This window comes from Streptomyces sp. NPDC028711, from assembly GCF_055565415.1.
Genome location: NZ_JBVHUJ010000004.1, coordinates 550,682 through 662,778, shown reverse-complemented (window position 1 = coordinate 662,778; position 112,097 = coordinate 550,682). Strand labels below are relative to the sequence as shown.

At 71.2% G+C, this 112,097-nt stretch carries 103 protein-coding genes and 3 pseudogenes (1 of these 106 cut by a window edge); 41 read left to right on the top strand and 65 right to left on the bottom strand.

Annotated features, from left to right (window positions below; all coding sequences use genetic code 11):
- Both ACZ4VK_RS17630 and ACZ4VK_RS17625 read left to right on the top strand, forming a co-directional pair.
- A protein-coding gene (locus tag ACZ4VK_RS17630) for a fumarate reductase/succinate dehydrogenase flavoprotein subunit (RefSeq protein WP_468353158.1) crosses the window boundary here: on the top strand, nt 1-50 show its 3' portion. It extends 1,918 nt beyond the left edge of the window; 50 of the gene's 1,968 nt are visible here — the last part of the coding sequence; its start codon lies off the left edge, out of view; its stop codon occupies nt 48-50.
- On the top strand, nt 47-817 hold the full coding sequence (locus ACZ4VK_RS17625) for a succinate dehydrogenase/fumarate reductase iron-sulfur subunit (protein ID WP_468353156.1): 771 nt from the start codon (nt 47-49) through the stop codon (nt 815-817). The genes ACZ4VK_RS17630 and ACZ4VK_RS17625 overlap by 4 nt, the downstream gene beginning before the upstream one ends.
- Here the strand turns inward: ACZ4VK_RS17625 and ACZ4VK_RS17620 are convergent.
- Together ACZ4VK_RS17620 and ACZ4VK_RS17615 are read right to left on the bottom strand one after the other, a co-directional pair.
- Nucleotides 798-1,589 carry a transglutaminase domain-containing protein gene (locus ACZ4VK_RS17620; protein WP_468353154.1) on the bottom strand — a complete coding sequence of 264 codons (792 nt, stop codon included), beginning with the start codon at nt 1,587-1,589 and terminating at the stop codon, nt 798-800. The genes ACZ4VK_RS17625 and ACZ4VK_RS17620 overlap by 20 nt on opposite strands.
- 89 nt (nt 1,590-1,678) lie before the next feature.
- Nucleotides 1,679-2,677 carry a glycoside hydrolase family 18 protein gene (locus ACZ4VK_RS17615; RefSeq protein ID WP_468353152.1) on the bottom strand — a complete coding sequence of 333 codons (999 nt, stop codon included), beginning with the start codon at nt 2,675-2,677 and terminating at the stop codon, nt 1,679-1,681.
- Nucleotides 2,678-2,846: 169 nt separating this feature from the next.
- Between ACZ4VK_RS17615 and ACZ4VK_RS17610 the strand changes: the two genes are divergently transcribed.
- Nucleotides 2,847-4,955, top strand: coding sequence for a TPM domain-containing protein (locus ACZ4VK_RS17610; protein WP_468353150.1), 2,109 nt, complete (start codon nt 2,847-2,849; stop codon nt 4,953-4,955).
- 74 nt (nt 4,956-5,029) lie between these two features.
- Nucleotides 5,030-5,737 (top strand): PspA/IM30 family protein, encoded by a 708-nt coding sequence (locus ACZ4VK_RS17605; RefSeq protein WP_468353148.1) that lies wholly within the window; start codon nt 5,030-5,032, stop codon nt 5,735-5,737.
- A gap of 44 nt (nt 5,738-5,781) precedes the next feature.
- On the opposite strand, the gene ACZ4VK_RS17600 is transcribed toward ACZ4VK_RS17605, so the two are convergent.
- From ACZ4VK_RS17600 to ACZ4VK_RS17580, 5 genes are all read right to left on the bottom strand, one after another.
- Nucleotides 5,782-8,352: a SpoIIE family protein phosphatase gene (locus tag ACZ4VK_RS17600; RefSeq protein ID WP_468353146.1), complete on the bottom strand. Its 2,571-nt coding sequence runs from the start codon at nt 8,350-8,352 to the stop codon at nt 5,782-5,784.
- A gap of 144 nt (nt 8,353-8,496) precedes the next feature.
- Nucleotides 8,497-8,919 carry an ATP-binding protein gene (locus ACZ4VK_RS17595; protein ID WP_468353144.1) on the bottom strand — a complete coding sequence of 141 codons (423 nt, stop codon included), beginning with the start codon at nt 8,917-8,919 and terminating at the stop codon, nt 8,497-8,499.
- Nucleotides 8,920-9,062: 143 nt separating this feature from the next.
- Nucleotides 9,063-9,506 carry a (deoxy)nucleoside triphosphate pyrophosphohydrolase gene (locus ACZ4VK_RS17590; RefSeq protein WP_468353142.1) on the bottom strand — a complete coding sequence of 148 codons (444 nt, stop codon included), beginning with the start codon at nt 9,504-9,506 and terminating at the stop codon, nt 9,063-9,065.
- Nucleotides 9,507-9,569: 63 nt separating this feature from the next.
- Entirely contained in the window at nt 9,570-9,749 is a 180-nt protein-coding gene (locus ACZ4VK_RS17585) for an SPOR domain-containing protein (RefSeq protein ID WP_468353140.1), read from the bottom strand.
- Nucleotides 9,750-9,982: 233 nt separating this feature from the next.
- A complete protein-coding gene (locus ACZ4VK_RS17580) occupies nt 9,983-10,735 on the bottom strand; it encodes a GntR family transcriptional regulator (RefSeq protein WP_468353138.1) in 753 nt (250 codons plus the stop codon).
- A gap of 254 nt (nt 10,736-10,989) precedes the next feature.
- On the opposite strand from ACZ4VK_RS17580, the gene ACZ4VK_RS17575 reads away from it, so the two are divergent.
- On the top strand, nt 10,990-12,336 hold the full coding sequence (locus ACZ4VK_RS17575; protein ID WP_468353136.1) for a glycoside hydrolase family 18 protein: 1,347 nt from the start codon (nt 10,990-10,992) through the stop codon (nt 12,334-12,336).
- A gap of 202 nt (nt 12,337-12,538) precedes the next feature.
- Here ACZ4VK_RS17575 and ACZ4VK_RS17570 read toward each other — a convergent pair whose 3' ends face one another.
- Nucleotides 12,539-13,621 (bottom strand): DUF4190 domain-containing protein, encoded by a 1,083-nt coding sequence (locus ACZ4VK_RS17570; protein WP_468353134.1) that lies wholly within the window; start codon nt 13,619-13,621, stop codon nt 12,539-12,541.
- A gap of 296 nt (nt 13,622-13,917) precedes the next feature.
- Nucleotides 13,918-15,492, bottom strand: coding sequence for a S8 family peptidase (locus ACZ4VK_RS17565; RefSeq protein ID WP_468353132.1), 1,575 nt, complete (start codon nt 15,490-15,492; stop codon nt 13,918-13,920).
- 178 nt (nt 15,493-15,670) lie between these two features.
- On the opposite strand from ACZ4VK_RS17565, the gene ACZ4VK_RS17560 reads away from it, so the two are divergent.
- Nucleotides 15,671-16,879 (top strand): threonine synthase, encoded by a 1,209-nt coding sequence (locus ACZ4VK_RS17560; protein WP_468353130.1) that lies wholly within the window; start codon nt 15,671-15,673, stop codon nt 16,877-16,879.
- On the opposite strand, the gene ACZ4VK_RS17555 is transcribed toward ACZ4VK_RS17560, so the two are convergent.
- The 11 genes and pseudogenes from ACZ4VK_RS17555 to ACZ4VK_RS17505 all read right to left on the bottom strand — a co-directional run bounded on the left by ACZ4VK_RS17555 (nt 16,864) and on the right by ACZ4VK_RS17505 (nt 30,432).
- The gene (locus ACZ4VK_RS17555) at nt 16,864-17,346 is read right to left on the bottom strand and encodes a cupin domain-containing protein (protein WP_468353128.1); all 483 of its coding nucleotides are present in this window, start codon (nt 17,344-17,346) and stop codon (nt 16,864-16,866) included. The two genes, ACZ4VK_RS17560 and ACZ4VK_RS17555, sit on opposite strands and share 16 nt — an antisense overlap.
- 204 nt (nt 17,347-17,550) lie before the next feature.
- The gene (locus tag ACZ4VK_RS17550) at nt 17,551-18,318 is read right to left on the bottom strand and encodes a DUF4232 domain-containing protein (protein ID WP_468353126.1); all 768 of its coding nucleotides are present in this window, start codon (nt 18,316-18,318) and stop codon (nt 17,551-17,553) included.
- A gap of 121 nt (nt 18,319-18,439) precedes the next feature.
- Complete coding sequence (locus tag ACZ4VK_RS17545; protein WP_468353124.1) at nt 18,440-21,088, bottom strand: AfsR/SARP family transcriptional regulator; 2,649 nt, start codon at nt 21,086-21,088, stop codon at nt 18,440-18,442.
- Nucleotides 21,089-21,286: 198 nt separating this feature from the next.
- Nucleotides 21,287-21,517, bottom strand: a pseudogene (gene ilvN, locus ACZ4VK_RS17540) (acetolactate synthase small subunit); the annotation flags it as partial.
- A complete protein-coding gene (locus ACZ4VK_RS17535) occupies nt 21,514-23,244 on the bottom strand; it encodes an acetolactate synthase large subunit (RefSeq protein ID WP_468353122.1) in 1,731 nt (576 codons plus the stop codon). The pseudogene ilvN and the gene ACZ4VK_RS17535, both read right to left, overlap by 4 nt.
- A gap of 387 nt (nt 23,245-23,631) precedes the next feature.
- Nucleotides 23,632-24,846 carry an MFS transporter gene (locus ACZ4VK_RS17530; RefSeq protein WP_468353120.1) on the bottom strand — a complete coding sequence of 405 codons (1,215 nt, stop codon included), beginning with the start codon at nt 24,844-24,846 and terminating at the stop codon, nt 23,632-23,634.
- A 30-nt stretch (nt 24,847-24,876) separates the two neighbouring features.
- On the bottom strand, nt 24,877-25,944 hold the full coding sequence (locus tag ACZ4VK_RS17525; protein ID WP_468353118.1) for a methyltransferase: 1,068 nt from the start codon (nt 25,942-25,944) through the stop codon (nt 24,877-24,879).
- An 11-nt stretch (nt 25,945-25,955) separates the two neighbouring features.
- Complete coding sequence (locus tag ACZ4VK_RS17520) at nt 25,956-27,782, bottom strand: FAD-dependent oxidoreductase (protein ID WP_468353116.1); 1,827 nt, start codon at nt 27,780-27,782, stop codon at nt 25,956-25,958.
- Complete coding sequence (locus tag ACZ4VK_RS17515) at nt 27,761-28,927, bottom strand: FAD-dependent monooxygenase (RefSeq protein ID WP_468353114.1); 1,167 nt, start codon at nt 28,925-28,927, stop codon at nt 27,761-27,763. Before ACZ4VK_RS17515 ends, ACZ4VK_RS17520 begins: the two co-directional genes overlap by 22 nt.
- Before the next feature lie 4 nt (nt 28,928-28,931).
- Nucleotides 28,932-29,600 (bottom strand): cupin domain-containing protein, encoded by a 669-nt coding sequence (locus tag ACZ4VK_RS17510; RefSeq protein ID WP_468353112.1) that lies wholly within the window; start codon nt 29,598-29,600, stop codon nt 28,932-28,934.
- Complete coding sequence (locus tag ACZ4VK_RS17505) at nt 29,584-30,432, bottom strand: sugar phosphate isomerase/epimerase family protein (RefSeq protein WP_468353110.1); 849 nt, start codon at nt 30,430-30,432, stop codon at nt 29,584-29,586. The genes ACZ4VK_RS17510 and ACZ4VK_RS17505 overlap by 17 nt, the downstream gene beginning before the upstream one ends.
- Nucleotides 30,433-31,018: 586 nt before the next feature.
- Here ACZ4VK_RS17505 and ACZ4VK_RS17500 point away from each other — a divergent pair.
- Nucleotides 31,019-31,855: a UbiA prenyltransferase family protein gene (locus ACZ4VK_RS17500; protein WP_468353108.1), complete on the top strand. Its 837-nt coding sequence runs from the start codon at nt 31,019-31,021 to the stop codon at nt 31,853-31,855.
- A gap of 24 nt (nt 31,856-31,879) precedes the next feature.
- Here ACZ4VK_RS17500 and ACZ4VK_RS17495 read toward each other — a convergent pair whose 3' ends face one another.
- The gene (locus ACZ4VK_RS17495) at nt 31,880-32,494 is read right to left on the bottom strand and encodes a helix-turn-helix transcriptional regulator (RefSeq protein WP_468353106.1); all 615 of its coding nucleotides are present in this window, start codon (nt 32,492-32,494) and stop codon (nt 31,880-31,882) included.
- A 374-nt stretch (nt 32,495-32,868) separates the two neighbouring features.
- A complete protein-coding gene (gene ychF / locus ACZ4VK_RS17490; RefSeq protein WP_468353104.1) occupies nt 32,869-33,957 on the bottom strand; it encodes a redox-regulated ATPase YchF in 1,089 nt (362 codons plus the stop codon).
- Between the two features lie 162 nt (nt 33,958-34,119).
- On the opposite strand from ychF, the gene ACZ4VK_RS17485 reads away from it, so the two are divergent.
- Nucleotides 34,120-34,854 carry a DUF6542 domain-containing protein gene (locus tag ACZ4VK_RS17485; protein ID WP_468353102.1) on the top strand — a complete coding sequence of 245 codons (735 nt, stop codon included), beginning with the start codon at nt 34,120-34,122 and terminating at the stop codon, nt 34,852-34,854.
- A 45-nt stretch (nt 34,855-34,899) separates the two neighbouring features.
- On the opposite strand, the gene ppgK is transcribed toward ACZ4VK_RS17485, so the two are convergent.
- Both ppgK and ACZ4VK_RS17475 read right to left on the bottom strand, forming a co-directional pair.
- Nucleotides 34,900-35,655, bottom strand: a complete 756-nt coding sequence (gene ppgK, locus ACZ4VK_RS17480) for a polyphosphate--glucose phosphotransferase (RefSeq protein WP_468353100.1) — start codon at nt 35,653-35,655, stop codon at nt 34,900-34,902.
- Between the two features lie 30 nt (nt 35,656-35,685).
- Complete coding sequence (locus ACZ4VK_RS17475) at nt 35,686-36,729, bottom strand: 4-hydroxy-3-methylbut-2-enyl diphosphate reductase (protein ID WP_468353098.1); 1,044 nt, start codon at nt 36,727-36,729, stop codon at nt 35,686-35,688.
- Nucleotides 36,730-36,783: 54 nt separating this feature from the next.
- On the opposite strand from ACZ4VK_RS17475, the gene ACZ4VK_RS17470 reads away from it, so the two are divergent.
- The 4 genes from ACZ4VK_RS17470 (at nt 36,784) to ACZ4VK_RS17455 (ending at nt 40,639) form a co-directional block, all read left to right on the top strand.
- Nucleotides 36,784-38,148 (top strand): APC family permease, encoded by a 1,365-nt coding sequence (locus ACZ4VK_RS17470; RefSeq protein ID WP_468353096.1) that lies wholly within the window; start codon nt 36,784-36,786, stop codon nt 38,146-38,148.
- A gap of 171 nt (nt 38,149-38,319) precedes the next feature.
- A complete protein-coding gene (gene xseA, locus ACZ4VK_RS17465; protein WP_468353094.1) occupies nt 38,320-39,537 on the top strand; it encodes an exodeoxyribonuclease VII large subunit in 1,218 nt (405 codons plus the stop codon).
- Nucleotides 39,538-39,643: 106 nt separating this feature from the next.
- Nucleotides 39,644-39,889 carry an exodeoxyribonuclease VII small subunit gene (locus tag ACZ4VK_RS17460; RefSeq protein WP_468353092.1) on the top strand — a complete coding sequence of 82 codons (246 nt, stop codon included), beginning with the start codon at nt 39,644-39,646 and terminating at the stop codon, nt 39,887-39,889.
- A gap of 159 nt (nt 39,890-40,048) precedes the next feature.
- Nucleotides 40,049-40,639, top strand: coding sequence for a malonic semialdehyde reductase (locus tag ACZ4VK_RS17455; protein WP_468353090.1), 591 nt, complete (start codon nt 40,049-40,051; stop codon nt 40,637-40,639).
- A 128-nt stretch (nt 40,640-40,767) separates the two neighbouring features.
- On the opposite strand, the gene ACZ4VK_RS17450 is transcribed toward ACZ4VK_RS17455, so the two are convergent.
- The gene (locus ACZ4VK_RS17450) at nt 40,768-41,301 is read right to left on the bottom strand and encodes a DUF4245 domain-containing protein (RefSeq protein WP_468353088.1); all 534 of its coding nucleotides are present in this window, start codon (nt 41,299-41,301) and stop codon (nt 40,768-40,770) included.
- Nucleotides 41,302-41,418: 117 nt separating this feature from the next.
- On the opposite strand from ACZ4VK_RS17450, the gene glpX reads away from it, so the two are divergent.
- Nucleotides 41,419-42,450, top strand: coding sequence for a class II fructose-bisphosphatase (glpX, locus tag ACZ4VK_RS17445; RefSeq protein WP_468353086.1), 1,032 nt, complete (start codon nt 41,419-41,421; stop codon nt 42,448-42,450).
- A 129-nt stretch (nt 42,451-42,579) separates the two neighbouring features.
- Here the strand turns inward: glpX and ACZ4VK_RS17440 are convergent, their stop codons facing one another.
- Nucleotides 42,580-42,951, bottom strand: a complete 372-nt coding sequence (locus ACZ4VK_RS17440; RefSeq protein ID WP_056551586.1) for a WhiB family transcriptional regulator — start codon at nt 42,949-42,951, stop codon at nt 42,580-42,582.
- A gap of 146 nt (nt 42,952-43,097) precedes the next feature.
- Nucleotides 43,098-43,802 (bottom strand): DUF1707 SHOCT-like domain-containing protein, encoded by a 705-nt coding sequence (locus tag ACZ4VK_RS17435; protein WP_468353084.1) that lies wholly within the window; start codon nt 43,800-43,802, stop codon nt 43,098-43,100.
- Nucleotides 43,803-44,204: 402 nt separating this feature from the next.
- Between ACZ4VK_RS17435 and ACZ4VK_RS17430 the strand changes: the two genes are divergently transcribed.
- Both ACZ4VK_RS17430 and ACZ4VK_RS17425 read left to right on the top strand, forming a co-directional pair.
- Nucleotides 44,205-45,875, top strand: coding sequence for a fumarate hydratase (locus ACZ4VK_RS17430; protein WP_468353082.1), 1,671 nt, complete (start codon nt 44,205-44,207; stop codon nt 45,873-45,875).
- 164 nt (nt 45,876-46,039) lie between these two features.
- Nucleotides 46,040-46,663, top strand: a complete 624-nt coding sequence (locus tag ACZ4VK_RS17425; RefSeq protein ID WP_468353080.1) for an HAD family acid phosphatase — start codon at nt 46,040-46,042, stop codon at nt 46,661-46,663.
- A gap of 13 nt (nt 46,664-46,676) precedes the next feature.
- On the opposite strand, the gene ACZ4VK_RS17420 is transcribed toward ACZ4VK_RS17425, so the two are convergent.
- Nucleotides 46,677-47,174, bottom strand: coding sequence for a hypothetical protein (locus tag ACZ4VK_RS17420; RefSeq protein WP_468353078.1), 498 nt, complete (start codon nt 47,172-47,174; stop codon nt 46,677-46,679).
- Nucleotides 47,175-47,294: 120 nt separating this feature from the next.
- Here ACZ4VK_RS17420 and ACZ4VK_RS17415 point away from each other — a divergent pair, with 120 nt between their 5' ends.
- Nucleotides 47,295-47,960 carry a lipoprotein gene (locus ACZ4VK_RS17415; protein WP_468353076.1) on the top strand — a complete coding sequence of 222 codons (666 nt, stop codon included), beginning with the start codon at nt 47,295-47,297 and terminating at the stop codon, nt 47,958-47,960.
- 92 nt (nt 47,961-48,052) lie between these two features.
- On the opposite strand, the gene ACZ4VK_RS17410 is transcribed toward ACZ4VK_RS17415, so the two are convergent.
- Nucleotides 48,053-49,591: a ricin-type beta-trefoil lectin domain protein gene (locus ACZ4VK_RS17410; protein ID WP_468353074.1), complete on the bottom strand. Its 1,539-nt coding sequence runs from the start codon at nt 49,589-49,591 to the stop codon at nt 48,053-48,055.
- A gap of 140 nt (nt 49,592-49,731) precedes the next feature.
- Between ACZ4VK_RS17410 and ACZ4VK_RS17405 the strand changes: the two genes are divergently transcribed.
- From ACZ4VK_RS17405 to ACZ4VK_RS17395, 3 genes are all read left to right on the top strand, one after another.
- Entirely contained in the window at nt 49,732-51,141 is a 1,410-nt protein-coding gene (locus tag ACZ4VK_RS17405) for a class II fumarate hydratase (protein ID WP_468353072.1), read from the top strand.
- Between the two features lie 148 nt (nt 51,142-51,289).
- Nucleotides 51,290-51,955, top strand: a complete 666-nt coding sequence (fomD, locus tag ACZ4VK_RS17400) for a cytidylyl-2-hydroxypropylphosphonate hydrolase (RefSeq protein WP_468353070.1) — start codon at nt 51,290-51,292, stop codon at nt 51,953-51,955.
- 311 nt (nt 51,956-52,266) lie between these two features.
- Nucleotides 52,267-54,210, top strand: coding sequence for a SpoIIE family protein phosphatase (locus ACZ4VK_RS17395; protein ID WP_468353068.1), 1,944 nt, complete (start codon nt 52,267-52,269; stop codon nt 54,208-54,210).
- A gap of 90 nt (nt 54,211-54,300) precedes the next feature.
- Here ACZ4VK_RS17395 and ACZ4VK_RS17390 read toward each other — a convergent pair whose 3' ends face one another.
- Nucleotides 54,301-56,511 carry a transglycosylase domain-containing protein gene (locus tag ACZ4VK_RS17390; protein ID WP_468353066.1) on the bottom strand — a complete coding sequence of 737 codons (2,211 nt, stop codon included), beginning with the start codon at nt 56,509-56,511 and terminating at the stop codon, nt 54,301-54,303.
- A gap of 259 nt (nt 56,512-56,770) precedes the next feature.
- Here ACZ4VK_RS17390 and ACZ4VK_RS17385 point away from each other — a divergent pair, with 259 nt between their 5' ends.
- Genes ACZ4VK_RS17385 through ACZ4VK_RS17375 form a run of 3 tightly spaced genes read left to right on the top strand, consistent with a single transcriptional unit; the run spans nt 56,771 to nt 60,344 of the window.
- Nucleotides 56,771-57,295, top strand: a complete 525-nt coding sequence (locus tag ACZ4VK_RS17385; RefSeq protein WP_468353064.1) for a PadR family transcriptional regulator — start codon at nt 56,771-56,773, stop codon at nt 57,293-57,295.
- Entirely contained in the window at nt 57,292-57,975 is a 684-nt protein-coding gene (locus tag ACZ4VK_RS17380; protein WP_468353062.1) for an ABC transporter ATP-binding protein, read from the top strand. The genes ACZ4VK_RS17385 and ACZ4VK_RS17380 overlap by 4 nt, the downstream gene beginning before the upstream one ends.
- Nucleotides 57,972-60,344, top strand: coding sequence for an FtsX-like permease family protein (locus ACZ4VK_RS17375; RefSeq protein ID WP_468353060.1), 2,373 nt, complete (start codon nt 57,972-57,974; stop codon nt 60,342-60,344). The genes ACZ4VK_RS17380 and ACZ4VK_RS17375 overlap by 4 nt, the downstream gene beginning before the upstream one ends.
- A 108-nt stretch (nt 60,345-60,452) precedes the next feature.
- Here the strand turns inward: ACZ4VK_RS17375 and ACZ4VK_RS17370 are convergent, their stop codons facing one another.
- Nucleotides 60,453-61,433, bottom strand: coding sequence for a hydrogen peroxide-inducible genes activator (locus ACZ4VK_RS17370; protein WP_468353058.1), 981 nt, complete (start codon nt 61,431-61,433; stop codon nt 60,453-60,455).
- Between the two features lie 133 nt (nt 61,434-61,566).
- On the opposite strand from ACZ4VK_RS17370, the gene ACZ4VK_RS17365 reads away from it, so the two are divergent.
- Nucleotides 61,567-62,121, top strand: coding sequence for a peroxiredoxin (locus tag ACZ4VK_RS17365; RefSeq protein WP_468353056.1), 555 nt, complete (start codon nt 61,567-61,569; stop codon nt 62,119-62,121).
- A 6-nt stretch (nt 62,122-62,127) separates the two neighbouring features.
- Nucleotides 62,128-62,667 carry an alkyl hydroperoxide reductase gene (locus ACZ4VK_RS17360; protein WP_468353055.1) on the top strand — a complete coding sequence of 180 codons (540 nt, stop codon included), beginning with the start codon at nt 62,128-62,130 and terminating at the stop codon, nt 62,665-62,667.
- Between the two features lie 54 nt (nt 62,668-62,721).
- Here the strand turns inward: ACZ4VK_RS17360 and ACZ4VK_RS17355 are convergent, their stop codons facing one another.
- From ACZ4VK_RS17355 to ACZ4VK_RS17335, 5 genes are all read right to left on the bottom strand, one after another.
- Complete coding sequence (locus ACZ4VK_RS17355; protein WP_468353053.1) at nt 62,722-63,390, bottom strand: hypothetical protein; 669 nt, start codon at nt 63,388-63,390, stop codon at nt 62,722-62,724.
- On the bottom strand, nt 63,387-64,826 hold the full coding sequence (locus ACZ4VK_RS17350) for an AI-2E family transporter (protein WP_468353051.1): 1,440 nt from the start codon (nt 64,824-64,826) through the stop codon (nt 63,387-63,389). The genes ACZ4VK_RS17355 and ACZ4VK_RS17350 overlap by 4 nt, the downstream gene beginning before the upstream one ends.
- Nucleotides 64,827-64,956: 130 nt before the next feature.
- Nucleotides 64,957-65,679, bottom strand: a complete 723-nt coding sequence (locus tag ACZ4VK_RS17345; RefSeq protein ID WP_468353049.1) for an aggregation-promoting factor C-terminal-like domain-containing protein — start codon at nt 65,677-65,679, stop codon at nt 64,957-64,959.
- Nucleotides 65,680-66,056: 377 nt separating this feature from the next.
- Nucleotides 66,057-67,382 (bottom strand): PhoH family protein, encoded by a 1,326-nt coding sequence (locus ACZ4VK_RS17340; protein WP_468353047.1) that lies wholly within the window; start codon nt 67,380-67,382, stop codon nt 66,057-66,059.
- 307 nt (nt 67,383-67,689) lie between these two features.
- The gene (locus tag ACZ4VK_RS17335) at nt 67,690-68,451 is read right to left on the bottom strand and encodes an isoprenyl transferase (protein WP_468353045.1); all 762 of its coding nucleotides are present in this window, start codon (nt 68,449-68,451) and stop codon (nt 67,690-67,692) included.
- Between the two features lie 127 nt (nt 68,452-68,578).
- Here ACZ4VK_RS17335 and mgrA point away from each other — a divergent pair, with 127 nt between their 5' ends.
- Nucleotides 68,579-69,616, top strand: a complete 1,038-nt coding sequence (mgrA, locus tag ACZ4VK_RS17330) for an L-glyceraldehyde 3-phosphate reductase (RefSeq protein ID WP_468353043.1) — start codon at nt 68,579-68,581, stop codon at nt 69,614-69,616.
- Nucleotides 69,617-69,914: 298 nt separating this feature from the next.
- On the opposite strand, the gene ACZ4VK_RS17325 is transcribed toward mgrA, so the two are convergent.
- Nucleotides 69,915-70,652 (bottom strand): prepilin peptidase, encoded by a 738-nt coding sequence (locus ACZ4VK_RS17325; protein WP_468353041.1) that lies wholly within the window; start codon nt 70,650-70,652, stop codon nt 69,915-69,917.
- 40 nt (nt 70,653-70,692) lie between these two features.
- On the opposite strand from ACZ4VK_RS17325, the gene ACZ4VK_RS17320 reads away from it, so the two are divergent.
- On the top strand, nt 70,693-71,064 hold the full coding sequence (locus ACZ4VK_RS17320; protein ID WP_468353039.1) for a DUF192 domain-containing protein: 372 nt from the start codon (nt 70,693-70,695) through the stop codon (nt 71,062-71,064).
- Here ACZ4VK_RS17320 and ACZ4VK_RS17315 read toward each other — a convergent pair.
- Nucleotides 71,036-72,139, bottom strand: a complete 1,104-nt coding sequence (locus tag ACZ4VK_RS17315; RefSeq protein WP_468353037.1) for a hypothetical protein — start codon at nt 72,137-72,139, stop codon at nt 71,036-71,038. The two genes, ACZ4VK_RS17320 and ACZ4VK_RS17315, sit on opposite strands and share 29 nt — an antisense overlap.
- Nucleotides 72,140-72,170: 31 nt before the next feature.
- Complete coding sequence (locus ACZ4VK_RS17310) at nt 72,171-72,635, bottom strand: hypothetical protein (protein WP_468353036.1); 465 nt, start codon at nt 72,633-72,635, stop codon at nt 72,171-72,173.
- A 121-nt stretch (nt 72,636-72,756) separates the two neighbouring features.
- Here ACZ4VK_RS17310 and ACZ4VK_RS17305 point away from each other — a divergent pair, with 121 nt between their 5' ends.
- Nucleotides 72,757-73,692: a hypothetical protein gene (locus ACZ4VK_RS17305; protein WP_468353034.1), complete on the top strand. Its 936-nt coding sequence runs from the start codon at nt 72,757-72,759 to the stop codon at nt 73,690-73,692.
- Here the strand turns inward: ACZ4VK_RS17305 and ACZ4VK_RS17300 are convergent.
- From ACZ4VK_RS17300 to ACZ4VK_RS17245, 12 genes and pseudogenes are all read right to left on the bottom strand, one after another.
- Nucleotides 73,689-74,303 (bottom strand): OmpA family protein, encoded by a 615-nt coding sequence (locus ACZ4VK_RS17300; protein ID WP_468353032.1) that lies wholly within the window; start codon nt 74,301-74,303, stop codon nt 73,689-73,691. The genes ACZ4VK_RS17305 and ACZ4VK_RS17300 overlap by 4 nt on opposite strands.
- A 9-nt stretch (nt 74,304-74,312) precedes the next feature.
- The gene (locus ACZ4VK_RS17295) at nt 74,313-74,894 is read right to left on the bottom strand and encodes a hypothetical protein (protein ID WP_468353030.1); all 582 of its coding nucleotides are present in this window, start codon (nt 74,892-74,894) and stop codon (nt 74,313-74,315) included.
- 28 nt (nt 74,895-74,922) lie between these two features.
- Nucleotides 74,923-75,489, bottom strand: coding sequence for a pilus assembly protein TadG-related protein (locus tag ACZ4VK_RS17290; RefSeq protein ID WP_468353028.1), 567 nt, complete (start codon nt 75,487-75,489; stop codon nt 74,923-74,925).
- Nucleotides 75,490-75,545: 56 nt separating this feature from the next.
- Nucleotides 75,546-75,764, bottom strand: a complete 219-nt coding sequence (locus tag ACZ4VK_RS17285; RefSeq protein ID WP_468353026.1) for a Flp family type IVb pilin — start codon at nt 75,762-75,764, stop codon at nt 75,546-75,548.
- Between the two features lie 235 nt (nt 75,765-75,999).
- Nucleotides 76,000-76,887, bottom strand: a complete 888-nt coding sequence (locus ACZ4VK_RS17280) for a DUF5936 domain-containing protein (protein WP_468353024.1) — start codon at nt 76,885-76,887, stop codon at nt 76,000-76,002.
- 12 nt (nt 76,888-76,899) lie between these two features.
- On the bottom strand, nt 76,900-77,841 hold the full coding sequence (locus ACZ4VK_RS17275; RefSeq protein WP_468353022.1) for a type II secretion system F family protein: 942 nt from the start codon (nt 77,839-77,841) through the stop codon (nt 76,900-76,902).
- Between the two features lie 40 nt (nt 77,842-77,881).
- On the bottom strand, nt 77,882-79,228 hold the full coding sequence (locus ACZ4VK_RS17270) for a CpaF family protein (protein WP_468353020.1): 1,347 nt from the start codon (nt 79,226-79,228) through the stop codon (nt 77,882-77,884).
- Nucleotides 79,225-79,617, bottom strand: coding sequence for a TadE/TadG family type IV pilus assembly protein (locus ACZ4VK_RS17265; RefSeq protein ID WP_468353018.1), 393 nt, complete (start codon nt 79,615-79,617; stop codon nt 79,225-79,227). The genes ACZ4VK_RS17270 and ACZ4VK_RS17265 overlap by 4 nt, the downstream gene beginning before the upstream one ends.
- Nucleotides 79,614-79,979, bottom strand: coding sequence for a TadE/TadG family type IV pilus assembly protein (locus ACZ4VK_RS17260; RefSeq protein WP_468353016.1), 366 nt, complete (start codon nt 79,977-79,979; stop codon nt 79,614-79,616). Before ACZ4VK_RS17260 ends, ACZ4VK_RS17265 begins: the two co-directional genes overlap by 4 nt.
- 3 nt (nt 79,980-79,982) lie before the next feature.
- On the bottom strand, nt 79,983-81,245 hold the full coding sequence (locus tag ACZ4VK_RS17255) for an AAA family ATPase (protein ID WP_468353014.1): 1,263 nt from the start codon (nt 81,243-81,245) through the stop codon (nt 79,983-79,985).
- Between the two features lie 7 nt (nt 81,246-81,252).
- Nucleotides 81,253-81,960 (bottom strand): Flp pilus assembly protein CpaB, encoded by a 708-nt coding sequence (gene cpaB, locus ACZ4VK_RS17250; RefSeq protein WP_468353012.1) that lies wholly within the window; start codon nt 81,958-81,960, stop codon nt 81,253-81,255.
- A gap of 327 nt (nt 81,961-82,287) precedes the next feature.
- Nucleotides 82,288-83,166: pseudogene (locus ACZ4VK_RS17245) on the bottom strand (hypothetical protein); the annotation flags it as partial.
- A gap of 440 nt (nt 83,167-83,606) precedes the next feature.
- Between ACZ4VK_RS17245 and ACZ4VK_RS17240 the strand changes: the two are divergent.
- Nucleotides 83,607-85,334 carry a chitinase gene (locus ACZ4VK_RS17240; protein WP_468353010.1) on the top strand — a complete coding sequence of 576 codons (1,728 nt, stop codon included), beginning with the start codon at nt 83,607-83,609 and terminating at the stop codon, nt 85,332-85,334.
- Nucleotides 85,335-85,395: 61 nt separating this feature from the next.
- On the opposite strand, the gene ACZ4VK_RS17235 is transcribed toward ACZ4VK_RS17240, so the two are convergent.
- Nucleotides 85,396-86,730 (bottom strand): serine/threonine-protein kinase, encoded by a 1,335-nt coding sequence (locus ACZ4VK_RS17235; RefSeq protein WP_468353300.1) that lies wholly within the window; start codon nt 86,728-86,730, stop codon nt 85,396-85,398.
- A gap of 172 nt (nt 86,731-86,902) precedes the next feature.
- Between ACZ4VK_RS17235 and ACZ4VK_RS17230 the strand changes: the two genes are divergently transcribed.
- Together ACZ4VK_RS17230 and ACZ4VK_RS17225 are read left to right on the top strand one after the other, a co-directional pair.
- On the top strand, nt 86,903-88,270 hold the full coding sequence (locus ACZ4VK_RS17230) for a M14 family metallopeptidase (protein ID WP_468353008.1): 1,368 nt from the start codon (nt 86,903-86,905) through the stop codon (nt 88,268-88,270).
- 139 nt (nt 88,271-88,409) lie between these two features.
- Nucleotides 88,410-89,057 (top strand): annotated as a pseudogene (locus ACZ4VK_RS17225) (hypothetical protein); the annotation flags it as partial.
- 78 nt (nt 89,058-89,135) lie between these two features.
- On the opposite strand, the gene ACZ4VK_RS17220 reads toward ACZ4VK_RS17225, so the two are convergent.
- From ACZ4VK_RS17220 to ACZ4VK_RS17210, 3 genes are read right to left on the bottom strand one after another with little or no spacing between them, the layout of a single operon-like run.
- Nucleotides 89,136-89,549 carry a RidA family protein gene (locus ACZ4VK_RS17220; protein WP_468353006.1) on the bottom strand — a complete coding sequence of 138 codons (414 nt, stop codon included), beginning with the start codon at nt 89,547-89,549 and terminating at the stop codon, nt 89,136-89,138.
- Nucleotides 89,546-90,307, bottom strand: coding sequence for an IclR family transcriptional regulator (locus ACZ4VK_RS17215; RefSeq protein ID WP_468353004.1), 762 nt, complete (start codon nt 90,305-90,307; stop codon nt 89,546-89,548). Before ACZ4VK_RS17215 ends, ACZ4VK_RS17220 begins: the two co-directional genes overlap by 4 nt.
- A complete protein-coding gene (locus ACZ4VK_RS17210; RefSeq protein ID WP_468353002.1) occupies nt 90,304-91,545 on the bottom strand; it encodes a sugar kinase in 1,242 nt (413 codons plus the stop codon). The genes ACZ4VK_RS17215 and ACZ4VK_RS17210 overlap by 4 nt, the downstream gene beginning before the upstream one ends.
- Nucleotides 91,546-91,699: 154 nt before the next feature.
- Here ACZ4VK_RS17210 and ACZ4VK_RS17205 point away from each other — a divergent pair, with 154 nt between their 5' ends.
- On the top strand, nt 91,700-92,986 hold the full coding sequence (locus ACZ4VK_RS17205) for an alanine racemase (RefSeq protein ID WP_468353000.1): 1,287 nt from the start codon (nt 91,700-91,702) through the stop codon (nt 92,984-92,986).
- A 10-nt stretch (nt 92,987-92,996) separates the two neighbouring features.
- The gene (locus ACZ4VK_RS17200; RefSeq protein ID WP_468352998.1) at nt 92,997-94,592 is read left to right on the top strand and encodes an N-acyl-D-amino-acid deacylase family protein; all 1,596 of its coding nucleotides are present in this window, start codon (nt 92,997-92,999) and stop codon (nt 94,590-94,592) included.
- A 36-nt stretch (nt 94,593-94,628) separates the two neighbouring features.
- On the opposite strand, the gene ACZ4VK_RS17195 is transcribed toward ACZ4VK_RS17200, so the two are convergent.
- The 3 genes from ACZ4VK_RS17195 to ACZ4VK_RS17185 all read right to left on the bottom strand — a co-directional run bounded on the left by ACZ4VK_RS17195 (nt 94,629) and on the right by ACZ4VK_RS17185 (nt 97,192).
- Complete coding sequence (locus ACZ4VK_RS17195) at nt 94,629-95,054, bottom strand: glutaredoxin domain-containing protein (RefSeq protein ID WP_468352996.1); 426 nt, start codon at nt 95,052-95,054, stop codon at nt 94,629-94,631.
- Nucleotides 95,055-95,063: 9 nt separating this feature from the next.
- Nucleotides 95,064-96,503 (bottom strand): polyprenol phosphomannose-dependent alpha 1,6 mannosyltransferase MptB, encoded by a 1,440-nt coding sequence (mptB, locus tag ACZ4VK_RS17190; RefSeq protein WP_468352994.1) that lies wholly within the window; start codon nt 96,501-96,503, stop codon nt 95,064-95,066.
- A 146-nt stretch (nt 96,504-96,649) separates the two neighbouring features.
- Nucleotides 96,650-97,192 (bottom strand): hypothetical protein, encoded by a 543-nt coding sequence (locus ACZ4VK_RS17185; protein ID WP_468352992.1) that lies wholly within the window; start codon nt 97,190-97,192, stop codon nt 96,650-96,652.
- Between the two features lie 214 nt (nt 97,193-97,406).
- Between ACZ4VK_RS17185 and ACZ4VK_RS17180 the strand changes: the two genes are divergently transcribed.
- The 6 genes from ACZ4VK_RS17180 (at nt 97,407) to ACZ4VK_RS17155 (ending at nt 103,857) form a co-directional block, all read left to right on the top strand.
- A complete protein-coding gene (locus ACZ4VK_RS17180) occupies nt 97,407-98,618 on the top strand; it encodes a pyridoxal phosphate-dependent aminotransferase (protein ID WP_468352990.1) in 1,212 nt (403 codons plus the stop codon).
- An 88-nt stretch (nt 98,619-98,706) separates the two neighbouring features.
- A complete protein-coding gene (locus ACZ4VK_RS17175) occupies nt 98,707-99,108 on the top strand; it encodes an SCO4983 family protein (RefSeq protein WP_468352988.1) in 402 nt (133 codons plus the stop codon).
- A 127-nt stretch (nt 99,109-99,235) separates the two neighbouring features.
- Complete coding sequence (locus ACZ4VK_RS17170; protein WP_468352986.1) at nt 99,236-100,372, top strand: hypothetical protein; 1,137 nt, start codon at nt 99,236-99,238, stop codon at nt 100,370-100,372.
- Nucleotides 100,369-101,589, top strand: coding sequence for a toxic anion resistance protein (locus ACZ4VK_RS17165; protein ID WP_468352985.1), 1,221 nt, complete (start codon nt 100,369-100,371; stop codon nt 101,587-101,589). The genes ACZ4VK_RS17170 and ACZ4VK_RS17165 overlap by 4 nt, the downstream gene beginning before the upstream one ends.
- Nucleotides 101,586-103,277 carry a substrate-binding and vWA domain-containing protein gene (locus ACZ4VK_RS17160; protein WP_468352983.1) on the top strand — a complete coding sequence of 564 codons (1,692 nt, stop codon included), beginning with the start codon at nt 101,586-101,588 and terminating at the stop codon, nt 103,275-103,277. Before ACZ4VK_RS17165 ends, ACZ4VK_RS17160 begins: the two co-directional genes overlap by 4 nt.
- A complete protein-coding gene (locus ACZ4VK_RS17155; RefSeq protein ID WP_468352981.1) occupies nt 103,264-103,857 on the top strand; it encodes a hypothetical protein in 594 nt (197 codons plus the stop codon). The genes ACZ4VK_RS17160 and ACZ4VK_RS17155 overlap by 14 nt, the downstream gene beginning before the upstream one ends.
- A 156-nt stretch (nt 103,858-104,013) precedes the next feature.
- Here ACZ4VK_RS17155 and ACZ4VK_RS17150 read toward each other — a convergent pair whose 3' ends face one another.
- Nucleotides 104,014-105,837 (bottom strand): phosphoenolpyruvate carboxykinase (GTP), encoded by a 1,824-nt coding sequence (locus tag ACZ4VK_RS17150; RefSeq protein ID WP_468352979.1) that lies wholly within the window; start codon nt 105,835-105,837, stop codon nt 104,014-104,016.
- A gap of 196 nt (nt 105,838-106,033) precedes the next feature.
- On the opposite strand from ACZ4VK_RS17150, the gene trhA reads away from it, so the two are divergent.
- Complete coding sequence (trhA, locus tag ACZ4VK_RS17145) at nt 106,034-106,717, top strand: PAQR family membrane homeostasis protein TrhA (RefSeq protein WP_468352977.1); 684 nt, start codon at nt 106,034-106,036, stop codon at nt 106,715-106,717.
- A gap of 19 nt (nt 106,718-106,736) precedes the next feature.
- On the opposite strand, the gene ACZ4VK_RS17140 is transcribed toward trhA, so the two are convergent.
- The 3 genes from ACZ4VK_RS17140 to ACZ4VK_RS17130 are packed head-to-tail and all read right to left on the bottom strand — an operon-like array spanning nt 106,737 to nt 108,922.
- Nucleotides 106,737-107,753 (bottom strand): glycoside hydrolase family 26 protein, encoded by a 1,017-nt coding sequence (locus ACZ4VK_RS17140; protein WP_468352975.1) that lies wholly within the window; start codon nt 107,751-107,753, stop codon nt 106,737-106,739.
- Between the two features lies 1 nt (nt 107,754).
- The gene (locus ACZ4VK_RS17135) at nt 107,755-108,399 is read right to left on the bottom strand and encodes a vitamin K epoxide reductase family protein (protein WP_468352974.1); all 645 of its coding nucleotides are present in this window, start codon (nt 108,397-108,399) and stop codon (nt 107,755-107,757) included.
- 19 nt (nt 108,400-108,418) lie between these two features.
- Nucleotides 108,419-108,922: a DUF5949 family protein gene (locus tag ACZ4VK_RS17130; RefSeq protein ID WP_468352972.1), complete on the bottom strand. Its 504-nt coding sequence runs from the start codon at nt 108,920-108,922 to the stop codon at nt 108,419-108,421.
- Between the two features lie 170 nt (nt 108,923-109,092).
- On the opposite strand from ACZ4VK_RS17130, the gene ACZ4VK_RS17125 reads away from it, so the two are divergent.
- Together ACZ4VK_RS17125 and ACZ4VK_RS17120 are read left to right on the top strand one after the other, a co-directional pair.
- On the top strand, nt 109,093-109,509 hold the full coding sequence (locus ACZ4VK_RS17125) for a tyrosinase family oxidase copper chaperone (protein WP_468352970.1): 417 nt from the start codon (nt 109,093-109,095) through the stop codon (nt 109,507-109,509).
- Nucleotides 109,493-110,359: a tyrosinase family protein gene (locus ACZ4VK_RS17120; protein ID WP_468352968.1), complete on the top strand. Its 867-nt coding sequence runs from the start codon at nt 109,493-109,495 to the stop codon at nt 110,357-110,359. The genes ACZ4VK_RS17125 and ACZ4VK_RS17120 overlap by 17 nt, the downstream gene beginning before the upstream one ends.
- Nucleotides 110,360-110,440: 81 nt before the next feature.
- Here the strand turns inward: ACZ4VK_RS17120 and ACZ4VK_RS17115 are convergent, their stop codons facing one another.
- From ACZ4VK_RS17115 to ACZ4VK_RS17105, 3 genes are all read right to left on the bottom strand, one after another.
- Nucleotides 110,441-110,716, bottom strand: coding sequence for a chaplin (locus tag ACZ4VK_RS17115; RefSeq protein ID WP_468352966.1), 276 nt, complete (start codon nt 110,714-110,716; stop codon nt 110,441-110,443).
- A gap of 292 nt (nt 110,717-111,008) precedes the next feature.
- The gene (locus tag ACZ4VK_RS17110; protein ID WP_468352964.1) at nt 111,009-111,485 is read right to left on the bottom strand and encodes a hypothetical protein; all 477 of its coding nucleotides are present in this window, start codon (nt 111,483-111,485) and stop codon (nt 111,009-111,011) included.
- A gap of 200 nt (nt 111,486-111,685) precedes the next feature.
- On the bottom strand, nt 111,686-112,097 hold a 412-nt coding region (locus ACZ4VK_RS17105), incomplete at its 5' end, for an LPXTG cell wall anchor domain-containing protein (protein ID WP_468352962.1).

Below are 112,097 nucleotides of genomic sequence, written 5' to 3'. Positions count from 1 at the left end.
TGGCCAAGTACCTCGCCGACGACGAGCTGGAAGGGGAGCTGGGCGCATGAGTACGTACGACGCGCGGTTCCGGGTGTGGCGGGGGGACGCCGACGGCGGTGCCCTGACCGACTACACCGTGGAGGTGAACGACGGGGAGGTCGTCCTCGACGTCGTGCACCGTCTGCAGGCCACCCAGACGCCGGATCTCGCCGTGCGCTGGAACTGCAAGGCCGGCAAGTGCGGTTCGTGCTCGGCCGAGATCAACGGCAGACCGCGGCTGCTGTGCATGACGCGGATGTCGGTGTTCGACCGGGACGAGGTGATCACCGTGACCCCGATGCGCGCGTTCCCGGTCATCCGCGACCTGGTCACGGACGTGTCCTTCAACTACGCGAAGGCCCGGGAGATCCCGGCCTTCGTGCCGCCGACGGGTCTCGGTCCCGGCGAGTACCGGATGCGGCAGGAGGACGTGGAACGCTCGCAGGAGTTCAGGAAGTGCATCGAGTGCTTCCTGTGCCAGGACACCTGCCATGTGGTGCGCGACCACGAGGAGAACAAGGAGGCCTTCGCCGGGCCCCGCTTCCTCATGCGGATCGCGGAGCTCGACATGCATCCGCTGGACGCGGCGGACGAGGCCGGCGTCGACCGGCGGCGGACGGCGCAGGAGGACCACGGCCTCGGCTACTGCAACATCACCAAGTGCTGCACGGAGGTGTGCCCGGAGTCCATCCGCATCACCGACAACGCCCTGATCCCGCTGAAGGAGCGGGTCGTGGACCGGAAGTACGACCCGCTCGTGTGGCTCGGCAAGACGATCAGGCGGCGGAAGGCGTAACACCCGCCCCGCCCGTCCCCGCGCTCCAGCGGCCGAGGACCGGTTCGGCCAGGGTCCGGGCGGGGCGGCACAGGGTCTGGCCGTGCCGGGCGAACAGCTCGTCGCGCGAGGAGAAGCGGCCGAGGTCCGTACGGAGGTGGGCGGACAGGTCGCAGGGGGCGGCGCCGGCGCAGGCGGCCGGGGCGTCCCAGTCGACGGTGGTCCGGGCCACGGCCTCGAAGAGGGTCTCGGAGCCGGAGTTGGTGAATCCGCTCGGGGCAGGGGCCGTGGCCGCGCCTCCTCGTCCCGCGAACAGCTCCGCGATCGGCACCCAGGTGTCGTCGAGCAGGAACTCGGGCCAGGCGAGCAGCACCTCCTCGGGCACGAACGGCCGCACCTTCGGGAAGCGCGGGTACCAGAACGCGCCGTCGACGAGCAGGCCCCGCACCCGGGTCGGCACGCCGAGCGACCGGGCCACCGCCTCGAGGACCGCCATGCGCTGGCTGCACGATCCACGGCCGAGCCGCAGCGTCCGCGACACCCGGCGCAGGTCCTCGACGGAGTAGACCGGCCGCACGGTGGCGGCGATGATCCCGTGGGCGGTCCGGAGCCGGGCACGGTCCGACTCCGCGCCCCGCTCCTCGGCCTCGCGCCGCACCCGCTCGACGAGCGCGGTGACCCGGGGGTGCGCCAGGTCCAGGATCGGTGTGGGCCGGGTGGATCCCGGGGTCTCCGCCACGGGGGCCGGGACCCCGCCGACGGTCCGGAAGGGCATCAAGAGACGGCTGGTCATGGCGTACTCCCCCTGTGCGCGGCGGCTGGATCCGCACCGATCGCACCATCCTCCTCCGCCCGCCTCCCACCCCGCGCGCGGGGTCCCCGTCAGTGCCAGCCGGCGCGGTAGGCCGCCCAGTCGCCCTCCTTCGCGGCGAAGTCGACGTACAGCGCGACGCCGAATCTCTCGCGGTTGGGGTCGGTGCGTCCGAGGCCGAGTCTGGTGCCCCGGACGGCCGCCTCGACGGTCTCCGCGTTGTCGTGGTGGCCGAGGTCGTCCTCGTGGAAGAAGGGGAGTCCCATGAGCAGGTCGGTGGACTCGGGGGTCACTTCGAGGGCGAGGCTCGTCTGCTGGGCGACGTACCCGCCGTAGAGGCTCTCCAGGGGCATCCAGGTGTCGTACGACATGACGGCGATCTGGTCGACCCGTCGGGCGACCTCTCCGAAGAACTCCTGTGACCACCACTTCTCGCTGCCGCTGATCGCGCTGTTCACCGAGTGCAGCCCCGGCAGCGGGTCGATCTGGTGGGCGGCGACCGAGAGCGGGGCCTTCCGCGCCCGGGTCAGCTCCCCGAGGTCGTCGAGGAGGGAGAGGTAGTGCGCGTCGTCGGAGAGCAACGGCTCCAGGTCGAAGTGGACGCCGTCGAAGCCGGTGTCCAGGATCTCCCGGGCCGAGGTGACCACGGCGGCCCGGGACTCGGCCTTCTCCAGGTGCAGCCCTTCGGGCCCCTCGGTGGCGAGGATGTCGCCGAGCCAGGCCTGCACCCGTATCCCGGGCATCGTGCGGTGCACGGCGTCGATGAGCCACTTCGCGCGGGGATACCGGGCGGCGGGCAGCGTGCCGTCGTGCTCCAGCGGGCCGGCGTGGACGTACAGGTCGCGTATGCCCGTGCCCTTGATCCGCTCGGCGAACGCGGCGAGGTCGGCGTCCTTCTTCCGCCCGTCGACCCAGGCGTGCCCGAGCCAGATGGCGTCCTTGCCCCGGGTCTTCGCGTCCGCCCTGAGGTCGCCCGCGTAGTTGACGCGCAGGGCCAGCGCGCTGAACAGCGGGGGCACCACCAGAACCAGGGCCAGGACGAGCGCGAACCAGCGCCCCCTTCGCCACATACTCCTCAGCCGTCCACTCACCCGAGCCCCCCAGAGCCGTCGTGCCGTCGGTATCACCGCTTCACACCGTAGCGGTGACTACCGACAGTGACGCAGGGCTGTGCAGAATGGTTTCCGTCCGGCCCCGGTCCGCTCGCGGAGCGACATACACGGACATAGCCTCCCTTCTGTGACACGAATAGCCACCCGAACCCTTCTCGCGGTACTGGTGGCGGCGTGGTGGCTCCTCGTGCCCGCCGTTCACGGTGCCCACGCCGACGACCCCGCCGTCCTGTCCCGGGACAGTCAGATCACCGACCGGGTGGGCGCCCTGGGTGACCGCCGGAGCGCCGTGGCCCAGGCCCTCGACCGGCTCTACGACCAGCGGCGGATCCAGCTCTTCGTCGTCTACGTACGGGACTTCTCCGGCCGCTCGGGCCAGACCTGGGCCGACGCCACGGCGGAGCGCAACGGCCTCGGCCTCGACGACGTCCTGCTCGCCGTCGCCACCCACGACCGCCAGTACGGCTACTCGGCCGACCCGGGCTCCCGGTTCACCCAGGCCCAGCTCGACGAGGTGGCCCGGACGGCGATCGAACCGGCGCTGCGGCAGAACGACTGGGCGGGCGCCGCGATCGGCGCCGCCGACGGATACACCGCCGTCCTCGCCGGACAGCCCGTCCCCGTCCCGACGCTCACCCCCGGGCCCGCCGACCCGGGCGGCGCCGCCGAGGACGGCATCTCGGGGAGCGACCTGCTCCTGCCGGTCGCCCTCGTCGGCGGCGCCGGGGCCGTCGGCGCGTACGCGTACCTCAAACGGCGCCGGCGGACCGAGACGCGCACCACGCCGCAGGGCGGGCAGGCCTGGGGCGCCCCGAAGGAGCCCTCGCCGCCGTCCCTCGACGCGCTCGACGGACAGGCCCGCCGGACGCTCGTCGACACGGACGACGCCGTCCGCACCAGCCAGGAGGAACTCGGTTTTGCTTCCGCCCAGTTCGGGGAGGAGGCGGTGCGCCCCTTCACCGAGGCGGTCGCCTTCGCCAAGGAGCAGCTGACGGCCTCGTTCCGGCTGCGACAGAAGCTCGACGACGCCTTCCCCGAGGACGACTCGGCCCGCCGGACCATGCTGGGCGAGATCCTGCGCCGCTGCGCGGAGGCGAACGCGCGCCTCGACGCCGAGAGCGAGGACTTCGACCGGCTCCGGGCCCTCGAGCGGACCGCGCCCCAGGCCCTGGACTCCGTCGAGGCCGCGTTCAGGGAACAGACCGGAAGGACGGGCACGGCCGAGGCGGCGCTCACCGCGATGCGCGAGCGGTACGCAGAGACGGCCACGGCGCCCGTCGCGGGCCATGCCGAACAGGCCAAGGACCGGCTCGTGTTCGCCACGGCCCACGTCAACCAGGCCCGCCAGCAGATCGACGCCGGGGACAACGGCGGGGCCGCCGTCCACATCCGGGCCGCCGAGGGCGCCGTGGACCAGGCGGCCCGGCTGATCGAGGCCGTGGACCGGCGGGCCCAGGAGCTCGCCGAGGCGGTCGGCAGGCTGCCGGGCGCGCTGTCGGAGACGGACGCGGACCTCGCCGACGCCGAGGGCCTGCTGAAGGGGACCACCGAGGGGGTGTCCACGGCGGACCTCCAGGGCCGGATCGCCCGCGCCCGGTCGGTGGTCGCGGAGGTGCGGCGCCTCGTGGACGCCGGGCGGTACGACCCGATCGACGCCCTGCGCAGGGTCGAGGAGGCCGACGCGGCGCTCGACGAAGCGCTGGAGGGCGCACGGGAGCGCGAGTCGGGTACGCGGCGCGCCCGCGCGCTCCTCGATCAGGCGATGCTGACGGCCCGCTCGGCGATCGGAGCGGCCTCGGACTACGTCACCACCCACCGGGGCGCGGTGGGCAGCGAGGCCCGCACCCGCCTGGCCGAGGCCCAGCGCCGCTGGGAGAAGGCGCGTGCGCTCTCCGACGCCGGCGACCCGGGGACCGCCCTCGTGGAGGCCCAGCAGGCGGACGCCCTGGCCCGGCGCGCCCAGGACCTCGCCGAGCAGGACGTACGGACCTATGGGAACCCGAACGGCCTGGGCGGTGTAACAGGAGTGGGAGGAAGCGGTGGCGGCGGGCTCGGCGGTGCGGTGCTCGGCGGCATCATCCTCGGCGGACTGTTCGGCGGTGGAAGGGGAGGCGGACATGGGGGGTTCGGTGGAGGTTCGGGCGGGGGGTTCGGGGGCGGAGGCTTCGGCGGCGGTCCTGGCAGCTTCGGCGGCAGCGGCACGCGCGGCCGGCTGGGCGGCGGCGGCCGCTTCTGAGGGCGGCGCGAGCCGTGTCCTGCCCGTTCCTGTCCCTTTCGAGGAATTGTCCGTACCGCGCAAGGAGAAGAGCGATGAGCAAGCAGACCATTCTCGGCCGGGTCACCCAGCTGGCGAAGGCCAACATCAACGCCCTGCTGGACCAGGCGGAGGATCCGCAGAAGATGCTGGACCAGCTGATCCGCGACTACTCGAACAACATCGCGGAGGCGGAGGAGGCGGTGGCCGCGACCATCGGCAACCTCCGGCTGATGGAGCAGGACCACCAGGAGGACCTGGAGGCGGCGAAGGAGTGGGGCGGCAAGGCGCTGGCCGCCAGCCGGAAGGGCGACGAGCTGCGGAGCGGCGGGCAGACGGCGGAGGCGGACCGCTTCGACAACCTGGCGAAGGTGGCGCTGGGCCGCCAGCTCCAGTCGGAGAAGGAGGCGAGGACGGCGGAGCCGACGATCTCCGCGCAGACCGAGGTGGTGGCGAAGCTCAGGACGGGCCTGGACCAGATGAAGGCGAAGCTCGGCGAGTTGCAGGCGAAGCGGGACGAGCTGGTGGCCCGTGCCACGTCGGCGCGGGCGCAGAACCGCATGATGGACGCCGTGAAGAACATCGACGTGCTCGACCCGACGAGCGAGCTGAGCCGCTTCGAGGACAAGGTGCGCCGGGAGGAGGCGCGGGCGATGGGCAAGCAGGAGCTCGCCGCCTCCTCCCTGGACGCCCAGTTCGAGCAGCTGGACGCGCTGGGCGACAGCGCCGAGATCGAGGCCCGGCTGGCCGCGCTCAAGGGCTGATCGGCAGGTGCCTCCGGCGGGCGTCCGGTTGGGCCCGGCGCCGGTCAGAACATGCTGAGGAGCTGTTCCACCGTCGGTTCGGCCGCCCCCTCGCCGTCCGGCAGGGCAAGTTCGAACCAGACGGTCTTGCCGCGCGGGGTGCGCCGCGAGCCCCAGGAGGAGCTGAGCAGGCCGACCAGCTGAAGGCCCCGGCCGCCCTCGTCGGTGTCCTTGGCCCGGCGGCGCCGGGGCTGCACGAGACCGGCGTCCCAGACCTCGCAGACGAGGGTCCGGTCGCGGAGCAGCCGCAGCCGGATCTCCCCCTCGCCGTAGCGGAGCGCGTTGGTGACGAGCTCGCTGACGAGGAGTTCGACGGTGTCGATGAGCGGTTCGAGGTCCCAGGCCTTGAGCTGCGCGCGGGCGAGTTCCCGTGCCCGGCCGACCGAGCGGGGTTCCCGTGGCAGCCGCCAGTCGCCGACGGCCTCGGCGGGCAGTCCCTGGATCCTGGCCATGAGGAGGGCGATGTCGTCCTCGCCGTGCCCGGTCTCCAGGCTGTTGAGGACCCGGTCGCAGACGTCCTCCAGGGGGCGGGCCGGGTCGGTGAGGGCGCGCCTGAAGGCACTCAGGCCCTCGTCGAGGGGGTGGTCGCGGGACTCGACGAGCCCGTCGGTGTAGAGGGCGAGGAGGGAGCCTTCCGGAAGTTCGACCTCGACCTCCTCGAAGGGTTCGCCGCCGACCCCGAGCGGCATCCCGGGGGGTACGTCGAGCAGCAGGGCTTCCTCGCCCGGTTCGACGAGCACCGGCGGGAGGTGCCCGGCGTTGGCGAAGGTGCAGCGGCGGGTGACCGGGTCGTAGACGGCGTAGACGCAGGTGGCGAGGTAGACCTCGGAGAGTTCCGGGCCGCGGGACTTGTGGCCGCGGGACTGCTGGGCGCCGATGGGGGCGCCGAGGCCGCGGGCGATCTCGTCGAGGTGGGAGAGCACTTCGGCGGGCTCGAGGTCGAGCTGGGCGAGGGTGCGGACGGCGGTGCGCAGTTCGCCCATGGCGACGGCGGCGCGCAGGCCGCGGCCCATGACGTCCCCGATGACGAGGGCCGTCCGGTGGCCGGGGAGTTCGATGACGTCGAACCAGTCGCCGCCGACCTCGGTGGCGGCGGTGCCGGGGAGGTAGCGGCAGGCGATGTCGAGTCCGGCCGCCTCGGGGTCGCCGGGCGGGAGCAGGCTGCGCTGGAGGATCAGGGCCCGCTCGTGCTCGCGGCGGTAGAGGCGCGCGTTGTCGATGCAGACGGCGGCGCGGGCGGCGAGTTCGACGGCGAGGGCCCGGTCGCGTTCCCCGAAGGATTCGCTGCCCTTGGTGCGGGAGAACTGGACGAGGCCGACGACGATGTCGTGGGCGACCATCGGGACGACGAGGGTGGACTGGACGAGGTCGCCGTCGGCGCCCGGTACGGTCCGGAGACGGCCGGTGCGCAGGGCGCCCGCGCACGGCGAGTTGAAGGGGTAGCGGTGGACGGCCCCGAGCTCGATCTCTTCGGGTCCGCAACAGCCGCTGCCCGGTCCGGGTCCCGCTTCGGTTCTGAGGGGGGTGTCGGAGACGGCGCTGGCGACGGCGACCCTGCGGAGTTCGGCGCTGCCGGCGCCGTAGCCGATGTCGTGGGAGCTCCCCCACCGGCCGGGCGGTGCCTCGTCGCCGGTCAGGAGGCCCTGGTAGAGGTCGACGGAGGCCAGGTCGCAGAAGCCGGGGACGGCGACGTCGAGCAGTTCCCTCGCGGTGACCTCCAGGTCCAGGGAGTTGCCGATGCGCGCGCCGGCCTCGTTGAGCAGGGCCAGGTTGCGGCGGGCGCTGGCCGCTTCCCTGGCCGCGTTGTGGCGGCGGGTGACGTCGATGCCGAGGCCCGCGACGCCGATGGGGCGGCCGGAGCCGCTGTGCACCCGGTAGAGGTTGATGGACCAGTGGCGGCGGTCCCTGGCGCCGGGCGCGGCGCCGACGATCTCGAAGTCGGTGACGGACTCGCCGGTCTCCAGGACGCTGCGGAGTGCGGCGGTCATCCGGTCGGCCTCGGACCGGTTGAGGTAGTCGTGGACGGTGCGGCCGCGGTGGTCGTCGGCGGAGCCGCCGAAGACGGTGGCGAAGCGCCGGTTGGCCCGCTTCACCGTGAGGTCCGTGCCGAAGAGGAGGAATCCGAAGGGAGATTGGCCGAATATCGCCTGGGAGGCGGCGAGGTCGGTCTCGATGCGGCGCAGGGCGCGGACGTCGACGACGATGCAGAGCGCGGCGCGTTCCCCGGACTGGGTCTCGCTCGGCATGACGTACATCTCGGCGATGCCGTGGGCCTTGTCCTCGCCGGGCATCCGGAAGGGGACGAGGCCTGTCCACTCCTTGCCGTCGAGGATCTCCCTGACCCGCCGGTGACCACGCTCGCGCAGGTCGGCTGGCATGAAGGCCTCGACCGGGTCCTTGCCCCTGGCCTCTTCGGCGGTGACTCCGAAGAGGTCCACGGCCCGGCGGCTCCACTGCTCGACCAGACCGTCGGGCCCGATCGAGAAGGAGGCCACCCGGATGTAGTCATAGAGGGAGCCGGGCGGGCTGCTCTGCCACACGACGCCGCCACTCGTCGTCTCAGGTATCTCGCTCACGCGACCGTCCCCTCCAGCTCACCGCACCGGACCGGCCATGCCCGCAGTATTCAATACGGCAGGCCCCGGCGGCACGACGTTCACGATCACAGGGTGGTCTCGTTCGCCTCGCGCCGAGTACCGGTGATCGTTGTCCCACCCTGTTTACTCACCAGGCAGAGCCAGCTCGAACCATACGGTTTTGCCGGTCCTCCCTTTACGGGTTCCCCAGCGGCGGGCGGAACAGGCCACGAGACCGAGGCCTCGGCCCCCTTCGTCCTCGGGTCCGGGGGCCCGCTCGGTGGGCGGATCCGGAAGCGGATCGGAAACCTCCACGAGCAGGGCGGGTGGCTGGGCCGGATCGGTGCCGTCGGAGCGGGGGCGGACGAGGCGGACCCCGATCGGGCCGGAGGCGTACCGCAGGGAGTTGGTCACCAGCTCGCTGACCAGCAGGACCGTCACATCGCCGAGGGCCGTGTCGAGCTCCCAGGCCCGCAGGGTCTCGCGCACGGCGTGGCGGGCCGTGCGCACGGCGTTGGCCTCCGCCGGGAAGTTCCACTCGGCGCGGTCGCCGTCGGTGTCGATCACACCCGATCACTTCCCCAGCCGTGCGTCAGCAGGAAGGCCCACGTCCTCTTCCAGCGGGTCAATCGGGACATACCCGAAATTCAGGGCGGAATATCGCGCTGGGCGCAGCAGCGGGCGCACGGTGGCACGAACGGCGTAGGGACTCAGCCGCGCGCTCCCGCTTCGGGCGCCGCCGGGAGTCTCAGGGCGGCCTCGGCGACGGCGGGACGGTCCTGGTCGAGCCAGTCGACCGAGTCCAGTTCGGGGAGGGAGAGCCAGCGCAGCGCGTCATGGTCCTGCAGCGGGCGCGGTTCGCCGGAGAGCAGCCGGGCGGTCCACACCCGGAGGACGTATCCGGGCTTCAGCGGCCACTCGCCAGGGATGCGCTCACCGGGCTCGATCTCGACGCCGAGTTCCTCGCGCAGCTCGCGGACCAGGGCCTCTTCGGGGCTCTCGCCCGGTTCGAGTTTGCCGCCGGGCAGTTCCCAGCGGCCGGCGAGCTCGGCGGGGGCGCTGCGGCGCGCGGCCAGCAGACGCCCCTCGCCGTACAGGGCGCCCGCGACGACGACCACAGGGGGCGCGGCGGGGTCGGTGGTGCGTTCCGTCATGGGCGCGAGCGTAGCCCGGCCCTGCCGGAGCCCGCCGCGCTCAGAGGGCGGGGGCGCCTCCGCTCAGAGGGCGGGGCTGCCGATGCGCTCGACCCAGTAGAGCTGCCGGTGGCCGCGGTCGTCGAGACTGTCCGCGATCCTCTGCGCTTCGTCCTTGGTCGCGTACCGCCCCACCCGGTAGCGGTTGCCGTTGTCGTCCTGCCGAATGACGAGCCAGGCGAGGTCGGGGCCGCTGTCGGTCATCAGGCTTCTCCCTCCGCCGGTCCGGGCGCCGCAAAGGATCTCCGGGAAACCGCAATCCGCATATGCCGGAGCTTACGCCTGACCTTCACACAGCGGATACGGAATTGCACAAAGAGATACGGATCGGCCGGGAACCGACGGAGGGCGGCCGAAGCGCACACCCTGAGAGGGAGCCGCCCCTCCGGACGGAGTGGGCGACCACCCCCTGGGCCAACCCCCTCACCGCCGGAGGCTCACCGCACCGGCAGGTGGTACGACAGGCGGTAGCGGTCGGCGGGGACCACGACGTCCGCCGTCTCGACGGCCCTCCCCGAGGCGTAGTACGTCCGCTCCACGGCCATCACCACATGGCCCGGCACCCCGCCGAGCGCCAGGAGTTCCTCGGCGAGGCCCGGCCGGGCCCCGACCTCCTCCACCACGTTGTCCACGACCACATCGATGGCCGCCATCCGCTCGACGACTCCGCAGCCGCCCAGCGGGCCCTCCTCGGGCAGCATGACCGGCGTCCGGCCGGTGACGGCGAGCGGCTCCCAGGAGGTGGCGACCATCATCGGCTCACCCCCGTCCCGGTACACGTACCGCGTGCGCATCACCCGCTCCCCCGGCTCGATCCCGAGGCGCTCCGCCACCTCGGCGCTCGCCGGCTCCTGCTCGCTCCCCGACTCCCAGGTGCCACGCGCCCCTTCGGCCGCCTGCTCCTGCCGGAAGGGGCTGGCTCCCGATGCCGGGCGATAGCCGGAGCGGGCGATCCGGCGCGGCACCGGCCGCTCCCGCACATAGGTGCCCGAGCCGGAGCGCCCCTCCACGAGCCCCTCGGCCATGAGTACCTTGCGGGCCTCCAGCGCGACGGTGTCCGACACCCCGTACTCCTCGCGGATGCGTGCCTGCGAGGGGAGGCGGGTATGCGGCGGAAGCGAGCCGTTGGCGATCTTCTCCCGCAGATCGCTCGCCACGCGCAGATAGGCGGGCTGCTCACCGAACGTCACTGGACACTCCCCTCAGGTTGACTGTCAGCTACAGCGTGACAACCGAGGGTCGCGGTCCGCAAGCATGGGCCAAAGTTTCACTCGAAGTGATGACGACCAGGCGGCAAACCTTGCTACCCACGGTCACCCCGAGTAGATGACGTCGAACCCCTTGACCCGCATTGGTCCAGACCAATACGTTCCTGCCTGCACGCCCCGCACGCCTGCACGCTCCCCCTCGCACGCGCCATCCCGCCTCGCACAGGAACGAGCCCATGCGTCCCAGAGCCATGACCAAGCTGACCTTCGCCGCGGCCGCCGCGGCCGCTCTCGGCCTCCTCGCCACCCTGACCCCCACCGCCGGCGCCCACCAGCCCCCCGGACACCACACCTCCGGGCACAGGCCAGAGCCGAAGCGCGTCGGCTACTTCACCCAATGGGGCATCTACGGAAGGAACTTCCAGGTCAAGGACCTGGAGACGAGCGGCACCGCCGCCAAGCTCAGTCACGTCAACTACGCCTTCGGCGTGATCGGTCCGGACGGCAGGTGCCTCATGGGCAACGCCCCCGGCTCCGACCCCTGGGCCGACTACGTACGCCCCCTCGACGCCGCCACCTCGGTGGACGGCGTCGGCGACTCCGCCGACCAGCGACTGGCCGGAAACTTCAACGAGCTGCGGGAACTCAAGGCGAAGAACCCCGGCCTCAAGGTCATGATCTCGCTGGGCGGCTGGAGCGGCTCCGCGCACTTCTCCGACGCGGTGCGCACCGACGCCGGCCGCAAGACCCTCGTCGCCTCCTGCATCGACACGTACATCAAGGGCGACCTGCCCGTCGACGGCGCACGCGGCGGCGGCGGGGCCGCCGCCGGGGTCTTCGACGGCATCGACCTCGACTGGGAGTGGCCGGGCTCGGACGGCGCCCCCGGGAACGTCGTCCGCCCGGAGGACAAGCCCAACTTCACCAAGCTCGTCAGGGAGTTCCGCACCCAGCTCGACGCCTACGGCCGCTCTCTGCCGAAGCGCGAGCACTACGAGCTCAGCGCCTACGTGCCCACCGCCCCCGCCAAGATCGACGCGGGCTTCGAAGTCGCCAGGATCATGCGGGACTTCGACTTCGTGAACCTCCAGGGCTACGACTTCCACGTCTCCGGCGAACAGACGACCGCCCAGCAGTCCGCGCTCTTCGCCAAGGACGACTTCAGCGTCGACCAGACCGTCAAGGCCTGGCTGCGGCGCGGCGCCCCCGCCCACAAGCTCGTGGTGGGCATGCCGTTCTACGGCCAGGGCTGGACCGGCGTGACCGGCGGCGGCGACGGCCTCGGGCAGCCGGCGGCCGGCCCCGCCCCCGCGACCTGGGCGGCCGGCTCGGAGGACTACAAGCACCTGAAGAAGCTGGCCGCATCGGGGACGTACGAGCTGCACCGGGGACACCGGAACGGCCATGCCTGGCTCTTCGACGGCACTACCCTCTGGACCTACGACGACCCGACCGTGCTGCGCACCAAGGCGTCCTATGTCCGGCAGCACGGACTCGGCGGCGCGATGGTCTGGTCCCTCGACGGCGACACCCCGGACGGTGAGCTGATCACCGCCATCGACCGGGGTCTGACCCGGCGCTGACACCACCGCCCCGGCCGCCCGCGCGGCGGCCGGGCCCCCTGAACCGCGGACCGGACCCGCCGCTCGCGGTGCGCGGCCGGGAGCGGCGGTCGGTCACGGGCCGCCGCTCCCCCGCCCACCGCACCGGTCCGCACGCGGCGGGGCCGGGCCTCCCTACGGAGACCCGGCCCCGTTCCCGTACACCGTCGGATGCGACAGCGGCTCAGGCCGAGGTGCCCTCGTCCTCCGGCGGAGTGCCCGTCAGGCCGAGCTGGGTCCGTGCCTCCGCGCTGTCGGGCAGGGCGTCCCAGGCCCTGTCGTACGCCTCCCAGTAGGCGTCCGCGTCGGCCGCCGTCGCCAGCTTGCGCCACTCCTTCGAGGCCGCGCCGAGCTCTTTGTGGACCGCCTCGACCGGAGCCTTGGGGAGGCCGGACCAGGAGTGGTCGCCGAGGTCCGCGCGCGCCGTGTCGATCGCCGCGAGCATCTCCACCGACCACGCCTTGTTGGCGGCGAAGTCCTCGTCCGGGTCCTCGTCCGGCTCGCGGTACATGACGGTCTCGATCGGGTTGACGGACCTCAGGAAGTGCTCCTGGTCGAGGGTGAGGGTGGACGCGTCGGAGCGCACCGAGCCCTTGAAAGGCTTCTTCTCCGTGGCGTACGCGCAGGTCACCGTACGGTCGCCGAGGCGCCAGCTCTGGCTGCTCGGCAGGTAGTAGTAGACCCAGACGTCCTGCGGAACGGCCCAGGTGTCCATCGCGTACGCGCCGTTGACCGTCTCGCAGCGCGTCCGGGCGATCTCGTCGATCGCGTCCTCGCCGGGCCACTTGTCGATGCCGGTGACCTCGAAGTTCCCGGTGACCTCGCCGTCGTGCGGGCGGTCGCAGTCGACGATCGTGACCTCCTCCGTGTACTCCTCCAGCTTGCCGGCGTCGCTGAAGCACTGCCCCGTCCGCAGCGAGAACGGCGACTTCGAGCGGGACGCCTCGTCCACACCCTCCTTGAAGCCGCTCCAGGCCGAGCTGAAGCCCCCGGTGACGAGGCCGAGCACGAGCAGCAGACAGCTGACGGCGGAGAGCACGATGCCGGTGACCGCGAGTCCCTTGCCCGCCTGGTCCTTCTTCCTGATCTGCGGGAGGGCGACGAGTCCGAGGATCAGGCCGAGGGGCGGGAGGCAGCAGACGACGCCGGAGACGAGCGAGGCGACGGCGAGCCCGTTGGTGGTACGCCGGGGCAGGCCGTACGGGCCGGCGCCCGGAGCACCCGGACCGCCTGGGGCTCCGACGTAGGGTCCGGCCGTGTACGGCATCCCTGGGGAGGTGTACGGCCCCGGGGCGGGCCATCCCCCCTGCTGCGGGCCCCCCTGAGGCGCGGGGGGCGGCGGGGTCGGCTGGGTCGGCTCCACGGGTACGGTGCTCCTGTTTGGGGCGGGCGACGCGAACTGATGATCGGTCGCGCATCGTACGTGGAGGGGTGCGGGGGCCGGGCACGCGGGGCCGACGGGCGGAAGGGACGGCCGCCCGCAGGCGACCGCCCCTCACTGTGTTCCGTCGGTTTCAGAGCTCAGGGCTCAGAGCTCCGAGCGCCTCAGACCTTCCGAGCGCCTCAGAACTGCAGGGCCCAGGAGTCGATCTTGCCCGTGTCGACGGACGCGTTGTCCGTGACCCGCAGCTTCCACGTGCCGTTGGCGACCTCGGAGGAGGCGTTCACGGTGTACGTGGTGTTGATGTTGTCCGCGCTGCCACCGGTACCGAAGCCCTTCAGGGTGTACGCCGAGCCGTCGGGGGCGATCAGCTGGACCTGGAGGTCACCGATGTAGGTGTGGACGATGTTCACCGGGACCTGGAGGGCCGAGGGGGCGTTGCCGGTGACGCCGCTGACGGTCACCGGGGACTCGACGGTGGCGTTGTCGGCGATCGCGTAGTCGGCGGTGTTCTCGAACCTCTTGCCGGGCGGCGGGGTGGTGCCACCGTCGCCGACGTACAGCAGACGGTTCGGGGAGCCGGTGCCCGGGCTGGTCACCACGTTCGGCGTGGCGGCGTTCACCAGCGCGGTGCTCACCTGGGCCGGGGTGGCCGTCGGGTTGTTGCCGAGGTACAGCGCGGCCGCGCCGGCGACGTGCGGGGCCGCCATCGACGTGCCGGAGATCGTGTTGGTGGCGGTGTCGCCGGTGTTCCACGCCGAGGTGATGGAGGAGCCGGGGGCGAAGAGGTCCAGGACGGTGCCGTAGTTGGAGAAGCTGGAGCGGGCGTCGGTGTTGGTCGTGGAGCCGACCGTGATCGCCTCGGTCACACGGGCCGGGGAGTAGTTCGACGCGTTGGCGTTGCTGTTGCCGGCGGCGATGGCGTACGTGACGCCGGACGCGATCGAGTTGCGGACGGCGGTGTCGAGGGTGGAGTCCGCGCCTCCGCCGAGGCTCATGTTGGCGACGGCCGGCTTGACGGCGTTGCGGGTCACCCAGTCGATGCCCGCGACGACGCCGGCGGTGGTGCCGGAGCCGTTGTTGTCGAGGACGCGGACGCCGACGATCTTGGCCTTCTTGGCGACGCCGTAGGCGTTGCCCGCGACGGTGCCGGCGACGTGGGTGCCGTGGCCGTTGCCGTCCTGGGCGACGTTGTCGTTGTCGACGGCGTCGAAGCCGTTGAAGGCGCGGCCGCCGAAGTCGCTGTGGGAGATCCGCACACCGGTGTCGATGATGTACGCCGTGACGCCCGTACCGGCGGTGTCCGGGTAGGTGTAGCTCTGGTTCAGCGGGAGGCCCCGCTGGTCGATCCGGTCCAGGCCCCAGGACGGCGGGGAGGGCTGGGTGCCGTTGATCTTGAAGACGCGGTTCTGCGCGACGGACTTCACCGCGGGGTCGGCGGCGAGCTTCTTGGCCTGCGCCTCGGAGAGCTCGACGTTGTAGCCGTTGAGCGCCGAGGTGTACGTCTTCTTGATCTTGGCACCGTACTCGGCGGCGACCGCGCGGCCCTCCGCGGTCTCGGCCTGCGCCGACTCCTCGAGGGTGACGATGTAGCTGCCGGCGATCGCGCCTTCGGCTCCGGCGTTCTCGATGACACCTTCCGGGGCCGCCGGTGAGGCGACGGCCGGGAGGGTGGAGAGGGAGCCGAGGGCGAGGGCGGCGACGGCTATGGCCGCTGCGGTGGCGACTCGGCGGCGTGAGTCACGCATCACTGACATGTGAGGGGTCCTCCTCATTGGTGGTGCGCTGCTGTGGGGGAATGGCAGGAGCATGACAAGGCGACGCGAGGCTCTGCGCCAGTCCCGGACATCCGGCTGCCGAGCGAAAGATTGGCGGATCCATAGGAATCACACAAGAGTCGTGCCGACCCCGCAACGACCGCGCCACACGGCTGACATGCTGGAGGTCATGACCGCCTACGTGTGCCCCCGGTGCCGGATCCAGTCGCCCACGGACGCGCTCACCTGGCGTTGTCCCCGATGCGGCGGCCCCTGGGACCTGGAGTTCGTGAGTGCGCCGGTTTCCCTCCCGTCACTCGCGTCACGCGGAAATTCATTGTGGCGTTACGAGGAAGCTCTGCCTCCGATGCCGTACGCACCGGAGGTGACGCTAGGAGAGGGCCGTACGCCGCTCGTACCACTCGCACCGCTCACGAAGGCGGATGCGAAACCGGCGACAGAGACGCCGGCTGCGCCTGGCGAAGGGTCGGTTTCGGCCAAGCTCGACTTCCTCATGCCGACGCTCTCCTTCAAGGACCGCGGCGCGGTGATGCTCGCCGCCCACGCCCTCCGCCTCGCACGGGCCGGCCGCCTCGACCGGGTCGTCGCCGACAGCAGCGGGAACGCGGGCACGGCCGTCGCCGCGTACGGCGCGCGGGCCGGGCTCGACTGCCTCGTGTACGTCCCCGAGGGCACGTCCCCGAAGAAGCTGGAGCAGATCCGGGCGCACGGCGCCCGGGTCGTCGAGGTGCCGGGAGACCGCGAGGCGACGGCCCGCGCGGCACGGGCGGCGGCCGACGAGCCCGGCACCTTCTACGCCTCCCACGTCTACAACCCGTACTTCCTGCACGGCACCAAGACCTATGTGTACGAGCTCTGGGAGGAGCTCGGCGGCCGGCTGCCCGACACGATCGTCGTCCCCGTCGGCAACGGCACCCTGCTCCTCGGCGCCGCCCTCGCCCTCGACGAACTCCACCGCCACGGGCTCACGGACACCCGGCCGGTGCTCGTCGCCGTCCAGGCGGAAGCCGTGTCCCCGCTGGCCGCGGCCTTCCACGCGGGCGGGGAGGAGCTCGGCCCGCCCGCCCCCGCCCGCCCCACCCTCGCCGAGGGCATCGCGATCCCGGCCCCGCCCCGCGCCCGCCAGATCCTGCGGGCGGTACGCGCGACCGGCGGCACCTTCCTGACGGTGACGGAGGACCAGATCCGGTCCGCCCAGCGGGACCTGGCCCGCCGCGGCCTCTTCGTCGAGTCCACCGGCGTGGCCTGCTGGGCGGCGGTCCGGGAGGCGCCGCCGCGCCCCGGCCTCACCGTGGTGCCGCTCTGCGGGGCGGGGGCGAAGACGGGCCTGGCCCCCGCACCGCACGGCCCTCAGTCCGTCCAGTAGGTGTCGTGCTTCACGAAGAAGGCGGTGCGCTCCTCGTCCGTCATCGTCGCGACGGTCGACACCTTCTCGAAGTACTCCTCGCGGGGCGCCCCCGGCGCGAAGAGGATCAGGAACGACGCCGGCTCGTCGGAGTCGTTGCGGAAGGCGTGCAGCCCGCCGGTGGGCACGTAGAGGAAGTCGCCCTTGGTCGCGTCGATCCAGCGGTCTCCGTCGTAGAGCCGGAGGGTCCCGTCGAGGACGAAGAAGGTCTCCGATATCCCCCGATGGAAGTGGGTGGAAGGTCCGCCCGCCTTCGGGGTCATGTCGACGCGGTAGAGCCCGAACTCTCCGCCCGTGGAGGCGGTGGTGGCCAGGTAGTGCGTCTCCGTCCCGTTCTTCGCGGTGAGGTCGGCGGGCGCTCCGGCAGGCCGGAAGGAGGCGGTGATCTCGCCGGTCTCGCCGTGGTAGCGGGGCTCGGGGTAGGACATGGGGAACTCCGTCTCGTCACCGGTCAGCAGCTCTGACAGTCAATCAGGCGGTACTGACAGCGGGAGATTCGGGCGCCGACGTACGCCTAGGGGCGCGGACGCCGAGGGGCGCGAACGCCGAAGGGCGCGGCTTCGTGGCCGGAACCGATCCCGTCCCCGAAGCCGCACCCTCACGCCCCGTGTGACCCGCGCACCCCGGACGGATCAGAACTCGTCGGCCCCGTTGCGGAGCTCGTACGTCCAGTAGCCCGTCTTCGCGACGGCCTCGTCGACCGCGAGGCCGCCCGCGGGCGCCTTGACGACGATGCTGCCCTCGGCCGGGCCGTCGGCGGCGAAGAGGTTCACGTTGAACGCCTTCACGACCTTGTTGTCCTCGTGGACGCCTCCGAGCGAGACACGCACGTTGGCGTACGCGGGCGCGCCCGGCTTCACGACGATCGGGCCGGCCGGCTTGCTCTTCGCGACGGCCGGGATGTCCTTGGCGGTCTGGATCGGGCCGAAGGCGATCAGCGGGTACTTCAGGAGGGTGCAGGAGCGGCCGGAGACATTGGTGGCGGTGAGGACGACGTGCTCGGTCGGGACCTCGTCCGCCTTCGCCACCGTGATCTTGACGTCGCCGTGGGCGCAGGCCGGTGCCGTGGCGGAGCTCTTGCCGCCGGTGGTGGAGCCGCCGGCCGTGGAGCCGGAGGTCGACCCGGCCGAGGAGCCGGACGTGGAGCCGGCCTTGGAGCCGGTCGTTCCGGTGCCTCCGGCCGTCGAGCCGCCGGTGGAGCCCGAGCCGCTCTTCGCCGCGGTCTGGTCCGCCGAGCCCTCGGCGGCACCGCTGTCGGCCCCGCCCTTGCCCGCCGCCTGCGAGGAGCTCGCGCTTCCCGCGTCCTGGGCACCGGTGTCACCGCCGCCGCAGGCGGTAAGACCCAGCGAGAGGGCGGCGATGGCGGCGGCGGCCAGGACAGTGGACTTGTGGGTACGCATGATGGTTCTCCCCCGTGAGAAGCCGTGGGCGCGGTCGGCGCCTCTGGCTCGTCTGGTCAGTGCACGTACTCCGTGCAGTCATCAGACTCCCGCCTCGCGCTGCCGTCCCGCTTGCGTACCGCTAACGATCCGCTGACAGGCGCGAGAGGCGGGCCGCCGCCCGCGCCGAACCCTCCGGGTAACCGGCCGCGTCGGCCGCGACGATCGCGCGTTCCAGCTGGTCGGTGGCCTCCTCCAGGCGGCCGATACCGGCCAGCGCCTCACCCCTGACGATCTGCAGCTGCGCCTGGACGACCACCGCGTCGGGAGCGACGAGTTCCCCGGCGCGAAGGGTGTGGGCGAGCGCCGACTCGTAGTCCCCCGCCTTCAGACAGTGCCCCGCCAGATGCTGGAGGGTCAGCGCCTGCGTGGAGGGATGACCCGTGCGGTCGGCGAGCGAGACCGCGTGGATCATGAGCAGTCCCGCGCGCTCGTGCTCCCCCGTGGCGTCGAGGACGGCGGCGTAGTTGACGTAGGCGATGGCCTCGCTGATCGTGTCGCCCGCCCGCGCCGCGAGGCCGGGCGCCTTCTCCAGATGGACCAGAGCCTCGGCGTCCCGGCCCTCCTCGTGCAGGATCCAGCCGAGCAGCGCCCGTCCCCGCGACTGGGCGTCGAGATCACCCACGTATTCGGCCGAGGCGAGCCCCGCCTCCAGGAGCGGCGTCCAGCCGTCCCCGATGCGCATCAGCATCAGCGGCCACTGGACCAGGGCGAGCCGCCACGCCCGGTCGTGCAGGCCGAGAGCCGCCGCGGCGGTCACCGCGCCCTCCAGGGCGGCGCGCTCCGCCACGTACCAGTCGAGGGCCGCCGTCCGGTCCTCGAACTCCCGTGTCGCCGCCGGCCGGCGGGCGTCGGCGGGCAGCGAGTAGCAGGGCTGGGAGCCGGGTTCCGCGGCGGCATCGGCCGCGAGGCCCGTATAGAGGTAGTGGTCGAGGAGGCGCGGCAGGCCCTCCGGATCGGCTTCCGGCGCGAGGTGACGGGCGTAGAGCCGTACCAGATCGTGCGGCGTCCAGCGGCCGGGGACGGCCTCGGTGAGGAGATGCGCCGCGGCGAGCCGGTCCAGATCGGCGGAGGCCTGCGCGGGAGACGTCCCGATGAGCGCGCCCGCCGCGAACCGGTCCAGATCGGAGCCGGTGTGCAGGCCGATCGCGCGGAACAGCCGGGCCGCCGACTCGGGCAGCTGCTGCACCGTGAGCCGGAGCGCGGCGGAGACGCCCCGGTCCTCGACGTCGAGGAGCATCAGCCGGCTCTGCTCGTCGGCGAGTTCGCCGACCATCGCGTCGAGCGTCCACCCCGGCCGCTCGGCGAGGCGGGCCGCCGTGACGCGCAGCGCCAGCGGCAGGCCGTCGCAGAGCCCCGCGAGCCGCGCCACGGCACACGGCTCGGCGGCGACCCGCGTCTCGCCGAGGACGGTGGTGAGCAGAGCCGCCGCGTCGGCAGGGGGCAGGTGCCCGAGCGGCACCGGCCGGGCCGCGTCGGAGGCGATGAGGCCACCGAGCCGGTCGCGGCTGGTGACGAGCGTCGTGCAGTGGTCACCGCCGGGCAGCAGCGGCCTGACCTGCTCGGAGGAGCGGGCGTTGTCGAGGACCACCAACAGCCGGCGGCCGCCGGTCAGGGAACGGAACAGCGCGCCCCGCGCCTCCACGGCCTCCGGAATCCGCTGCGGCTGCACACCGAGCGCGAGGAGGAACTCGCGCAGGACGGCGGCGGTCTCGGGCGCCGGGGTGTCACTGAAGCCGCGCAGATCGGCGAAAAGCCGCCCGTCGGGGAAGTCGGTGCGCCGCTCGTACGCCCAGTGCACCGCGAAGGCCGTCTTGCCGACGCCGGCCGGACCGGTGACGAGACAGACGGGGCCGTCCCCGACCAGGGCCGCCCGGTCGAGCGCGGCCAGCTCGGCACCGCGCCCGGTGAACCCGCGCGGCGCCCGCGGCAGCCCCTCCGGTGCGGGAACCTGGGCGGCCGGGACGGCGGGGCGGGGCACGGAGACCGGTCCGGCGGAGCGGAGCAGCGTCGCGTACGCCTCGCTCAGCGTCTCCCCGGGGTCGACGCCCAGCTCCTCGGCGAGCAGCCGACGGGTGCGGTGGTACCAGTCGATCGCGTCCGACTGACGCCCCGAACGGCCGAGGGCCAGCATCAGCGCGGCCGCGAGGGACTCCCGCAGCGGATGCGCGACGGCCTCGGTCCGCAGGACGGCGGCGGCCCGGCCGTGCTCGCCGAGTTCCCCGTACGCCTCCGCCAACGCCTCCACCGAGGCGAGCCGCAGCTCCTCGAGCCCCCCGGCCGCCGCCTCGAGCGGGCGGCTGTGCACGGTTCCGGTGAGCGCGGGCCCCTGCCAGTACGACAGCGCCTCCCGCAGCATCCGCACCGTGTCGGCGGGCCGCCGCTGCACCTGCGCGAGCCCCACGAGCTCCTCGAAGCGGTGCGCGTCCACCAGCGACTCGGGCATCCGCAGCACGTACGCCGAACCCTGGGTGGCCAGCTCGACCCCGTACGCCTCCGCCCCGTGCTCGGCGAGCAGCGCCCGCAGCCGCGAGACGTGCCCCTGGAGCACGGTCTTGGCATGCGTGGGCGGCTCCTCCTCCCACAGCGCGTCGATCAACTGACCGACGTTCACGGCACTGTTGGGCCGCAGCAAGAGCATGACCAGGAGACTGGACCGCTTGGCGGGCCCCAAGGCTACGTCCCCGTCCTCCGTCACCAGCGCGACGGAGCCGAGCAGCCGGAACTCCACCTGTATACCTCCGGATCCCTCTCCCCCATTTCCCCAGCAGTCGAGGATACGTGGGGTGAGGGGGTCGCCCGCCCGCGGCAATTCCCGATCCCGCCCTCACTGTCCGAAACACGGGGTCGAGAAAGGGACCGACCCCCGTAGGAGCCGGCCCCTTCTGATGTATACGGTCTCCTACACGGACTCCGGCAGCGCACGGCCGACTTCCGTGACGCTCAGCACGTTGATGAGTTTGTCGAGTTGCCTGGTCACCTGCTCCAGCGGTGTGTCGTCCGCGTCGACCACGAGGGTGACCCGGGAGAAGCCGTCCCCCTCGGCCGGGACGACGGCGAGGGAGTCGATGTTGAAGCCGCGCCGGCTGAAGAGGGCGGTGACCCGGGTGAGCGCGCTGGGCTTGTCCTCGACGAGGACCGACAAGGTGTGCTTGCTCATGAGTCGTCGCTCTCCCACCTCGGAGTCATGTCCCGGGCGATCTTGATGTCGTCATTGCTGGTCCCGGCGGGGACCATGGGCCAGACCATGGCGTCCTCGTGGACCACGAAGTCGATGACCACCGGCACGTCGTTGATCTCCATTGCCTTGGCGATCGTGTCGTCCACGTCCTCGGGCCGTGTGCACCGCAGACTGACGCAGCCGTAGGCTTCCGCCAGCTTCACGAAGTCGGGGACGCGCTGGGCCGTCTTCAGATCGGAGTGGGAGTACCGCTGGTCGTAGAAGAGCGACTGCCACTGGCGGATCATGCCGAGGTTGCCGTTGTTGATGACCGCGACCTTGATCGGCACACCTTCGATCGTGCAGGTGGCCAGCTCCTGATTGGTCATCTGGAAGCAGCCGTCTCCGTCGATCGCCCACACCACCGTGTCCGGCCGCCCCATCTTGGCGCCCATCGCGGCGGGCACGGCGAAACCCATCGTGCCCAGGCCGCCTGAGGTGATGAAGGCGCCGGGCTTCTCGAAGCCGATGAAATGGGACGCCCACATCTGGTGCTGGCCGACGCCGGCCACGTAGAGGGCGTCCGGCCCGACGAGGGAGCTGAGCCTTTCCAGGACATATTGCGGAGCCAGCGAGCCGTCCGCGAAGTCCTCGTACCCCAGCGGGTAGGTCTCCTTCAGCCTGTCGAGCAGCGCACGCCACTCGGCGTAGTCACCGGGGCGGTCGATCGCGTGGACGAGGGCGCCGATGACCTCCTTGCAGTCACCCACGATCGGTACGTCCGCCGCCCGGTTCTTGGAGATCTCCGCCGGGTCGATGTCCGCGTGGATGACCTTGGCCCGTGGTGCGAACGACGACAGCTGCCCGGTGACCCGGTCGTCGAACCGCACGCCCAGGGCAATGAGCAGGTCTGCCTTCTGCAGTGCGCCCACCGCCGAGACGCTGCCGTGCATGCCGGGCATCCCCATGTGGAGCGGGTGGCGGTCGGGGAAGGTGCCCCTGGCCATCAGCGTGGTGACGACCGGAATACCGGTCAGCTCTGCCAGGCGGAGCAGTTCCGCAGAGGCGCGGGCCTTGTGCACGCCGCCGCCGACGTACAGCACCGGGCACTCGGCCTCGGAGATCAGCTTGGCCGCTTCCTGGATCTGTTTGGCGTGCGGCCGGGTGACCGGGCGGTAGCCCGGCAGGCGCGTCGTCGGCTCCCAGTGGAATGCGGTGCCGGCCTGCAACGCGTCCTTGGTGATGTCGACCAGTACCGGACCGGGACGGCCGCTGGAGGCGATGTGGAAGGCTTCCGCGATGGTGCGCGCGATGTCGTCGGGGTCGGTCACCAGGAAGTTGTGCTTGGTGATGGGAAGCGTGATGCCGCAGATGTCGGCTTCCTGGAAGGCGTCCGTGCCGATCATGCCGCTCGGCACCTGACCGGTGATGGCGACCATCGGGACGGAGTCCATGTACGCGTCGGCGATCGGAGTGACCAGATTGGTGGCGCCCGGGCCGGAGGTGGCCATGCAGACGCCTACCTTGCCGGTGGCCTGTGCGTACCCTTCCGCGGCGTGTCCGGCGCCCTGCTCGTGCCGAACCAGTACGTGGCGGATCTTGGTTGAGTCGTAGAGCGGATCGTAGGCGGGGAGGATATGGCCGCCCGGATATCCGAACACGGTGTCGACTCCGACGTGCTCCAAAGCCCTGACCAGAGCTTGAGCACCTGTCATCTGTTCGGTCATCTGCTCGTTCCTATTGGCTTGGCTCGAACGCTGGGCGTGCCTGCTGACCCGAGTCGGATGAGAGGAAGACGCCCGTTCGCAAGACTGATTCGAAGGGCAGCGCGCAGAATTCAGCAGTCGGACGGTAAGTCCGGAAGTACTACAAGATGGCGCGCAAAGAGCGGTGTCGGGTGACGACTACGCGCTCGGCGGCTCCGAGGGACCAGAACTCTCGTCGGAGCAGAGCGAATCCGTTCGTGACGGCTCAAGCAAGTTCTCGCGGTAAACCACGGGAATGCGAGGCATCAGCCTATCTTCCCGCTGTGTGGGGATGCCAGTCCCCCGGGCTCTGGGGCACCGTCGGCGGGGTTCGCCGGCCGCGGTGACGATGGGGCGGAAACCTCCGAATCACCCAGCCGGCGCGGGACGCCGGGGCATCAGCTCCGTCAGATAGTAAAGGCCGGCCAGCAACGGGAAGGCGATACCGCACCAGGCGATACCCGCCCACCCGTACGACGCGTACACCGAACTGGCCACGGCGGACCCGACCGCGCCTCCGATGAAGAAGATCGCCATGTAGAGGCCGTTCAGTCGACTGCGTACCTCCGCCCCCAGCGAGAAGATCGCACGCTGCCCCAGCACCAGGTTGCACGAAATCCCCACGTCAAGCAGGAGCGCCGCGACGAAGAGGGCCGCGACGACGTGCCCGCCACTGGCGAACACCAGAAGGAAACAGGCCACGACAGTCAGGATCGCGAAGCCCGTCGCGGGTTTCGTCAGACCGCGGTCGGCGATACGGCCCGCAACCGGCGCGACAAAGGCCCCGAGCACCGCCGCCAGGGAGAACAGGGCGATTCCGCCCTGGCTCAGACCGCACGCCGGGCTCGCCAGGATCAGTGGCACAGCAGTCCAGAACAGACTGAACGCCCCGAACAGCATGGCGTGGTAGAACGCCCGTCGCCGCAGGATCGGCGTGCGGACGAGCAATTGCCCCATCGACCCCAACAACGCCAGGTAGGGGACGGAGGTGCTCGGCTTCCTTTCCGGAAGGACCGAACGCAGGGTGACGGCAAGCACCAGCATCAGGCCGGCGGAGATGGCGAATACCGCACGCCAGCCGAGCAGATCTGTCGTCATGCTGGCCACAGGGCGCGCGAGCAGGATTCCCATCAGCAAGCCGCTCATGACGTTGCCGACGACCTGTCCACGGCTTTCTTCCGGAGCAAGATGGGCCGCGAAGGGCACCAGCATCTGCACCACGACCGAACTCAGGCCGATGACCAGCGAAGTGGCAAGGAACAGGCCGGCGCTCGATGCGACCGACGCGCTCAGCAGCGCCGCCATGCATGCGGCCAAGGTGACCATGATGAGACGACGGTTCTCGAAGATGTCACCCAGCGGAACCAGCACGACGAGGCCGACGCCATAGCCGATCTGGGTCAGGGTCACCACAAGGCTGGAGGCGTTCGTACTCAAGCCCACATCGGGGCCGATCAACGCCACCAAGGGCTGCGCGTAATAGATGTTGGCTGCGACCGCTCCGCAGGCCAGAGCCATCAGGAAGGTCAGGCCTCGTGACATGCCGAGCTGCGCCGTTCGGCTTGTTGCACTCTCAGTGGTCATTGCTCTCTCGACAGGATAGGGAACAGACGTTCACACGGCACAGGCCTGGATGACCGAGAACTCCGGACGCGCGGACAGAACCTGAGGAGCGGAAAAGCCTGCCGCGTTCAGGAGTCGCGTGAAGTCGTCCAGTGTGCGCTCACGCCCTCCGTGCAAGACCAGCATCTGCAGGTCCAGCACCAGGTCAAGCGGATCACAATCCTTCGGAGACTCCTGCAGAACACGATCCACGACAACGAGTCGGGCGCCGGAACTCATCGCCGTGCGGCAGTTGCGAAGAATGGACTCCGCCTTCTCGTCGGGCCAGTCGTGAAGAATCCACGACAGGATGTAGATGTCTCCTCCCCTGGGTACCCCGTCGAAGAAACTACCCGCGCACGTGCTCAGTCGACCGTCCCCGGGCTCCCCGGGCAGGGCCGAAATGACGCTGGCCTGGTCGTACACGACGGCTTGCGCGTCCGGATTCCGTTCGAGAATCGCCCGCGCCAGGCTTCCGGTTCCCCCGCCGACGTCGATCACTCGTTCGCCGGGGGCCACCGTGAGTACGTCGGCGATCGCCGCGTAGCGCCCCGGATATCCGCTCGCCATATAGCGCTGATAGAGCGCTTCCTCTTCAGGGCTTCCGTTCATGTAGGAAAAGAAGTCCTGCCCGTTGACGTGCGAGAACGCTTCCTCGCCGGTACCGGCGCAATGACTCAGCGCTCCCCAGGACCGCCAGATGCCCGGCATCCCCCAGAAGCGCGCAGCCCAGTGGAGCGAGGGGCCGGCCGTGGTGGTCCTCAACAGGCGCGAGGCTTCATTGTGGCGAATTCCACCGTCCGCATCGACGTCGAATATGCCATGGGACGACAGTGCTCGGGCAAGCCTCCTCAGGACGCCTGCGTGAACCTTCAAGCGTCCGGACACAGAGGTCAGCGAGGTTCCGTCGTCGTCGACCGCATCGGGAAGTCCGACTTCGCAGGCCGCAGCAATCATTTGGGTGACCGCCATCCCGCGGATCAGCTCCTGCATCCTGCGGATGCCGCCGGCAGCGGATGCCCGGATCTCAGGACCTTCGTGCGTAACGGGCCCCGCCTGAAAAGACGTCTGGATAGTCATACGCACCTCTTCTACTTGTTCATCGCCATGTCTGGACGGGCCGCCGAGGCCTGCTCACCTCCGGAGCGCATCAGCCCCTCCCGATCGCACCGCCCGTCCGAACCCCGCCCGAGAATCTCGCGCAAGGCTGCCCGCAGCGAGTCCACGGCCGCAGAGGAGTCCGCCTTGCGCCAGGCGATAAACGCATCCGGACGCACCAGCAGACAGCCGTCTTCCGGCATTTCCGTAACGCTTGCCCAATCGCCGTAGAGATCCTGCAGGGCGTGTCCGGGGCCGATGACATGCGCAGCGATCTCGATGTTCAGCTCGTCCGAAAGACGCTTGGCGGCCTGGAGCCAGATCTCCCCGTTCAGCCCCGTCAGCAAGGTGAACCTTCCCTTGCCCACCACGTCCAGGCTCGAGACCTGCGTACCCTGCCGGTCGAGCCACGCATGCGGCAGACGGGCGCCGGGCCGGCTGGACGCCTGGTAGTACAGCTCGGGATCGCGCTGCCATGCGGGCTGCGCGGTACCGTCCGAGCAGACGGCATGTGACGCATAACGCTGATTGAGTTCGACGCCTTGCGTTGCGAACTCATACGATTTGAGCTCGATGGCCTCGCGCAACATCTTCCGCTTTTCGGCGCCCGCTGCGGAGGCCTCCTTCAGGACGGACATATTGACACGCATCTGCTCCGCATCCAGGTTCGCGTCGAGGCCGAGAGCGGAAAAGATGGCTCCGAACTGCTCGATGCTCTTGTTCGCGCGTTCGACTATCTGCTTGCCTATCGGCACGCGTTCTTGGTCATAAGTGTTCAGGAGTCGGTCCGACGCCTGGCCCTTCAGGACCATCGCCATTTTCCACGCCAGGTTATAGGCGTCCTGAATCGACGTGTTCGAGCCCAAGCCGTTCGACGGTGGATGACGATGCACCGCATCGCCCATACAGAACACCCGTCCTCGGGAGTACTGGGTGGCGTACTTCTGGTTCACTGTCCACGTCGAGACCGAGCGTATGGTGATGTCCACTGAATCGTCGCCGATCAGTTGACGGGCGATGCCGACTGCATCGATTTCAGAGACATCGGGCTCGCCTGCGCTCATGTCGTAGCCCCACACGATCTGCCACTCGTTCCACGGCCTGACCATGCGGAGGAGGCCCATGCCGATGCCCCCGACGTTGGCGCCCGGCTGCATGATCCACCAGAGATAACCGGGACGGTGTGCCACGAGGTGGGAGAGATCCGCGTGCAGAATGATGCTGATACTGCCGGCGAGCCCCATGTGGCCTTCCATCGGCAGGCCGATCTGCTCCGCTACGACACTGTTGCCGCCGTCCGCCCCGATCAGGTACTTGGCCCGGATCTCGTAACGCTCGCGCTTCAGCCTGTCCAGCACCTGCGCGGTGACACCGTGCTCGTCCTGGTCGAGCCGCAGGAATTGCGTGTCGAATCGGACATGACTGCCGCGCGCAGCAGCGTTGGACAGCAAGATGGGTTCGAGGAGGGTCTGCGGCAGGTCGCAATGTTCGGCCGGGCTGGCCAACGCGTAATCGCTCTGCCGTTGTGCCCTGTTGGCACCGTAGGGCAGTCGCCCCAGTTCCTCGCCCACCAGACCGGTGCAGAAGACGACATTGCCCATGACTTCTTTCGGCGAGGCCTTGGCAAGGATCTCGTCCGCCACGTCCAGGTCTCGGAAGACCTCCATGGTGCGTTGGTTCTTGTAGTGCGCACGCGGAGTGTCGGCGAGCCAGCGATGTTTCGTGATCACGAGGTTCTCGATGCCGTACGTGCTCAGCATCAACCCCGCGGATGACCCCGCCGGACCGCTCCCGACGATCAGGACGTCAGTGTCGTACACGTGGAATGTCTCCTGAATTCATGTAGATCAACGTTCATCGCGTCATAGCTGAAAACCCAGGCCGGGTCTTCGGCATCCTTGAGCCACGAGTTCTCGGCGGACACGGCCTGGATCCGAGCGGTACGTTGCTTGCGGCTCTCGGCGTAACGCCAGAACGCGGCCTCGATCTCGTCCTCGACTTCCAGGCACCGCAGCAGCAGCACGCCGTCCTCGATGGCCATGGCCGCCCCTTGCGCCATGTGCGGCCTCATGGGATGACAGGCGTCGCCGAGGAGCGCGATTCGCCCTCGCCCCCATTGCTGCAACGGCGGGCGCTCGAAGAGCGGCCATTTGGTCAAGGACCGAGCCGCGTTGAGCAGGCTGAGGACTTCATCGCAAGAGCCGGTGAAAGCGTCCAGCATCTCGTCTCTGTCGCCGTCGACCCAGGACCGCGTATGCGTCCACGTGTCAGCCGCCGCGCCGGCGACGAAGTAGTAGTCATCGCTCCGGGAGTCGGTCGGGTAGCCGATGACAAAACTCTCGTCGGCCCACCACTTGGTGATGCACCGTCTGTCGACAGGGACTCGGGTGTGCGCGGGCACCGTCGCCCGGTACGCGATCTGGCCGGAGAAACCTGGGCGTTCGGCGCCGTGCATCACTTCACGGACCTGGGACCCCAGACCGTCGGCACCGATGACGCAGGAGGCTTCGGCGGTGCTTCCATCGGCGAAGTGCATCCGCACCTCCGTGCCGCGATCGTCGAGCGAAACCAGTCGCTTGTCGTACCGCACGCTGCCCGGCCGCAGGGCGCCGATCAGCTCTCGATGGAGAACGCCGCGACCGACGGTGAGATAGGGAGCTCCGTACCTCTCCATCGCCTGGTCACCGAGCGACAATGCGTACCTGACGGAATTCGTTGCCAGGTTCCGGCTGGTAAATGATTCGGGCCGGTATCCCGACCTGACGAGTGCGTCATCGATCCCCACATGGCCCAGGATGCGCATCACGTTGGGCGACAGATGGATCCCGGCACCGGCGGGCTCGAACCCGCATGCCTGCTCGAATACCGCCACGGAATAACCGGCCTGCTGCAGCAACACGGCCGTCGCGGCTCCGCCCAATCCACCGCCGACGATGGCAATTGAGGTCTTGTCGTCGATGCCCATGAGACTACGCCTGCGCCTCGATTTCATCATGGAACAGGTTGAGGAGTCTCGCGCGACTGTCGCTCGGCAACCAGTCGGGCCTGTCCTCCACGACGTCCTTGACGAAGTCCCAGAAGTCCGCGCTCTGATTGATGCCGTAGTCGCGAGCCATGGAAACAAGACGAATACGGGACAGGAAGTCCGGCTCCGTGATGTCCTGCTTGCTGGTCACGACCTTGCCCGCGTTCATGAAATACGGAAGGATGGAACTCTCCGGCGTGTCCGGCGACCAGACCAACCACATCTCCTGGTCGGTATGTGTCGTATTGACGAAACCATGCGTGTAGTTGCGTGGAACGTAGAGCAGTTCTTTCGGACGCATCGGCAGCATGACGACCGTTTCCTTGTCGGCACCATCGCCCGGCGTGATGTCCAGGTCAGGAAATTCGTTGGGCCCCATGAAGATGCTGAATCCGCCGTTCGGCGCATAGAACCATTCATCGGTACGGTGATGGATGTGCGGCGGCGGGCCGACGTGCGGCGGCACCGTCAGCTTGGAGAACAGGAACTTGCCGCCGTTGCTCTCACCGGTCTGCACGAAGTTGAAGACCTCGCCCGCCGGTCCGAGTACCAACGGCTTCTCCGGGCCGGGTGCGATCTCCGGGAAGTCGAATATTTCATATTCGGTGCTCATGGAACTGCCTTCCTTCTCGGGGAGCCGACAACATGGCCGCCGACGTGACGTCGCGCAAGGCGGTCATACCTTGTCGCGCCAGCGGCGCAGGGGGTCGCGCCTTGTAATGGTCATTGAATATCTCAAGCGAAATCGGGCCGTCATAACCGTTGGCCAGCGCAGGCGCCAGGAAAGCGGCTACATCGAAATCTCCCTCACCCGGCAGGCAGCGGTGATGCCGGCTCCAGGACTTCACATCCAGATCCATGCGGGGAGCATCCGACACCTGGATCAGCGCGATGCGATCGGGCGGCACGGCGGACAGATCCTCGAAATGGTCGTTCAGGGCCAGGGTGTGAAAGCTGTCAAGGACCAGACCCACATTTTCGGCGCCGGAACGCTCGATCATCCTCCAGGCCTGACGGAACGTATTGACCCGTAGCCCCCAGGACAGCGCCTCGTAACCGATCGAAAACCCTCTGGCTGCGGCCCTTTCGCCCAGGAGCGCCAGGTCATCGGCGACTGCGTCGTCGTCGAGATCCGAAACGTCGCTTACGTTGCTGCACAGGATCAGCGTGCTCGTCCTCAACTGCTCCATACAGTCGAAGATTCGCTCGATCCGGTCCAGCTTGGGCGCCAGCTGGTCCCTGGGCCCGCCTTCGAAATCCCTGAGCGGCTGATAATTGATGATTTCCAGGCCGAGGTCTTCCGCCATGGCTCGGGCGATGGGCACCGAGGATCCCTGCAGGTCCCATTCCATCAATTCGATACCAGTGAAGCCGGCGTCAGCGATTGCTTCCAATTTATCCGGCAGCGAGCCACCCAGGGTGACCGTACCGATATGGTAATCCACTTCGCTTACTCCCGATCGTGAAACGGCACGTCACAGTGCAGATCGATAGCTGCTTTCGCAGTCGGCAGGCAGCTACATCGAAACCGGGATCGCCCAGTCGGCGGGAATGCGGTGAACGTGTTCCCACTGCCCGGGTCGAGCAGTCCAAACCAGCCTGAATCCAGCGGCGGTGTTCCGGCGCGCGGTTTCAGGCGGCCCTTGGCAGATCGGCAGTCACACGCCGAGCATTTTTGATGCCGGCCACTTATGACTCTCTCCTGCTTCCTCGGTCGACCCATACGATGTCAACCAGGAGCGGCGGGCAGGCGGAACTGCACCCAAGGATGCACCGGGCCCACGAGCGCGATCAGGACGAAGGCGTGGGCGGAGACAAGGGCAGGGGCAAGGACGCGGACGGAGGCGAGGACGCGGGCCAGGTCCTGCGTACACCCTTGGATGCAGTCACGGCCCGGGACGACACGTTCCTCGTAGGCTGAACGCCGTGACAGTGACCTCCGGCAGAGTTCTCCTCCCTGAATCGCGGCCTCGTGTTTCACTTTCCCGCGGCCTCCGCTACGCGCGCCTGAGTCTGGTCGAGGCACGGCCTGTGGTTCAGATCGTGTTCCTCACGCGGTTCACGGTGGGCGCTGCCTTCGTCTCCCAGGATCTGGCCGACGGACCTCACCTGGCCGCCGGGGCCCTCGTCTGGTGGCTGGCCGTGGTGGCCGCCTACCTCGTCAACGGTGTGCTGGACGTCAAGGAGGACCGCGCCAACGGGTCCACCCGTCCGATAGCCCGCGGCGATCTGCCGGAGCGGACGGCCGCGTTGCTCACCGCCGTCGTGGCCGCGGGGTCCCTTCTGCTGTCGCTGTACGTCGCCGGGCTCACCCTGTGGGTGGCGTTGTTCCTGCTGCTGGGCTGGCTCTATTCGGCGCCGCCGTTTCCCGCGAAACGCTGGAGCAGCACCTGCGCGGTGGTGGTGTTCGGACTCGGTTGGACCTCGTTCGCGTCGGGTGCCGTTGCCGTGGGAGGCGAACTGGGCCCTTCAGGACTGGTCTTCGCCACGGTGATGAGCGCCTGGATGGCCCTGGTGGGAGCGGTCGTCAAGGACCTCGGTGACGTCGAGGGAGACGCCGTCGGCGGGCGCCGTACCGTGGCCGTTCGCTACGGTGTCGCCCGGACCCGCGCGCTCGCGGTGGCGGGTGCTCTCCTCGTCGGAGCAGGCGGGGCGCTGGCGGCGCTGGTCTGGGCTCCGCTGACGCTGGCCGGAGCGGTGCCCCTGGCGATCGGAGCCGTCTGCATGGTGGCGCAGCTCGTCCGTACGGCCAGGGCCGCCGACGGCGACAAGAACACCCGCCGCAGTGCCTACCGCGTCTTCATGCGCACCCAGTTCGTGGCGAACGTCACCATGCTGCTCGCGCTCCTGCTGCACGGACCTGCGTGACCGTCGCGTGCGGCGGTCCGTGTGTCAGTAACGCCCGAAGGCCTTGTTGACGGCGTCGATGCGGGAGACGGCGCCCAACTTGCCGTAGATGTTGTTGAGATGCCGCTTCACGGTCGCCGTGGTGATGCCGAGCCGGCTTGCTATCTGACTGTTGGTCATCGCCTTCGCCACCCCCTCGAGCACCTCCTTCTCACGCCGGGACAACGCCAAGCCCGCCCCGGCGTGCATCGGCGCCGATTCGGAGACGCCCGCTGCGGCTGCGGTGTCGTCCTCGTTCGGCAGGGTGTCGGAGGACCGGGCGGTGGCCCCGCCATAGCCGACGGCGCCCGCGTAGAGCCGGCTTCCCGCGCTGGAGCGGAACGCCGTACTGATCAGCAACAGCGCGGGGGCCCGTCGCGCGGGCGCCTCGTGCTGCACGGCGGAGTTGATGGTCGGCTGCATGGCATTCCACAGGATCTCCACCGCACGCACCGACTCGGCGACCGCGATGCCCTGGTTGGCACGGTCGGTGCCCACGAGATGCGAGTACCGCCAGGCTTCGGCCGACTCGAGCGGGCCGTCCCCGGTCAGTCGCGCGACGCAGTCCTCCACGATCGCCTGCGCCTGGTCGCGGCACTTCGGCCACGCCTCCTTGCGCATGGCCAGGGGACTGCGGACCGACCTCAACGCCATCTGATAGGCATGGATGACGTCTGGTATCGCGTTACGCAGAAACTGCGCCGCAGCTGGGTAACGCAAAGGCCCTCCCTGCAACGGCCCTCTCGAACGCGCCGGATACACGGTTCGAGGTCGTAGCTCAGTGTGACGATGTTCGATTCGGACACGATACCGAACACCTCCAGGCCAAGCTTTGGCACCCCAGATGTGCCGTGGCACCCACGGAATCCGACCCTCCAGGCACCGAACCACGCACCACATCCCGGCACGGGAAAGACCAAGGGCCCGACCCCGCGGAGCCGGACCCTCCCTGACCTGAGCATGTACCGGTCAGCGACGTGGTGCCATGTCAACGGCTACACGTTGAAGCGGAACTCCACCACGTCGCCGTCCTGCATGACGTACTCCTTGCCCTCCATGCGGGCCTTGCCGGCCGCGCGGGCTTCGGCTACCGAGCCCGTTTCCACGAGGTCGGCGAAGGAGATGACCTCGGCCTTGATGAAGCCCTTCTGGAAGTCGGTGTGGATGACACCGGCCGCCTCGGGGGCCGTCGCGCCCTGCTTGATCGTCCAGGCGCGGGATTCCTTGGGGCCGGCCGTCAGGTAGGTCTGGAGGCCGAGGGTGGCGAAGCCGACGCGGGCGAGGGTGGCAAGGCCGGGCTCTTCGGCGCCGACGGACTGGAGGAGCTCCATGGCGTCCTCCTCGTCCAGCTCGGCGAGGTCCTGCTCCAGCTTCGCGTTGAGGAAGATCGCCTCCGCCGGGGCGACGAGCGCGCTCTGCTCCGCCTTGAAGGCGTCGTCCGTCAGCTCGTCCTCGTCCACGTTGAACACGTAGAGGAAGGGCTTGGTGGTGAGGAGGTGCAGGTCGTGGAGGAGCTCCGCCTTCTCCGAGCCCTGCACGATGCCCTGCGAGAAGAGAGTGTCGCCCTTCTCCAGGATCGCCTGCGCGGCCTCGACCGCCGCCACCTTGGGCGCCGTGTCCTTCTTGATCCGCATCTCCTTCTGGAGGCGCGGGAGGACCTTCTCGATCGTCTGGAGGTCCGCGAGGATCAGCTCCGTGTTGATCGTCTCGATGTCGTCCTTCGGCGAGACCTTGCCGTCGACGTGGACGACGTTCTCGTCCTTGAAGGCGCGGATGACCTGGCAGATCGCGTCCGACTCGCGGATGTTCGCGAGGAACTTGTTGCCGAGGCCCTCGCCCTCGCTCGCTCCGCGCACGATGCCCGCGATGTCGACGAAGTCGACCGTCGCCGGGAGGACGCGCTGGGAGTTGAAGATCTCCGCGAGCTTGGTGAGACGGGCGTCGGGGACACCGACGACGCCGACGTTGGGCTCGATCGTGGCGAACGGGTAGTTGGCCGCCAGCACGTCGTTCTTGGTCAGGGCGTTGAACAGGGTCGACTTGCCGACATTCGGCAGACCGACGATTCCGATCGTGAGCGACACGGTGGCGACTTCCTGAAGTGTGGATGGGGGGGCCGATCCCCCAGTTTACGGGCGGGCCGAACCGGCCAGTGACGCCGACCTTCGGTCGTTCTCGGGGGCAAGGTCACCCAAAGGGCGTGTCCCGGACCCGGTTCCCGCCCCCTCCCGACCTACGTTGGTGGTGTGGAGCAGCACAGGACAAGTCAGCCGCAAGGCCGCCGACGGCCGCAGACCCCCGTCGCGCCGCCCGTGACGCCGCCCGGCGCGCTCGTGGAGGGTGCGGCCGTGTACCGCGTGACCGGCCGGGCCCGGCGGCTTCCCGGCGGCGCCCGGGTCGAGCGCGCCGGGGCCACGGGGCCCAGCGGCAAGACGCTCGGGCGGTCGCCCGGCGGCCGGCCCGTGCCTCCGGTCGTCCTCGCCCTCCGGCGGCTTCCCTCGCCCCGGCTCACCGGCCTCGGCGCCGGGCTCTTCGCCTCCGCCGTCATGCTGGTGCTCGGCTTCCTCGACCGGCTGCTCCTCGACGGCTCCCCGATCGTCTACGGGCTGCTGTTCCTGCCGGTCAGCGCCCTGACCGCGCTGTGGGTCCGTACCGCCGACCTCGTCACCGCCCCCATCGGCGTCCCCATCGCCTTCGCCGTCGGCGTCGTCCCCATCGCGGGTGGCACGGGCGGCCTCGGCGGCCAGGCCATGGCGGTCGTGACCGCCCTCGCCGTGCACGCCGGCTGGCTGTACGGCGGCACCCTCGTCGCCGGGCTCATCGCGAGCGTACGGAAGGTACGGGAGATGGGCCGGCGACAGCCGCCCGCCGCCCGCGTGACAGACGGCCCGGCCGCCGGGTCGAGCGGCCCCTCGTCGGTGGCCGGTGAGGGGCCCGGCGGAAGGGGCGGAGCCGGCCCCCGCCGCCGCCCGGTGGGCTGACCGCCGCACGTCACCCGGGCGTACGCCCCCGCCGCCCCCGCTCCCTCACATCGTCGCCCCCACCCCCGCCGACGCCATCCCCGCTCCCACGATCCCCGCGTTGTTCTGCAGCTCCGCCGGGACGATCTCCGCCCGGATCCCCTCGATCAGCGGAAGGAACTTGTCCGCCTTCCGGCTCACCCCGCCGCCGATGATGAACAGCTCCGGCGAGAACAGCATCTCGACGTGGGCGAGGTACTTCCGCAGGCGGCGCGTCGCCCAGTGTTCCCAGGTGAGGTCCTCGTCCTCCTTGGCCTTCGTCGACGCCCTGGTCTCCGCGTCGTGGCCCTTCAGCTCCAGGTGGCCCAGCTCCGTGTTGGGGACGAGGCGGCCGTCGACGAAGAGGGCCGAGCCGATGCCCGTGCCGAGGGTCAGCAGGATCACGGTGCCCTTGCGGCCCCGGCCCGCGCCGTAGGTCATCTCCGCGACCCCGGCCGCGTCGGCGTCGTTCAGGACGGTCACCGGGAGGCCGCCGAGGCGGTCGCTCAGGAGGGTGCCGGCGTCCACGCCGATCCATGACGGGTCGACGTTCGCCGCCGTACGGATCGTGGAGCCCGTGACCACTCCGGGGAAGGTCACCCCCACCGGTCCGGTCCAGCCGAAGTGCGCCACGACCTCCGCGACGCAGCCCGCCACACCGTCGGGTGTGGCGGGCTGCGGGGTCAGTACCTTGTGGCGCTCCTCGGTGAGCGCGCCGCGCTCCAGGTCCACGGGGGCGCCTTTGATGCCCGAGCCGCCGATGTCCACTCCGAAGACGTTCATGGACCCCACGGTAAGGGCTGTCGCGTGGAGTTACTCCTTGACCGGCGCCGCGTCGAGGAGCTTCGCCGCCTCGGCCCGCAGGTCCTTGTCGCGGAGTTCCTTGGGGAGCGAGAAGGTCAGCGACTCGTCGGCCGTCTTGACGATCTCGACGTCCGCGTAGCCCCGCTCCGAGAGCCACTCCAGGACCTCCTGCACCAGGATGTCCGGGACGGAGGCGCCGGAGGAGAGGCCGACGCTGGTCACGCCCTCCAGCCAGGCCTCGTCGATCTCGCTCGCGAAGTCGACGAGGTACGCGGCGGGGACGCCGGCCTGCTTGGCGACCTCGACCATGCGGATCGAGTTGGAGGAGTTCTTCGAGCCGACGACGATCACGAGCTCGGCCTGGCCGGCGAGCTCCTTGATCGCGGTCTGGCGGTTCTGCGTGGCGTAGCAGATGTCGTCGGACGGCGGGGAGATCAGCTGCGGGAACTTCTCCTTCAGCGCGTCGACCGTCTCCATCGTCTCGTCGACGGAGAGCGTGGTCTGGGAGAGCCAGACGACCCGGGAAGGGTCGCGGACCTCGATCTTGGCGACGTCGTCCGGGCCGTCGACCAGCTGGATGTGGTCGGGGGCCTCGCCGGAGGTGCCGATGACCTCCTCGTGGCCCTCGTGGCCGATGAGGAGGATGTCGAAGTCGTCGTTGGCGAAGCGGACGGCTTCCTTGTGGACCTTGGTGACCAGCGGGCAGGTCGCGTCGATGGTCTTCAGGCGGCCCTGGCGGGCCTCCTCGTGGACGGCCGGGGCGACGCCGTGGGCGGAGAACATCACGATGTTCCCCGGCGGGACCTCGGTCGCCTGGTCGACGAAGATCGCGCCCTTCCGCTCCAGGGTCTGGACGACGTACTTGTTGTGGACGATCTCGTGCCGGACGTAGATCGGCGCCCCGTACTGCTCCAGGGCCTTCTCCACGGCGATCACGGCACGGTCCACGCCCGCGCAGTAGCCGCGCGGGGCGGCGAGCAGGACACGCTTCGGACGGTTCGTCGCGGGGGCGGACTCGGGCGTCGGCGCGGGCATCGCAGTCATGCGTCCCATCGTAAGGCCGCGTCGGTGAGGGGTTTGATCGGTGCCGTGGCCGAAACTGTCGCCATGTCCGAGGAATCGCAGGTGGCGGAGCGCGGGGACCACACGGGACTTCGACGGAACCTTGGGTTCCGCGACCTGGTCGTGTACGGGCTGCTCTTCATCGCGCCGATGGCGCCCGTCGGCGTCTTCGGCACGCTCGACGCCAAGTCGGGCGGCGCCGTCGCACTCGTGTACGTCGTGGCCACCGTCGCCATGGCGTTCACGGCGTTCAGTTACGCGCAGATGGTCCGGGTCGCCCCGCAGGCCGGTTCCGTCTTCACGTACGCCCGCAAGGGGCTCGGCGAGGGGCCGGGATTCGTCGCCGGGTGGATGGCGATGCTCGACTACCTGCTGATCCCGGCCGTCGCCTACCTCTTCGCGGGCATCGCGATGGAGGCGCTGGTCCCCGAGGTGGACCGGTGGGTGTGGACCGGGATCGCCGTCGTCGTCACCACGCTGCTCAACCTCTGGGGCGTACGGGCCGCGGCCCGGGTCGGCTTCGCGGTGCTCGCGATGGAGATCGTCGTCCTCCTCGTCTTCGTCGTCTCGGCCGTGGTGGTGCTCGTACGGGACGGGGCACGGCGCGACTGGTGGTCGCCGCTCACCGGCGACGTCTCGTTCTCGCTCGCGGCGGTGGTGGGCGCCGTGTCGGTGGCCGTCCTCTCCTACCTGGGCTTCGACGCCATCGCCTCCTTCGCGGAGGAGGTCACGGGAGGTTCGGCGAAGGTCGCGCGGGCGGTGCTGTTCTGCCTGGCCCTCGCGGGTGTCCTCTTCGTAGCGCAGTCCTGGCTCGTCGCGCTCCTCGAACCGGTCTCATCGGCCGAGCTCGCGGCGGACCCGGGGAAGCAGGGCTCGGCCTTCTACGACGCCGTGGAGACCTCGGTCGGCGGCTGGCTGCACGACCTCGTGGCCGTGTCCAAGGCGATCGGCGCGGCCTTCGCGGCGCTGGCGGGGCAGGCGGCCGGCGGGCGGCTGCTGTTCGCGATGGGCCGCGACCGGCGCCTCCCGCACCTGCTCGCCCGGACGGACGCGGGCGTGCCGCGGGTGGCGCTCCTCGTGGCCGCGACGGTGACGATGATCGCGGCGGTGTGGGCGGCCCGCAGGGACGACGGCCTCGACCACCTGGTGTCGGTGGTCGACGTCGGCGCGCTGACGGCCTTCGTCCTGCTGCACGCGAGCGTGGTGGGCTGGTTCGCGGTACAGCGGGCCGAGGGACCGCCGCACTGGCTGAAACACATCGTCCTTCCGGTCGTCGGGGCGGCGATCCTGATCGCGGTCATCGTGGAGGCCTCGCCGGAGGCGCAGGTGGTGGGTGTGGTGTGGCTCGGGGTGGGCCTGGTGGTCCTGGCCGTCCAGGGGGCGACGCGGGGGCCGGCGGCGGGACGCTGAGGAAGCGGGGAGGAGCGCGGCACCGGCGTTGCCTTGCGGCGGGGCGGCGGGTCGTCGGCGTTGCCTTGCGGCGGGGCGGCGGGTCGTCGGCGGCGCGCCCGGTCGCCTTGTCGGAGACCTGCGCGGCCCCGCACCCCTGACGTTGTCGTACCGCGCGGTTACGCTCGGTCCATGGGTCTGACTACGTCCGCCGAAGCACCGCTTCCCGTCGGTGAGGTCTCCCGGCTGATCGGGGGGTGGATCGACCGGCTCGGGGCGATCTGGGTCGAGGGGCAGATCACGCAGCTGTCGCGGCGCCCCGGCGCCGGGGTCGTCTTCCTGACGCTGCGGGATCCCTCGCACGACATCTCCATCGGCGTCACCTGCTACCGCCAGGTGTTCGACGCCGTCGCGGACATCGTGTCGGAGGGCGCCCGGGTCGTCGTGCACGCCAAGCCCGAGTGGTACGCGCCGCGCGGGCAGCTGTCGCTGCGGGCGGTGGAGATCAAGCCGGTCGGGATCGGCGAGCTGCTCGCCCGCCTGGAGCAGCTGAAGCGGAGCCTGGCGGCCGAGGGGCTGTTCGCGCTCGACCGGAAGAAGCCGCTGCCGTTCCTGCCGCACCGGATCGGACTCGTCTGCGGCCGCGCGTCGGCGGCGGAGCGAGACGTCCTGGAGAACGCGCGACGGCGCTGGCCCGCCGTGGCCTTCGAGGTGCGGAACGTGGCGGTGCAGGGCGTGAAGGCGGTCCCGCAGGTCGTCCAGGCGGTCAAGGAGCTCGACGCGCACGAGGACGTGGACGTGATCATCGTCGCCCGGGGCGGCGGCAGCGTCGAGGACCTGCTGCCGTTCTCGGACGAGCAGCTCGTCCGGGCCGTGGCCGACTGCCGTACGCCGGTGGTGTCGGCGATCGGGCACGAACCGGACTCGCCCCTGCTCGACCTGGTGGCCGACCTGCGCGCCTCCACGCCGACGGACGCGGCCAAGAAGGTCGTGCCGGACGTCGGGGAGGAGCTGGACCGTGTGCGCGGGCTGCGGGACCGGGCCCTGCGGACGGTGCGGGGGCTCCTCGACCGGGAGGAGCGGGGACTCGCGCATGCGCTCGCGCGGCCCGTCATGGAGCATCCGCAGCGCATGGTCGAGGTCCGTGAGGACGAGGTGGCGGCGCTGCTCGCCCGGAGCCGGCGCGTCCTCGGGCACCTCCTGGACCGGGCGGACTCCGAGCTGTCGCACACGCGGGCGCGGGTCCGGGCGCTGTCGCCCGCCGCGACGCTCGAGCGGGGGTACGCGGTGCTCCAGCGGGCGGACGGCGCGGTGGTCCGCTCCCCCGAGGAGGTCCCGGAGGGCGAGGAGCTGCGGGCGCGGGTCGCGGAGGGCGAGTTCGCGGTGCGACGCGTGGGCGACCCTGCCTGAGGCACGGATCCCGGACGGTCCGGTCCGGAGCGCGGGCGGTCCCGTCGCGGACAGCGTCCGGCGGGAAGCATCCAGAGACAAACGGTTACGGAAGGTGGAGCAGCGGATGGCAGCCGGTACGGAAGAGGCGGCGCTCGGTTACGAGCAGGCGCGGGACGAGCTGATCGAGGTCGTGCGGCGACTGGAGGCGGGCGGGACGTCCCTGGAGGAGTCCCTCGCGCTCTGGGAGCGCGGCGAGGAGCTGGCGAAGGTCTGCCGGCGCCGACTCGAGGGCGCCCGGGCCCGGCTCGACGCCTCCCTGGCGGCGGAGCGCGCGGCCGAGTCGGCGGTGGCCGGGGACGGGGACGAGTAAGGGGTCGCGGGGAGAAGTGGTCCTGCCGTAGAGTTCCGAGTGAAGCGGATCACTATCCGGATGGATTAGTTGAACTTTCACCAATTCTGGGCGTACTGTCGAGACATCGCTTGAACCCCTTACGAGCGACTCCCCTTTGCAGTCCGGAAGGTACGCAGCATGTCTCTCGCCCTTGACCCCGCCGCCCAGGACCTCCTCTTCCGCGAGGCCCGCACCGCCAACACGTTCACCGACGAGCCGGTGACCGACGAGCAGGTCCAGGCGATCTACGACCTGGTGAAGTACGGCCCGACCGCCTTCAACCAGACCCCGCTGCGCATCACCCTGGTCCGCTCCCCCGAGGCCCGCGAGCGCCTGGTCAAGCACATGGCCGAGGGCAACCAGCCCAAGACCGCCTCGGCCCCGCTCGTCGCGATCCTCTCCGCCGACAACGAGTTCCACGAGGAGCTCCCGGCCCTGCTCCCGCACTTCCCGCAGGCCAAGGACATGTTCTTCTCCGAGCGTCCGGCCCGCGAGCAGTCCGCCGTCCTGAACGCCGCCCTCCAGGCCGCGTACTTCATCGTGGGCGTCCGCGCCGCCGGCCTGGCCGCGGGCCCGATGACCGGCCTGGACTTCGCCGGCCTCCAGAAGGAGTTCCTGGACGACGACCACACCCCGCTGATGGTCGTCAACATCGGCAAGCCGGGCGAGGACGCCTGGTTCCCGCGCTCCCCGCGCCTGTCCTACGAGGACGTCGTCACCACCGTCTGAGCCCGACGACGAGCCCCGAAGGCAGCGCCCGACGGACGAGGTCCGAAGGCAGCGCCCGACGGCACGCGAAAAGGCCCCGCACTCCACGAGTGCGGGGCCTTTTCGCGTACGCCCACCGGCGTACCGGATCAGACCTTCTTCGACTGGAGGGAGCCCGCCATCTCGGCAAGCCGCTCGAAGGAGGCCGTGCCGGTCACCACCGTCGTCGCACCGCCGTCCACCCGGACGAGCGCGTCGTACTTGGGGCCCTCCCAGCGCTGCCAGACCTGGCCCGCCACCGTCTGGGTCCGCCCGGTGTTCTTCGCCCGGTGGGTGACGTCGGGGACGTAGGTGCCCGGCGCCGCCGTCGACTGGTGGATCGCCACGTACTGGGTGTCCGGGGAGAGGAAGCCGAGCTGCCAGGCGTCGGCCTTGTCGCGCTTGTACGAGACCACCGTCGCCTTCCATCCCTCGCCGAGGCCCACGGGGGCCAGCACCGGGTAGGGCGCGGCCCGCTGGGCCGTCAGAAGCTCGACCCGATAGTCCTTCGCCTTGACCGGTTGGGCGTTGTCGTCGTGTGGGATGAAGAGATACATCACTCCCGCGGCGACCAAGATCACCCCGAGGGACTGGAACATCCCGCGTACCGTCTGCCTGCCTCGCATACCTGCCACGCCCACCATGGTCGCATCACGGTGTCGTGCTCATACGTGGGCCCCTCTGCTCATTATGTCGACGTACCGATAGAGTCGCAGCACCCTCTTTTATCCGGCCGTCGCCGTACAGAAAGGTGCGTTCCGATGACCGAGAACCATCTGCCGCCCGAGCTTGTCGTCTCCCCTGAGGCGCCCGACCGCAACCTCGCCCTCGAGCTGGTCCGCGTCACCGAGGCCGCCGCCATGGCCGCCGGCCGCTGGGTCGGCCGCGGCGACAAGATCGGCGCGGACGGCGCGGCGGTCAACGCCATGCGGACCCTGATCTCCACCGTCTCGATGAACGGCGTGGTCGTCATCGGCGAGGGCGAGAAGGACGAAGCGCCCATGCTCTTCAACGGCGAGCGGGTCGGCGACGGCACCGGCGCCGAGGTCGACATCGCCGTCGACCCGATCGACGGCACCACGCTCAACGCCAAGGGCATGCCGAACGCGATCGCCGTCCTGGCCGCCGCCGACCGCGGCACCATGTTCGACCCGTCCGCGGTCTTCTACATGGACAAGCTGGTCACCGGCCCCGAGGCCGCCGACTTCGTCGACATCAACGCCCCCGTCTCGGTCAACATCCGCCGGGTCGCCAAGGCGAAGCAGTCCTCCCCCGAGGACATCACGGTCGTCATCCTCGACCGCCCCCGCCACGAGGGCATCGTCAAGGAGATCCGCGAGACCGGCGCCCGCATCAAGTTCATCTCGGACGGCGACGTCGCCGGTTCGATCATGGCCGTGCGCGAGGGCACCGGCGTCGACATGCTCATGGGCATCGGCGGCACCCCCGAGGGCATCATCTCCGCCTGCGCCATCAAGTGCCTCGGCGGTGTGATCCAGGGCAAGCTGTGGCCGAAGGACGACGCCGAGCGGCAGAAGGCGCTCGACGCGGGCCACGACCTGGACCGGGTCCTCTCCACGAACGACCTGGTCGCCGGCGACAACGTCTTCTTCGTCGCGACCGGCATCACCGACGGGGAGCTGCTGCGCGGGGTCCGCTACCGCGCCGAGACGGCGACCACGCAGTCGCTCGTCATGCGCTCGAAGTCGGGCACGATCCGCCAGATCGACTCCACGCACCGGCTCTCGAAGCTGCGCGCGTACAGCAAGATCGACTTCGATCGCGCGAACTGAACCGAGCGGCGGTCCGCGCGGGCTGCCGGGCGGTACGACGAGGGGCGCCCCCCATGTGCGGTGGGGGCGCCCCTTCCCGTACGGCACGACGAAGGTGTCCGCGCTTCCGCTTCCCTCCGGTGGTCCCTGTCAGCCCGCCTGGGCGATCCGCTCCGTCGCGGCAGCCTTCCTCAGCTCCACCTCACGCCGCCGGCGCCGGGCCAGGGCGACACGGCGCTCCGCCGCCGTGAGGCCGCCCCACACCCCGTACGGCTCGGGCTGGAGCAGCGCGTGCTCCCGGCACTCGACCATCACGGGACAGCGTCCGCAGACCCTCTTGGCCGCCGCCTCACGCGCGAGCCGCGCGGCCGTCGGCTCCTTGGAGGGGGCGAAGAAGAGCCCGGCCTCGTCCCGGCGGCACACCGCCTCCGCGTGCCAAGGACCGGCCTCGTCCTCCCGGGCAGGGGCGCGCTGAGGGGGGACGGCGGCGACCTGGAGGGGCTGATGCGGCGGTTGCAGCACGGTCTACTCCTGACGACGGCTTCGCGAGCGAGCGGCGATGCACCAGCCCTACCCGCTGTGCGCGCGCCTATGCACTGCGTACCGCGCCGTTCCGCACTGCGGATACCCGAGGGCGGATTCCGGTCATCCCCGGAGCCGCGCGGGGGTCAGTGGCCGAGGTGCTTGCGGAGCTTGCCCTGGAGGTCGGTGATCCACTTTCCGCGCTTGGGTCTCGCCTCGACGTTCCCGAAGACCGAGTAGCCGTTGATGACGACGACCGGGGCCTGCGGGTCGGCGCCCTCCAGGGTGACGACCTCGAAGTTGCCGAAGACGCCGCTGCCGTTGCCGCGCAGGCTGATGTTCTCCGGGACCCGCACCTCAACGTTGCCGAAGATGGAGGTGGCGTTGATGGTGGTGAGCCGCTGGGCGAAGATCGCCTCGGTCAGGTCGATCTCGATGTTCCCGAAGAGCGCGAAGGCGTTCGTCCTGCGGCCCACCCGCCAGCGGCCCTTGCGAGTGGTGCTGGAGAAGATCGCGACGAGGCTGTCGGCGGGGCCTTCGGATTCGTCCGGCCCGTAGGCGTAGGCAGCCCCCGGCTCCTGGCCGGTCCGCGCCGACGGCAGGTCGCGGACGATCGGCTCCAGTTCGCCCACCGTCTTGGCCCGGTAGACCGCGTCGATCCGGTCCGAGTGCTCCTCGGGGTCGAGCCGCCCCTCGGCGAGGGCGTCCCTCAGGATGTCCGCGATCCGGTCCCGGTCCGCGTCCGAGGCTCGCAACGAGCCCCGCGGGTCGGCGAAGCCGGTCTCGGCGGGAGCGGCCGGCCGCTGCGGCTGCTTTTCGGGCGCGGGTTCGGGCTGCTTTTCGAGGTCCACGGAACCAGCCTAGCGAAACGCGATAGATCGCGACCAGGGGGCGGGGCCGCGTCCTGTGGACGACGACCCGAACGGACCGTCGGCGTACGGCGATTCGGGGCGGTCCACGACGGCTCGCCGCCCCCACGGCAGCTCACCGCCCCCTGACAGCTCACGGCCACGCGACAGCTCGCCGCCCCCTGACAGCTCACGGCCACGCGACAGCTCGCCGCCCCCCTGACAGCTCACCCGCCGCACGGCCGGCCCCTCCCCCCGGCCCGGCCGGAAACCCGACACTCCGGCGTGGTCCCGGTCCCAAGTGAGCCTTACCTCACAGGACCGGCGCCCGGCCCGCGTTCTACGCTGGAGGGCGCACTGCCAACGGAGGCGGTGCGCCGTCTTGCCGAGTGAGGAATGGCCCCCATGCCAGAGTTTGCGTACTCCGATCTGCTCCCGCTGGGAGAGGACACCACGCCCTACCGCCTGGTGACCTCCGAAGGTGTCTCCACCTTCGAGGCCGACGGCCGTACGTTCCTCAAGGTCGAGCCGGAGGCGCTGCGCAAGCTGGCCGCCGAGGCGATCCACGACATCCAGCACTTCCTGCGCCCGGCGCACCTGGCGCAGCTGCGGCGGATCATCGACGACCCGGAGGCATCGGGCAACGACAAGTTCGTGGCGCTCGACCTCCTCAAGAACGCGAACATCGCCGCCGCCGGCGTCCTCCCGATGTGCCAGGACACGGGCACCGCGATCGTCATGGGCAAGCGCGGGCAGAACGTGCTGACCTCCGGCCGCGACGAGGAGGCCCTGTCCAAGGGCATCTACGACGCGTACACGCAGCTCAACCTGCGGTACTCGCAGATGGCCCCGGTCACCATGTGGGAGGAGAAGAACACCGGCTCGAACCTGCCCGCGCAGATCGAGCTGTACGCGACCGACGGCGGCGCGTACAAGTTCCTCTTCATGGCCAAGGGCGGCGGCTCCGCGAACAAGTCCTTCCTCTACCAGGAGACCAAGGCGGTCCTGAACGAGGCCTCCATGATGAGGTTCCTGGAGGAGAAGATCCGTTCGCTCGGCACGGCGGCCTGCCCGCCGTACCACCTGGCGATCGTCGTCGGCGGCACCTCCGCCGAGTTCGCGCTGAAGACCGCGAAGTACGCCTCCGCGCACTACCTGGACGAGCTGCCCACCGAGGGCTCGGCCGAGACGGGCCACGGCTTCCGCGACAAGGAGCTCGAGGAGAAGGTCTTCGAGCTGACGCAGAAGATCGGCATCGGCGCGCAGTTCGGCGGCAAGTACTTCTGCCACGACGTCCGCGTCGTCCGCCTGCCCCGCCACGGCGCCTCGCTGCCCGTCGCCATCGCCGTGTCCTGCTCGGCGGACCGCCAGGCCGTCGCGAAGATCACCGCCGAGGGCGTGTTCCTGGAGCAGCTGGAGACGGACCCGGCGCGCTTCCTGCCGGAGACGACGGACGAGCACCTCGACGCGTCCGACGACGTGGTGAAGATCGACCTGAACCAGCCGATGGACGACATCCTCGCCGAGCTGACCAAGTACCCGGTCAAGACGCGGCTCTCCCTGAACGGCCCGCTGGTCGTGGCGCGCGACATCGCGCACGCCAAGATCAAGGAGCGTCTGGACGCGGGCGAGGAGATGCCGCAGTACCTGAAGGACCACCCGGTCTACTACGCGGGCCCGGCGAAGACGCCCGAGGGGTACGCCTCCGGTTCCTTCGGTCCGACCACGGCGGGCCGGATGGACTCGTACGTCGAGCAGTTCCAGGCGGCGGGCGGCTCGAAGGTCATGCTGGCCAAGGGCAACCGCTCGAAGCAGGTCACGGACGCGTGCGGCAGCCACGGCGGCTTCTACCTCGGCTCGATCGGCGGACCGGCGGCGCGTCTCGCGCAGGACTGCATCAAGAAGGTCGAGGTCGTCGAGTACGAGGAGCTCGGCATGGAGGCGGTCTGGAAGATCGAGGTCGAGGACTTCCCGGCGTTCATCGTCGTGGACGACAAGGGGAACGACTTCTTCCAGAACCCGGCCCCGGAGCCGACGTTCACCCACATCCCGGTGCGTGGCCCCGGTCTCGGCTGATTCCCGACGCTTTCGCGAAGCCCCCGTTCCCCTCAGGGAGCGGGGGCTTCGTCGGCCTTCGCTCAGAAAGTCGCTACCGGCCGGTAGCCCTCCCGTCGCCTACTGGCCAGTATGGGACGCGAGCATGTCAACCACTGAGCCGGTCGACCACTCGGGAGCCCCCCATGCCCTCCATCAGGACCACCTCCGCCGCCACCCTCGCGCTGGCCGCGTTCCTCGTCGTCGGGCCCGCGCCGGCCGCCTCCGCGGCCGACCCCGACACCCACCTCACGTCGACCGCCGCCGTCAAGGACGTCGACTACGCGACCTGGCTGCGTGACGTGGCGGCCGTGGTCGCCGAGGCCCGCCCGTACATCGAGGAGCGCTCCCAGGACGCCGGCCGGGAGAAGCAGGCGATCGTCCTCGACATCGACAACAGCTCCCTGGAGACGGACTTCCACCCGTTCTGGGAGCTGCCGACCCCGGCCATCGCGGACGTGCGCGCCCTCGTCCGCGAGGCCCACGCGCGCGGGGTCGACGTCTTCTTCGTCACCGCGCGCCCCGGCATCCTCCACTCCCTCACGGACTGGAACCTGAAGCAGGCCGGGTACCCCGTCGACGGTCTGTACGTGCGCTCCCTGCCCGATCTGTTCGGCGAGGTCAGCGCGTACAAGACGGAGAAGCGCGCGGAGATCGAGGCCAAGGGCTACACGATCATCGCGAACATCGGCAACAACACCACCGACCTCGTCGGCGGCCACGCCGAGCGCACCTTCAAGCTGCCGGACTACGGCGGCAAGCTCTCCTGAGGCTGGTCCGGAATCAGCGCGTGAGGCGGAACTCAAGGCGTGAGTAGTCCCCGTCCGGGGTCGAACGGATGGTGCCGCGCACGTCCTTGAAGTCGCCGGTTCCGCCGGTGACGGCGATGTCGAACGCGGCGGGCGACTCGTCCGCCGGGTCGATCGAGAGGAGCGTCTGACCGGCGATCTGTCCACCCGGGCCGCCGGTCAGTACGAACGTGCCCACGCACTGCAGGTCACCGGGGTTGCCGGTGCGCGCCACGGTGCAGCTCACGCCGTCCCGGCCGGCCTTCTCGCCGCCCTTGCTCTTGTACAGGTCGTCGGCGAAGGCGAAGGAGTCCCCGACCTTGGGCGCCGGCCCGCTCTCGTCGGACTGTTCGCCGGGGACCTCCTTGGCGTAGAGGGTGAACTGCAGGTCCTCGGCCTGGGGAGCGGCGTGGACCGGGGCGGCGGCGGTGAAGGCGACGGCCGCGACCGTGCACGCGCCGAGGGCACCGATCCTCCTGAAGCTGCGGAACATGTCCTGCCTCCTGTGGTCGGAATCTCCCCCTGGGGGCCTCTCGCCCGCTTCACATTGTCCGGCGCCCGCTCCCGCTCCGCCCGTCCTGCGCGGGTGAGGGCCGCGGCTACGCTGACGCGCATGAGACACCCGATACGGACCCTGGCTCCGCTTCCCGCCGCGCTGGCGGCGGGGCTGCTGCTGACCGGCTGCGGCGGCCCCGAGCCGCTGCCCGAGGTGACGCGGGGCGCGCGGCCGACGGCGGCCCCGGCCACGACGACTCCGGCGGCCACGACCGCACCCTCGGCTGCGGTGGCTTCGCGGGTGACCCTCGGCGGGCCGGGGACGGCGTGCGTGCTGCCCGTCTCCTTCGCGGTGGCGGAGAAGTGGGAGGCGAAGGCGGTCAAGAACCCCGAGGACCCGGAGTTCGCGTGGCTCACGCGTCAGGGGCCGGCCGTCGTGCGCTGCGAGGTGGACGGCAAGCCGGCCGGGCACCTCGGTTTCCTGCAGGTGTGGACGGCGGCCGGGAAAGGCCCCGCCAGGGCCGCCCTCGAAGGCTTCGTGAAGGGCGAGGAGAGCGACTCGAAGGCCGTCTACAAAGAGACCGTGGCCGGCACGCTGCCCGTCACGGAGGTGACGTACACGGTCGTGAGCAAGCTGACGGAGGAGTCGAAGGAGCAGCGGGCCTTCGCCGTCACGACCCCCAAGGGGACGGCGATCGTGCACCTCGGCGGGTTCGACACCGAGGAGCACCGGGCGATGCTCCCGGCGTACGAGCTGGCCCGCACGACGCTCAAGGTCCTCTGAGACGCGCCCGGTTCAACCGGAATCCGGGAACAGGACCGTGGCCGCCGTCCGGGTCGGACGGCGGCCGCGGTCTTCCCCCCGACGGGACGGGGCTACGCGAACTTCTGGTTCGCCGAGCCGTCGCAGTTCTGGAGCCGGATCTGCTGCTTGACCGCGCTCTGGGTGAGGCAGAGGGCGGTCGCGGCGGCGGGCCGGATCGTGGCGCCGTCGCGGACGAACTTCTGGTTGGCGCCGCCGTGGCAGTTCCAGAGGACGAGCGCCGTGCCCGCCGCGTTCGTGGTGCTGGGCACGTCGAGGCAGCGGTCCTGGGTGAGCCCGGTGTGGACGGTCTGCCGGGCGGAGTCGTACCACCAGGTCTGGTTCCGGCCGCCGTGGCAGTCCCAGCCGAAGACCCGGGTGCCGTTGGCGCTCTGGGCGCTGTCCACGTCGAGGCAGTTGCCGGTCGCCGTGTTCTTGAGCGGCTTGTACACGTCGTCCCAGGCAAGCGGGAACAGGGTGGGCTTCCCCGTGGAGTTGACGTCGGCACAGCTGGCCTCACGCGCACCGGAGCCGTAGATCTGGGTGAGGCAGGACGCGAAGGCGGCGTGCCCGCGCGCGTTGGGGTGGAAGGACTGCCGCACCGAGTTCTCGTCCGGGGTCCCGGGCTTGGAGAGGTCGATGTAGAGGCCGCGGGCCCAGGGGTCCTCCATGCAGACCTCGTGGCCGTGGAAGAGCCGCGAGTTGTCGAGGTAGACGGATCCGGTGGAGGCGGCGGCCGCGCGCATTCCTCGTTCGAAGGCGGGGACGGCGGTGTTGCGGCCCCAGACGGTGTCGGAGTCGTAGCCGAGTCCGCCGCAGGCCAGCTTGCCGGGGAAGTCGGGGTTGTCGTGGAAGTCGGGGCCGATGGGGCTGGGGTAGCCCATGAGGACGAGTTTGTAGTCGCCGTCGGCGTATCCGGCGTCGCGCATGACGGTCTTGAGGTCGCGTACGGTCTGCTCGACCTTGGGGACGAGCGCGTCGACGCGGGCCTGCCAGCCGGGGGCGTACTTCGGCTCGCAGGGGCCCTGCAGGGTCAGGTACCGCGTGACGCAGTCCGTCATCACGGGTCCGAACTGCAGGTCGTCATTGGCTCCGGCGACGAGCAGGACCATCTTGATGCGGGTGTTGCGCGCCTTGACGGCGAGGTTGTCGCTCTGGACGAGCTCGTCGGCGTACTGCTTCGAGCCGCCGATCCGGATGTTGCCGGAGTACGCGCCGGAGCACGAGACGTTGAAGGTGAGGTCCGCGGGGATGCCGGTGCGGTGGATGGCGGCGTCGGGCGAGCGGTGGCACCAGTTGGTGGGGCCGTTGGTGGGGGGCTCGTAGGTGCCGACTCCCTCGCCGGAGATCTCGCTGTCGCCGAGCGAGATCAGGCCGGTCTTACGCTGGGCGAGCGGGCGCTCCTCGGGGCTGCCGTAGATCTTGGTGGCCTCGGCGGCCCGGATCGCCTCGAGCTCGGGCGGGAGCGGTACGGAGGCCGTGACCGCCGTCGTGCCGGCGGCGGTGGTGCCGGTCGCGCCGGCCGGGGCGGCCGCGGTCATCGTGCCGAGTGCGGCGGCGGCCGCGGTGACGGCGGCGATGGGCCAGCGGAGTCTGTACCTGGTGCGCCTCATTGCGCCTCCTGGAAGTGGGGTTACCCACGGTTTTTACTGGCCGGTACGCCCGTTGGGAATACATCGAACAAGACAAGTGCTCATCTTTTTCGGGGGGTTGGGGCGTCGCCCCGATGGGCACCGCGCAGAAGGCTGAGGAAATGAACGACACCAGCGGCACCGAGGACTTCCGGATCGAGCACGACTCCATGGGCGAGGTGCGGGTCCCCGCGCACGCCAAGTGGCGGGCCCAGACGCAGCGGGCGGTGGAGAACTTCCCGGTCTCGGGCCAGCGCCTGGAGCGCGCCCACATCGAGGCCCTCGCCCTGATCAAGGCCGCCGCCGCGCAGGTCAACGCGGAGCTCGGGGTGATCGACCGGGACCGGGCGGAGGCCATCGCCTCGGCGGCGGGGGAGGTCGCCGAAGGGAGGTGGGACGAGCACTTCCCGGTGGACGTCTTCCAGACCGGCTCCGGCACCTCGTCCAACATGAACGCCAACGAGGTGATCGCCACCCTGGCCACCGAGCGGCTCCCCGAGGGCCGCGAGGTCCACCCCAACGACCATGTGAACGCCTCGCAGTCCTCCAACGACGTCTTCCCGTCCTCCATCCACATCGCGGCCACCGCCGCCGTCACCCGTGATCTGATCCCCGCCCTCGATCACCTGGCCGCGTCCCTTGAGCGAAAATCGGCCGAATTCGCGACGGTGGTGAAGTCCGGCCGCACGCACCTGATGGACGCCACCCCGGTGACCCTCGGCCAGGAGTTCGGGGGGTACGCGGCCCAGGTGAGGTACGGCGTCGAGCGGCTGCGCTCCGCGCTCCCCCGGCTCGCCGAACTCCCCCTCGGCGGTACGGCGGTCGGCACCGGCATCAACACGCCGGCCGGCTTCTCGGCGGCCGTCATCGCGGAGGTCGCCCGCGCGACCGGCCTGCCGCTGACCGAGGCCCGTGACCACTTCGAGGCGCAGGGCGCGCGGGACGCCCTGGTGGAGACGTCAGGGCAGCTCCGTACGGTCGCCGTCTCCCTCACCAAGATCGCCAACGACCTGCGCTGGATGGCCAGCGGACCCCGCACGGGACTCGCCGAGATCAACCTGCCCGACCTCCAGCCCGGCTCGTCGATCATGCCGGGCAAGGTCAACCCGGTGATCCCCGAGGCGGTCCTCATGGTCGCCGCGCAGGTGACCGGAAACGACACCACGGTGGCGGTGGCGGGCGCGGCCGGGAACTTCGAGCTCAACGTCATGCTGCCGGTGATGGCGAAGAACCTCCTGGAGTCGGTACGCCTCCTCGCCAACGCCTCCCGGCTGCTCGGCGACCGCACGGTGGACGGGATCACCGCCAACGTGGAGCGGGCCCGCGAGTACGCCGAGTCCTCGCCGTCCGTGGTCACCCCGCTGAACAAGTACATCGGCTACGAGGAGGCCGCCAAGGTGGCGAAGAGGTCGCTCGCCGAGCGGAAGACGATCCGCGAGGTGGTCATCGAGTCCGGGTACGTGGAGCGCGGCGACCTCACGGTCGAGCAGCTGGACGAGGCGCTCGATGTGCTGCGGATGACGCGCCCTTAGGGGGTGCCTTGTCGATCAGGCCGGATCAGGGAGCGGCGTGATCGACAAGACACCCCCTAGCCCCGGCGCGACAGGTGACCGGCCGGTAGGTGACCCATCCGTGACCTGTACCGCAGCGCACGTGGGAGCGCGCCCCTAAGATCTGCGCATGACAGGATCGGTCGGCTCCCAGCACTGGGCGCCTGGGGATCACATCCTCTGGCGCTACCGCGGCAACGGCACCGGAGCGGTGCACATCTGCCGGCCGGTGACGGTCGTGCAGGACACGCCCGAGCTGCTCGCCGTCTGGATGGCGCCCGGCACCGAGTGCGTACGCCCGGTGCTCGCCGACGGCACACCGGTGCACGAGGAGCCGCTCGCCACCCGCTACACCGCCGCGCGCACCACGGAGCGCGCGCGGTGGTTCGGCAGCGGGGTGCTGAAGCTGGCGCGGCCCGGCGACCCGTGGTCGGTGTGGCTGTTCTGGGAGCGCGGCTGGCGCTTCCGCAGCTGGTACGTGAACCTGGAGGAGCCGCGCGTCCGGTGGTCCGGCGGCTTCGACTCCGAGGACCATTTCCTCGACATCTCCGTCTATCCCGACCGCAGCTGGCTGTGGCGGGACGAGGACGAGTTCGCGCAGGCCCAGCGGTCCGGCCTGATGAGCCCGGAGCAGGCCGAGCGGGTCCGCGAGGCGGGCCGGCGGGCGGTGGACCGGATCCGGGCGTGGGGAGCGCCGTTCGCGGACGGCTGGGAGAACTGGCGGCCCGATCCGGCATGGCGGGTTCCGGAGCTGCCGGCCGACTGGGACCGCACTCCGGCGCACACGGCACCGTGAGACCCTTGATGCGCCCCCGGGGTTCAAACGTAGGATCGGCCTCCGCACGGAGGAGGCGGACCGAACGGCACGTCAGACGGACCGGACAGCACGTCAAAGACCGAGCGCAGCACAGGACCTGACCAGAAGTCATCCACGAGGGGGAGAGCAGTGCCGGACGTCTGCCCGGGTGTTCCCACCCCTGCCGTTGCCGCGACCCGCGGAGCCTCCACATCCGCCGTACACAAGGGGTTTATCCCCGCCGAAGGCGCGGCATCGGCGAGAAGAGCGAGTGCATCGCACCACCGGCCCGGACGGACGGAATCCCACGCGTGACGGAGCATCCCACCTCCCACGAAGGCCGGCAGCCCCTGGCTGCCCGCCCGCAGGAACGCGCGCGCCCTCGCCAGGAGGCGGCGGCCGGCCTGCCCTCCGACCTGCCCTCCCAGGCGGGCGGGCCGACGGCCCCCGGTGCGGACGTGCCCCTCACCGGCACCCCTGCGGCGCCCCCGGGCGCCCCCGGCACCGTCGCCGTCGCCGTGTCCGCGCAGCACCCGGGCGGCGTCCGGGGCGGGGACACATCGGCGCGGCGCGAGGGCGAGCGGCTGCGGTTCGTCGGGGCGGCGACCCGGCGCATCGCGCGCGGCATCGACCTGGACGAGATCGTGCTCGGTCTGTGCCGGGCCACCGTGCCGACGTTCTCCGACGAGATCCTGGTCTATCTGCGCGACCCGCTGCCGGTGGGCGACGAGCGCCCGGTGGCGCCGTTCGTGCTGCGCCTCCGCCGCACCGACCGGCTCCGCTTAAGCGATGTGGAGGGCGAGGAGCTCCTTCTCGTACCCGATCCGGATCCGACGCCCGCGGCCGAGCTGTGCGAGGTGCGGTCCGGTGGTGCGCTCGCCGAGGTGCTGCGCGGGGTGCGGCCGGTGTTCGGCGACTCCGCCGCCGCCAGGACCGCGCTGACCGAGCTGCTCGGCCCCGAGCACCCTCTGCCGGGCGGACTGCGGGCGGTCCTCGCCCCGTTGCGCGGCCGGCGCCGGGTGATCGGCGCGGCCGTGTTCCTGCGCCGCCCCGAGCGGGCCGGTTTCGAGCCGAACGACCTCCTCGTCGCGGCGCAGTTGGCCACGCACACCGCGCTCGGCATCGACAAGGCCGTGCTCTACGGGCGTGAGGCGTACATCGCGGACGAGCTCCAGCGGACGATGCTGCCGGACTCGCTGCCGCAGCCGACCGGGGTCAAGCTCGCCTCGCGTTATCTGCCGGCCGCCGAGACGGCCCGGGTGGGCGGTGACTGGTACGACGCGATCCCGCTGCCCGGCAGCCGGGTCGCCCTGGTCGTCGGCGACGTCATGGGCCACTCCATGACCTCGGCCGCGATCATGGGCCAGCTGCGCACCACCGCGCAGACCCTGGCGGGGCTCGACCTGCCTCCGCAGGAGGTCCTGCACCATCTGGACGAGCAGGCGCAGCGGCTCGGCGAGAACCGGATGGCGACCTGTATGTACGCGGTGTACGACCCGGTCTCGCACCGGATCACCATCGCCAACGCCGGTCATCCGCCGCCGATACTGCTCCACCTCGGGGGCCGCGCCGAGGTGCTGCGCGTACCGCCGGGCGCGCCGATCGGGGTCGGCGGGGTGGACTTCGAGGCGGTCGAGCTGGACGCGCCCGCGGGTGCGACGCTGCTCCTGTACACGGACGGTCTGGTCGAGTCCCGGCTGCGGGACGTGTGGACGGGCATCGAGCAGCTGCGGGAGCGCCTCGCGGCGACGGCGCAGCTCACGGGCCCTGACCACTCGCCGCCTTTGGAGGCGCTCTGCGACGACGTCCTCGACATGCTGGGGCCCGGCGACCGTGACGACGACATCGCGCTGCTGGCGGCGCGGTTCGACGGGATCGCGCCGAGCGACGTGGCGTACTGGTTCCTGGAGCCGGAGGACGCGGCCCCCGGCCGGGCCCGGCGCCTCGCCCGGCGGGCGCTCGCCCGCTGGGACCTGGAGGAGCTGACGGACTCGGTGGAGCTGCTGATCAGCGAGGTGGTGACGAACGCCGTGCGGTACGCGGAGCGTCCGGTGACGCTGCGGCTGCTGCGGACGGACGTGCTGCGCTGCGAGGTCGGCGACGACTCGCCCCAGCTGCCCCGGCAGCGGCGGGCGCGTGACACCGACGAGGGCGGGCGCGGTCTGTTCCTGGTGAACCGGCTGGCACGGCGGTGGGGGGCGACCCGGCTGTCGGGCGGCAAGGTGGTCTGGTTCGAACTGGCCACCCCGAGCTGACCGTCCCGAGCTGACCGTCCCGCGCCCGATCCGTGGCGTACAGGAGTGACGAAGGCCGGACCCCCGAGGGGTCCGGCCTTCGTCGTGTCGCTACTGCGTCGGGCGGGTCGTGGGTCCGCCCTCGGGCTCGGTGCCCACGTCCGGCGGCTCGATCGACGGCGGCGGGGAGGGTTCGTCGGTCTCCGTGGGCTTCCCGGTGGGCTCGGGCGGCGTGGTGACCGGGTCCCGCGTCGGCTCCGGCGGCGTGCTGGACGTCGTGGTCGGCGGCGGCGTCGGGTCCGGGGACGTCGTGGTCGGCTCCTCGGTCGGCTCCTCGGGCGCCTCGGTGGTCCGGCTCGGCCCGGGGTCCGGCTCGGTGGGGGCCCAGCTGTCCGTCTCCAGGTCGAAGGAGGCGTCGGAGCCGCCGCCGAGGGCGCGGGTCGTGTAGTCGCCCCAGATCTGGGCGGGCCTTCGGCCGCCGTTGGCGCGGCCCTCCTCGATGGTGTCGGTCAGGGTGGTCTGGGTGCCGTCGGGCTTCTCGCCGAAGAGGGCGACCGCGGTGACGAGTTCGGGGGTGTAGCCCACGAACCAGGCGGAACGGTTGTTCTCGGAGGTTCCGGTCTTGCCCGCGGCCTCGTAGTCACCGGCGGCGCGGAAGCCGGAGCCGCTCTGCACGACGCCCTGCATGGCCTTGGTGACCGTGTCGGCGGCCTCGCGGCTGATGACCTGCCCGCCGATCGGGTTCAGGGGCTCGTGCACGCGGTCCTTGTGCGCGGCGGCCTTCACGAGGGTCGGGGTGACCTTCTTGCCGTGGTTGTCGAGCGTGGCGTACACGCCGGCCATGTCGAGGGTCGAGGCGCCCATGGTGCCGAGGGACATGGCGGGGGTCTCGCCGAAGTCGGGGCCGTCCTTCATGCCGAGGGCGAGGGCCGTCTTCTTGGTGTCGTCCGGGCCGACGTCGACGATCATCTGGGCGTAGACCGAGTTGATCGAGCTGTTGGTGGCCTTCTGGACGGTGACGGGGCCGTAGCTGCGGTCGTCCTCGTTCTCCGGCGCGAAGGCGATGTCGCTGCCGACGACCTTCCGCTTGCTCGTGCCGTCGTAGACCGTGCCGAGGCCGATCTCCCGCCCGTCCTGGGTCTTCGCCCCGGCGTCGAGGGCTGCGGCGAGGACGATCGGCTTGAACGTGGAGGCGGGCTGGTAGTCGCGGCGGGTCGCGTTGGACATCCAGTGCTGGGTGGCGCCGACGCCGCCGTACATGGCGACGACCGCGCCGGTCTTCGGGTCGACGGAGGTGGCGCCGGCCTGGACGGTGGCGTCCTTCTTGTCGCCCTTGCGGTCGAGCTTGGCCTCCAGCTGCCGGTCGACGGCCTTGACGAGGTCCTTCTGCCGCTTCTCGTCGATGTTGAGGGTGATCGTCCAGCCGCCGGCCTTGATGTCCTCCTCGCTGATGCCCTGGCGCATCAGCTCCTGGTTGGCGGCCTCGATGATGTAGCCGGTCTGCCCCTCCATGCCGGGGGCGGGCCTGGGCTTCTGCGGGACGGGGAACGTCATGGCGGCGCGCTCGTCCGCGGCGAGCCAGCCCTCCTCGACCATGTTGTCGAGGACGTAGTTCCAGCGCTCCTCGACGAGCTTGCGGCCGGTGGCGCTGGCGGAGGACCAGTCGTACTGGTTGGGCGCCTGGAGCAGCGAGGCGAGGTAGGCGCCCTGGGCGGTGGTGAGCCGGGTGGCGTCGACGCCGTAGTACGAGCGGGCGGCGGCCTGTATGCCGTAGGCGCTGCGTCCGTAGTAGCTGGTGTTCATGTAGCCGGCGAGGATGTCGCTCTTCTCGTCCTGCTGGTCGACCTTGATGGCGATGACCAGTTCCTTGAGCTTGCGCGTCGCGGTCTGGTCCTGGCTCAGGTAGTAGTTCTTGACGTACTGCTGGGTGATGGTCGAACCACCCTGCTTGCCCTTGCCGGTGACGGTGGACCAGGCGGCGCGGGTGATGCCCTTGATGTCGACGCCGTTGTCCTCGTAGAAGGTCTTGTTCTCCGCGGCGACGAACGCCTTCTGGACCTTCTCGGGGATCTTCTCCAGGCCGACGATCTCGCGGTTGATCTGGCCGGTCCGGCCGATGACCTTGCCGTTGGAGTACGTGTAGATGTTGCTCTGCATCGTGGCCTCGGCGTTGGCGCTCGGCACCGGGACCATCAGGTACACGACGTACAGGGCGCCCATGACGAGCAGGCAGCACACGAAGAACGTGCCGAGGAGCTTCTTCCAGGAGAAGAGGCGGCGCAGGCCGCGTTTCTTCGCCTTGCCCTTGTCCGGTCGGCCCATGTGTCGTGTCGCTCCGCTCGTCGTGTGTCCTGGCGCGCCCGGTCCGTGTCCCGCCCGCGCCGGGTCGGCTCAGCTAGCCAGCTAACACCGACGATGCGGACAAAGGACAACCGATCACGTCTTTTACGGACGTGAGAATCAGCACCCATGCCCAGAGGAACCGACGCTCCGGCGGGCCGGATGGTTGCGTGAAGGAGCGCTTCCACTTTGCCGAGCACCGCTATACATCGCGCGTATACACACCATGTACAGTGACGGCATGTCCATCGGTCACACCCTCCTGGGGCTCCTGGAGTCCGGCCCGCGCCACGGCTACGACCTCAAGCGCGCCTTCGACGAGAAATTCGGCCACGACCGGCCGCTGCACTACGGCCAGGTCTACTCGACCATGTCCAGGCTCCTGAAGAACGGCCTCGTCGTCGTCGACGGCATCGAGGCGGGCGGCGGCCCGGAGCGGAAGCGGTACGCCATCACCGACGCCGGCATCACCGACGTCGCCCAGTGGCTCGCCACCCCGGAGAAGCCGGAGCCGTACCTCCAGTCCACGCTCTACACCAAGGTCGTCCTGGCGCTGCTCACCGGCCGCGGCGCCGCCGAGATCCTCGACACCCAGCGCGCCGAGCACCTGCGCCTGATGCGCGAACTCACCCGGCGCAAGAAGGACGGCGACCTCGCCGACCAGCTCATCTGCGACCACGCCCTCTTCCACCTGGAGGCGGACCTGCGCTGGCTGGAACTCACCGCCGCCCGGCTCGACCGGCTCGCCGAGGAGATCCGCCGATGAGCTCCACACCGCTCCTCCGGGCCACCGGCCTCGACAAGACCTACGGACCGACCCCGGCCCTGGCGGGCGCCTCCTTCTCGCTCCGGGCCGGCGAGGTCGTCGCCGTCATGGGCCCCTCCGGCTCCGGCAAGTCGACCCTGCTGCACTGCCTGGCCGGAATCGTGCGCCCCGACGCGGGCACCATCACCTACGACGGACGCGAGCTCACCGCGCTCTCCGACACCGCGCGCAGCTCCCTGCGCCGTACCGACTTCGGCTTCGTCTTCCAGTTCGGCCAGCTCGTCCCCGAGCTGACCTGCGTCGAGAACGTGGCCCTCCCGCTCCGCCTGGGCGGCGAGAAGCGGAAGGCCGCGGAGGCCAGGGCCGTCGAGTGGCTGGCCCGCCTGGAGGTCGACGACACCGCGGGCAAGCGCCCCGGCGAGATATCCGGCGGCCAGGGCCAGCGCGTCGCCGTCGCCCGCGCGCTCGTCACCGCACCCCGCGTGATCTTCGCCGACGAACCGACCGGCGCCCTCGACTCCCTCAACGGCGAACGGGTCATGCGGCTGCTCACCGACGCCTCGCGGGACACCGGCGCCGCCGTCGTCCTCGTCACCCACGAGGCCCGGGTCGCCGCCTACTCCGACCGCGAGATCGTCGTACGCGACGGGGCCGTACGGGACGCGGAGTGGGCGGTATGACGTTCCGTACCTGGGCCCGCGACCTCACGCTCGGCGCCCGGTTCGCGGTCGCCGGCGGCCGCTCGGGCCTCCTGCGCACCCTGCTGACCGCGACCGGCGTCGGCTTCGGCGTGGCCCTGCTGCTGCTCGCCTCCTCCTTCCCGAACATGCTCTTCCAGCGGGAGGTACGGGAAGCGGTCCGCGCCGTCGACGGCAGCGCACAGGTCACCGCCCCCCGGCCCGACTCCTTTCTCCACCTCGGCCGGAACACCGTCTACCGGGACGACGTCATCAGCGGCCTGCTGCTGCGCCCCGAGGGCGACGCACCCCCGGTCCCGCCGGGCGCCACGGCGTTCCCCGGGACCGGCGAGATGCTGGTCTCCCCCGCGCTCGGCGCCCTGCTCGACTCCCCCGAGGGCGCGCTGCTCAAGAAGCGGATCCCCTACAGGACCGTCGGCACGATCGGCGCGGCCGGACTCATCGGACCGGCCGAGCTGCGGTACGTCGCCCACGTCGACTTCCTCGACGCCGAGAACTTCGACGGGCGCGGAACGCGGTACGGCTGGTCCGTGCCCGAGGAACCGATGAACGCGTTCCTGCTCCTCCTCGTCGTCGTCGCCTGTGTCGTCCTGCTCCTCCCGGTACTCGTCTTCATCGCGACCGCCGTCCGCTTCGGCGGCGAGCAGCGCGACCGGCGGCTCGCCGCGCTCCGGCTCGTCGGCGCCGACACCGCCACGACCCGGCGGATCGCGGCCGGGGAGTCCCTCGCGGGCGCGCTGCTCGGCCTGCTCGTGGGGCTCGGACTCTTCGCGGGGGCCCGGGAGTTCGCCGGGACCTTCACCATCTGGGACGTCAACGCCTATCCCTCCGACGTCGCACCGATGCCCGCGCTCGCCGCGCTCGTCCTCGTCACCGTCCCGGTCTCCTCGGTCGTGGTCACCCTCTTCGCGCTGCGCGGAGTGGTGATCGAACCGCTCGGGGTCGTCAGGACCTCGACGCCGCGCCGCCGCCGGCTGTGGTGGCGGGTCCTGCTCGTCGCGGCCGGCGCGGCCCTCCTCGTCCCGCTCATGGGCGAGGTCCAGGTGACCGAGACCAGCATCGACACCGTGGGCGTCGCGACCGGCACCACCCTCGCCCTGATCGGCCTCACCACACTCCTGCCCTGGCTGGTCGAGGCATGCGTGAAGCGGCTGCACGGGGGCCCCGTGGCCTGGCAGCTCGCCGTCCGCAGGCTCCAGCTGAGCAGCGGCACCGCGGCCCGCGCCGTCAGCGGCATCGTCGTCGCGGCGACCGGGGCGATCGCCCTGCAGATGCTCTTCCAGGCGATGGAGCACGACTTCACGCAGGCCACGGGCGAGGACGCGTCCCGCGCCCAGATCGCGTTCGGCACCGGGGCCAGGACCGCCGGCGAGGCCCACGGGATGCTCGACCGCTTCGAGCGGACCGAGGGCGTCAGCGGGGTGATCGGCATCATCGAGTCGCACGTCTGGCGGCCCGGACCCCTCAAGGGAGGCGAGGAGTTCGCCCCGATGGCCTCGCTCAGGGTCGGTGACTGCGCTTCCCTCGCGGAGTTCGCCGTCCTGCCCTCCTGCACGGACGGCGACGTGTTCGTCTTCCTCGCGCACGGCGCGCAGGGCAACCCGGGCGACGCCCGGGTCACCATGGTCGCGCGGCCCGGCGCCACGGTCGCCCTGCGCGACCCGCATCCGCACCCGAGCGAGCCGAAGCGGCCCGAGGGAACTCCGCCGCCACGGTGGCGCGTTCCGGCCACGGCCCGGATCGTGGACTCCCGCCCCGACCCGACCGGCATGTACCGGTACGGGGTCCTCGCCACCCCGTCGGCGATCGACAGCGGCCTGCTCGACGATCCCCACGCGCAGGCCATGGTCCGGCTCGACCCGACCGTGCCGGACGCCGCCGAGCACGTACGGAACACGGCGGCGGCCATCGACCCGACGTCCTGGGTCCGCGACCTGAAGGAGACCGAGCGGGACGCGGCGTTCTCCAGCGTCCGCACCGGCATCCTGGTCGGCTCCACCCTGACGATGCTCCTGGTGGCGGCCTCGCTCCTGGTGGCGACCCTGGAGCAGCTCAGGGACCGCAAGCGGCTGCTCTCCTCCCTCGTCGCCTTCGGCACCCGGCGCTCCACCCTGAGCTGGTCGGTGCTGTGGCAGACGGCGGTGCCGATCGCCCTCGGTCTCGTCCTCGCCGTGGCGGGCGGGCTCGGCCTCGGGGTCGTCCTCCTGAGGATGGGCGGGCAGCCGGTCACCGACTGGTGGGTCTTCCTGCCCGTCGTGGGAATCGGGCTCGCGCTGATCGCGGCCGTGACGCTGCTGAGCATGCCGGTCCTGTGGCGGCTCATGCGCGCGGACGGCCTGCGCACGGAGTAACCCTCCGGGCGCGTGTACGAGGGGGCGGGCGGCGGTTCCTGGGACCGGGGGGTCTCAGGAACCGCCGCCCGCTCACCCGTACGACCGCCCGCCCCGTACCCGCGCGGTTCAGGAACCCGCCGTCGCGCTCAGCACCCGCACCGGAAGGACCCTCATCGCCTCCCGCAGGGCCTCCGCGAGTTCCTCGAACTCGGCGTGCCGGGCCGCGCCCGTCCGCATCGCGAGGGCGATCCGCCGGGCGGGGGCGGGTCCGGCGAAGAGCCCGGTCCACAGGGCGTCGTTACGGGCGGTCTCGACCGTGACGGCGGTACGCGGCAGCAGTGTCACCCCGAGTCCCCCGGCCACCAGTTGCACCAGGGTGGCGAGCCCCGCGGCGGTGGTGGTGACCTCGGCGCCGTCCGTGCGCCCGGCCTCGCGGCAGATGTCCAGGGCCTGGTCGCGCAGGCAGTGCCCCTCGTCGAGGAGGAGGAGCCGCTGCTCCTTGAGCGCCTCGCGCGGGATGTCGTCCCGTCCGGCCAGCGGATGGCCCTCCGGGGTGACCAGGACGAAGTCCTCGTCGAAGAGCGGGAGTTCGGTGACGCCGGGCACGCCGAGCGGCACGGCGAGCAGCAGCAGGTCGAGCCGCCCGGCCGCGAGCCCCTCCAGGAGCGAGGAGGTCTGCTCCTCGTGGACCTGGAGGTCGAGGTCCGGATAGCGCCGGTGGACCAGGCGCAGGACCGTCGGCAGCAGATAGGGGGCGACGGTCGGGATCACGCCGAGCCGCAGCACTCCGGTGAACGGCGCCTGGGCCGCCTCCGCCTCCTCCATCAGTTCCACGACCGCGTCGAGGACGGCCCGCGCGCGCACCGCGAGCCGCTCCCCCGCGGGCGAGAGCAGCACCTTCCTCGTCGTACGCTCGAGGAGCTGGACACCGAGTGCCTCTTCGAGTGCCGAAACCGCGCCCGAGAGCGCGGGCTGGCTCATGCCGATGGAGGCCGCCGCATCACGGAAGTGCAGATGCTCGGCGACCGCCGCGAACGCCCTGAGCTGCGAGAGGCTCGGCTGTTTGCCCCGGGAGGGGCCGTGCGGGGAGCTGTACGGGGATGCCACTGATAACCACCTTCGATCAACCCGACCCACTCTAGCTATTTCACTGATCAATGCACTCCGTGCCATGCTGTGATCTCGTCCAACCCCCACGGAAGCCCCCAAAAGGGATCCTTCCTGTTCGCAAGGAGAGCGCGTGCTCACTGTCGGTGACAAGTTCCCCACCTACGACCTGACCGCCTGCGTGTCGCTGGAGAGCGGCAAGGAGTTCGAGCAGATCGACCACAAGGCCTACGAGGGCAAGTGGCGCGTGGTGTTCTTCTGGCCGAAGGACTTCACCTTCGTCTGCCCCACCGAGATCGCCGCCTTCGGCAAGCTCAACGACGAGTTCGCGGACCGCGACGCCCAGATCCTCGGCGTCTCCGGCGACTCCGAGTTCGTGCACCACGCCTGGCGCAAGGACCACGCCGACCTGCGTGACCTGCCCTTCCCGATGCTGGCCGACTCGAAGCACGAGCTCATGCGCGACTGCGGCGTCGAGGGCGCGGACGGCTTCGCCCAGCGTGCCGTCTTCATCGTGGACCCGAACAACGAGATCCAGTTCACCATGGTGACCGCCGGCTCCGTCGGCCGTAACCCCAAGGAGGTCCTGCGGGTGCTCGACGCCCTGCAGACCGACGAGCTGTGCCCGTGCAACTGGAACAAGGGCGAGGGCACCCTCGACGCCGGCGCCCTCCTCGCGGGCGAGTGATCTGACATGGCTCTCGACGCACTCAAGTCCGCCATACCGGACTTCGCCAAGGACCTGAAGCTGAACCTGGGTTCGGTCATCGGCAACAGCGAGCTGCCGCAGCAGCAGCTCTGGGGCACCGTCCTCGCCTGCGCGATCGCCTCGCGCTCGCCGAAGGTCCTCAAGGAGCTGGAGCCCGAGGCCCAGGCCAACCTGAAGCCCGAGGCGTACCAGGCCGCCAAGTCCGCCGCCGCGATCATGGCGATGAACAACGTCTTCTACCGGACCCGGCACCTGCTGTCGGACCCCGAGTACGGGACGCTGCGCGCCGGTCTGCGGATGAACGTCATCGGCAACCCGGGCGTGGAGAAGGTCGACTTCGAGCTGTGGTCGCTGGCCGTCTCCGCGATCAACGGCTGCGGCCAGTGCCTGGACTCGCACGAGCAGGTCCTGCGCCAGGCCGGTGTCGACCGCGCCACGATCCAGGAGGCCGTGAAGATCGCCGCGGTGATCCAGGCGGTCGGCGTCACCCTCGACGCGGAAGCGGTCCTCGCCGAGCAGGCGTGACCGTTCGAGCCGTACGAGAAGGGCCCCGGGGCATCGCGCCCCGGGGCCCTTCCGTCACTTCTTGAGCGCCTTCATGAGCGCCAGCGCGTCCTGGGTCATCGGGACGTCGATCCCGGAGAGGTCGATCGGCTCGGTCACGACCAGCCTCCCGTCCACCTCGTGGTCCTGGAGGAACATGTCGAACAAGATCTCCGCCTGACCGTCGAGGATCTGCAGGGATCCGCCCTGTCCGCCGCGGTCGTCGAAGAAGGCCTGCTCACCGATGCCGTCGAGCTCCTGGATCGCGCCGAACTGCCGTGCCCGCACCTCGAACTCGGGTCCCGGGTCGATCGTCTTGTGCAGGGTGTACCTGATGTCGACGCTCTGCCCGGCCTCGGGCGGGCCGAAGGTGACCGAGCATGACGACTCGCTGAGCACCGGTTCGTCCACGCCGACACCGACCCCGTCCTCGCTCCGCTTCCCCAGGACCCCGGCGAGCGCCTTGAGCTCCGCCACCTCGCAGAGACTCTCCACCGCCTTGTACCCGCCGAGGTCAGGGCCCGGTTCCTTCCCCCGCTCGTACGCGTAGAGCCCGCCGCCCCACACCGCCGAGGCCACCACCGCGCCGCCGAGCGCCCACAGCCAGGGGCGGCGGGGCCGGGGCGGGCGCGGGGCCTGTTCCTCCGTCAGTACCTCGGGCGCGTCGAACTCCACGCCGCCCACCAGTTCCGGTTCCGAGATCATCCGCGTTTCCCCTTGCCGGCCGCCGAGCCCGGTGCCGGAGTGGGCGCCACCGCGAAGGCGGTCGCCCCGCGCGGTTCGGGCGCGCTGCGGAGCGCCTGTTCCGTGCTGTACGCGCGCAGGTAGCCGACCACGGTGTTGAGGACGGCGACCAGCGGGACCGCGACGACGGCTCCGCCGATGCCGGCGGTCAGACCGCCGGCCGCGACCGCGAGGACGACGGCCAGCGGGTGGACCCGCACCGCGCGTCCGAGGATGAAGGGCTGGAGCACATGGCCCTCGATCTGCTGCACGGCGAGGACCACGACGAGCACCATGAGGGAGGTGAAGAGACCGTTGGTGACGAGGGCGACGACGACCGCGAGGGCGCCGGAGACCACCGCGCCGACCAGCGGGATGAAGGCGAACAGGAAGATGAAGACGGCGAGCGGCACCGCCATCGGCACTTCGAGGAACCAGAGCCCGAGGCCGATGAAGACGGCGTCGATCAGGGCGACGAGCACCGTGCCCCGCACATAGGCGGTGAGGGTGCGCCAGGCGCGCGGGCCGGCGCCTGCGACGCCCGGCCTGGCCTGGGCGGGGACCATCTTCAGCGTCCACTCCCACACCTTCTTCCCGTCGTAGAGCAGGAAGAGCGTCGAGAACATGGCGAGCAGGATGCCGGTCATCGTCTCGACGACGACGGTGACGCCCTGGAGTCCGACCTGGGTGATCTGTTCGGCGTTGGCGCCGACGGAGTCGCTGAGGTTCTTCGCGATGGCGTTGATCTGCTGCTCGGTCACATGGAAGGGACTGTTGAGCAGCGCGAGCTTGAGCTCCTCGATGCCGTTCTTGACCTGGTCGGACAGGTTGTCGATGTTGTCCATGACCTGCCAGACCACGAACCAGCCGACGAGCCCCATCACGACGAAGCCGGAGACGGCGGTGACGGCGGTGGCGAGGCCGCGGGGCAGGCCCTTCCTGCGCAGCATGGCCACGGTGGGCTGGAGCAGGGCGGTGACGAGGAGCGCGGCGACGAAGGCGAGGACGACCAGCTGCACGGAGCTGATCACCTTCATCAGGACCCAGACCGTCCCGGCGAAGACGAGGAGGCGCCAGCTCGCCTCCGCCGCGACGCGCATGCCCCAGGGGATCGCGGCGACGGGGTCGGGCCTCGCGGCGACGGCCGGCGCGTACGAGGGGGGCGCGGGGACGGAAGGGGCGGGCTCCGCGGTCGCGGCCGTCTCCGACAGGGGGGACGCGGTGTCCGGGTCCTCGTCGGGGCGCGCGGGCGTGGCCGGGGCCCCGGGGGTCCGATCGGCCGGGCGCTCCCGCGGGTCCTCGTACGGCGGGTGGATCGGGTCCTCGCGCTCGGCCTCGGCCCTGCGCTCGTCGAGGCGCTCGCCCATCCGGCTCAGGCTTTCGCCCAGTCGGCCCAGCCACCCTGGCACTCTTGCCATCTCTTTCCTCTTCCCCCCGCCGACGCTGCCCCGCTCGCTCCCCCGCGAGCCCATGGGGCTCCGAACCTACACGCAAGGAGCCCCTCACCGTAGGACGGTGAGGGGCTCCCGAAGGTTGAGCACGCCGGTACTAGTACCAGCGGTTGGCCTGCCAGAACGACCAGGCGCCACAGGGGCTGCCGTAGCGGCCGTCCATGTAGCTGAGGCCCCACTTGATCTGGGTGGCCGGGTTGGTCTGCCAGTCGGAGCCGGCGGACTGCATCTTGTAGCCCGGGAGGGCCTGCATCAGGCCGTAGGCACCCGAAGACGGGTTGGTCGCGCGATAGTTCCAGCCGGACTCGTGGTCCACGATGTTGCTGAAGCACTGGAACTGCGAGGCCGGGATCATCTGGCGAGCCATCGCCTTGACCTCGGAGATGGAGTACGAGCCCTGGGCGGAGAACGACGAGGCGTCACGCATCGACGAGCGGCTGGCGCGCTCCTCCGCCTCCTTGCGCTCCTTCTCGGCCTTCGCCTCGGCCTCGGCTTCGGCCGCGGCCTTGTCGGCCGCCTCCTTCTTCGCCTCGGCGTCCTTGGCCGCGCGCAGACGGGCGGCCTCCTCCGCGGACTTCTTCGCGGCCGAGTCGGCAGCGGCGGCCTGGACGTCGGCCTGCTCCGAGAGGGACGAGACCTGTACCTGGGCCTGCTCGCCCACGGGAATGTCCGCGAGCAGCGTGGTGTCGGCCGCGGTGGCCTCGAAGTTGTCGTCCGAGGGCTGAGCGGCGTTACCCGACGCAACGCCCACGACGGCGCCGACGGTGGTGACCGCAGTGGCCGAAGCCACCGCGAATCCCCGGACCGAGATCCGGCTCACACGGTTTCCTTCCAGCATCGCCCGCATCGGTGACCACGCGGGCGAAATCGTGCCCCTGGCGCTGGTCTCCGACGTACTGGGTCACAGGAGACACGGGCCCGTGGTGCTGTGGGCGGCATACGGCGGACGACTGTTGAGTTGTGCGGGGTTTGTGCGCCTGAAGGTGCACGGGTGCCGTATGCGGGGCCTGACGGAAGCAAGACTCTGCCGGACGGCGACACCGCAAGGCAATTCTGTGTTGCGTGTGAAAGCTCACACCTCGGCAGGGGCAGGTGTTTCGGTCGATACGGCGGACAGCGCGGCGCCGCCCGGCTAAGCTCCTGCGCTCTGCCGGGCGGCGCCAACTTCCGTACGGGTGCGGATCCGTACGAAACGGGTCAGGACACGCTGTCCTCCAGCATCTCCGTCACGAGCGCGGCGATCGGGGAGCGCTCGGAGCGGGTGAGCGTGACATGGGCGAAGAGCGGATGCCCCTTCAGTTTCTCGACCACGGCGACGACTCCGTCGTACCGGCCGACCCGGAGGTTGTCCCGCTGGGCGACGTCATGGGTCAGCACCACCCGCGAATTCGCCCCGATACGGGACAGAACGGTCAACAGGACGTTCCGCTCCAGGGACTGGGCCTCGTCCACGATGACGAACGCGTCGTGGAGCGAGCGCCCGCGGATGTGGGTCAGCGGCAGGACCTCCAGCATCCCGCGGCCGAGCACCTCCTCGATCACCTCGCGGCTCGCGACCGAGGACAGCGTGTCGAAGACCGCCTGGGCCCACGGGCTCATCTTCTCGGACTCGCTGCCCGGCAGGTAGCCGAGCTCCTGGCCGCCGACCGCGTACAGCGGACGGAAGACCATCACCTTCTGGTGCTGACGGCGCTCCAGGACCGCCTCGAGGCCCGCGCAGAGCGCGAGCGCGGACTTGCCCGTGCCGGCCCGGCCGCCCATCGAGATGATGCCGACGTCCGGGTCGAGGAGCAGATCGAGCGCGATCCGCTGCTCGGCGCTGCGGCCGCGGAGCCCGAAGGCGTCCCGGTCGCCGCGGACAAGCCGTACGTTCCCCTCGGCGGTGATCCGGCCGAGCGCCTTGCCCCGCTCGGACTGGAGCACCAGGCCCGTGTGGACCGGAAGCTCGGCGGCCTCCGGCACGTACAGCGACTCCTGGTCGTAGAGCAGGTCCACCTGCTCCCCGGAGAGCGCCAGATCGGACATCCCGGTCCAGCCGTTGGCGTCCGTGATGGCCAGCTCGGCCCGGTACTCCTCGGCGAGGAGCCCGACCGATGAGGCCTTGATGCGCAGCGGCAGGTCCTTGGAGACGACCGTGACGTCGTACCCCTCCGCCTGGAGGTTCCGCGCGACCGCGAGGATCCGTGAGTCGTTGTCCCCCAACCTGTAGCCGGCGGGCAGTACACCGGGGTCGGAATGGTTGAGTTCGACACGCAGGCTGCCGCCCAGGTCCCCGATGGGGAGCGGGGCGTCCAGACGCCCGTACCGCACCCGGAAGTCGTCCAGGAGGCGCAGGGCCTGCCGGGCGAAGTAACCGAGTTCGGGATGGTGCCGCTTGGCTTCGAGCTCCGTCACCACGACGATCGGGAGCACGACCTCGTGCTCCTCGAAACGGGACACGGCGTTGGGGTCGGCCAGCAGGACGCTGGTGTCGAGAACATAGGTGCGCCGGTCGGAAAGGCGGCGCTTCGTGCTGGTCACCACGGAAGGACAGACCCCCTCGGAAGACCCCTGTGAGGTCGGGGTGCGACGGAACCGGTGTCGCTGCGGAATGGGACCGGGCTCAGGCCGCGATGCGCGGGCCGAACCACGGCCCTCCGCTTCTCCCGTACGTGTCCCGCACGGTCGTCCTGGTGCAAGGGGCCTCCCGGGTGGCGGTCTCCGTGCCGCTCACTTCACCAGGGATATGCCCTCGATCAGGCCTTGCCATGCCAGGGCATATGACGACGTGTTCATGAACACGAGGTGATCGGTTCCGACCGGGACGTGGGCGCTCCGAGGGCGCCCGGTCTCAGGTGCCGTAACGCCGGTGCCTGGCCGCGTAGTCACGCAGCGCCCGCAGGAAGTCGACCTTGCGGAAGGCCGGCCAGTGAACCTCGCAGAAGTAGTACTCCGAGTGGGCGCTCTGCCACAGCATGAAGCCGGAGAGACGCTGCTCGCCGCTGGTGCGGATCACGAGGTCCGGATCGGGCTGACCGCGCGTGTACAGGTGCTCCGAGATGTGCTCGACGTCGACGATCTCGGCGAGCTCCTCGAAGCTCGTCCCCCGGTCCGCGTGCTCCAGGAGCAGCGACCGGACCGCGTCCGCGATCTCCTGCCGGCCGCCGTAACCCACCGCCACGTTCACGAGTATCCCCGTGTTGGCGTGGGTGGCCTGCTCGGCCTCCTTCAGCACCGACTGCGTACGGGAGGGCAGCAGGTCCATCGTGCCGACGTGGTTGACCCGCCAGCGGCCGTCGGACGCGAGGGCCCGCACGGCGTTCTCGATGATGCCGAGCAGCGGCACCAGCTGCTCCTCGGGCCGGTTCAGGTTGTCCGTGGAGAGCATCCAGAGCGTGACGACCTCGACGTCGGTCTCGGCGCACCAGCCGAGGAGCTCCTGGATCTTGTCCGCGCCGGCCTTGTGTCCCTGCTCGGGGGTTCCGCCGGACGCCTTGGCCCAGCGGCGGTTCCCGTCGAGGATCACCCCGATGTGCTTGGGCACCTGGGCGTGGTCGAGGCGGCCTTCCACCCGGCGTGCGTAGAGCCCGTACACCAGGTCGCGCAGGTTCACCGTTCTTTACCCCTCTGTGCAGCGGCGGTCCGCCATGCAGCGGCGGTCCGCAAGCCGCCACACTACTGCGCACGGGCGACAGGCTCCCAGCCCGGGACTGTCACAAGTACGTGATAAGCAGAGATACGTGACTGATTCCCCCGTGTACCGCGCCTCCGCCGACCGCTACGACACCATGGAGTACCGCCGCTCGGGCCGCAGCGGCCTCAAGCTCCCCGCGGTCTCGCTCGGCCTCTGGCACAACTTCGGCGACGACCGCGCGCTCGCCACCCAGCGGGCCATCCTGCGCCGCGCCTTCGACCTGGGCGTGACCCACTTCGACCTGGCGAACAACTACGGGCCGCCGCCCGGCTCCGCCGAGCTGAACTTCGGCAAGCTCTTCGCCCAGGACTTCGCGCCGTACCGGGACGAGCTGATCATCTCCACGAAGGCCGGATACGAGATGCACCCCGGCCCGTACGGCGAGTGGGGCTCCCGCAAGTACCTGCTGTCCTCGCTCGACGCGTCCCTGAAGCGGATGGGCCTCGATCACGTCGACATCTTCTACTCGCACCGCTTCGACCCGCACACCCCCCTGGAGGAGACGATGGGGGCGCTGGCCTCCGCCGTCCACCAGGGCAAGGCGCTGTACGTCGGTGTCTCCTCGTACACCAGCGAGCAGACCGCCGAGGCCGCGCGGATCCTGCGCGCGATGGGCGTCCCCGCGCTCATCCACCAGCCCTCGTACTCGATGATCAACCGCTGGACCGAGGAGGACGGCCTCCTCGACACCCTCGAAGAAGCCGGGATGGGCTGCATCTCCTTCGTGCCGCTCGCGCAGGGACTGCTCACCAACAAGTACCTGAAGGGCATCCCGGAGGGCTCGCGGGCCACCCAGGGCAAGTCCCTCGACCCGAACCTGCTCTCCGACGAGGTGCTGCGGCGTCTGCACGGCCTCGCGGACATCGCGGAGCGGCGCGGGCAGTCCCTGGCGCAGCTGGCGCTTTCGTGGGTCCTGCGCGACGAGCGGATGACCTCGGCCCTGATCGGCGCGTCCAGCGTCGCCCAGCTGGAGGAGAACGTGGCGGCGCTCGCCGGTCCGCCGCTGAGCGCCGAGGAGCTGGTGGAGATCGACTCGTTCGCCGTGGACACCCGGGGCACGAACATCTGGGCCGGCCGGGGCTGAGACGCCACCGGCGGGCCGCGCGGGCGGCCCAATGAAGAAAAAACGGGCCGGTCCGTGGGGGGGATACGGACCGGCCCGAGGGGGGGTTTCCACCATAACCCTTCGATAGTCGTCCTGCGCGCCACGTACGCCGTACGAACCTTGCGGAATTCCCCGGATCGCAGTCGGGACAAGGGCTGCGAGGCCTGTGGCGGGTTTGCGCCCCGGCGTGGCGGCGGAGTTCCGTCCCTCCCACGGGGGACCGAAGGGGCGGGGCACGACGTTGACGTGAAGACCCCGGGGAGACCCCGGGGAAGCCTCAGGGAAGCGCGGTGAACGCGCCGAGGAGCAGCCCCAGGAAACCGCCCCCGAGCATGAAGGGGCCGAAGGGGATCGTCGAGGAGCGCCCGGCCCGCCGCAGCAGGACGAGACCGAGGCCGTACACCGCGCCGAGCAGGAAACCCGCGAACGCGCCGGCGAAGAGGACACCCCAGCCGTACCAGCCGAGCGCGGCGCCGAGCGACAGCGCCAGCTTGACGTCGCCGAAGCCGAGACCGCTCGGGTTGATCCAGAACAGCACCAGATAGGCGCCGCCGAGCGCGAGCGCGCCCAGCAGCGCGTGGAGCCAGGAACCCGCGTCGTACGGGAGGAGCTCGGCGGCACCGAGGAGCACCGGGACGGCGGCGGCGAGCGGCAGGGTCACCACGTCCGGAAGCCGGTGCACGCGCGCGTCGACACCGGCGAGGAGCACGGCGAAGGGCGCGACGAGCAGCCAGACCGCCAGCTCGGGCCGGGGCCCACCGGTGGCGGCGGCGAGCGCGGCACAGACGAGGGCGGTGATCAGCGGCGCGGCGCTCGGGGCGGAGGACGTGGCACAGTCCTGACGGCCGGGCCCGCCGAGCCAGCCCCCGGCGGGCCCCACGAGGACGTGCCCGGCGGGGCAGCGGTCCCGCCACGGCTCCTCGGCCGCCACGGCGAGCCGGTACGCGGCCCGCGGCACGAGCAGGCCGACGACGGCGCCCCAGAGGGCGGCGAGGGCGATCAGCGTGACGTACACGGACCAGACCCTAGGGTCTGGGGCGGCTACGGTCTGGCGCATGGGGAAATGGAAGGACGGGCGGGGAACGCTGACGGCTTCGGGGGCGGCGGTGCCGCTGGAGGTCGCGGCCTCGTACCGGGCCCGGCGGCGGGGGCTGCTCGGGCGGGACGGGATCGAGGGGGCGCTGCTCATCGTCCGGACGAACAGCGTCCACACCTTCGGCATGCGGTTCGCGATCGACGTCGCCTATCTGGACCGCTCGTCCACGGTCCTCTCCGTCGTCACGATGCGGCCGGGGCGGCTCGGCATGATCCGGCCGCGCGGCCGGCACGTCCTGGAGGCGGAGGCGGGCGCGATGGCGGGGTGGGGGCTGCGGCCGGGCGTACGGGTCTCCCTGCAGGTCACGGAGGACCCGAGCCGAGCAGGGTGAAGGCCCCGTACACGGCGGAGGCAAGCGCCAGCCCGACGAGGACCGGCACGGCGGTACGGGTCCGCAGCCGCGCGAGGGCGACGGCGGGCGGGAGCAGGAGCCCGAACGCCGGCATCATCAGACGCGGCCGTGAGCCGAAGTACGCGGCGCCGACGAGCGAGACGAACACGACACCGATCGTGTAGACGAGCAGGGGCAGCGGCTGCCCCTGCCGTACGCACAGGGCGAGCAGCCATCCGAGCAGCCCGAGCGCCGCGCACAGACCGAGCGCCGCGGGCCACGGCAGACCGGCGATGAACCCGGCGAGGGCGACACCGCCGTCGATGGAGTTGCCCCAGGCGGCCTGGACCTCGAAGTAGGCGGCGGGGCTTCCCTCACGGACACCGACGTACACGATGTACCCGAGCCAGCCGAGCGGGGCGATCAGGACCCCGAGCACCGTCCGCAGAGGCAGCCGCCGGTCCCGTACGAGCAGGACGAGGGCCGTGATCCCGAGGGCGGCGATCAGCGCGGCGGCCGTCGGCCGGGTGAGCCCGGCGGCCGCGCACAGGACGCCGGCCAGGATCCACCGCCCGCGCAGGACCGCGTACAGCGACCAGGCGGCGAGGGCGGTGAACAGCGTCTCCGTGTACGCCATCGACTGGACGAACGCGGTCGGGTACACGCCCCAGAGGACGGCGAGCACGACCCCGACGGCGGGCCGGAAGACATGGGCGCCGCACCGGTGGATGCCCCAGGCCGCGGCGAGCCCGGCGGTCCAGGAGATCAGCAGCCCGGCGGTGGTCGCGTCCCCGGGGAGGACGGCCGAGACGCCGCGCTCAAGGGCCGGGAAGAGGGGGAAGAAGGCGAGGTCGGAATGGACGTCGCCGTTGGGCAGTGTGGTCTCGTACCCGTAACCGTTCTCGGCGATCCGCACGTACCAGACGGAGTCCCAGCGCCCCTTGAGCCGGTGCAGCCCGTCCTCACCGGTCACCGCGGCGGCGATCGCGAGGACCGCGAGACCGATGAGACGGGTGACGGCGTACCCGCCGACGGCGAGAACGGCGGGATTCAGGGCGCGGGGGGACGGGGGCATGCGCCCGATTATCCCGAGGCCCCCGGAACGGTCAGCCGAGGGGCCTTATGCGGACGAACCTCGCGGCCATGACGGGACCGAGCTGATGGACGAGGGCGTGCCCGGGCTCCTGCGGGGAGGGCAGATCACCGAGGAACGACGTCACGATCACCTCGTCGACACCGAGGACCCCGCGGCAGCTCTGCTCCTCCAGGAAGGCGAGGGTACGGCGCCAGTCGGGCGCGTCCGGAGCCTCGCCGAGGAAGGAACGGACGGTGTCCTGCACGACGTCCCAGAAGAAGACGTGCGGCAGGACACCACCCTGATGGACCACATGGTTCTCGTACGCGCCCCGGAACTCGGGGATACGGGCGACGAGATCACTGACCAGCCGAACGCCGGGCGTCTCGCCCACGGCCTCGCTCGGCGTCCCGTTCAACGTCGTCGCCCTCAGGGTCCCGCTCGGCGTCGTCGCCCTCAGCATCCCGCCCGGCGTCTCGCGCGGAGTCGTCGTCATCTGTCCAGAATGCTCCTGCCCGGCGCATCTGTCCCCCGGCTTTGCGCTTTCCTGACGACGGCTTTCGACAGGTTTTCCACAGGGGGTGCGAAGTGTCGCTCTTCCGTGGATCGTTGGGCGTATGTACGAGTTGGCGATCCTCGCCAGGGGCGGGGTCCTTCTGACGGTCTGGGCGGTCGCGGCGGGCTGGTCCACGGGCCGCCTTGCCGGCCGCCTGCGCCGCGACGGCTGGCAGTGGATCTGCCGGGGCGCGTGGGCGGCCCCCGGGAAGGAGGTGGACTGGCGGGTGAGGGCGACGGCGCTCCAGTTCCTGCGCCCGGAGCTGGTGTGCAGCCACGGCACGGCAGCGGCACTGCACCGCATCGAACGGCTGGGAGCGGCGGAACGGGTGGCCGACCTACTCGAGTTCACCGCGCCTCGACCGGCCCGCTCCTCCCGCGGCGACCGGATACGGGTGCACACCACGGCCCGTCTGACCGACCGCGACAGCACGACCCGGCGCGGACTGCGGACGACGACCCCGGCACGGACGGTCGGAGACCTCATACGCCGCTGCGGCAGCCGCGAGGAAGCGGTCGTGACGGCCGACTCGGCGCTCGCGCGCCGGATAGTCGGAGGCGTGCGACGGGAGCCACTCGTCCGGTACGAGGAACTCGCCGCCGAACTCGCCCCGCCCCGGCGGGGGGCGGCCCGCGCCCGGACCTGGCTGCGGCTGGCCGAACCGGCGTCGGGCTCCCCTGCGGAGTCGGTCGCCCGGCTCCGGATGCGGGACGCCGGACTCTTCCCGGAGTCACAGCCGACGCTCCGCACGGCGGACGGACGACTGCTCCTCCGCCCCGACTTCCTCTTCCGGGCGGAGGGCCTCGCGGTCGAGGTCGAGGGCTACGCCTTCCACGGCACCCGCCGCGCCCACGAACGGGACGTCGCCCGCTTCAACGCGCTGCAGTCCTGCCCGGAGGTACGCCGGGTGCTGCGGTTCACGGCAGGAGAGGTCTTCCGCCACCCGGACCGCATGACGTCCACGATCCGGGCGGCGCTCGCCTCGCTGTCGGGCTAGGGCCCGGGGGTCGTACGGGGGAAGGAGATCTCGACGCGCCGGTTCTTCTTCCGGCCCTCTTCGGTGCGGTTGTCGGCGATCGGGTAGTCCTCGCTGTACCCGCGGATGTCGAAGGCCGTCCCCGGGTCGAGACTCCGCGCGAGCACCAGCTGCACGGCGACGGCCCGCTGCTTCGACAGCTTGAGCCCGTGCTCGTACGTCCCGAGGTTGTCGGTGAACCCGAAGACCCGGACACGACCGGACCCCAGCTTGTTGATCTCGGCGGCGATAGCGGCGATACGGGAGCTGGCGGCGGGGCTCAGCTTGGCACTGTTCTTCGGGAACAGGACCTCGGCCTGAAGGGCGAACGTCACGTCCACGTTGGTGTCCTGCCGGCGCTCCGCACCGCCCTCCTCCTCGACGATCTGCTTGATGTCGAGCACCTTGGCGGGCGCGAGGACGGCCCCGTCGGGAAGCATCAGGCCGGGGGCAGTGGGGTCGATGACGGGCGGAGGGGAGGAGCTGGCCGCCGACCCGGGCGGATCATCGGCGTGGGCCGTGGGCACGGCGAGGGGCCCCAGCGCGATAGAGGCGAGGGCGAGGGCGGCGATGCGGCGGTAGGTCGTCGTCATGGCGTCGCCTCAGGAGAGCTTGAGGGTGGCGGGTTCGAAGGTGGGGAGCTGGAAGGAGACTTCGGTGGTGGAGGCGGGGGGTGCGGGGAATTGCATGAAGACGGCGGTGGACTTGCCGGGGCCGAGGCTGTTGAGGCCGATAGTGGTGAGGGGCCTCCCCTCCGTGTCCCGCAGCACGTAGTACCGCTTCTTTCCAAGGGAATCGACAAGTGTGGCGCCACCCAACGAGGTCCCGTGCTTGACCACCTCGGTCTCGTCCCCGCTTGTCTGCGCGGGAATGGCGCTCACAGTCTCCGAGGCATTCTTCAAACGCCCCTTGACGGTGAGAAATCCACCCGCGTCTCGCTCCGCCGAATGAATCGTGAACTCCAAGCCCTTCTGCCCCTTCAAAGCCGCCAGTGCCTCCTCGGGCTCCTCAGCCGACTGTGAATCTTGCGTGCTCTCCCCCTTTGAAGGAGCAATGGTTGTCGCAGCTGGCTTGTCGGCCTTCGGCTTCTCCTCCGCACCGCAGCCAGCCACAAGGAGTGCCACCGATGCCACGGCGACGAGGGCCACCGCCCCCCGGCGATTCCATGCGTACCGCACGCTCATGTACCGCTCTTCCTTTGCTCGTCGCAGGTCATTCGGACAGTCGGACGGTGAACAGCTCGGCGGCGCTGGGAAGCGTGGGGGCCTCGGGGTCGATGTCCCACGGCTCACCACCGCACGTGAGCCCGAGAATCGGGCCGGGTTCCTCTTCTTCCGGCTCACCTGATGGCGGAGGAGACGGTGGTGAAGTCGACGGCTCCGGAGTGGACTCCTGCTCCACGAACTCGCAACGTGGCTCGATCACCGCCTCGGCGGATGCCTTGGCAGGGTTCTCCTCGCCGCCCGTCGTAAGGACGGTCACCCTGAATCTGTTGCCTTCTGGGTCACAGCCAGGAGCCACCAGTTCTGCCCCGTTGCGGGACGCGAAGTCCGCCGCGCTGTGACACGCAGAGGAGTCGTCGTACGCCTCGCCCTGGAGAAATCCGTCCCACCGGTCCGGATCGAGGATCGCCCCGAGCCATCCGTCGCGCAGCTGCTCCCTGGCGTCTTGTGCAGCCGCAAGGGCCGCCGCATCAGCGGCGGTCTGTGCACCGTTTCGCGTAAGAGCAGCTTGCCCCACGGCAAAGTAGGCGAAGGCGAGAAACAACAGCCCAGCCACAACGGCGATGTAGACGGGAAATGCCTGCCCCTCATCGGCTCCCAGTCGATACGGCTCTACTCGCCGCCGCCGCCAGTGAGCTCGGCAATCTTCTGGCTGATCGCGCTCTTGATTGACTGACCAATATCCGTACCCGTGATCGCCACAACAATCGCCACCACCACCACAATGATCCCCAAGTACTCCACCGCCGTCTGCCCGCGGTCCCCCGGCCTCGTCCAGCGGCTCAGGCCGAGCCTGGCCTTCGTCAAGGCCTTCAGCATCGCGTCGTTCATCGTGGTCCCCTCCGCGTTCAGACGCCTGCGCCCGGGTCATCGGGTGAGCCTGGTGCCCAGCCAGGAAGCTATGACCCCGGCGCGTGTGGGGGCGGCGGTTCGACGGTTGCCGCGGCCTGTCGTGGTCCGGCGCATCACTCCACCTCCCCTCACACTCAGTCCGCACTCTGGCACATCCTGTTGCGCGCGCGAAGGCCTTTCCCGCGAATATGTCACCGGCTGAGACATCGGCCGCTCACTCGCCTGTGACCGCGCCGAAGTCCGTGCCCGTGCCCAGGAAGAGGCCCGCGCCGAGGAGGATCATCGTCGCCGGGACCATCAGGGTCGTGATGACCATCGTCGCCTTGGGAACCGCCTTCGCCGCCTTGCGGCGGGCGTTCTGCGCGTCCGTGCGCCGCATGTCGTTGGCGATCTGGATCAGCGTGTCGACGATCGGCGCGCCGAGCTCCTCGCCCTGCTGGAGGGCGGTGACGAACTGGGCGACCTGTTCGGAGTCGTTGCGGCGGCGGAGTTCGTCGAAGGCCTGGCGGCGGCTGACGCCCATGTCCATCTGGCGGAGCGTGATGCGGAGTTCGTCGGCCCAGGGCCCCTCGTACTTCTCCGCGACGCGTTCGAGGGCCTGGCGGAAGCCGAGGCCGGCCGAGACGACGACGGCCAGGACGTCCAGGAAGTCCGGCAGGGTGCGCTCGATCTGGTCCTTGCGGATCCGGACCGCCGACCAGATGCCGACCTCCGTCCAGAACGCGCCGAAGGCGAACAGGAGAAGCGCGACCAGGAAGGACCCCTTCGAGAGCATCAGCAGGCCGCCGAGGACGCCCAGGAATCCGTAGACCGCCCGCCGCGCCCCGTACCGGTCGATGGTCAGTCCGCCGGGGTTTCCGGCGAGGTCGATGCGGCGGCGGACCGCGTTGACCCTCTTGGGGCCCATCAGGCGCAGCACCGCCGGTGACCAGCGCATGCCCAGGCGGTCGACGGCCGAGTCGACCGCGCCGGTACGGGTCGCGCCGACCTCGAGGGCGAGTTTGAGGTCGTCGGGGAGCCGGGCGTCGGCGCGGTAGAGGCGCAGGCCGTAGGCGGCGCCGGTGACGGCGAGGCCGGCGAGGAGGGCGAGGAGGAGGTCCACGGCGGGCAGTCCCTACACGTCGATCTTCGAGAAGCGGCGGATGGCGACGAAGCCGACCACGTACAGGGCGAAGGCGGCGACGACGGCGAACTGTCCGACGCCCGAGCTGGTCATCCGGTCGAGGGCGCCGGGCTGCATGTTGTCGATGAGGAGGAGCGAGCCGACGCCGATGACGGGGACGGAGTACGCGGTCATGCTCACCTGGGAGAGCTGGGTGCGGACCTCGCGCCGGGTCTCCTTGCGTTCCTCCAGGGTCTCGGTGAGGTTCCGCAGGGAGGAGACGACGGTGCCGCCGGCGCGGTTGGCGAGGACGAGGGTGGTGACGAGGACGACGAGTTCGCGGGAAGGGAGGCGTTCGGCCAGCTCTCCCAGGGCGTCGTCGAGGGAGGTGCCGACGGCCAGCTGTTGCGCCACCTTCTCCAGTTCGTCGCCCGCCGGGGCCTCCAGCTCGTCGGCGGCCAGGCTGAGGGCCATCCGGAGGGCGAGCCCGGCCTGGGTGGCGTTGGCCAGGATGCGGGAGAGTTCGGGGAGCTGGTTGATGAACTTCTCGATGCGCTTCTGTCGCTGCCAGCTGAGGTAGCCCATCGCCACCCACACGCCGAGGAGTCCGCAGATCGGGCCGAAGAACGGGGACAGCGCGGCCTGTCCGACGGTCCACAGGACGATGACGGTCGCGGCGAGGGCGACGGTGAACTCGCCGGGGGTGATGTCGAGGCCGGTGGCCGCGATCCGCAGTTCCAGTCTCCGGCCGAGGGCGGTCCTGCGGACGCGCCGGTCGAGGCCCCGGAAGCGGCGTCTGCGGCGGCCCGGGGTCTCGGGCTCGCCGGACTCGTCGAGCCGGGCGACGAGCTCCGCGTGCCGGCGGGCGCCGTTCGCGTACACCTGCACGCCGAGGACGCCGAGGACGCAGGCGAGCAGGGTCACGCCCGTGGTCAGCCAGAAGGGGTCGGTCATCGCTCCGCCTCTCGGGTGGCGAGATGGACGCCGGTCATCGTCATTCCGCCTCTCGGGTGGCCAGGTGGGCGTCGGTCGGGGCCACGCCGAAGGCCTGCGGGATCGGCTGTCCGGCGAGGTAGAGGCGTTCTGCGACCCGCCGGGGCAGCGGGTGGTACGTGAACTCCCCGTACACCCGTCCGTCGGGGGCGAGCGGCTGTGCCTGGAAGCGGCAGACCGTCGCGAGCAGGAACCGTTCGCGCCCGTGGGAGGCGAGGACGGAGATCTCGGTGATGCGGCGGGTGCCGTCGGGGTGCCGGGTGAGCTGGACGAGGACGTCGACCGCGCTGTTGATCTGGTCGCGGAGCGCCTCGAACGGCACCTTCACCTCCGACATGGAGGCGAGGGTCTGGAGACGCATGAGGGCGTCCTCGGCGGAGTTGGCGTGGACGGTGGCGAGCGAGCCGTCGTGGCCGGTCGACATGGCCTGGAGCATGTCGAGGGTCTCGCCCCCGCGGACCTCTCCGACGATGATCCGGTCGGGGCGCATGCGGAGGGAGTTGCGGACGAGGTCGCGGATGGAGATGGCGCCTCGGCCCTCGATGTTCGGAGGCCGGGCCTCCAGGCGGATCACGTGGGACTGCTGGAGCTGGAGTTCGGCCGAGTCCTCGATGGTGATGATCCGCTCGCCGTCCGGGACGAGCCCGGACAGGGCGTTGAGGAGGGTGGTCTTCCCGGTGCCGGTCGCGCCGGAGACGATCAGGTTGAACTTGGCCTGCACGAGCCCGGACAGCAGGAGCAGCATCTGTTCGTCGAGGGAGCCGAGGCCGAGCATCTCGTGGAGCGTGTACGCGCGGGGGAAGCGGCGGATGGTGAGCGTCGCCCCGGTGAGGGACAGCGGCGGGATGATGACGTTGACGCGCTCGCCGGACGGGAGCCGGGCGTCGACCATCGGGTTCGACTCGTCGACGCGCCGGTTGACGGTGGAGACGATCCGCTCGATGGTCTGCATCAGCTGGTCGTGGGAGGCGAAGCGCAGCGGGAGGAGTTCCACGCGGCCGTTGCGCTCGATGAAGATCTGGTCGGGGCCGTTGACCATGATCTCGGTGATGGAGGCGTCTTCGAGGAGCGGTTCGAGTACGCCGAGACCCAGGGCCTCGTCGACGACGCGGCGGATCAGCTGGGAGCGCTCGGCCGTGGAGAGGACGGGGCCCTCGCGGCTGATGATGTGGCCGAGGACGCGTTCGAGGCGGGCCCGCCGTTCGGCGGCCGCCAGGGCGGACATCTCGGTGAGGTCGATCTCCTCCAGGAGCTTGGCGCGGAAGGAGGCGACGAGATGGCTGTCCTCCCTGGCCGCGGCACCGCCGCCGTGCTCCTCGGGGGAGTTGATCCGGGCGCGCAGGCTCATGGCCCCTCCTCCTGCTCCGGTGACATCGGCATGGTGGCGGCCTTCCGGACGGACCCGAAGCCGTCCCAGAGGGGGACGACGGAGGGGATCTCAACCGTGACGGTGACGACGGCCGCGTCGCCCTCCTCGTAGTACGTGACGGAAGGGTTGATCCAGCCGCTCACCGCAGCGTCGGCGGCGGCCTGTGGGCTGGGCGCGTTCTCGTCCTCGTCCATGCTCGCGGCCCTCGCCGCCGCGCGGGCCGCCGTGCCCGCCTGCTGGGCGGCGTACGCGGCGACGCCGAGCTGGAACCCCGCGAGGCCGACGAGCAGCAGGATCGGCAGGAACCCCAGGTACTCGATGGCGGCCTGGCCCCGGTCGCGGGTTCTCGTGCGCGCTTGTTCACTCATGGGATGGGCACCTCCGACATCGCGCCCGCCTTGCCCTCCACGTCGAAGATCCCGCCCACGCCCGGCACCAGGACGGGGACCCGGATGGTCACGACTGCGGTCACCATGGGGTCACCCGGGGGACAGGTCACCTGGGCCCCGTCCGCCCAGGCGCCGTCGAGGTGCCGTCTCGCGGCCTCGCCGTAGTCGTCCCCGACCGCGCACGCGCGGACCGCCTCGTCCGCCGCGTTCCCCGCGAGCGTGTACGTGTACCCGACCAGGACGACCTGCCAGAGCAGGACGAGGGTGAGCAGGATGACCGGCACCATGCCGAGGAACTCGACCGCCACCTGTCCCCTGTCGTCGTCCCGGTGGGTACGCATCGCTCAGCGTCCTCCGGTGCGGCGCCGCAGCCCGAGGGAGCCGCGGTCGCCGGCGCGGGCGAGCTGCTTGCCGGGCTGTCCCGTCGCCGGAGCCGCCGCCCGGACCAGGCCCAGTTCGCCCGCGAGGGTCCACAGGGCCTGCTTGACCGTCGACTTGGCGTCGAGTTCGTGCAGCCGGCCGGCGTCGACGACGGCCTGGAGTTCCTTGAAGTGGGCGGGGACGGCGACGCCCGCGATGCGGGTGCCGGTGATCTTCTGGACGAGGGGTGGCTGGATCTCGCTGGAGCGGTGGTGGCGGTTGACGAGGGTGACGGTCTCCTCGGCCTTGCGGACCTGGAGCCGCTCCCACATGCGTACCGTCCGCTTGGCGGCCCGGACGGCCACCACGTCCGGGGTGGCGACGAGGAGAGCGGTGTCGGCCATCTCGATGGCGGCGGCGTTGGCGCTGGTGAGCTGGGAGCCGCAGTCGATGACGACGACCTCGTGCCGGCCGCGCAGGGCGCTGACGATCTGGCGGGTGGCGCGGTCGGTGACCTCTTCGCCGCGTTCGCCCTCGGCGGGGGCGAGGAGGAGGGCGAGGCCGGTCTCGTGGACGTAGACGGCGTCCTGGAGGACGCGGGGCGAGATGTCGGCGATGGAGGCGAGGTCGGCGACGGAGCGCCGGAACTGGACGTCCAGGTAGGAGGCGATGTCGCCGTTCTGGAGGTCCATGTCGACGAGGGCGACGGTCCGTCCGGAGGCGCGGGCCGCGAGGGCGAGGTGGACGGCGGTGACGGTGGTGCCGACACCGCCCTTGGCGCCGCTGACGGTGACGACGGTGCCGCCGGGTCCTGTGATCTGGTCGGCGCCCCCGCCGAGGTGGCGGCGGACGCCGGCGGACCACTGGGCGGCGGCCTGGACGCGGCTGGCGAGCTCCTCGTAGCCGAGGGGGAGGGTGACGAGGCCGCGTGCGCCGGAGTCCATGGCGGCGGAGAAGAGGACGGGGCTGGCGTCGGCGGTGATGAGGACGACGCCGACGGCGGGGAAGCGGAGGGCGACCTCGCGGACGAGTTCCAGCGCCGGGACGGGGCCGATGCGCTCGTGGACGAGGACGACCTCGGGGAGTTCGTCGAGGGAGGCGGCGGCGAGGCGGGCGAGGGTGTCGACGAGCTGGGTGGAGTCGGTGACGGGCGCGGCGGGTTCGGCGTCGGGGAGCTGGCTGAGCAGGGTGACGACGGACCGGGCCGCGTCGGGGTCCCCGACGGCCGGCAGGATCCTGGTGGTCATACCGGCCTCACTTGTCCTTTTCGAGCGTGTACGTGCGGTCGCGCTGGTCGGCCGGGGCGCCGCCGGTGGTGGGGGCGACGAGGGCGAGGCGTACGTGCTCGGCGAAGGACTCGGCGTACGCGACGCGCTGGGTGTCGAGGGTGGAGAGCGCGAAGCTGATCGGGACGGCGTTGGAGGCGCGGCCCGAGCGGTCGTTGCTGTCGCTGATCGGGGTGAGCTTGCCGACGGAGAGGACGCGGGCGCCGGCCACGATCATCCGCGACTGGGAGGGGTCGTCCTTCTTCTCGCCCTCGAAGGTGGCGTAGATGTTGACGGTGGCGCCGGCGGTGATCTTCCCGGCGACGCCCGTGGCGGCGTCGATCATGATCGCGATCTCCTGCTGGCCCGGCTGGAGCTCGGGGCGTTCGACGATCATGTCGGTCTGGAGGAGGGAGCCGGAGCGGAGTTCGGTGACGGCGATCTTGCCATCGATCTGGCGGAGGTCGGTGACGGCGGTCTTCGAGAGCCACCGCTCGGGCATCGAGATCTTCTCGAACTGGCTGGCCCTCAGGGGCTCGTAGGGGGCCACCTTGCCCTTGACCCGGTACGCGGTGGTCTCCGGGCCGACCTTGGAGTTCACGTCGCTGATGACGGCGAGCACGCCGGCGAAGGCCCCGAGGGCGCAGAGGACGGACAGCAGCAGCAGGATGACGCCGCGGCGCTGGCGGGAGTTCATTTCCGTACTACCTCGATCGGAGACATGGGTCCGGGCGGACGGGAGCAGTCGGACGTGCGGGGGCGGTCGGATGCGCGGAGGCGGTCGGGGGCGGGCGCCGGGAGTGGCACGGGGTGAGGTTCACGGCAGGGCGCGGACGGCTTGGGTGCCGGAGGTCTGCCCGGCGGGACCGGGAACCGGGCCGAGGGCCGGGCCGGGAACCGAGCCGGGAGCCGGACCGGAGGCCGGGCCGAGAGCGCGGGCGTCGGGGTGCCCTCCGGCTCCCAGGCTGCGGGTGGCGCCCAGTGCGTGGGCGCCGGTGGGCCCGCCGGTTCCGAGGGCGCGCGTGCCACCGGCGTGTCCCCCGGTTCCGGCGGTACGGGCGGCCTGGCCCCCCGCCGCCCCCACCGTCAGCGGCGCCGCGCAGAAGCCGCAGCGGTCGCCGATGAGTTCCATCGCGCACCAGTGGCAGGTCTCGCGCCGTACGGAGGAGACGAGCTGGTAGAGGACCGGCAGGTCGGGCAGGTACGCGGCGAACTCGACGAGTTTGCCGGTGCCCCACCAGCCGGGTGAGGTCTCGGGCAGCGGGGTCTCCTGGGCCGCGCCCTGGATCCGCCAGCGGGGCACGAGGGTGGTGGCGGGCCAGTCGGTCTGGAGCTGGCCCCGGGCGAGGAGGAGTTCGGTGGTGAACTCCGGTCCCGCGAGGGGCGTCTCACCGTTGCCGACGCGGGTGATCTGGGGCGTCGGTCCCGCGAGTACGGCGAAGTGGGCGCCGGGCAGCCAGCCCTTGAGGTGGGAGCGGAGGCTGACGGGGACGCGGTCGAGCCGGGAGACGGAGCCGAGGACGGCGCCGGCGTAGATGTAGTGGGCGAGGAGCCGGGCGGCGGTGGCGAGGACGCCGGGGCTGAGGTCGCAGCCCGCCAGCTGCCGAAGCTGCCGGACGAGTACGGCCGCGCCGAGGGGCGGCAGGTCGGTGCGGACCAGGGCGATCCGGTCGCTTTCGAGCAGGGAGCGGACGGCGTGCAGCCGGTTCTCGACGGCGGCGGGGGCGGAGGTGGGGCAGACGACGACCACGTGCCCGAAGCGGGCGAGGAGCTGCTGCATGTCGGCGATCGACGCGTCGAGCGCCTGTGTGTCCGGGGCCGGGAGGACGGCGGCGTGCGGGGTTCCGGGGTCGGTCGGCGGCAGCACCAGGTCGGCGCTGGTGACCGCGATCGCTGTCGGCACGTCGGACCCCCCGTCCCCTCCGGCCCCCGCGCTCCCGGGAGGCCGCGGATCACTTACCGCGTTCACGGCGTCACCGCAGGGTGCCGCCGTCTCTGCACCCTATCCACGTCCCCCGGGGTGGTGAACACACAATCCGCCAAGCTGTCCCGCTTTCTTCGGCCGCGAGCCCCGCCCCTGCGAGCCCCGCCCCTGCGGGCCCGTCGCACCCCTTCCGAACAGCGGCTCCTGCCGGAGACCTTGACAACGCGATTGGTCTGGACCAGCTTGTTCCGACAACGGCGGCCACCGTCCGCACCCCGTACAGCCGCGCAACCCCCGTACGCCCCCGCACCCCCGTACGCCCCCGCACCCCCGTACAGCCCGCGCACCCCCGTACGAACCCCTCCGTACGACGAAGACGACGTACGGCACCTCCACATCCCCAACTCCCCCACCGGAGGATGCACGTGGACCGCACCACCACCCGCCGTGAGGCCGCCCCGCACGGACGCCGCTGGCTCGGCGGCGCCCTCGCGCTCGCCGTCGGCTCCGGGCTCGTCGTCGTCGGCGGAGCCGGCACCGCGCAGGCGGCGGACGTCAACGTCGCCAAGAACGCCGGCTTCGAGAGCGGCCTCGCCAACTGGTCCTGTTCCGCGGGGAGCGGCGCCGCCGTCTCCTCCCCGGTCCGCACCGGGGCCGGCGCCCTCAGGGCCACCCCGGCCGGGCTCGACAACGCCAGGTGCGTGCAGACCGTCGCCGTGAAGCCCAACTCGACGTACACGCTGAGCGCCTGGGTCCAGGGCGGCTACGCCTACCTCGGCGCGAGCGGCACCGGCACCACCGACGTCTCCACCTGGACGCCCGACAGCGCCGTGTGGAAGCAGCTCACGACGACCTTCACCACCGGATCGAGCACGACCTCCGTCCAGATCTACACCCACGGCTGGTACGGGACCTCCCCGTACTCCGTCGACGACGTCAGCGTCTTCGGTCCCGACGGGGGCGGCGGCCAGGACCCCGACCCGGTCGTCCCGGCCACCCCGGCCGGCCTGACCGCCGGCACGGTCACCTCGTCCTCCGTCGCCCTGAGCTGGGGCGCGGTCTCCGGCGCCACCGGTTACAAGGTGTACCGGGACGGAGCCAACCCGCAGACCGTCAGCGGTACGTCGACGACCGTCACCGGGCTCACCGCCGACACCGCGTACCAGTTCCAGGTCGCCGCCACGAACGCCGCGGGCGAGTCCGCGAAGTCCAGCGCCGTGTCGGCGCGCACCGCCAAGGTCACGGAGCCGGGCCCCGGCCCCGCCGTGCCCAAGCACGCACTGACCGGCTACTGGCAGAACTTCAACAACGGTGCCGCGGTCCAGAAGCTGCGGGACGTGCAGTCGCAGTACGACATCATCGCGGTCTCCTTCGCCGACTCGACGGCCACGCCCGGCCAGATCGTCTTCAACCTCGACCCGGCCGTCGGCTACGCCTCGGTCGCCGACTTCAAGGCCGACATCGCCGCGAAGAAGGCGGCCGGCAAGTCCGTGATCATCTCGGTCGGCGGCGAGAAGGGGAACGTCACGATCAACAGTGACGCCTCCGCCACGGCCTTCGCCAACAGCGCGTACGCCCTCATGCAGGAGTACGGCTTCAACGGCGTCGACATCGACCTCGAACACGGCATCAACTCCACCTACCTGACCAAGGCGCTCCGCCAGCTCTCCGCCAAGGCGGGCTCCTCCATGGTCCTGACGATGGCCCCGCAGACCATCGACATGCAGAACACCGGCACGGAGTACTTCAAGACCGCGCTCGCCGTGAAGGACATCCTCACGGTGGTCAACATGCAGTACTACAACAGCGGTTCGATGCTCGGCTGCGACGGCAAGGTGTACAGCCAGGGCTCGGTGGACTTCCTCACCGCGCTCGCCTGCATCCAGCTCCAGGGCGGCCTGGCCCCGTCCCAGGTCGGCCTGGGCGTCCCGGCCTCCACCCGGGGCGCGGGCAGCGGCTATGTCGACCCGCAGATCGTCAAGAACGCGCTCGACTGCCTGACCAGGGGCACCGGCTGCGGCACCTTCAAGCCCGCCCAGACCTGGCCGTCGCTGCGCGGCGCCATGACCTGGTCGACCAACTGGGACGCGACGGCCGGCAACGCCTGGTCGAACGCGGTGGGCCCGCACGTGCACAACCTGCCGTAGCGGGTACGCGAGTGACAGCGCAGCGCCGTCGGTTCTGACCCGGCGGCGCTGCGCCGTTCCGTCACAGGGGCAGGTACCGCGCGAGCACCGGGTCGAGGCCCTGGATCCACTCGTCGACGCGGGCGGCACGTCGGCCGTCGACCTCGCAGTCGTAGACCGAACCGTCGTACAGGTGGACGGCGACCCGCAGCGCCCGTCCGCGCCGGAGACGCTCGTACCGTACGGCCCCGATCTCGGCCCAGACGAAGTCGGCCTCCTCGCCGTAGAAGTGCAGGGACACCCCGCTCGCGTCGACGGCCACGCCGGAGTTCCGGTCGGCGGCGACGAAGTCCGGCGCGGGCAGCGGTGGCACGGAGGGCTGCGGCGGTACGACGAGGGTGGCGGGGTGGGGTACGACGAAGGGGACGGCGTCCTGGACGTCGGCCGTACGCGTCGGCAGCGCGTGAGGAGGCAGGGGAACGGCGTCGGCGGGCGTGGCCGGAGCCCCGGAGGCCGGCCCTGGCACGGGCTCCGCGGTCGGTACGGGTTCCCAGGTCGGTACGGGTTCCCCGGTCGGCGCGGGTTCCCCGGTCGGCGCAGGGTCACGGGTCGGCGCGGGCTCCTGCGGAGGCGCGGACACAGACACGGCCCCGCCCCCGACCGCCGCTCCGGGCCCGGCTCCCGGTCCCGGTCCCGGTCCCGCTCCCAGCTCGTCCAGGATCTCCTCCGGCGTGGGCCGTTCGGCCGGGTCCTTCGCGAGGCAGCGGCCCACGAGTCCGCGCAGCGCCTCCGGTACGGAGGTGAGGTCCGGGGCCTCGTGCACCGCGCGGTACATGAGGCCCATCGGCGTACCGTCACCGAAGGGCCGTCCGCCCGCCGCGGCGACGAGCACGGCGCCCAGGGCGAAGACGTCGGCGGCGCCGGTGACCTCCTCGCCGAGGGCCTGTTCGGGTGCGAGGTAGCCGGGGGTGCCGAAGGCCGATCCGGTGGCCGTCAGCCGGGTCGACTCGACCGCGCGGGCGATGCCGAAGTCGAGGACGCGCGGCCCGTCGGGGGCCATGACGATGTTGCCGGGCTTGAGGTCGCGGTGGACGAGCCCGCAGGCGTGGATGGCCTCAAGTGCCTCGGCGAGCGCGGCTCCGAGCGAGCGCAGCCGTTCCTCGCCCATGGGGCCGTCGGCGGTGACGAGCGCGGAGAGGGTGGGGCCGGGGATGTAGGCGGTGGCGAGCCAGGGCGCCTCGGCGTCGGGGTCGGCGTCGACGACCTGCGCGGTGTGGAATCCGCCGACCTGCCGGGCGGCGGCGACCTCGGCGCGGAAGCGCGCGCGGAAGGAGGGGTCGGCGGCGAGTTCCGGCCGGGCGACCTTGACGGCGACGGCGCGCCCGCCGCGCGACCGGGCCAGATAGACGGTGCCCATGCCGCCTTCGCCTAGCTTGTGTTCGATGACGTATCTGCCGATGAGGTTCCCCACGCGGGACAGTATGGCCGAACTCCGCGTCTTGACCGGTCCATGACATAGCCCCACCATGTGCCCTGGACACCCGCACCAGTTTGTCGCACACCCCCACACTCCCCACCCAGGAGACGACATGCGACGTCCCACCCGCGGCAGAAGGTCCGCCACCCTCGCGGCCCTCGTGGCGCTCGCCCTCGCGGCGCCCCTCTCCGCCCTCACCACGCCCGCCGGGGCCGACCCGGCGCCGATCGCCGCCCGTATCGCCGCCGGCGCCGAGGAGGTGATCCGGCAGTACGAGATCGCCGGACCGTCCACCCCGGCCGCCCGCACCGCGCTCATGGCCACCGGCGTCTCGATCGACGAGGTCGACGCCCGTTCGGTCGTCGTCAGCGCCAACACCGAACAGCTCAGGAACCTCAAGGCGCTCGGCTACAAGCCGGTCGCCCTCCCGGGTCCGCCGAACCGGAACACCGCGGAGGAGGACGCCCACGACCACGCCGTCGGCCCGCTCGACTTCCCCTCGTCCGACGCGAGGTACCACAACTACGCGGAGATGAACGCGGAGATCGACCAGCGCCTGGCCGCGTACCCGTCCCTCATGCGCAAGCAGGTGATCGGGAAGTCGTACCAGGGCCGGGACATCGTCGCCATCAAGATCAGCGACAACGTCGCCACCGACGAGAACGAGCCCGAGGTCCTCTTCACCCACCACCAGCACGCCCGCGAGCACCTCACCGTCGAGATGGCGCTCTATCTGCTGCGCGAACTCGGCGCGGGCTACGGCACGGACTCCCGGGTCACGAACGCCGTGAACGGGCGCGAGATCTGGATCATCCCGGACCTCAACCCGGACGGCGGCGAGTACGACATCGCCAGCGGCTCCTACCGCAGCTGGCGCAAGAACCGGCAGCCCAACTCCGGCTCCTCGTACATCGGCACCGACATGAACCGGAACTGGAACTACAAGTGGGGCTGCTGCGGCGGCTCCTCCGGCTCCAAGAGCTCCGAGACGTACCGGGGCGCGGCCCCCGAGTCCGCCCCCGAGGTGAAGGTCGTCGCCGACTTCGTCCGCTCCCGGGTGGTCGGCGGGAAGCAGCAGATCACCGCGGCCATCGACTTCCACACGTACAGCGAGCTGGTGCTCTGGCCGTTCGGCTGGACGACGGCGAACACCGCCCCGGGCATGACGCAGGACGACCGGGACGCCTTCGCGACCGTCGGCGGCAAGATGGCGGCGAGCAACGGCTACACGGCCGAGCAGTCCAGCGACCTCTACATCACGGACGGCTCGATCGACGACTATCTGTGGGGCGTCCACAAGATCTTCGGCTACACCTTCGAGATGTACCCGGCGTCGTCCTCGGGCGGCGGCTTCTACCCGCCCGACGAGGTCATCGAACGCGAGACGAGCCGCAACCGCGACGCCGTCCTCCAGCTCCTGGAGAACGCGGACTGCATGTACCGATCGATCGGCAAGCAGGCGCAGTACTGCGCGTCCTGACCCGATGAACGGACCGGGGCCGGCGGGGAGAACCGCCGGCCCCGGCTTCGGTGGAGGCGTACGACCTCCGACCCCAATGGCCCGCCCTGGCAGTCCTGTTGAAACCGGATCGGCGTCCACCGTGGTGCTGTAGGTTCTCGCCAAGGCCAGTGCTCTCTCCGCGGCTGCCGGGATACCCGGCTTCATCGCCCTTCCGGCCACCGTGCCCGCCGATATGGCCCAGTACTTCGGTCACATGCTGCGCATCGCGCAGAAGCTCGCCTATCTCTACAGCTGGCCCGATCTCTTCTCCAGTGACAGCGACGGCGTCGACGACGCGACCAAGGGCGTCCTCACGCTCTTCTTCGGCGTGATGTTCGGCACCCAGTCAGCGAACGCCGCTGTGGGGCAGATCGCGGGGATGATGTCGAAGGAGGTCGCCAAGAAGCTGCCTCAGAAGGCACTCACCCAGGGCGTCGTCTATCCGATCGTCAAGAAGGTCGCGGGCTACCTCGGCGTTCAGATGACCAAGCAGACCTTCGCGAAGACCGTGTCGAAGGCCATCCCCGTCGTCGGGGCGGTGGTTTCCGGCGGGCTCACTTTCGCGACCTACCGCCCCATGGCGAAAAGACTGAAGAACCATCTCGCCGGCTTGGAGCTGACGAACCCGGCGCACCGAGGGGCAGACACCGAATTCGTGGACGCCGAATTCGTGGACGTGGATTTCGTGGACGTGGATTTCGTGGACGTGGATTTCGTCGAGGTTGACGACTCCACCGCGGACCGCACCGAGCCCGCCTCGACCTGACCGGCACGCCGGCCGTGATCCGGCGGGCCGAGCGGGCCACACCCCGGCAGGTGCGGCCCGCTCGGTCGTGCGCGCGGCTCAGCCGAGGACGGCGAGCGCGTCGATCTCGATCAGGAGCCCGGCCGGGAGGCCGACGTAGACGGTCGTACGGGCCGAGGCGGGGGCCTTGAGGTTCTGGTCCTCGAAGTACTCGTTGTAGAGCGCGTTCATCTCGGCGAAGTGGTCCACGTCCGTGAGGTAGACGCGCATCATCATGACGTCGTCCCAGCTCGCGCCGCCCTCCTCCAGGATCGCCTTGACGTTGGCGAACGTCTGCAGGGTCTGCTCGCGCAGGGTCGGGCCCGCGACCGTCGGCGCCCGGCCCTCGGCGGCGGGCAGGAAGCCGACCTGGCCGGCGACCTGGAGGATGTTGCCCTTCTTCACGCCGTGCGAGAACTTCGCGGGCGGGGCGGTGTGGGTCGCGGGGGTGAGGGCGATCTTCTCGACGGTCATGCGGTCTCTTTCCTGGGGGCGTTGCCGGAGTACTCGCGGCTGATGGCGTCCGCGGTGTCGCGCACCTGCGGGAGGAGGGTGAGGAGTTCCTCGGCGGTGACGACGACATTGGGCGCCGAGACCGACATGGCGGCGACGACGCGCCCGTCGGCGCCGCGGATGGGCGCGCCGACGCAGTTGATGGACTCCTCGTGGCCGCCGAGGTCGGTGGCCCAGCCCTGTTCGCGTACGGTCGCCAGCTCCTTGAGGAAGGCGGCGGCGTTCGGCGTCGAACGGGGGGTGTACGGCGGGTAGTCGAGCTTCGCGGCGACGGCGCGCCGCTCGGGCTCGGGCAGATCGGCGAGGAGCAGCTTGGCGACGGCGGCGACGGTGATCGCGACGGGCTTGCCGATGCGCGAGTACATGCGGACCGGGTAGCGGCTCTCGACCTTGTCGATGTAGAGGACCTCGCCGTCCTCGTACACGGCGAGGTGGACGGTGTGTCCGATCCGCTCGTTGAGGGCCGCCAGGTAGGGGTGGGCGATCTCGCGGATGTCGAGGTTCTCGACGGCCTCCTGCGCGAGGGCGAAGAGCCGGGCACCGAGGCGGTAGCGCTGGTCCTGCTGCCGGTGGACGAGGCCGTGCTCGTGGAGCGTGCGCAGCAGGCGCAGGGCCGTGGACTTGTGGACGCCGAGCCGCTCGGCGACCTGCCCGAGGTCGGCGGGGCCCTGGGCGAGCAGCGGCAGGATGCTGAGCGCCCGGTCGACGGTCTGGCTCATGGCGTACGTACCTCCTGGTCGTCCCCCGTCCGGTCGGGGCCCTGGTGGCCCCCCGTCCAGCCGGGGCCGAGGTGAAGTGTGCCCCAGGCGGCCTCGTCGAGCGCGGCCAGCCGGTCGGCGTGGTCGCGGCGGGGTGGCGTGGCGAGGTCGCCGGGGACGGTGAGGGCGGCGGCGGCCATGAGGTGCCCGTGCCGGAGCCGGGCCCGTGCGTCAAGGCCGCGGAGGGTCGCGGAGAGGAACCCGGCGGCGAAGGCGTCGCCGGCGCCGACGGGGGCGATGACGTCGACGCGGGGGGCGGGGACGGAGGTGCGGGTGTCGGATGCGGAGGCCCGGGTGTCGGATGCAGAGGTCCGGGTGTCGGATGCGGGGCCGCTGCGCGGGGCCGTTCCCCACCCCGCCCCTTCCCGCACCGGGGGCTCCGCCACCGGGCCCCCGCGCCTCGATCGCCGGCGGGGCTGAGTTTCAGCCCGCCCGGCATGTGCGGGCACGGCCGCAAGCCGTACGGAGAAAGCCCCGCCGCGCTCGAACACCACCGCCCCCTCCCCACCCTGCTTCACCACCAGCACCGCAGGCCCCGGCAGCACCGCCCGGATCGCGGCCGGATCCGCGGCCCCCCACAGCACCTCCGCCTCGTCCGCCCCCACGAAGACCAGGTCAGCTCCACAGGCGAGTTCGAGCAGCACCTCCGCGGCGGCGCCCTCGCGCCACAGCCCCGGCCGGTGGTTGACGTCGAACGACACGAGCGGTCGCCCGGGGCGGGGCGCGGTGAGCTCCCGCATCAGGGCCAGGCAGTCCGCGGACAGCGCCGCCGTGATCCCGGTGACGTGCAGGATCCGCGCGTCGGCGACGGAGACGTACGGGACGGTGGCCGGCGACATGGCCGAGGCGGCCGACCCCGCCCGGTAGTAGGCGACCTCGTGGGCGTCGGTGGCCCGGTCCGCGTCGGTGCGGAAGTAGACGCCGGTCGGCCGGTGCGGGTCGCGGGCGACGGCGCCGACGTCGACGCCGTACGCGCCGATCGTCTCCACCAGGTGGTCGCCGAAGCCGTCCCGGCCGACGCGGCCGACCCAGCGCACGCGGTGTCCTGCGGCGGCGAGCGCGCAGGCGACGTTGGACTCGGCGCCGCCGATGGCACGGGTGAAGGAGGGGACGTCGGCGAGGCGGCCCGGGCGGGCGGGAAGGAAGGTGACCATGGACTCGCCGAGGCACACGACGTCGGGGGGCGCGTCTGCGCTCACTCTCGTGCTCCCTGCGGCTCGACTCGTACGGTCCCAGGACCCGGTCCGGCGTGTTCGGGTCCATTGACCCGGCCTCGGCCCGGATGTTAGACAGCCATGAGCAATATGCGCAACGAGTGTTGCACATTCTGCAACACGCAGATGAGGAGGCCTCATGCCCGACCCGGCGAACGAGACGCCCGACCTGGCGAACGAGCGCGTCGACCACCGCTTCAAGGCCCTGCCCCCCGACGCGGACGGCCTGACCGTCGGCGAGCTCTCCGCCCAGCGGCGCAACCTCTTCACCGGCGGCTACACCACCCCGGTGCTCGCCCTCTCCGCCGAGTCCGTCGAGCACAACCTGCGCCTCCTGGAGACCTACGCCGAGCGCCACGGCCTCGCCTTCGCCCCGCACGGCAAGACCTCCATGGCCCCGCAGCTCTTCGAGCGGCAGCTGGCGCACGGCGCGTGGGGCATCACCGCCGCCGTGCCCCACCAGGCCCGGGTCTACCGCGCGCACGGCATCGCCAGGATCTTCCTCGCCAACGAGGTCGTCGACGCCGCCGCCCTGCGCTGGCTCGCCGCCGAGCTCGACGCCGACCCGGACTTCCGGGTCGTCTGCTACGTCGACTCCGTGCGGGGCGCCGAGCTGATGGACGAGGCCCTGCGCGCGGCGGGCGCGACCCGTCCCGTGGACGTCGTCGTCGAGCTGGCGGCCGGGGCGGCCGGGCGTACGGGCGTACGGACCGATGCGGAGTGCGCGGCCGTCGCCGACGCGGTCGCCGCCGTCCCCACGCTGCGGCTCGTCGGTGTCGCCGGGTACGAGGGCACGATGCCCGGGGCCGATGCCGACCGGGTACGGGAGTGGCTGCACCGGCTCGTCGGGCTCGCGGCCGACTTCGACAAGGCCGGCCGCTTCGACCCGGCCATCGGCGAGATCGTGGTGAGCGCGGGCGGCAGCGAGTGGTTCGACGCGGTCGCCGACGTCTTCGAGGGCATCCCCGAACTCTCCCTGCCCGTCCTGAAGTTGCTGCGCTCCGGCGCGTACGTCTCACACGACGACGGCCAGTACCGCGAGAGGACCCCCTTCAACCGGATCCCCGAGGAGGGCGCGCTGCAGCCCGCGTTCCGGCTCTGGTCGCAGGTCGTCTCCCGCCCCACGGCCGGGCAGGCCTTCACCAACGCGGGCAAGCGGGACGCCGCCCACGACCTCCACCTCCCCGAGGCGCAGGTGGTCCGTGACGCCCGCACGGGTGAGATCCGTGCCGCCGAGGGCATCACCGTCACGGGGCTCTCCGACCAGCACGCCTGGCTCGCCACGGAACCCGGGGCGGACCTGGAGGTCGGCGACTGGGTCGGGATGGGCCTGTCCCACCCCTGCACCTCCTTCGACAAGTGGCAGCTCATCCCGCTGGTCGAGGCGGACGGCACGGTCGTCGACCACATCCGCACCTTCTTCTAGGAGCAGGACCATGGACCTGGTCTTCCGTGACGCGGAGGTCGTCGACGGCACCGGCGGTCCGTCCTACCGCGCCGACGTGGCGATCGAGGGCGGCCGGATCGCCGCGATCGTCCAGGAGGCCGCGGCGGCCGGCTGCCAGCGCCCCACCGCCCGGCGCGTCGTGGACGCCGAGGGCCTCGCGCTCTCGCCCGGTTTCATCGACATGCACGCCCACAGCGACCTCGCGCTGCTCCGCGACCCGGACCACAGCGCGAAGGCCGCGCAGGGCGTGACCCTCGAAGTCCTGGGCCAGGACGGTCTGTCGTACGCGCCGGTCGACGACCGGACGCTCGGTGAGGTGCGCAGGGCGATCACCGGCTGGAACGGGTACGGCGACGACACCGACTTCGACTGGCGCACGGTCGGCGAGTACCTCGACCGCCTCGACCGGGCCCACGACGGCCGGGGCATCGCCGTCAACGCCGCCTATCTGGTCCCCCAGGGCACGGTCCGCATGCACGCCGTCGGCTGGGAGGACCGCCCCGCGACCGGGGCCGAGCTCGACCGGATGCGGCGGCTCGTCGCCGAGGGCCTGGAGCAGGGCGCGGTCGGCATGTCCTCCGGCCTGACGTACACCCCCGGGATGTACGCGCCGGACGCCGAGCTCACCGAGCTGTGCCGGGTGGTGGCGGAGTACGGCGGCTACTACTGCCCGCACCACCGTTCGTACGGGGCGGGAGCCCTCGAGGCGTACGAGGAGATGGTGCGGCTCACCCGGGACGCGGGCTGCGCCCTCCATCTCGCCCACGCCACCATGAACTTCGGCGTGAACGAGGGCAGGGCCCCTGAGCTCCTCGCCCTCCTCGACGAGGCCCTGGACGCGGGCGCGGACATCAGCCTCGACACCTACCCGTACACGCCCGGCTGTACGACGCTCGTGGCCGTGCTGCCGAGCTGGGCGGGCGAGGGCGGCCCGGAGGCGGTGCTCGCGCGGCTCCGGGACGGCGCGACGGCCGAGCGCATCCGCCACGACCTCGAAGTCGTCGGCTCGGACGGCTGTCACGGGGTGCCGGTCGAGTGGGACACGATCGAGGTCTCGGGGGTGTCGGATCCGGCGCTCGCGGGGTTCGTGGGCCGCCGCGTGGACGGCTGGGACACGGCCCGCCGGCTCCTCCTGGAGGACCGACTCGGGACCACGATCCTGCAGCACGTGGGCCACGAGGAGAACGTGCGGGCGATCATGCGGCACCGGGTGCACACGGGCGGTTCGGACGGCATCCTCCAGGGCATGAAGCCGCACCCGCGCGCGTACGGGACTTTTCCGCGCTTTCTCGGCCGGTACGCGCGCGAGCTCGGCGTCCTCTCCCTGGAGGAGTGCGTCGCCCACCTCACCTCACGCCCCGCGGCCCGCCTCCGCCTCCCGGACCGGGGCCGGATCCGTGAGGGCTTCGTGGCGGACCTGGTCCTCTTCGACCCGGAGACGGTGGCGGCGGGCTCGACGTACGCCGCCCCGCGCACCCTCCCGGTGGGCATCCCCCACGTCCTGATCGACGGACGGTTCGTGATCGAGGACGGGCGACGGACGGACGCCCTCGCGGGCCGCGCGATCCGCCGGACGCCCGTCTAGGGGGTGTCTTGCCCGGCCTGATCGGCAAGACATCCCCTAGAGCTGTTCCCTCACCCAGGCCGGGTCCGGGTTGACGTGGGCGCGGCCGTCCACGACGACCGTGGGTACGGTCTCGTCGCCGCCCGTGGCCGCCCGCACCGCCGCCGCGGCCTCCGGGTCGCGCCAGATGTCGACCCAGTGCGCACGGCGGGCGCGGACGCCGAGACGCAGACGAAGACGGAGGCAGTACGTGCAGCCCGGCCGCCAGTAGACGACCGGGCGGCCGTCGGCGGCGGCGCGGCGGCGGGCCTCGGCCGCCCCGGTCGACCTCGGGAAGGCGAGGGGCGAGGTGGCGGTCGCGAGCAGCCCGAACAGCAGGAAGAGGGCCACGGCCGTGCCGGGTCTCCCCCCGACGGCCTGTCGCGTCGCGAGAAGGACACCGCAGAGCAGCGTCAGCACCGGCAGGGTCCAAGCACGCGTCATGGCCGGAGGCTATCGGGCCTGGGCGCTCTCCGGGGACGGGGACGAGTGCCCCCCGGTGGGCAGGGCGCCGGGCCACGGGTCCCGCCGGAGCCACACCAGGCCGAGCGCGAGCACGCCGCCCGCCAGCACGAACCCGTACCAGGGGGTGTGCCCAGAGGGAGCCGTCTCGTACACGAGGGCCGCCGAGAGGACGGCGAGGACCTGCCCCGCCCGTCCGCGCCAGGCGACCGCCGCGACGACGGCCGTCCCCCACAGCAGGTACCAGGGCTGCACCATCGGCGACAGGACGACGAGCGCCACCAGGGACAGGCCGAGCCCGAGGACCGGGTCGATCCGGCCCCGCCAGGCGCGCCACGCGAGCGCGGCGATGATCGCGGCGGCGGCGAGCAGGCCCAGCGTCTGCACGGCGCCCTTGACCGGGTCGGGGTCATCGGCGAGGAGCGTGCCGAGGGCGAGTCCGAGGTCGCTGGTGAGGGAGAGCGGGGTGTGGATGGCCCCGGCGACGCTCTGGGTCCCGAGCCAGCCGAAGCCGGTCCCGGCCGCGAGGCTCGCCCCGGCGGCCACGGCGCCCGCGACGGCCCCGGGCAGGACGAGGCCCTTGACCAGGCCCCGTACGCCCCCGTCGCGGCGCGCGACCATCACGCCGATGAACAGGAGTGCGACCGCCGCCGGCGACTTGATCATCACGGCGAGGCCGACCAGGACGCAGCCGAGCACCCACCGCCCTCGTGTGGTGAGCAGGACGCCGCCGAGCACGAGGCCGATCATCAGGCCGTCGTTGTGCACGCCGCCGACGACGTGGATCAGGAGGAGCGGATTGAGGGCGGCCAGCCACAGCGCGCCGCTCCGGCCGCCGGGGCCGCCGCCGAGTCCGCGTACGGCCCAGACGATCAGGGCGAGGGCGCCGAGCGCGATCAGGCGCGTCCCGAGGACGGCGGGCACGATCGCCCCGCCGGTCACCTTCACCACCGCCGCGGCGAGGAGCAGGAAGACGGGTCCGTACGGCGCCGGGGTGTCCGTCCAGTTCCCGCCGACGCTCGCCGCCGCGTCCGCCCCGAGCTCGTCGGGGCCGAGGAGGGAGGGCCCGCCGCCGTACACGTCGTGTCCTTCGAGGACCATCGCGCCCTGCGCGATGTAGCTGTACACGTCGGCGCTGTGCAGGGGCGGGGCGAGGAGCAGCGGCGCGGTCCAGCAGGCGAGGGTGGCGAGGACGCCGTCCCGCTGTCCCCGGGCGAGGAGGACGCCGTACCGCCACCAGGCGGCGACGAGCAGGGTCAGACCGAGGTACGCGAGGAGGGCGCCGGCGACGGTGAGCGCGGAGCCGCGCGGTTCCCAGAGCCCCCAGCCGCCGCGCACGGGCAGCGTCCCGGCGGCCCACCCGCCGACGGCGACGCCGAGGGACCCGCCCGCACCCAGCCACCGGCATCCGGAGGCACTGAAAACCCACATGACGGGCCAACCTATCCCGCCGGACCCGAGACCCCCACTCCACCGACGGGGCCACGCGCCCGGCCGGGCGGGGCCGATCAGCGATCCGGCCGGCCGGGACCGGACGAGCCGTCCGCCCGGCCGCGCACGATCATGGCCTCTCTCCGCTACCTCGGCCGCTTGGTCTGCCCCCGGCCCCGTCCCGGTTTGTCCTGCTGTCCTTCGTCGTCCGAGGGATCGGCCTTCGGTGCGGTCGCGGAGTCGGCCGGCGTCTCTCCCGCCCCGGACGGAGCAGTGGTCGCGGCCGGAGCCGACGGGGAGACGGAGGCGTCCGTACCGGCGTCCCCGTCCGGGGTCCGCCCGTCGGCACCCGTGGGCTCAGGGGAGCCGGAGGCGTCCGGGGAGTCCGGGGTCCCGTCCGCGCCCCCGGAACCGCCCGAGCCGCCCGAGCCTTCCGAGTCGCCGGAGCCGTCCGAGCCGTCCGTCGGCTCCGCCTGGATCAGCGCGGGCGGCCCGTCGTGCGCGCCCCCGTCCGGGGCCCCCGCGCCGCCGCCCCGCCCGGCGCCTCCGGCGACCAGTGCCGCGCCGATCCCGAGGACCGCGGCACCGCCGACGGCGAGCAGCCAGACCGTGCCCCGGCCCCGGCGTGCGGGGGCGTGACGGCGGCGGCCGGGCCGGGGCGCGTCGGCTCCGGAGACGTGGTGGCTCATGGGCCCGGATTGTAGGGAGCACGACACCCTCGATGCGACACGGGTCACACCGGACCAGAGCCGACCGTGCACCTCGCCGCCCGCAAACAAGGGCACCCAGCCCCTTCCCGCCACCCATCCACCCCTCCCCACCGCACGCGCGCCCCCGCGCCCCCGTGTCCGACGTGTCCCAAAACACGAGGCGTCCCGGCCGACCCCGCCGTAAGCTCTCGTCATGCAGGTGATCCAGTCCACGAAGCTCGCCAACGTCTGTTACGAAATCCGGGGTCCGGTGCTCGAAGAGGCGATGCGGCTCGAAGCCGCGGGTCATCGCATCCTCAAGCTCAACACGGGAAACCCGGCCGCCTTCGGCTTCGAGTGCCCGCCCGCCATCCTCGAGGACGTGCTGCGGAACCTCTCCGAGGCGCACGGCTACGGCGACGCGAAGGGGCTGCTCTCGGCCCGCCGCGCGGTGATGAGCCACTACGAGACCAAGCACATCCCGCTCTCCGTCGAGGACATCTACCTCGGCAACGGCGTCTCCGAGCTGATCCAGATGTCGATGCAGGCGCTGCTCGACGACGGCGACGAGGTCCTCGTCCCGGCCCCCGACTACCCGCTGTGGACGGCCTCGGTCTCCCTCGCGGGCGGTACGGCCGTGCACTACCGCTGCGACGAGCAGGCGGACTGGATGCCGGACCTCGCGGACATCGAGCGGAAGATCACGGACCGCACCAAGGCGATCGTGATCATCAACCCGAACAACCCGACGGGCGCGGTCTACGACGACGAGATGCTCCGCTCGCTCACGGAGATCGCCCGGCGTCACAACCTGGTCGTCTGCTCGGACGAGATCTACGACAAGATCCTCTACGACGGCACCACGCACACCCCGACCGCCGCCATCGCCCCGGACCTGCTCGTCCTCACGTTCAACGGGATGAGCAAGAACTACCGGGTGGCCGGTTTCCGCTCCGGCTGGCTCGCGGTCTGCGGACCGAAGCACCACGCCTCCTCGTACATCGAGGGCCTGACGATCCTCGCGAACATGCGTCTCTGCGCGAACATGCCGGCGCAGCACGCGGTGGCCGCCGCGCTCCAGGGCCGGCAGTCGATCGAGGACCTGGTGCTGCCGGGCGGGCGGCTCCTCGAGCAGCGGGACACGGCGTACGAGCTGCTGACGCAGATCCCGGGCGTGACGTGCGTGAAGCCGAAGGGCGCGCTGTATCTGTTCCCGCGTCTCGACCCGAACGTCTACAAGATCAAGGACGACCGGCAGATGGTCCTGGACCTGCTGCGGGCGGAGAAGATCATGGTCGTGCACGGGACGGGCTTCAACTGGCACGAGCCGGACCACTTCCGGATCGTCACGCTGCCGGCCGCGGCGGATCTCGCGGACGCGGTGACCCGGATCGGACGCTTCCTGGACGGCTACAGCCAGCCCTGAGGCCGAAGGACCCGGAGCCCCCGGACCGGAATCAACTTTAGACAGAATCTAAGCTAGGATGGCTCCAGAGCACTCAGGAGGCCGTCCCATGTACGAACCGATCCGCACCAAGTCGGTCCACCGGATGGCCGACGACGCCCCGGACACGTATCCGCACCGCTCCCGCGAGGAGGAGCTGGACATCCAGCTCGCCGGACACCTCGCCGCCCTGCTCGCCGTCACGGACGAGCTCGGCGACACGGAGGCGGGCGAGCAGATCGCCCGGCAGGTGGCGCGACTGCGTGGCGCACCGCCCGCGCGGCACGCCGGCCTGAGCGGCTCGTCCGCCCAGGAGCTGCACCGCAAGGCGCACGCCCTCGCGGGCCGCGCGCTGGTCGTCGCCGCCTCCCGGGCCGACACGGCCGCCGCGATCCTCGCCGCGGAGCGCATGGACGCGCACACCGCCGCGCTGGCCGGGGAACCCACCCTGGCCGCAGCCGGCACCCCCTGACGGCCCCGGTCCGCGTGGCACGAACCGCGCGGACCGGGCGCCACCCACGGCGGCGGCGGTAGGCCCCGCTCCGGTTCGGTACCGGGATCGCTCCTTCACCCGCCGTCCACACAACTCCCCCTGGAATGTGGGTTTCCGCGAGCACGCTGCCCGCGTGAGACGCATCCTGGGAATCATCCTGGCCGTCCTGCTCCTGGGCGGCGTGGCCGCCGTCCTCGTGACGGGCGGCGACAAGGACACGGGCACGGCAACGAAGACCGTGCGAGGAGTCATCGGGTCGGAGAAGGCGGAGTTCTTCGCCGACCCGCAGGTCGTGAAGGCCCTGGCCGCGAAGGGCTTCACCGTGCGATCCGAGACCTCCGGGTCCTGGGACATGGAGGAACTGCCCCTCGACGGCTACGACTTCGCCTTCCCGTCCTCCAAGGGGCCGGCCGACGAGCTCCGCGCGAAGGCCGTGAGCCGGACCAAGGACAGGGCGATGACGGCCCCGCTGCGGCCGTTCTACTCCCCGCTCGTGGTCGTCGCGCACAGCGCCGCCGCCCGGGTCCTCGCCGGGAACGGCCTGGCGACCCTCGGCCCGCGCGGCACCAGCGGCACCCTGAAGATGGACGCCTACCTCGCGGCGGCCCGCGCCGACCGGACCTGGCAGCAGCTCAAGGGCTCCGCCGGACACGCCGAGCTGAGCGGCACCCTCTTCATCACCTCCACCGACCCGGTCGCCTCGAACTCCGGCGCCCTCTACCTCGCCGCCGCGAGCTACGTCGCCGACGGCGGACGGGTCGCCGGCGACAAGGCCGCCGTCACCCGCACGGCCCCGCTGCTCCGCAAGCTCGTCCAGGTGCAGGGCGCCCAGCAGTCCGGCTCGGACGCCCCCTTCCGGGACTTCATCAGCGGCGTCGGCAACCCGCTCGTTCTCGTGTACGAGTCCCAGGTCGCCGCCCAGCTGCTCGCCGGGCGCCCGATGGGAGACCTCGTGGTCCTCTACCCGGACACCACGGTCAACAGCGACCACACCCTCGTGCCGATGACCGCGAACGGCCGGGCGCTCGGCGAACTCCTCTCCACCGACCCCGAGCTGCGCAGGCTCGCGGTCCGCCACGGCTTCCGGCCCCAGGGCGCGGCGAGCGAGTTCACCGCCGCGACCGACGCCCACACCGAGTACCTCAACCAGACGCTGACCGGAGTCCGCCAGGCGCCCGTGCCCACCAGCCGGGTGCTGCACGACATGGCGCTGCGGGCCCGTGACCAGGGGGACACCGCATGACGACGCCCGAGGACCCGAGAAGGACGATGGCCCTGACACCGCCCGAGCACGACACCCCGCTCGTCCTCACTCCGCCGGAGCCCGTCGCCCCGGTCCGCGCCGCGCAGGCCTCCGGTCTGGTGCCGCTGGACGAGGCCACCCGTACGGAGATGTCCCGCAGGGCCGCCGCGTACGTCGGCTCGATCGAGGGACTCGACCCGCGCTCCCCCGAGTTCGCCGGCCGCGTCGGTGAGATCACGGCGCTCGGCGCGGGCGAGATGCGCTCGGCGGCGCAGCAGTCGAACCGCATGCTCGACCGTACGGTCCGCTCGCTCGGCTCCGGCTCGTCCGGCGGCGACGCCCCGTCGCGCGTCGGCACCTCCCTCGTCGAACTCCGGCGCACCATCGAGGACCTGGACCCCCGCGACACGCCCGCGAAGGGCTTCAAGGGACTCCTTTCGAAGCTGCCGGGCGGCAACAGGCTCCGGGACCACGTCGCCAGGTACGCCTCCTCGCAGACCACCCTGAACCGGATCGTCCAGTCCCTGCGCGACGGCCAGAACGAACTGCGGCGCGACAACGCGGCGCTCGAGACCGAGCGGGCCCGGCTGTGGGAGACCATGGGCAGGCTCCAGGAGTACACGGTGCTCACCGAGGCCCTCGACGCGGCCGTGGAGCAGCGCGTCGCCCTCACGCCCGACCCGGCCCAGGCGGACGCGCTCCGCGCCGACCTCCTCTTCCCGGTGCGGCAGAAGCACCAGGACCTTCTGACGCAACTGGCCGTCTGCGCGCAGGGGTACCTGGCCATGGACATGGTCCGCCGGAACAACACGGAACTGATCAAGGGCGTGGAGCGGGCGGCGACGACGACGGTGTCGGCGCTGCGGATCGCGGTGATGCTCGCCTCCGCGCTCGAACACCAGCGGAAGGTCACCGAGCAGGTGAACGTACTGCGCTCGACGACCGAGGACCTGATCCGCGGGAACGCCGCCATGCTGGCCGAGCAGGCCGGCGAGATCCAGGAGCTGGCGGCGAACCCGGCGGTGGGCGCGGAGACGCTCCGCACCGCGTTCCAGGAGATCTACCGGACCCTGGACGCCATCGACACGTACAAGGCGCGGGCGACGGAGTCCATGGCCGCGACGGTCGACTCCCTGACGGCCGAACTCCAGGAGGCGAGCGCTCACCTGGCGCGCAGCCGCCGCACCGGAGCCCTGGAGGGTGGCGACCCGGCATGACGTACGCCTCCACGCCGGGCCCCGCCCCGGACCCCGCACCGAACCCGGCCGGCACGCCCCGCCCCACGCCCCGCGCCCGGGGCCGCGCCCGCTCCCTGACGCGTACGCTCGCCGCGCTCGCCCTCGCGCTCCTCGTCACCGCCACGGCAAGCTCCTGCGACCGGAGCGGCCGGACCGACCCCATCGACCGTGCCGCCAACCCGACCGACCCGAACGGCACGGCGTTCGCCCCCGGCACCCTCCGCGTCCTCGCCTCCTCCGAGCTCACCGACATGGAGCCCGTCCTCGACACGGCCCGCCGGGCGACCGGCGTCCAGGTCCGCACCACGTACGCCGGCACCCTCGACGCCGTCGAGCAGATCGCCTCCGGCGAGGCCGACGCGTCCTATGACGCGGTCTGGCTCTCCTCCAACGACTACCTCCGGCTCGACCCGGACACCGCGCGCCGGATCACCGGCGAGACGCCGATCATGACCTCACCGGTCGCCCTCGGGGTGCGGCCCGCCGCCGTCGCCCGGCTCGGCTGGGACCCGGCGAAGGTCACCTGGTCACAGCTGCACCGGGCCGTCGCCGACGGCAAGCTCAGCTACGGGATGACGGACCCGATGCGCTCCAACTCCGGCTTCTCCGCCCTCGTCTCGGTGGCCTCCGGGCTCTCCGGCGCCCAGGCCGCGCTCACCGAGGGGGACGTCCGCCGGGCCACCCCGAAGCTCAAGGAGTTCTTCACCGGACAGAAGCTGACGTCGGGCTCCTCCGGCTGGCTGGCCACCGCGTACGGCCGTCGCGGCGATGTCGACGCGCTCGTCAACTACGAGTCGGTGCTGCTGTCCTCGTTCCAGGCCGGCGACCTCACCGTGATCCGGCCGACCGACGGGGTCGTCACCGCCGACTACCCGCTGAGCCTGCTCACGTCCGCCCGCCCCGAGGCGAAGGACGCGGCGCGCCGGCTCACCGAGTACCTCCGCTCCCCCGAGGTCCAGGAGCGGATCACCGGGGCGACGCTCCGCCGCCCGGTGGTCCCGGGCGTCCGCCCGGCGTCCGCGCTCGCCCGTGACCTGCGGCGCGAGCTGCCGTTCCCCGGCAGCCGGGCCGTCGCGGACGGGCTCCTCGACGCGTACGACAACACCCTGCGCCGGCCTTCCCGCACGGTGTACGTGCTCGACACCTCGGGCTCCATGCGCGGCGAGCGGCTCGAACGGCTCAAGGCCGCCCTCGCGGAGCTGACCGGTGACTTCCGGGACAGGGAGGAGGTCACCCTGATGCCCTTCGGCTCCGCGGTGAAGGAGAGCGAGGTCCGTACGCACACGGTCGACCCGGCCTCGCCACGGGCGGCGCTCGACGCGATCAGGTCCGACGCGCGGAGGCTCTCGGCCTCGGGCGGTACCGCGATCTACTCCAGCGTCCAGGAGGCGTACCGCTTCCTCGGCAGGACGCCCGGCGACACCTTCACCTCGATCGTGCTCATGACGGACGGCGAGAACACGGACGGCGACCCGGCCGCCGCCTTCGACACCTTCTACCGTTCGCTGCCCGCCGAGCAGCAGCGCACCCCGGTCTTCCCGATCCTCTTCGGGGACTCCGACCGGGGCGAGCTCGACCACATCGCGGACGTGACCGGCGGGCAGCTCTTCGACGCCACCACGGGCTCCCTCGACGGCGCCTTCGAGGAGATCCGTGGCTACCAGTAACCCGCTGCTGCGGTACGCCGAGTCCCGCAAGAACCTCGCCGGCAGCGTCTGCGGCCTGGCCGGTGTCGGCATCGCCCTCACCGGGGCGGCGGGCGGCCTCTGGCCGCTCGTGATCGCCGGCCTGTACGGGGCGGGGGCGCTGATCGCCCCGCCCGAGCGGCCCCCGACGCCGGAGTTCGCCGAGGAGGGCGACCGGCTCGACGGAGTGCGCGCCGACTTCACGACCCTCCGCGCGTACCTCGCGGAGGTGGAGCTGCCGTCCGCCGCACGGGAGCGGCTCGCCGCGCTCGACGGCCTGATCGAGGCCGTGCTCGCCCCGGGCCTCGTGACCGATCCGGAGCATCTGCACGTCCTGGCCCGCACGGTGCGCCAGGACGTGCCGGAGGCCGTGGACGCCTTCGTGCGATCCCGGTGGTGGTCGCGGGTCACGCCGGGCACGGAGGCGCCGGAGCGCCATCTCGAACGCCAACTGTCCGTCCTGCACGAGGAGGTGGCGGCCGTCGCGGCCGCCCTCGAGGAGGCGGACGCGATCCGGCAGGAGATCCTCACCCGCTATCTGGAGGACCGGGGCCGCTCCTGAGCGGGCGTACCCGGCAAGGGGGCGAGGAGGCGGCGGACGTGCGCCGGCCCCCGGAGCCTGAGGGGGCTCCGGGGGCCGGTTGCGTCGTGGTGGGCCGTCGTGACCCCACTGGTCAGGGCGGAATGTCGGGGCAACCCACCACGAGTCTCGAAGGGACTAGCCGAGGCGCTCCACGAGGGCGCGGTACTCGTCCCACAGCTCCTTCGGCGTGTGGTCGCCGAAGGTGTTCAGGTGGTCGGGGACGAGGGCGGCCTCTTCCCGCCACACGTCACGGTCGACCTTGAGGAGGAACTCCAGGTCCTCGGCCGGCAGGTCCAGGCCCTCGGTGTCGAAGGACTCCGGGGTCGGCAGGATGCCGATCGGGGTCTCGACGCCCTCGGCCTTGCCCTCCAGGCGCTCGACGATCCACTTCAGGACGCGGCTGTTCTCACCGAAGCCGGGCCAGACGAACTTGCCGGCGTCGTTCTTGCGGAACCAGTTGACGTAGTAGATCTTCGGGAGCTTCGCGGCGTCGGCCGAGGCACCGACCTTGACCCAGTGGGCCATGTAGTCGCCCATGTTGTAGCCGCAGAACGGCAGCATGGCGAAGGGGTCGCGGCGCAGCTCGCCGACCTTGCCCTCGGCGGCGGCGGTCTTCTCGGAGGCGACGTTCGCGCCGAGGAAGACGCCGTGGTTCCAGTCGAAGGACTCGGTGACCAGCGGGACGGCGGAGGCGCGGCGGCCGCCGAAGAGGATCGCGGAGATCGGGACGCCCTTGGTGTCCTCCCACTCGGGGGCGATCGTCGGGCACTGGCCGGCCGGGACGGTGAAGCGGGCGTTCGGGTGGGCGGCGGGCGTCTCGGACGCGGGCGTCCAGTCGTTGCCCTTCCAGTCCGTGAGGTGGGCCGGGGCCTCCTCGGTCATGCCCTCCCACCACACGTCGCCGTCGTCGGTGAGCGCGACGTTGGTGAAGACGGAGTTGCCCCAGAGGGTCTTCATGGCGTTGGCGTTGGTGTGCTCGCCGGTGCCGGGCGCGACGCCGAAGAAGCCGGCCTCGGGGTTGATCGCGTACAGACGCCCGTCCTCGCCGAAGCGCATCCAGGCGATGTCGTCGCCGATGGTCTCGACGGTCCAGCCGGAGATCGTGGGCTCCAGCATGGCCAGGTTCGTCTTGCCGCAGGCCGAGGGGAACGCGGCGGCGACGTACTTCGCCTCGCCCTGCGGCGGGGTCAGCTTGAGGATGAGCATGTGCTCGGCGAGCCAGCCCTCGTCACGGGCCATGACGGAGGCGATGCGGAGCGCGTAGCACTTCTTGCCGAGCAGGGCGTTGCCGCCGTAGCCCGAGCCGTACGACCAGATCTCGCGGCTCTCGGGGAAGTGCGAGATGTACTTGGTGGAGTTGCACGGCCACGGCACGTCCTCCTGGCCCTCCCCCAGGGGGGCGCCGAGGGTGTGGACGGCCTTGACGAAGAAGCCGTCGGTGCCGAGCTCGTCGAGGACGGCCTGGCCCATGCGGGTCATGGTGCGCATGGAGACGGCGACGTACGCGGAGTCGGTGATCTCGACGCCGATGGCGGAGAGCGGGGAGCCGACCGGGCCCATGCAGAAGGGCACGACGTACATGGTGCGGCCGCGCATCGAGCCGCGGAAGATCCCCTCGGAGCCCGCGAAGAGCTCCTTCATCTCGGCCGGGGCCTTCCAGTGGTTGGTCGGGCCCGCGTCCTCCTCCTTCTCGGAGCAGATGAAGGTCCGGTCCTCGACGCGCGCGACGTCGGTCGGGTCGGAGGCCGCGTAGTACGAGTTCGGGCGCTTCACCGGGTCGAGCTTGGTGAAGGTCCCCTTGGCGACGAGCTCCTCGCACAGGCGCTCGTACTCGGCCTCGGAGCCGTCGCACCAGACGATGCTGTCCGGCTGGGTGATCTCGGCGATCTCGTTCACCCAGGAGACGAGCTCCTGGTGCTGGGTCGGAAGGGTCTGGGGAGCCGCGTTGTCGCGCGCCACGATTGCTCCTTGTAGAGGGGTTTTTTGGTGTGTGCCCCGTGGGGGCCGCGACCCGGATGCTTCGTAGCTGCTCATCCGGTGCCGACCGCACTCATTTGATCATCCGACGGATCCGCCCATATGTCCAGGGGGCCGCCCACGTGAGCATCGCCACTCATATCCGGGACCTACGGGGGCGTAGGTACGATTACTTCTCATGACTGCAGCCACGCCGGACGCGACACCGACCGAGCTCCCCGCGCTCCCGATCAAGCCCCGGCTGAGAGGCTGGCTGCACGCGGGCATGTTCCCCGCGGTGATCGTCGCGGGCGTCGCCCTCGTCGCCCTCGCGGACTCGCCCCGCGCCCGCCTCGCCTGCGGGATCTACGTCCTCACCGCCTGCCTGCTCTTCGGCATCAGCGCCCTTTACCACCGCGGCAACTGGGGCCCGCGGGGCGAGGCCGTGCTCCGGCGCCTCGACCACGCCAACATCTTCCTGATCATCGCGGGCACCTACACCCCGCTCACCCTGCTCCTGCTCCCCGACTCGACGGCCAAGCCGCTCATGTGGGCGGTCTGGGCGGCGGCTCTCGCCGGCATCGCCTTCCGGGTCTTCTGGGTCGGCGCCCCCCGCTGGCTGTACACGCCCTGCTACATCGCGATGGGCTGGGCCGCCGTCTTCTTCCTGCCCGACTTCATGCGCGCGGGCGGCATCGCCGTCCTCGTCCTGGTGATCGTCGGCGGACTGCTCTACAGCGCGGGCGGAGTCATCTACGGCCTGAAGCGCCCGAACCCGTCCCCGCGCTACTTCGGCTTCCACGAGGTCTTCCACTCGCTGACCCTGGCCGCCTTCATCGTCCACTACGTGGGCATCTCCCTGGTGGCCTACCAGCACGCCTGACGGCCACGCCGGCCCGCCGTCACGGGCGGGCCGGCGCCCCAAGGGCCTCCTTCAGCACCCGGGCCGACTCGGGGTTGTCCGCGCACCCCCACACTCCGTGCGGGCAGTAGTCGGTGACCGTCTGGTACACCGGCCGGTGCCGGGCGAACCAGTCGAGCATCCCCCGTACGTACGCCGGGTTGTCCCCGTTCCTGAAGAGCCCCCACTCCGGGTACGAGACCGGCTTGCCGTGCGCCGCCGCGAACCGGACGTGGTGCCCGAGCCCGTACTCCTCGGCCACCTGGTCCTCGAAGGCGAGCCCCTCGGGCTGGTCGTACGCGTCCATCCCGATGATGTCGACGACGTCGTCCCCCGGGTAGCAGCGCGGCCACTCCACGGCGTCCCGCCCCCGGCTCGGCGTGAAGTCGAAGCGGAACCGCTGCCCCGGCACCGCCCGCAGCACCCCGACGACCCGGCGCCAGTACGTCTTCCAGGCCTCCGGGTCCGGTCCGCAGCGGTGGCTGTACGTGGTGCCGTTCATCTCCCAGCCGAGAACGAGGACCGCGTCCCCGAGGCCGTGCTCCACGAGCCGCTCCCCCAGCACCCGGAAGTGCCGGTCGTACGCCCCGGCGGCGCCGCTCCGGAGCCCCGTCCGCACCTCGGCGTCCGGCAGGCCCTCCTCGCTGCGGTCGAGCAGCGGCACGTTGAGCACGAAGAGACGCCCCGGCCGCGCCGCCTTCCACCGCGCCCAGGGGCCGAAGAGCGCCGGATGGCCCTCGATGTTGGACCAGCGGTCACCCGGCAGATACGTGTGGCCGACGGTCAGCGCCCCGCCGCCGAGCCAGGCCTGCGCCTGGGCGATCCTGCGTACCCCCGCCTCGTCGGAGCCGGTGAAGAACCCCGAGGGCACCCCGGGCAGGGGCTCCGGCTCGGGCGCTGCCCGGCTCCCGGTGTGCCGCCCGCCGGGCGCGATCCGTTCGGGCGCCACCAGGAGCACGAGAACGGCCGCGAGCAGCACGGCGAGTGCGGCCCGCGGCCAGGGGAGGAAACGATTCACGTCAGCTCGTCCAGAATTCCCACCACCGGGTCAGGATCAGCATCCCGATGATCCCGATGTGCAGGACGGGCAGGGCGAAGGTGAACTCGCCGAGGAAGGTGCGCAGCCCGGCCGGCGCGGGGATGACCCGGTGGCGGACGTTGTGCGCGGTGACGTACCAGAACATGACGATGGTGGCGACCCAGGCGAGGCAGCACCACAGGCAGAGCGAGTTGATCTCGTACAGCGACTGGTACATCAGCCAGGTGCAGAAGCCGACGCCGAAGAGCATCCCGGCGTTGAGGCCGAGCCAGAGCCAGGGCCGGTAGCGGGCCCCGGCGAGCAGCCCGGCCCCGAGGGCGACGACGACGGCGTACGTGACGAGCCCGAGCATCGGGTTGGGGAAGCCGAAGACCGAGGCCTGCTCGCTCTTCATGATGTTGCCGCAGGAGACGACCGGGTTCAGGCTGCATCCGGGTTGGAAGCCGGGGTCCTCCAGGAGCTTGAACTTGTCGATCGTGATCACCCAGGCGGCGAGCACTCCGGCCGCCCCGGTGATCATCAGCAGCCAGGCGAGGGCCCGGCCCGCCCCGGCCGGTCCCTGCGTCGCGTCGTCACCCGCGAGCCGCCGCTGCCCCGGTACGCCCTGGACATCCACCGTCGCCATGTCGCTGCCGCCCGCCCGCTCAGCCCTGCAGTCGCCGGACCGGCAGCACCACGTGCGCCCCGCCCGCCAGGGGATCCTCGCCGGCGAAGAAGGAGCGCAGCTGCTCCTCCGAGATCGGGCCGCCGGGCGCGGCCTCGGGCCAGGGGCGGACGGAGCAGACCAGGTAGGCGTGTCCGAGCTTCTTGGCGGCCGCCTCCCACTCCACCGGCACCGAACACTGCAGCTTGAGGAACGGCAGCGTGAGGACCGCCTGCTGGGCCTCGACGAGGAGGTGGGCGTCGATACCGGGCTGCTCGGACGCGTCGACCACCGGTCCGCCGACGGTCAGGCCCATGCCCTCCACGGCGGCCCGCATCGCTTCCGCACCGGCCTCGGGGCCCTCGCTGCCGTCGCCGAGCGAATACACCATCAGATACGCGGCGGACGCCTTTTCCTCGGTGGGACCGGTGGTCCAGAAGAGGGTCGCGAGGCTACCCAGCGGTGAGGCGCTGCGCGCCTCGGAAACGACATTGGAAGAAGTCATGGGTCCGGATGCTAGTGGTCACATGCCCGTCACTCCGCGCCCATTCACCCGATCGGCCGACATTCACCCGGCTGAAATTTCCACCACAACAAATCGGCGTTTTCCTCGTTGTTCCTTCAGGGCATTTCCCTCCGCCTGCGGCGGGCCTCCGGACCACCAGGAGATCACTCATGACCGTCCCGCGCCGTCTCGCACTGCGGTCCCTCTTCCCCCTGAGCATCGCCCTCTTCACCGGCGGAGCGCTCGCCCGTATCGCCATGACGCCCCGGAGCGGCACGGTGGGCGCGGCGCCCGCCACCGACGCGCCGTCCGGCCAGACGTTCGACGAGATGTACCGGGGCCGCCGCATCCAGGGTCGCCCGGCGCCCGCCGACGGGATCGAGGTCCTCGTCGACGACCGGCCGCTGCATCTGATGCGCTGCGCGGACGGCGGTTATCTCACCCCCATCGATCACTACCAGACCCATCCGACGCCGCTGGCGGCCACGCGCGCGGCCGTGGACGAGCTGGGGTCCGCACCGCTGACCCGCTTCGCCGCCGCCCACGGCGTCCACCCGGGAGGGAGTCCGCGTGGCCTACACGCGTAAGAACCAGCGCGATCTGACCAGCGCCGAGCGGAGGACGTTCGTCGCCGCGGTCCTGGAGCTGAAGCGCCGTGGGGAGTACGACGACTTCGTCCGCACCCACATCGACTACTACACGTCCGACGGCGAAGGCCGCCTGCGCGTGGCCCACATGGCGCCCAGCTTCCTTCCCTGGCACCGCAAGTTCCTGCTGGAGTTCGAGCGGGCGCTGCGCCGGATCGACCCGACGGTCACCGTGCCGTACTGGGACTGGACCCGCGACAACACTCCGGCCGCCTCCCTCTGGAACGACGACTTCATGGGCGGCAACGGCCGGCGCGGCGACCTCCAGGTGATGACCGGGCCCTTCGCCCACGCGGGCGGGCGCTGGACCATCACCCACGCGATGACCGAAGGAGCCTTCCTCACCAGGGACTTCGGCCGCCCACGCGACCCGATCACGCTCCCCACCGCGGCGGAGGTCGACGCGGTGATGCGCGAGACGGTGTACGACGTGGCTCCCTGGAACTCCACGAGCGCCTCCGGCTTCCGCAACCGCCTGGAGGGCTGGGCGCCTGGCCGGGGCAATGAGCGCTTCAGGATCCACAACCGGGTGCACCGCTGGATCGGCGGCCTGATGCTGGGCGGCGCCTCGGTCAACGACCCGGTCTTCTGGCTCCACCACTCCTTCGTCGACCTGCTCTGGTCACGCTGGCAGCAGCGCAACCCGCGCGCCGGCTACCTGCCGACGCAACCCCCGCCGCTGGGAGACTCGCAGTACGGCCGGATCGCGGCCCGCGACGAGCGGATGGGCCCGTGGGGCGTCACCCCGGCGCAGATGCTCGACCACAGCGCGATCTACCGGTACGCCTGAGGTACGCGGGCGGCCCCGCCGTACACATGGAAAACGGCCCTCCGGCAGATGTGCCGGGGGGCCGCTCCGTGGGGAAGGGGATCAGCCGCCGTAGCCCCCGTCGTGGTGACCGTGACCGTCGATGTTCGCGCAGGTGTTGCCGAACGCCGGGTTGATCAGACCGATGACGGTGACGGTGTTGCCGCACAGGTTGATCGGCACGTGGACCGGGACCTGGACGACGTTGCCGGAGGCGATACCGGGGGACGCGGCGGCGATGGCCTCGGCGCCCGTGCTGGCGACGGCCATGCCGGCTCCGCTGAGGGCAACGGCACCCGTGCCGGCGAGGACAGCGGCAGCCTTCGCGATGCGAGACATCAAGAACTCCTTGGACGTGGAAAGACGACCGCGAGAATCACGGCCGCACAGTCCCGTTCAACGCCGAAAAGGCACACGAGTAACGGCCTTTGGGCCGGACGGGACAGAAAGAAAGGACGAGGGCCCGCGGACCGGTGGTCCGTCCGCCGTCGGATACGACGGCCGAACCTCCTGATCCGCGGGCCACGGCCATGCGACGGGCCTTCTGTTGTAACGAGCAACGACCCCTCGGGTAGCGGGGAAGAATCGTGTCTTCACCCGCAGGGCCATGGTTCCCGCGAAGGAACGCCGGTCAGGCCGTCGGCTGCGCCAGGCCCAGCTGGGGGCTCAGCCCCCCGTTCACCGCGGGAGTGACGACGCCGGCATTCGGCATCGTGAGGTCCGGGAGCCCGTACCTGTCGCCGCGCGGCATGCCGATCGGGTTGCCGAGCCCGGCCGCGGGGGTGGCCGCCTTCAGGGGCGCGCCGGGGCTGGTCAACAGAGCCGTGCCGAGCTGGCTTCCCTCGATGACCTCGGGGAGCGGGGCGGCGAGGACGGTCTCCGGGACGGTGCTGGCGACCGGGACCCGCGGCAGGCCGATGTCCGGGATGCCCTGGGAGCGCCCCTCATGGAAGACGGTGGGGGCGCCCGGCACGGGCAGCGGAACACCGGTGGCCACGGTGGGCGCGTCCATCGGGATCGCCGGCTCCAGGCCCTGGAGCGGGACGACCACCGGGGCCTCGGCGGCGGAGGCGGGGGCGGCCATGGCCGCGGAGGCGAGAGCGGTCATGAGGATTCCCATGCCGGCTTGTGATCGCAGGTTCATGACTGCGTGTGCCCTTCGGACGGTGACGACGGTGCTGTGAAGCGTTGTCCTGTAAACGAGCCCGATGGCGAGAACGTTGCGAAAATTCGCCTGTGCGCAGCAACGCCGAGGGCCCTCACCGGTGACGGCGAGGGCCCAGGTTGACAGGCGGTCAGCCCGACGCGTCAGTGGAGGCGTTCGGACCGTCCGGCGCGGATCGCACGTCCGGCACGGACTCGGAGGACCGCTCCACCGAGGAGCAGGGCGGCGCTCACGGCCGCGGCGCCCGTCAGTGCCGCGGTGTCACTTCCGGTGTCGGGAAGCTCGGGCTTACCGGTTCCGGTCGGACCCGGCTTGGTCGGCTCACCGGGCTTGGTCGGCTCACCAGGCTTCGTCGGCTCACCGGGGTTCGTGGGTCCCGGCGTCGTCGGCTCACCGGGCTTCGTCGGCTCACCCGGCTTGGTCGGCTCACCGGGCTTCGTCGGCTCACCCGGCTTCGTCGGCTCACCGGGCTTCGTCGGCTCACCCGGCTTCGTCGGCTCGCCAGGCTTCGTCGGCTCGCCGGGGTGCGTGGGATGCCCCGGCTTCGTCGGCTCA

Bases quoted from the DNA above. Each gene is read 5' to 3' on its own strand.
- ACZ4VK_RS17625 (WP_468353156.1), top strand. From the start codon at position 47: ATGAGTACGTACGACGCGCGGTTCCGGGTGTGGCGGGGGGACGCCGAC.
- ACZ4VK_RS17620 (WP_468353154.1), bottom strand. From the start codon at position 1,589: ATGACCAGCCGTCTCTTGATGCCCTTCCGGACCGTCGGCGGGGTCCCG.
- ACZ4VK_RS17615 (WP_468353152.1), bottom strand. From the start codon at position 2,677: ATGTGGCGAAGGGGGCGCTGGTTCGCGCTCGTCCTGGCCCTGGTTCTG.
- ACZ4VK_RS17605 (WP_468353148.1), top strand. From the start codon at position 5,030: ATGAGCAAGCAGACCATTCTCGGCCGGGTCACCCAGCTGGCGAAGGCC.
- ACZ4VK_RS17590 (WP_468353142.1), bottom strand. From the start codon at position 9,506: ATGACGGAACGCACCACCGACCCCGCCGCGCCCCCTGTGGTCGTCGTC.
- ACZ4VK_RS17585 (WP_468353140.1), bottom strand. From the start codon at position 9,749: ATGACCGACAGCGGCCCCGACCTCGCCTGGCTCGTCATTCGGCAGGAC.
- ACZ4VK_RS17575 (WP_468353136.1), top strand. From the start codon at position 10,990: ATGCGTCCCAGAGCCATGACCAAGCTGACCTTCGCCGCGGCCGCCGCG.
- ACZ4VK_RS17570 (WP_468353134.1), bottom strand. From the start codon at position 13,621: ATGCCGTACACGGCCGGACCCTACGTCGGAGCCCCAGGCGGTCCGGGT.
- ACZ4VK_RS17565 (WP_468353132.1), bottom strand. From the start codon at position 15,492: ATGTCAGTGATGCGTGACTCACGCCGCCGAGTCGCCACCGCAGCGGCC.
- ACZ4VK_RS17560 (WP_468353130.1), top strand. From the start codon at position 15,671: ATGCTGGAGGTCATGACCGCCTACGTGTGCCCCCGGTGCCGGATCCAG.
- ACZ4VK_RS17555 (WP_468353128.1), bottom strand. From the start codon at position 17,346: ATGTCCTACCCCGAGCCCCGCTACCACGGCGAGACCGGCGAGATCACC.
- ACZ4VK_RS17550 (WP_468353126.1), bottom strand. From the start codon at position 18,318: ATGCGTACCCACAAGTCCACTGTCCTGGCCGCCGCCGCCATCGCCGCC.
- ACZ4VK_RS17535 (WP_468353122.1), bottom strand. From the start codon at position 23,244: ATGACCGAACAGATGACAGGTGCTCAAGCTCTGGTCAGGGCTTTGGAG.
- ACZ4VK_RS17530 (WP_468353120.1), bottom strand. From the start codon at position 24,846: ATGACCACTGAGAGTGCAACAAGCCGAACGGCGCAGCTCGGCATGTCA.
- ACZ4VK_RS17525 (WP_468353118.1), bottom strand. From the start codon at position 25,944: ATGACTATCCAGACGTCTTTTCAGGCGGGGCCCGTTACGCACGAAGGT.
- ACZ4VK_RS17515 (WP_468353114.1), bottom strand. From the start codon at position 28,927: ATGGGCATCGACGACAAGACCTCAATTGCCATCGTCGGCGGTGGATTG.
- ACZ4VK_RS17510 (WP_468353112.1), bottom strand. From the start codon at position 29,600: ATGAGCACCGAATATGAAATATTCGACTTCCCGGAGATCGCACCCGGC.
- ACZ4VK_RS17495 (WP_468353106.1), bottom strand. From the start codon at position 32,494: ATGCGCAAGGAGGCGTGGCCGAAGTGCCGCGACCAGGCGCAGGCGATC.
- ppgK (WP_468353100.1), bottom strand. From the start codon at position 35,655: ATGAACGTCTTCGGAGTGGACATCGGCGGCTCGGGCATCAAAGGCGCC.
- ACZ4VK_RS17475 (WP_468353098.1), bottom strand. From the start codon at position 36,729: ATGGGACGCATGACTGCGATGCCCGCGCCGACGCCCGAGTCCGCCCCC.
- ACZ4VK_RS17470 (WP_468353096.1), top strand. From the start codon at position 36,784: ATGTCCGAGGAATCGCAGGTGGCGGAGCGCGGGGACCACACGGGACTT.
- xseA (WP_468353094.1), top strand. From the start codon at position 38,320: ATGGGTCTGACTACGTCCGCCGAAGCACCGCTTCCCGTCGGTGAGGTC.
- ACZ4VK_RS17460 (WP_468353092.1), top strand. From the start codon at position 39,644: ATGGCAGCCGGTACGGAAGAGGCGGCGCTCGGTTACGAGCAGGCGCGG.
- ACZ4VK_RS17455 (WP_468353090.1), top strand. From the start codon at position 40,049: ATGTCTCTCGCCCTTGACCCCGCCGCCCAGGACCTCCTCTTCCGCGAG.
- ACZ4VK_RS17450 (WP_468353088.1), bottom strand. From the start codon at position 41,301: ATGGTGGGCGTGGCAGGTATGCGAGGCAGGCAGACGGTACGCGGGATG.
- glpX (WP_468353086.1), top strand. From the start codon at position 41,419: ATGACCGAGAACCATCTGCCGCCCGAGCTTGTCGTCTCCCCTGAGGCG.
- ACZ4VK_RS17430 (WP_468353082.1), top strand. From the start codon at position 44,205: ATGCCAGAGTTTGCGTACTCCGATCTGCTCCCGCTGGGAGAGGACACC.
- ACZ4VK_RS17425 (WP_468353080.1), top strand. From the start codon at position 46,040: ATGCCCTCCATCAGGACCACCTCCGCCGCCACCCTCGCGCTGGCCGCG.
- ACZ4VK_RS17420 (WP_468353078.1), bottom strand. From the start codon at position 47,174: ATGTTCCGCAGCTTCAGGAGGATCGGTGCCCTCGGCGCGTGCACGGTC.
- ACZ4VK_RS17415 (WP_468353076.1), top strand. From the start codon at position 47,295: ATGAGACACCCGATACGGACCCTGGCTCCGCTTCCCGCCGCGCTGGCG.
- ACZ4VK_RS17410 (WP_468353074.1), bottom strand. From the start codon at position 49,591: ATGAGGCGCACCAGGTACAGACTCCGCTGGCCCATCGCCGCCGTCACC.
- ACZ4VK_RS17405 (WP_468353072.1), top strand. From the start codon at position 49,732: ATGAACGACACCAGCGGCACCGAGGACTTCCGGATCGAGCACGACTCC.
- fomD (WP_468353070.1), top strand. From the start codon at position 51,290: ATGACAGGATCGGTCGGCTCCCAGCACTGGGCGCCTGGGGATCACATC.
- ACZ4VK_RS17390 (WP_468353066.1), bottom strand. From the start codon at position 56,511: ATGGGCCGACCGGACAAGGGCAAGGCGAAGAAACGCGGCCTGCGCCGC.
- ACZ4VK_RS17385 (WP_468353064.1), top strand. From the start codon at position 56,771: ATGTCCATCGGTCACACCCTCCTGGGGCTCCTGGAGTCCGGCCCGCGC.
- ACZ4VK_RS17380 (WP_468353062.1), top strand. From the start codon at position 57,292: ATGAGCTCCACACCGCTCCTCCGGGCCACCGGCCTCGACAAGACCTAC.
- ACZ4VK_RS17375 (WP_468353060.1), top strand. From the start codon at position 57,972: ATGACGTTCCGTACCTGGGCCCGCGACCTCACGCTCGGCGCCCGGTTC.
- ACZ4VK_RS17360 (WP_468353055.1), top strand. From the start codon at position 62,128: ATGGCTCTCGACGCACTCAAGTCCGCCATACCGGACTTCGCCAAGGAC.
- ACZ4VK_RS17355 (WP_468353053.1), bottom strand. From the start codon at position 63,390: ATGATCTCGGAACCGGAACTGGTGGGCGGCGTGGAGTTCGACGCGCCC.
- ACZ4VK_RS17350 (WP_468353051.1), bottom strand. From the start codon at position 64,826: ATGGCAAGAGTGCCAGGGTGGCTGGGCCGACTGGGCGAAAGCCTGAGC.
- ACZ4VK_RS17320 (WP_468353039.1), top strand. From the start codon at position 70,693: ATGGGGAAATGGAAGGACGGGCGGGGAACGCTGACGGCTTCGGGGGCG.
- ACZ4VK_RS17315 (WP_468353037.1), bottom strand. From the start codon at position 72,139: ATGCCCCCGTCCCCCCGCGCCCTGAATCCCGCCGTTCTCGCCGTCGGC.
- ACZ4VK_RS17310 (WP_468353036.1), bottom strand. From the start codon at position 72,635: ATGACGACGACTCCGCGCGAGACGCCGGGCGGGATGCTGAGGGCGACG.
- ACZ4VK_RS17305 (WP_468353034.1), top strand. From the start codon at position 72,757: ATGTACGAGTTGGCGATCCTCGCCAGGGGCGGGGTCCTTCTGACGGTC.
- ACZ4VK_RS17300 (WP_468353032.1), bottom strand. From the start codon at position 74,303: ATGACGACGACCTACCGCCGCATCGCCGCCCTCGCCCTCGCCTCTATC.
- ACZ4VK_RS17295 (WP_468353030.1), bottom strand. From the start codon at position 74,894: ATGAGCGTGCGGTACGCATGGAATCGCCGGGGGGCGGTGGCCCTCGTC.
- ACZ4VK_RS17285 (WP_468353026.1), bottom strand. From the start codon at position 75,764: ATGAACGACGCGATGCTGAAGGCCTTGACGAAGGCCAGGCTCGGCCTG.
- ACZ4VK_RS17275 (WP_468353022.1), bottom strand. From the start codon at position 77,841: ATGACCGACCCCTTCTGGCTGACCACGGGCGTGACCCTGCTCGCCTGC.
- ACZ4VK_RS17270 (WP_468353020.1), bottom strand. From the start codon at position 79,228: ATGAGCCTGCGCGCCCGGATCAACTCCCCCGAGGAGCACGGCGGCGGT.
- ACZ4VK_RS17265 (WP_468353018.1), bottom strand. From the start codon at position 79,617: ATGAGTGAACAAGCGCGCACGAGAACCCGCGACCGGGGCCAGGCCGCC.
- ACZ4VK_RS17260 (WP_468353016.1), bottom strand. From the start codon at position 79,979: ATGCGTACCCACCGGGACGACGACAGGGGACAGGTGGCGGTCGAGTTC.
- ACZ4VK_RS17255 (WP_468353014.1), bottom strand. From the start codon at position 81,245: ATGACCACCAGGATCCTGCCGGCCGTCGGGGACCCCGACGCGGCCCGG.
- cpaB (WP_468353012.1), bottom strand. From the start codon at position 81,960: ATGAACTCCCGCCAGCGCCGCGGCGTCATCCTGCTGCTGCTGTCCGTC.
- ACZ4VK_RS17240 (WP_468353010.1), top strand. From the start codon at position 83,607: ATGCACGTGGACCGCACCACCACCCGCCGTGAGGCCGCCCCGCACGGA.
- ACZ4VK_RS17235 (WP_468353300.1), bottom strand. From the start codon at position 86,730: ATGGGCACCGTCTATCTGGCCCGGTCGCGCGGCGGGCGCGCCGTCGCC.
- ACZ4VK_RS17230 (WP_468353008.1), top strand. From the start codon at position 86,903: ATGCGACGTCCCACCCGCGGCAGAAGGTCCGCCACCCTCGCGGCCCTC.
- ACZ4VK_RS17220 (WP_468353006.1), bottom strand. From the start codon at position 89,549: ATGACCGTCGAGAAGATCGCCCTCACCCCCGCGACCCACACCGCCCCG.
- ACZ4VK_RS17215 (WP_468353004.1), bottom strand. From the start codon at position 90,307: ATGAGCCAGACCGTCGACCGGGCGCTCAGCATCCTGCCGCTGCTCGCC.
- ACZ4VK_RS17205 (WP_468353000.1), top strand. From the start codon at position 91,700: ATGCCCGACCCGGCGAACGAGACGCCCGACCTGGCGAACGAGCGCGTC.
- ACZ4VK_RS17200 (WP_468352998.1), top strand. From the start codon at position 92,997: ATGGACCTGGTCTTCCGTGACGCGGAGGTCGTCGACGGCACCGGCGGT.
- ACZ4VK_RS17195 (WP_468352996.1), bottom strand. From the start codon at position 95,054: ATGACGCGTGCTTGGACCCTGCCGGTGCTGACGCTGCTCTGCGGTGTC.
- mptB (WP_468352994.1), bottom strand. From the start codon at position 96,503: ATGTGGGTTTTCAGTGCCTCCGGATGCCGGTGGCTGGGTGCGGGCGGG.
- ACZ4VK_RS17185 (WP_468352992.1), bottom strand. From the start codon at position 97,192: ATGAGCCACCACGTCTCCGGAGCCGACGCGCCCCGGCCCGGCCGCCGC.
- ACZ4VK_RS17180 (WP_468352990.1), top strand. From the start codon at position 97,407: ATGCAGGTGATCCAGTCCACGAAGCTCGCCAACGTCTGTTACGAAATC.
- ACZ4VK_RS17175 (WP_468352988.1), top strand. From the start codon at position 98,707: ATGTACGAACCGATCCGCACCAAGTCGGTCCACCGGATGGCCGACGAC.
- ACZ4VK_RS17165 (WP_468352985.1), top strand. From the start codon at position 100,369: ATGACGACGCCCGAGGACCCGAGAAGGACGATGGCCCTGACACCGCCC.
- ACZ4VK_RS17160 (WP_468352983.1), top strand. From the start codon at position 101,586: ATGACGTACGCCTCCACGCCGGGCCCCGCCCCGGACCCCGCACCGAAC.
- trhA (WP_468352977.1), top strand. From the start codon at position 106,034: ATGACTGCAGCCACGCCGGACGCGACACCGACCGAGCTCCCCGCGCTC.
- ACZ4VK_RS17135 (WP_468352974.1), bottom strand. From the start codon at position 108,399: ATGGCGACGGTGGATGTCCAGGGCGTACCGGGGCAGCGGCGGCTCGCG.
- ACZ4VK_RS17130 (WP_468352972.1), bottom strand. From the start codon at position 108,922: ATGACTTCTTCCAATGTCGTTTCCGAGGCGCGCAGCGCCTCACCGCTG.
- ACZ4VK_RS17125 (WP_468352970.1), top strand. From the start codon at position 109,093: ATGACCGTCCCGCGCCGTCTCGCACTGCGGTCCCTCTTCCCCCTGAGC.
- ACZ4VK_RS17115 (WP_468352966.1), bottom strand. From the start codon at position 110,716: ATGTCTCGCATCGCGAAGGCTGCCGCTGTCCTCGCCGGCACGGGTGCC.
- ACZ4VK_RS17110 (WP_468352964.1), bottom strand. From the start codon at position 111,485: ATGACCGCTCTCGCCTCCGCGGCCATGGCCGCCCCCGCCTCCGCCGCC.